The organism is Granulicella mallensis, assembly GCF_014203225.1.
Lineage (GTDB): Bacteria > Acidobacteriota > Terriglobia > Terriglobales > Acidobacteriaceae > Granulicella > Granulicella mallensis_A.
Genome location: NZ_JACHIO010000012.1, coordinates 1 through 112965 on the forward strand (window position 1 = coordinate 1; position 112965 = coordinate 112965).

Sequence of the window (112965 nt, forward strand, 5' to 3'; positions counted from 1 at the left end):
GCAACGCTTCCTTGATCCGTTCATACTGCGCCTCTGTCAGTTCCATCGGTACGAACAGGTTAACAGAAGTCTAGCCAATAGTGTGAACACGCCCTAGACACAAATGTCATCTCAGAAACGAGGCGCCCCAGTAGACATGGGGCTGTACTCGCATGGCTGGCAAATCAGCCTGCAAATACGATCTTTCTGCCTTCAATTGCATTTCTGGAATTACAGCGAGGCGTTGAACTCACGCGACTTCAAAATTCGGACAAAGCAAGGGAGATCGAACGCTGGGTTGATGAAGTTGCAAAAACCGCAAATATTCTGAGCTTCGATCTCTCTGCTGCGCGTGACTATTCCCGTTTCGCAAGTCGAAAGCCCGAATTTGTCTCAGAAGATGCGATGATCGCCGCCATAGCACGCACACAAGACCTCACCATAGCTACACGCAACGTGCGGGATTTCAAAAATCTCGACGTCCCGACGATCAATCCCTTCGAGTATCGTCCTTAGAAGATTGCCCATACCCCATTCATGCGCGTTCTTTGCGCATGAATGGGGCAGCAAAACTCCAGCTAACCCCGACGCACCTCTCACCCCATATTCTCAATCATCCGGCTGGCGAACTCACTCGTCTTCGCCTTCGTCGCACCCTGCATCTGCCGCTCGAAATCATACGTCACGAACTTCTGCTGAATGGTCTTCTCCATCGAGCTTTCGATCAGCCGCGCGGCCTCACTCCAGCCGAGAAAATCGAACATCATCACCCCCGAAAGCATCACCGATCCCGGGTTGATCACATCCTTGTCCGCATACTTCGGCGCCGTTCCATGCGTGGCTTCAAACACCGCATAGCCATCGCCGATGTTCGCGCCCGGAGCGATCCCCAATCCGCCCACCTGCGCTGCCGCGGCATCGGAGATGTAGTCGCCATTGAGGTTCGTCGTCGCGAGCACGCTGTAGTCTGAAGGCCGAATAATGATCTGCTGAAAGATCGAATCCGCAATACGGTCATTCACCAGGATCTTGTTCTTCCACTGCCCATTGCCGTGCGTCGCTCCGATGCTCGCCACCACATCGCGCACCTCCTGCACGATGCTCTCGCCAAACTCCTTCGACGCGAACTCGATTCCCGGCTCCACCAGCGCCGCATTCTCCTCCGGCGTCAGCTTCGGATTCTGTTCGAGATTCCCCAGAATCCAGCTCTCCCGCTCGGTCACGGTATGCGCACGAAACTCCTGCATCGCCACCTCGTAGCCCCACTCGCGAAACGCGCCCTCGGTGAACTTCTGAATGTTCCCCTTGTGCACCAGAGTCACCGTCTTGCGTTGGTGGTCGATCGCATACTGAATCGCCGCGCGCACCAGACGCTTCGATCCCGTAATCGAGATCGGCTTCACGCCCACACCCGAGTCCAGCCGCACCTTCTTCTTCGTGCCCTTCAGCATCTCGTCATTCACGAACGCAATGAACTTCGCAGCCTCCGGCGTTCCCTCGCGGAACTCGATGCCCGCATAGATGTCCTCAGTGTTCTCCCGGAAGATCACCACATCCAGCTTCTCCGGCGACTTCACCGGGCTCGGTACGCCGCTGTAGTACTTCACCGGCCGCACGCACTGGTACAGATCCATCAACTGCCGCAGCGCCACATTCAGGCTGCGAATCCCACCGCCCACCGGCGTCGTCAACGGCCCTTTGATCGACACGCGAAAGTCCACCGTCGCCTTCACCGTATCGTCCGGCAGCCAGTTCTGCGTCTTACGATAGCTCTTCTCTCCCGCCAGCACCTCGAACCACTTCACCGAGCGCTTGCCGCCATAAGCCTTCTCAACCGCCGCATCGAACACCCGCTGCGACGCCTTCCAGATATCGCGTCCTGTTCCATCGCCTTCAATGAACGGAATGATCGGATGGTCCGGCACGGTGTACTTGCCGTTGGCATACTCAATCGCCTGTCCATCGCTGGGTACGGGAATGTCGTTGTAGCTGGTCTGCATAGGTTGGGCCCTCCTTCAAGATGCCGCCCAACCTACCACCGTCAAAATGCAACTGGCAACGGGTTTACTCACAAGCCGAGCGATAAACGCGCACACCTCCCCTGAACATGCCCTCATTTCACCGATGCTATTCTGGTCAGGAACTAGTCAGGAGAGGGACATGGCGAGCTGGCAACTTCAGGAAGCGAAAGCCAAATTCAGCGAAGTGATCGACACGGCAGAGAAAAAAGGGCCGCAGATCGTCACGCGCCACGGCGTGGAAACAGCCGTGATCGTACCGATCAACCAATGGAAGCAGTTGCTAAAGAATCAAAACTCGCTTGCCAACCGAGATGAGCGGACAGAGCAGCAGCGGCGCGATGACTTCCTTGCTTTACTGCGATCCGCACCGGACTTCGAAATTCCCGATCGTCACCGCGAGCGGCTGGAACAGAGAAAGGCACAGAAGCGGCGTGTATCTGCTTGACACAAACTGCATCTCCGAACTGCGCAAGATTCGTCCGCACGGCGCGGTGCTGTCATGGTTCAATGCTCAGTCGCTAGATACCCTTGCGCTGCCCTCTGTCACAATCTATGAACTGCACAGCGGTGCACAGCGAACGAGGAGACAAAATCCTGCAAAGGCTGATGAAATTGCGGCATGGATTGAGAGCGTTATTCGCTCAATCGTAGTCCTGCCGTTTGGCACGGCCGAGGCACACATGGCCGCAGACTTTATGGACAGGAAATCAGTTGACCTCCTGCCGGACGCAATGATTGCAGCCACAGCGGCCATTTACGATCTCACGCTGGTAACGCGAAATACGCGCGATTTCCTGAGCTTCCCTGTGCGATTGCTCAATCCGTTCATAACGTAGTCCCATTGAAGGGACGCACAAAGAGGGCCGGCAATTGCCGGCCCTCTTTGCTTGTTTCGTAAGCGGAGCTTAGAACTGGCCCCACAGCAACTGGTTATAAACATCGTGGTGGAACTGGATCTCCGACGGCTTGACGATCGTACCCAGCAGCCGTGCGCAGCGATCGGCCGACGCCTGCTTCAGGTCCGCGTAGCGAGCCTTCACATCCTCACCCAGCAGCTCGCTCGTCCACTCCGCATTGCGGAAGTCTTCGAGAGCCGTATAGATGTTATCCGGCAGATACCGCTCAGCCTGGCGCAGGTTCTTGATCTTCGACGTGTTGCCCTGCAGGCCGCTCTTGAACACCGAGTACAGCACCATGTACGGGTTCGCATCCGGTCCAACCGAACGAACTTCGACGCGTGCCGACTTCTCGTTGCCGATCGGAATACGAACCATCGAGCCGCGATCCGTCGCCGAAGCCTTGATCTGATTCGGAGCTTCGAAGTGAGGATCGAGGCGGCGATACGCATTCACGCTGGCGTTCAGCAGCAGGCAGATGTCGTTGCCGTGGGTCAGGATCTTGTCCACAAAACCCCACGCAAACTTCGAGACCTTCTCCTCGCCCTTCGGATCCCAGAAGAGGTTCTTGCCGCTCTTGTTGGTGATCGAAACGTTGGTGTGCATGCCCGAACCGTTCACGCCCGTAACCGGCTTCGGCAGGAAGCTCGCCGTCATGCCCATCTGGGTCGCAACCTGGCGGCAGATCAGCTTGTAGAGCTGGATCTGGTCGGCAGCCGCCACCACATCGCCGTACGAGTAGTTGATCTCGAACTGCGAAGGCGCAACTTCCGGGTGATCCTTTTCATTCTCGAAGCCCATCGCGCGCTGCACTTCAGCGGTCGTATCGATGAACTCGCGTAGCGGGTCGCCCGGCAGTGAGTGGTAGTAGCCGCCCTGGTTGACGTACTCGAACTTGCCCGTCTCGTGGAAAGTGCGCTCCGCATCGATGCCGTCGAACAGGAAGCCTTCGATCTCGTTGGCGGCGTTCAGCGTGTAGCCGTTCTTCTCGAACTGCTCCGTGGCAAAGCTCTTCAACACACCGCGCAGGTCGCCCGAATAGTGTTCGCCGTTCTTGTCGATGACTTCGCCGAACACCAGCACTTTACCCGAACCGAACACATCGGCCGGCGTCCAGTAAAACGCGCTCCAGTCGAGGCCCAGGCGAAGATCACTCTCACGCTGCGCCGTAAAGCCGCGAATCGAGGAGCCGTCGAACGTCAGGTTGTCATAGCTCTTGATCAGGAACTTCTTGTCGTAGTCGAGCATGTGCAGGCGGCCTTCGAGGTCCGAAAACAGAACCGTCACAGCCTTGATGCCGGGTGTATCCGCAAGATACTTCAGGCGCTCTTCCTGGATGACGTCGGCAGCTACACGCTTCTTGCGCTGGTCTTTAGCCTGCAGATTGAGGTCTTCCAGCTCTTCGTAGGACAACTCCAGAAAATTGCGAAATTCGCTCGACATGGCACTCCTTGGGATGACAGCTTTTGCTGCCGGGTGATGGATTTTTGCAAGAACGGTGCAGGGGGAACAAATTACCGAGGCCGCGGGCAACCTTAGGGCCACATCTAAAGTTAGCAGAAATTCATCGTCAAGCAACATCGTTCCTTCGCGGTTTTTGCTGGGTTCTTGCCTACAGCCTGCAACACCGTCGCCGTTGAGGCTTGACCGCCTTTGCCGTTGAGGTTGCGATGTTGTGGCCGTTGCTTGTTTTTCGCCGTCATCCTGAGCCACCGGCGAAGGACCCCCGCATTCGTACCGGCACAAACGGGCGCGGGCCCCATCAGCTAGTCCCACCTTTCGGGCCGATCACAAAGACAAGCAGAGTCCAAACCTTATAAGGGGGGCATCCAATGGCGCGCAGCGCGTTCCGTGACGCTTCAGCGTCACGGAGACGGAGGGAGCCGTAGCCTTTAGGCTACGGAATTCAGGTCTAGCAAAGATGCGGCCTTTAGGCCCGGCCTTCTTTCGGCTATGCGCAAAAGGCCCACACCTAAACCCAAGCCCTTCGCATCGTTGATTCTGCTCTTAAAGCCCCGCGCGCTCCGCCTCCCCAACCATCAAACATCGCGCCCTCTCCCTCTCACGAATCCCCAGCATTCTTCAGACCATCTACTACACTGGTAATGGAATCGAGACCACAAAAAATGACCTCTAAAACGACCCGCGTCGCTCTCATCCAGATGTCCTGCGCCCCCTCCACCGAGGCCAACCTCGCGAAGGCCGTAGCCCGCGTGCGCGAGGCCGCCGAAAACGGCGCCAAACTCATCTGCCTGCCGGAGCTCTTCCGCGCGCAGTACTTCTGCCAGCGCGAAGACCACGCACTCTTCGACATCACCGAGTCCATCCCCGGCCCCTCCACCGCCGCCCTCAGCGAAGTCGTGCGCGAGCACAAGCTCGTCGTCATCGCTTCCCTCTTCGAGCGCCGCGCTCCGGGCCTGTATCACAACACCGCGGCCATCCTCGACCACACCAGCGCCGCGCCGGACAACCTCGCCGCGATCTATCGCAAGATGCACATCCCCGACGACCCGCTCTACTACGAGAAGTTCTACTTCACGCCGGGCGACCTCGGCTTCATGGCGCAGAAGACCTCCGCCGGCCCCATCGGCACGCTCGTCTGCTGGGACCAGTGGTATCCCGAAGGCGCACGCGTCACCGCGCTCAAGGGCGCCGAGACGCTCTTCTTCCCCACCGCCATCGGCTGGCACCCCAGCGAGAAGGCCGAGTACGGCGAGCGCCAATACGACGCCTGGCAGACCATCCAGCGCGCCCACGCCATCGCGAACGGAGTCTTCGTCTGCGCCGTCAACCGCGTAGGCCACGAGCACGGAGACGTCGAGCACAACGGCGTCATGATGCAAGGCCCCGGCGACCACACCCCGGCCACCGGCCTCGAGTTCTGGGGCGGCAGCTTCATCGCCGATCCCTTCGGCCGCATCCTCGCCAAGGCCTCGCACGACAAGGAAGAGATCCTCTACGCCGACCTCGACTCCAGGGAAGTGGAGATCACCCGCCAGCACTGGCCCTTCCTCCGCGACCGCCGCATCGACGCCTACGGCGGCATCACCAGCCGCTTTCTCGACTAGCACGACAGCGCTTCGAACAACAGCACCATTGTTCGAAGCGCTCGCTACTTTCGTCGTCGTTGCTTATTTCGTCGTCGTTGCTTGTTTTCGTCGTTGCTTGTTTTCGTCGTCATCCTGAGCGGTACGCGAAGGCCCCCCGCATTGGTGCCACCCCAGACGTCAGGGGTGGCACATCGCATTTGGCGTGCCCCTACTGCACCACCACGTCCTCCCGCGCCCCCACCGCCACAATATTCACTCGCACCTCCTGCGCCTCACGCTCCGGCTCGACAGCCCCCAGCATCTTGAACAACTGCTGGACATACTTCAGCCGCGTCTCAAAGTCGGCAATCATCTGCACGGTCGCCGCCTTACCTCGCTCGCCACTCGCCACCACCTGCGGACGCACCGCATCCAATCCCTCGCGCATCTTCTCCGCCAGAATATTCAGCGTGATCCCCGCATGGGCCATCGCCTTGCGGATCAACATCTCTGTGATGGGCCCCTCGATCCGCGTGGTCGGATGATCCGCTCGCTTCGCAGGAAATCCTGCGTCCAGTGCCGCCCGCCTCTTCGTCTTGCCATCCATCAAGCCCGCTACATAGAGCTCGTAACGGCTCTTCGCAACCTCTCCTGAAGGCTCCCGAGTCAGGGCCTTATGCAGCAGCGCCTCGGTAACAGGCCCTTCGATACTCCTGCCCGGATGACGCGCCTGATTCTTGGAAAACCCCGCAGCCAGCGCCGCCTGCGACTTCGTCTTGCCATCCATCAGGCCATCAACGTACAGCTCATAGCGATTCTTACCCGGCTGCGCTTCCTGCTGTACCTCAGCGCCAGGAATAACCTTCAAACAACGTGCAGTAGCCATAAAATCTCCAATAAAAAACACCCTCTACGGGTGTGAGTTCACTTTCGCCTTTGCTTTTGCTCTTGCTCTTGCTTTTGCTTTTGCTTTTGCTTTTGCTTTTCTAGTTGTCATTCCCGGAGGGAATCTGCTGTCTTCCGCACCAGCAAGCATCCTGACAAGCCACACCCATCCGTGCCACAACCCACTGGAATCCCACCGGGGCTTCATCGCAAACCAGAAGCTCTACTCGCCATACAAGGCCCAGCGAGACAGGCACAACGGATTGTCACCCACTATGCCATCCCGCAAGCGCCCGGCCAAGCAAATTGCGGTTAGAAATCCGCCTCTTCCTTAACGTCGAGGGGATTAACGATCACACCACCAGCACAAGGTCATGCGTCTTCGCCAGCTTCCGCGCAAACTCAAGTCCAATCCCACTGGAGGCCCCGGTAATCACCGCAACAAGCTTCGTCGGCGCCATTTTCATTCCTTCGTTAGAAACACTTCTCAGGTACCATGCGTCTCTAGGATAGAACCGCGACTGCAACATCCTGGCAACTATCGCATCGACCCTCGCGAGAGGTATCGTGTAGCAACGCGACCTCAAAACCGGCCCAGGGCCGCATTCATTTCAGCGCCTTCGCGCTGAGAAAGTCAGACGGAATATGATCCTCGCGCTCGCACTGCTCGCTCTCTTCGCGCCACAGCAAACAGCGGACCCGACTTTGCCTCCCGCAACTGCCCATGTTCGTTACACCGTCGAAGGTCACGGCGTTCAAACCTACAACTGCACGGCTCAGAACGGCGGCTTCGCCTGGGTCTTTGAAGAGCCCGCGGCAGGACTCTTCGATCCCACCACCCACCAGCAGATAGGCGTGCACACCGCCGGCCCCACGTGGACCTGGAGCGACGGCAGCTCCATCACCGGCAAGGTCCTGCAGTCCAAGCCCTCCGACAACCCGGCAAACATCCCCTGGCTCCTGCTCGAGACGCACCCAACCGGCACCACCACCGGCGCCCTGTCGAACATCACCTTCGTACGCCGCTCCGAGACCCAGGCCGGCCAGGCCCCCACCTCCGGCTGCGACGCGAAGAATGTGAACGTAGTCCTCCGCGTCCCCTACGCAGCCACGTACACCTTCTACAGCACGAACTAACGAAACCGAGATAGATTACCCAGCTGTTTTGTTCACATCACCCACCGAAACGTCATCCTGAGCGAAGTGTCTCGCGCTTTTGCGAGACGCGCAGTCGAAGGACCCCGAAAGATTTTATCTCGCCCAGAACGTTGGGAACTTTTCAAGCACGAACGTTCAGGCTCGAGCGCTTGAAGTAGCAAAGGCCCGAGAGGTATAGCCAGGATTACAACCCTTGGCCTCCATGTGAGCTACAACTATTTATTCGTAATTACTGATAACACCATCTTGCGCGAATGACATATTCGAACTAGACCATCACTACCCAGGCAACCGAGCTGTGAACTAGTCCGAGAGCATCGGCAAAACTCAGTGGAAGTTACAATAAAAGCGAACTGGCACCCGCTCTCACCCACATGGGGGTACTGGCTCAACATCAGGGTTTAAGGTTGAGTCCATGCGCAAACGCGTCCGTCGTTCGTTGCAGGTGGTGATTGTGACTGGACTGATCTGGAGTACAGCTCAGGCCCAGCAAAGTAACGCCGTACCTCAACTCGCTTTTGAGACCGCGTCGATCCGGCCCTCCCAACTGACTCCGGGTTGTTTCAGCACGCTGCCGCCTGGCGGTGTGCAGTACGCGGATACCTGTATCACGCTGCGCAACTTGATCCAAATCGCTTACAGCACAAGTTACATCGATGGTGGCGGCAAAGCGGTCGACACTAATTATGACCTTCGTGCGACTACTCCGGACGGCAAGCCGTGGACCTTCGACATGATTCGTCCCATGATGCAGCAGTTGTTGAGAGAGCGTTTCCACCTCAGTACCCATGCAGGCAAACGCGAGCTCTCCGGCTACGGTCTGTTCGTGGCCAAGGGCGGCCAGAAGTTGCATCCCGTCGCGCCTGAATCCGTGACGCAGGGGCAAAAAGCTGGGGAGTCTTCACAAAACTTCAGCGCCCCGGGCTATGTACAAGGACGCGGCGTGAACCCGGGTGGAATCGCCCGCCTGTTTTCAATAGTGGAGCATGCTCCGGTCGTCGATCACACGGGTCTCTCAGGTCTTTTCAACATCGACCTCAGTTACGCCCCCGACAACAGCACCGACTCGAACCTGCCATCTTTCTTCACTGCCATCGAAGAACAACTCGGACTCAAACTGAAGCCTGAAAAGGTCACGGTGGACACGGTAGTCATCGACCACCTTGATGACACACCCACACCAAATTAGTCGTATCACGGCTTCAACGTAGGGCCCCTGAATGAATATTGCTAAGAGAGGCTTCCGTTTACTAATCAGGAGAACGCTTTTGGAGTGCCGTGCATTCCTCGAAAGTCCTTTTTTCGACAACTCCCCTTCAGATTGCCAAAAACACCACATTGCGGGAAACCACAAGCCGCTAGAGTAAATCTCCTGCAGGTGTATACGCCGTCAGAATCACCCGTCCCAGCGGCATGTTCACCATGTGAAACCCATCCGGCGTCGCCCCAAACTTCTCTATCTCACCACCCGCTACATTCTGCCGGATGGACACGACCTCGAATGCCAGTGGTTTGCTGGGCGGGACTGCTTGATTTGATTGCGCAGTCGCCAGACCTGCGCAGAGTGTTGCGGCGATACACAGCTTGCCGATCATGCGATTCCTACTGCCCCACTTCCGCTTTATCGATCTGGCTGAGCAGGCCCTTCTCGAACTCCGCGTAGGTCTTCGATTCGTCGTATCCATTTTTCACCCAGCGCCAGTGGCCCTGCTTATCGATGATCCATGTACGTGGCACATAATTCTGGGCCCCCTCATAGGAGAACGCCGCCAGAACCGGGAAGGTATATCCCTGCTTTTGCATGAACGGCAGTACCTGCCCCGGATTCTCGTCGACGTTGAAGCTCACCACAGTAAGGTCTTTGCGGTCCTTCACCTTGTCATAGAACTTTTGCAGCAGAGCGTCCTGCAGGTGGCACGGCCCGCACCACGTGGCCCATGAAACGACCACCACAACCTTGCCCGCAAGATCCCCTTGTCTCCACTTCTTGCCCGAGAAATCCGACAACTCGAAGGAGGGCATCTCCTTCCCAACCTTTTCCCAATCGCCCTCCTGCGCGGTTGCCACGCCCTTCGGTGTGGAGGCGGGTTTGCCCGCGGCCGAGGTTCCATCCCGCTGCGTAGCGTCCGCGTCAGCTACAGGCGCCGGAGGATTCCACAAGGCCCAAGCTGTCTCCGTGCCTCCCTGCCTGGTCCACAGCGTATGAAATTCTGCGGTCAGATCGTCGCGCAGGATGCCCTGGGAATACGTTGGTGGCTGCGTGCGACTATCCAGCGCGGTCCGGTAATACACCAGCGCGTCTTCAGGGTGATGGTCGAGCGTGGCAAAGCGCGCTCGATTGGTCCAGTACTGCTCCAGGTCCTTTTTGTTCTCCGGCGGCGGCTCCTCGATCACCGCACGGAACTGCATAGCCTCTTCCGGCTTCCCGGCCAGCATGGCCGCCTTGAGAATCAAACCGAGATTATCGAGATCCATCGATACCATCTGGCGGTGAAAACGCTTAACGGTATCCGCATCCAGAGAGCTGCCCCACGACTCTTTGGTGTGGCCGCCGTTCTTGTAGGTCGAGGTCTTCTTCAGCAGTTCCAGCGCGCGCTCCGGCTGCCAGCCATGCTTCAGCAGGAACTTCGACGGCGCAGCCAGCCCATCCGACAGGATGCCGTAACCGCCGTACTCCTCCATGGACTTCAAATACCGGTCGACCGCCGCGAGCCCATCGGCCTCCGAAACGTATTCATCATCCTGCACCATGAAGAAAGGCTCCGTGCGCTGCAGGAAGGGGTCGTCTGGAAAATCCTGAAGAAACGCCTTCTCCTTTTCAATCCTCGCGGCTTCATAGGCTTTCCACGCGTCCGCATCCTTCTGCCCATCCGGAAGCAGGTGCTCTTTGTCCCAACGCTCCTGCGCCAGCCGCTCGGCCGGTGCCTCGTGGGGAAAGTCCTTCGCCGCCTGGCTCTGCATGCGCGCCAACTCCTCATTCGAGGCCCCGGCCAACTGATAGCCTGAGATCAGGAAGAGCCTCCAGTGCGCGTCCCCATGCGGCACAAGCTTCTGGAGCCGATCCAGGTCCTGCCGAATCTGTGCGCGCTCCGTCTCATGCTCACTCGGCGGCCGCGTGAGGAACTCGCGCTGCCACAGGATCTCGTAGTCTTCGAGCCGCTTCGGATCGGTCTGCTTCCCAAGCTCTGCACGCATCGCAACGCTAGTCTTTGCCAGCAGCGGCAGGTCTTTGCGCAGCTTGAATCCTTCGATCTGGTTCCCAAAATTTGCCGTGTCTACCCAGGAGGGGCACAACGCGTAAAACCTCTCGAGATTCTCCTTCAGCTTCGCGTCATCGGCATACTTTCCCCGCCAGTAGATGTTCGCGAGTTCAAACGAAGGCCATGGAAACTTTGGCGCTTTCGCCTGCGCCGCATTCAGTAACCGGATAGCCTCCAGCGGATCCTTATCTGCCAGCACCTTCCCGGCCAGCATCAAAGCCATCGGATCATCGGGATGCGACTTCGCATCGCTCACCCAGCGCTCACGCAAAGCCGCGAGAGGCGCTTCCCAATCGCCTGTGCCTGCTATTGCATAGAGTTGCTCGCGATAGAGCAGATACTCATGCGGATACTTCGCAAGCAGCGCATCGAGCACCTGATGTCTGAGTGCAGCCCGCTGCGTGATCGTGAGTTTGACGAGTTCATCCAGGGAAAGAGTGGTGTCGAGCGCCGCCCTTACTTCAGGAGCTTCGCAACCGTATGGTTTGGATGTCGTTTGACCATGCACGCTGACCGATCCAAGCGCGATAGCAATGAGAAGAAGGGACGCCGGACTGCGCATGACTGCTGACCTCGAACGTCAATGTCGCACATTTGCTCCAAAGCGCTTGAAGCACCTTCGAGCCACGCGCACTCATTAGACCACGCCCGCGAGGAACAGTAACTAATCTTTAAAAAGAATTTGATTTGAAAATGGGAACTGATTTAAGGGCAGGACAAACGCACAAAAAACGCAGGGAGGCGCCTTCACTTAGAGACAAACGACTACACCAAGCCACGAAGGGGCGCCCCCATTCCTAGTCGTTGGTTCACCGGAGAATGACAGCCTGTTCCCCACAGCGCGAAGCGCGTTCCCTGACGCTTCAGCGTCGCGGTTTGCGCTTCGCGCTATTCCGAATATCCCCATTCTTCGACTAAATTTTATCGCCCGCAAACATCAATGCTCAGCGAAATCTTGCCCGCAAAACCCACCCTCTCCAAAAGCTTCTTTAGAATGGGCTAGTGACAAAAAACTACCGCATGCCCGCCGAGTGGGCTCCGCACGCTGCCACCTGGATCGCCTGGCCCCATAACCCCGAGGACTGGCCCGGCAAGTTCCAGCCCATCCCTTGGGTCTACAGCGAGATCGTCCGCCACCTCTCGCAGGTCGAGGACGTGCACATCCTCGTCAACGACCTCCCCACCGAGAAGCGCGCCACCAGCATGCTGCGCCGCCAGGGGGCCAATCTCGCGCGTCTGCACTTCCACCACTGGCGCACCGATCGCGTCTGGCTGCGCGACTCCGGCCCCATCTTCGTCAAGAACGGCAGCGGCGAAACCGCGCTCACCAATTGGAAGTTCAACGCCTGGGCCAAGTACGACAACTGGCGCAACGATGACCTCATCCCCAGGCACGTCACCAAGCTCTACGGCATGACCAGCTTCGAGCCGGCCGTCACTCCTCCCGACGGCAAGAGCAAGCGCCTCGTCCTCGAGGGCGGCAGCATCGACACCAACGGTGAAGGTATCCTGCTCACCACCGAAGAGTGCCTGCTCAGCGAAGTACAGCAGCGCAATCCCGGCGTGTCGCGCGAGCAACTGGAGCAGGCCTTCCACGATTACCTCGGCATCGAGAAGGTCATCTGGCTCAACCGCGGCTGCGCGGGCGACGACACCCACGGCCACGTCGACGACATCACCCGCTTCGTCGCGCCGAACACTATCCTCACCGCCGTCGAGACCAACACCGCCGACGAGAACCACCTGCCGCTCGCCGAAAACCTCGAGCGCCTGCACGCCGCGCGCAATCTCAAGGGTCGCCCCTTCACCATCAAGACGCTGCCCATGCCCGCGCCCGTCCACTTTGAAGGCCAGCGCCTGCCCGCGAGCTATGCAAACTTCTACATCGCCAATGGCCTCGTGCTGGTTCCTACCTTCAACGATCCCAACGACCGCATCGCGCTCAATACGTTGGCCGAATGCTTCCCCACCCGCACCGTCACCGGCATTCACTGCACCGACTTCATCTGGGGCCTGGGCGCGCTGCATTGCATGACGCAGCAGGAGCCCGCTTAAGCAAAGCTCCTGTAGGTGTATAGCGAAGCCACGACACCTATGGCCGTTTTTCCCCAGAAAAACGGTACTGCACGCCCGATTCAACTTCCCAGTAACAGGAGATTTGCTTTAAGTATGTCGAAGCCCTGGCCTCCACCACCCGATCTCGAATCGATTCAAGACCTCATGCGCGCCGCAGACCCCGAAGGCCACATCGCCGAAGGGGCTCCAGCCGATGAGTACGAACCCGAAGAAGAACAACTCTTCGCCGCGATCGCACACTTCCCCACCGCCGACCTGCTGGCCGCCAGGCTGCTTCCGATCCTCGAAGAGATCTGGCGCAAAAGCTTCAACCTCGACGAGACATCTCTGACCTCACGCCGCCCCGCACTCGAAGGCCTGGCCCAACAGATCGAACACTTCTTCGGCCCCGCAGCCACACCGCAGGTTCGCTAGAGCGCGTCGTCAAACAGCTTGTGAAGTGAGCCGCGCCGTGCAAACAGTTTGTTGAAGCACGAACCGGAAGGGCCTGGCATCAGCCAGGCCGCCAAAGCAGCGTTCAATGGCTCACTCCTTTCTGCCGAAGGCTGGAGTGGAGCCCGCAGGGCGCAACGACTGAATTGCCTTCCTTCGCGCAGCCCAAGCTGCACATGGATCGCCGGAGACACATTCGAGGATGTGCCCACCCGTTTCGCCACAATCAAAGAAAACAATTCAGTCGCTCTGGCTACGCCTCCGCTTCAGCCTTCGGCAGAGTGGAAAGAGGCTTTGCCCGGGCTTTCCCGGCCCGGTTGAAACCGACCCTTCCGATTCGTGTCTCATCAAGCTGCTTGCATAGCTCAACTTCACTCCAACAATAAACTTGATGACACACACTAGAATCCCTTTTCCAGCACCACATGCGTAGCATTCTCCGTCACCTTGCGCTCCGTCACAGAGAACCCAAGCGCACGGAGATCAAGCCCTGCAAACAGGGCTTCACCTTGACCAAGCAGGACAGGCGAAAACGCAAGGTGAAGGGAATCTATCCACCCGGCCTGCAAATACTGCCGCACGGTGGAAACGCCTCCTCCGACCTTGATGTCCTTGTCACCGGCGGCTTGTTTCGCGCGTCGAAGCGCCTCTTCGATACCTCCGGTAACGAAATAGAAAGTCGTCCCACCCTGCATCACCAACGGTTCGCGCTCATGGTGAGTCAGCACGAAGGTTGGCGCATGGTACGGCGGATCGTCGCCCCACCATCCCTTCCATGAATCATCCGGCCACGGGCCGCGCACCGGACCGAACATATTGCGGCCAAGGATGAAGGCGCCAAAGTTCTCCATCGCCCCCCGCGCGAACGTATCGTCCACGTCGATCGATCCGCCTTCTTGTCCGTGCATCGCGTGGAACGTCTTTGTATGAAAGAACCATTGAAAGATCTCTGGACCGCGTTTGCCCAGCGGATCGTCCAGGCTCTGCTCCGTTCCCGCGCTGAAACCATCCAACGAAACACCAAATCCCGCAACTCGAACCTTTGGCATGTTTGCCTCTCCTTTGACAGTCGATACTACTCCCGGCGGTAACTACAGTTTGCCGCTCTAAATATGGCATAATGTAGAAGGGTGATAACGATGAGTGCTGCCAATGTCCAGATCGGCGACTGGCTGGGGGTCAAGGCTCCCTCGACAGATTCAGACATCCTTCGCCTTGTAGAAGGCCGCCTCGCCACCTCCGTGATCAAACGTCTGATGGGTTTTGGCCTTGAGCGTTCCGAGATTGACGAGGCTGTCATTCCCGCACGAACACTCCAGCATCGCCGCTCCCGGCGCGAAAAGCTGACGATGGAAGAGTCCGACCGCGTTCTCCGCATGATTCGCACGCTCTCTGCGGCAGAGGCAATCTATGGGAGCCGTGAGAGGGCACTGGCCTGGATGCGAAGGCCACAGCCGCGATTGGAAGAGAGAACGCCCCTCTCTCTTCTCAAGACAGATACCGGCAGCCGCCTGGTCGAAGAACTGCTCATTCAGATCGACGAGGGCATGTACCTCTAAATGGTGCTCTGGCGAATCAGCCGCTATCTCGATCTCAGTGGAATGGGCGGATTGCGAGCAAGCGCCCGCTGGCATCATCGCGGCCAGCCCGTGGTCTATCTGAGCGAGAATCCGGCCGCCGCTCTGCTGGAAGTCTGTGTCCACACCGCCTCGAACGATATCCCCCCGGAGTACACACTGCTGCGCGTCGAGGGGCCGGACCTTGCGACCGAAGCCATCACCCCCGAAACTCTTCCCGATGACTGGCGAATTCGATTCGACGCCACGCGGCAGCTGGGTACAGATTGGCTCCGCTCAAACCGGTCGGTCCTCCTGCGGATTCCGAGCGCCGTCGTGCCTCACACGACGAACTTTCTCTTCAACCCTCTCCATGAGGATGCAAAGGCGTTTCGCATCACGGAAGCGGCAAGCTATCCCTTCGATCCTCGCATCAAGTCGTGAGCGGCTCACCCAAGCGGAAAAGAACAGCATTCCGAGTCGGCGTATTATTTTCTGAAGAATCGCCGCCACACAGGACACGCGCCATCTGAAGAGGGCTATGAAGCGGGTAGGAGAGGAAGAATCATGATCTCTAACAGCGAAGTGATGGGTTTCATCCCAACCGTCGATGCTGTGCGGGCACGTGCCTTCTACGAAGGTGTCCTGGGGCTGCGCTTTGTAAGCGACGACCCGTTTGCTCTGGTCGTAGAGTCAAATGGAACCTTGATTCGAATCACCAAAAGCGGTGAGTTTAAGCCCGTTCCGCATACCATCCTGGGTTGGCGCGTAAAAGATATCGAGGAAGAAGTGCAAGCCCTGCACGCCCGGGGAGTGACCTTCAAGCGGTATCCTCCCATGTCCCAGAGTGATCTGGGCATATGGACAGCGCCGGGAGGAGCCCGGATCGCGTGGTTCCTCGATCCGGACGGGAATCTGCTTTCCCTCTCCCAGCACCCAGAAGATGAATAGAGCAGAATACCTATAGATGTACCCAGTGGCGATCATTTGAAGGGCACTTTTCCCTAGAAAAAGTGCCGGCCACGAGTACAAGCCCCAAAGGGGCGACATATCCCAGCCCAGGGTGGAGGCGGCTGGCGAGCGTTTTTGCTCGCCGTGTCGCCGGAACCCTGGGTTACAGCCCCAGAAAAGATAGAGCCCTGAAGGGGCGACCTATCGCGGCTGCACGATAGGGATTCTGCTCCAGGTCCCGGCCGGCGAAGGGTCAAAGATTCGGCATCACGCGGGAACCTCCAGATGCCATCCACGTATAAAAGGACATCGAGGTCATTCATGCTCAAGCGCTTCATCCCGATCGCGGGTTTGCTGTTGCTCGCATTCCTCGGCGAGGCCCAAAAGCCTGCCGCCCCCACCACCGATGCTCCCAGCTACACCCCAAGCGGCGACCTGATCGCGCCCATCCACTATCGCGAGTGGGTCTTCCTCACCTCAGGCATCGACATGTCCTACGACGCCGCGACCGCTCAGCCCTCTGCCCACCCCGTCTTCAACAACGTCTTCGTCAACCCAACCGCCTACCGCAGCTTCCTCACAACCGGCACCTGGCCGGACAAGACGACGATGGTTCTCGAAATCCGCGGCTCCGAAAATCCCGTGTCCATTAACAAGCGCGGCCACACCCAGACCTCTGAGATCAGGGGCTTCGAAATCCATGTCAAAGACCACGGCAAGTGGTCCTTCTACGACCAGGACGGAAACACCCCTTCGGCAAAGCTCATTCCCCCACCTGCCGACTGCTATAGCTGCCACGAGAATCACGGAGCCGTCGATACCACCTTCGTGCAGTTCTATCCCACGCTGCTCCCTCTTTCGAAGCAGAAGAACACACTCTCTCCCGCTTACCTGAAGGAAATGGCGGCTCCAGTCGCATCGAGCCCCACAAAGTAGTACAACGGGAGTCGATGTCCACCGCTACAATCCCAGACGACGAAGCCTTCATGCGACTCGCCATCGCCGAAGCCCGCGCTGCTGAAGCAGCCGGCGAAGTTCCCGTAGGCGCGATCATCGTCTCACCCGTGGGTGAGATCGTTAGCCGCGGCAACAACCAGGTTCTGCGCACCAACGACCCCACCGCCCACGCGGAGATCGTCGCTCTCCGCGCCGCGGGCCTCGCGCTGAGCAACTACCGCCTCCTGACCCCGGAAGGCGGCTGCACCCTCTACTGCTCGCTTGAACCCTGCGCGATGTGCGCCGGAGCCATCCTGCACGCCCGCATCGCACGCCTCGTCTTCGCCGCACGCGATCCCAAGGCCGGGGCCTGCGGCTCCGTGCTCTCGGTCATGAACCACCCCGCGCTCAACCATCGCGTCGAAGTCGTAGAGGACGTACTCACCGAAGAGTGCAGCACGATGCTCACAAACTTCTTCCGCGCCCGCCGTGCAGCTCAAACCTCTGCGAACAAGTCCGCATCTGACTTGTTCACGGAGGCCAACACCGATGGCAACGCGTAAAGCTCCCGCAAAGAAATTGCCTTCGCGTTAGCAATACCCAGCACCCATCGCTGCTATCCTGCCTGCATCACAGACCGTTACCCCAAGGAGCACACGTGCCCACACTGCAAGGAAGAGTCGCCGTCGTTACAGGATCGGGATCAGGCATCGGCCAGGCCATCGCAGAACGCCTCGCAAAAGAAGGCGCGAACTGTGTCGTCGACTACCGTGACCACATCGATCAGGCCCAGGCTACCGCGGACAAGATCACGGCCGCAGGCGGCAAGGCCATCCTGGTTCGCGCCGACGTCTCTGTACTCTCCGACTGCACGAACCTTGTCGACCAAGCCTGGCAGCAACTCGGATCCTGCGACATCCTCGTCAATAACGCGGGCATCGAGAAGGGTGCGGACTTCTGGGACGTCACCGAAGCCGACTACGACGCAGTCCTCAACGTAAACCTCAAGGGAGCCTTCTTCCTCACCCAGGCCTTCGTCCGCAAACTACGCGATGCCAAAAAGCCAGGCCGCGTCATCAACATCTCCTCCGTGCATGAAGATATGGTCTTTCCCCACTTCTCGACGTACTGTGCCTCCAAAGGAGCCATGCGCATGTTGATGAGGGACCTCGCCGTCGAGCTGGGTCCACTGGGAATTACCGTAAACAACATCGCACCTGGAGCGGTAAATACTCCGATCAATACTTCATTACTCGCAAACAAGCCCAAGCTCGATGCCCTGCTCGCAAACATCCCGCTGGGCCGTCTCGCCAACCCCGAAGAGATCGCCGGCCTGGCCGCCTTCCTCGCCTCCGACGATGCGGCTTACGTCACCGGCTCGACCTATGTCATCGACGGCGGCCTCATGCGCAACTATCACGAACAATAAAGCGTGACTTTTCTCCGCCTGTAGGCGTCCAATAGATATATGAAGCGCCTCGCCGCACTCGCGCTGGTTATTGCAGGGGTTACGTTCCCTCTGTGCGCCCAACGTTCCGGAGCCCGCGGTGGATTCTCAGGAGGACATAGCAGCGTGGGTAGAAGCGCACCCGCGTTTCGAAGCGCTCCTTCTTTTCGTAGCGCACCCGCCTTTCATGGAGGCTTCGCCTCTCCCGCAGGTCATTATGGAGCGTCGAGAGGCCCAATCTCCAACGGCAGCAGGCCCCTTAGCTTCAGCCCGGTCGTTCATACGCAAAGACCTAACTTCTACAGCCGACCTAACTTCTATAACCGCCGACCTGGCTATTCCGCTGGCCTCCGCTATCGAAGGCCATACTACGGAGCAGGCATCCCCTACGTCTCCGGCTGGGTGGATCCCGATTACCTCGACTATCCCGATAACGGCGGCTACGATTCTTCAGCCAACCCGCCCGACGACTCGATCAACGGATACACGCCCCAGGGAACCGATCAGGGAGCTCCGCCGCCTTATACCGAACAGGCATCCGCAGAACCGCGGCCAGCAGCGCTTCCCGCACCACCTCCTGAGAACGAAGAGGCAGTCACCCTCATCTTCAAAGACGGCCGTCCTGCAGAGCAAATTCACAACTACGCTCTGACCCGAACAACCCTCTACGTCAGCGACGGACATCGCCGCGATATCCCAGTCGATCAGCTTGACCTTGCCGCAACGGAGAAAGCGAATCACGACGCAGGCGTTGACTTCCACATCCCCGGAGCGACTCAGTAGCAGCCGAACCTCATTCGGCAACTTTTCTCGCGAACATCCCTGCAGCCGACAAATTAGGCACCAGATCATCTGGGAAGCCGTGGCGCTGCTGTATCCAGGCAGGATCGTTCCAGGAAAGTACCGTCTTTCCCTCGCCAGCCTCGGAGACAAGAATCTTGAGTGGAAGGTCGAGCGCAGCGCTCGGTGCGGCCAGCATCACAGGAGTTCCACCCTTGGGGTTCCCAAAGATCAGCAGCTTCGTCGCGGGCATCTCAAGACCGGCAGCCTTGGCCTCGCCGGAGTGGTCCACACAGCAAAAGAGCTTGACGTCTTTCTCCTTGAGCAGCGTCTCCAGCCGCGCAACGATTTCATCAACAGAATGGCTGCTGGTACAGGTTTGAATCCCTTCGGACATCGACATAGCCTCCACCTCGTTTCCCTTTACCACTCAACGGGATAAAGCACCCGCGTGCAATCATCCTCCCATATCGGCGACAATACCCCTATGGAGCTTCTCGTTTATTCCGCTGACTGGTGCCGCGACTGCCGCGAAGCCAAGCGCTTTCTTGCGACTCACTCGATTCCCTACACCGAGATCAACATCGAAACCACCCCAGGCGCCGCCGACAAGGTGATCGCCCAGACCGGCAAGCGCGGCATCCCGCAGTTCGTCCTCGACGGCAAGTGGATCCAGCCCTACAAGCCAGGTCAGGGCTTTCTACACGATGAGATGGCTGAGCTCTTCGGTGTGAACGCCAACAAGTAGTAAAGATCGGCAGATAAGCCGTACGCTTACCACTTGTCACTTATCACTCTGACCTACAGCACGTCCACCAAAGGGCCACCGCAGCCGCAACACACGCTCTCGATCACTCTCTCGACGTGCCTGCTCGCTACGGCCCTTCAGCAGGTCATCGATGGTGATGATGCCGACCAGCTTTCCCTCGCCGTTGACCACCGGAAACGCCGTCAGCTTCGTCTCCGCCATCATCCCCGCACACTCACGCAGCGTATTGCGCGGGGATACCGTTGTCGGCGTCGTCGATCCGCTCAGCACCAGCGGTTGCGACAGATCGGCCTGTTTGGCTGCCGTCATCATCTGCGAACGGGTCAACAGTCCGCCTAACCTACCCTCCGCGTCCACCAGCGGAAAGACCCTCTGCCAGTGGGACCAGGCTTCCCCGCCTCGCTCTTCCATCTTGCTTAGCCAGTCGAAGGCATCCTTGCGGGTAGCATCGTCGTTGAGCGCGAAGACGCTCGTGTGCATCGCCTGGCTGGCCAACATGGTCTCCAGCGGATCGACGCCGAACTCGCGGCTCAGATGCAGGCCTCGCTGGCTCAGGCTCTCCGTCAACATCGATCGAGGCATCACCAGCACGCTCACTGCGTAGGCCGCCACACTCGCGAGCAGCACCGGCAGCATCAGCCCACCGTTGTGGGTCAACTCCAGCGCCAGCATCGCTGAAGTCAGCGGACACCCGATCGCTCCCGTCAGTACCGACGCCATGCCCACCAGCACCCAGGCTCCCTGCGACATCACAGGCGCCAGATGCCCCATTACCGCTCCCATGGCTCCGCCGATCATCAGCAGCGGTGCCAGAATGCTGCCCGCGGTATTCGAACCTAGCGAAAACACCCAGATCAGGCTTTTGATCACCAGGATGCCGGCCAACAGCTTCCACGCCGTGTCGCCCGTAATCATCTCCTGGATCGTGCTGTAGCCCACACCCAGCGCCTTTGGAAATATCAGCCCGCCCAGACCAATACCCAAGCCGCCAATCGCCGGCCACCACATCCAATGAATCGGCAGCTTCGCGAACATCGCCTCGCTGAAGTGAACAGCTTTGCTCAGTCCGGCCGCTACAAACGCCGCGACGATCCCCAGGATCAACGCACATAAAATGGCGGAGTGATAGATCGGCGCACCCGTCGGCGCCATATGCAGGAGCGACTGAGGCCCCAGCAGCAACCGCCGAACAGCACTGGCCGTCACACAGGCAATCGCCACTGGAACCAGCGACCGAGGCCTCCACTCGAACAGCAGAATCTCCACTGCCAACAAGGTGGCCGACATCGGACAGTTGAATGTCGCCGCCATACCGGCCGAAGCTCCTGCGACCATCAACACGGTGCGCTCGGAGCCGGTCATCGGTAATAGCTGCCCCAACACCGAACCGATTGCGCCACCCGTAATGATGACCGGCCCTTCCGCTCCAAACGGGCCACCGGAACCTATCGCAATGGCCGTCGCTACCGGCTTCAAAACCGCCACGCGGGGCTGCACCTTGCCTCCGCCAAAGACAATCGTCTCAATGGCCTCGGGCATACCGTGTCCACGCACCCGCGGAGAAAGATAGCGTGCAATCAACCCGACGAGCAGGCCACCCAGCACAGGCATCAGCGGGGACCACCAATGCACGCCACTCTGCCAGGGATCGTGCTCCACAAAGCTCCAGCGATGAAAGTAGAACAGGTTCGTGAAGAGCGCGATCATCTCGAGCAGCGCCCATGCGGCCACAGCGCTCACAGAGCCCAGGCCCGCCGCCAGCACGCTCACATACAAGATCCGGCTGTCCGCCGAGTAATCCCGCAGTTTGCTGGCATATGATTTGCCGGTAAAGGACTGCGTCATCGTCTCCCGTCCAAGTCCTTAGCCTTCTCAGTCTGAGAAGCAGGTTGCAGTGTGCGAAGCGTTCGCGCGATCTCCTCGCCGTGCGTTTTGAGATACTGCACGTGCTGCGTTACCAACTGTTGCAAAATCTTCTTCCCCTCAGGCGTAAGCTCCACCAGCGATCGCCGCAAGTCCTGCTCGTCGTTCCTGCGCCGCACCATCCCGGCCTTCTCAACGCGGTCTACGAGCTCCACGGCGCTGTTATGGCGCAGAATCATGCGTTCGGCCAAATGGCTGATCGTCGCCGGACGGCCTTCAGGCGTCGCTGCGATCACCTGCATAAGCTGGTATTGTTGCGCCGCAATTCCGCAGGCCTCCGAAGCCGCTTCGCTGAAGCTGAGAAACGTCCTCAACTGGTACCGAAACTCAGCCAGTTCGGCGAGGTGCGGAATCGCACTCGATCTTGCGTTCTCTTCTTTCATGTTCATTTCCCTCCGATTATATCGCCTCACGATATTTATAGCCAGTCCTGCTCTTCCGACTCGGTACACTAGCTTTGAGCTAAAGATACCCTCAGGAGTCGCCTTGATCGCCCGATATACCCGTCCGCAGATGGCCAGCATATGGTCTGAAGAGAATAAGTACCGCAACTGGCTGCGCGTCGAACTGGCCGCAACCGATACCCTTGTCCGCGCCGGCATGGTGCCCGCCGAGGCCGCTACGGCGCTGCATGAGCGCGCCAGCTTCACCGTCGAGCGCATCCACGAGATCGAAGCCGAGACTCGGCATGACGTCCTAGCCTTCACCCAGGCGGTTGCGGAATCGGTCGGTCCCGAAGCCCGCTGGCTGCACTACGGGCTTACCTCCACCGATGTCGTCGACACCGCCCAGGCCCTGGCCCTCACCCAGGCCTCCGAGATCATTCGCGCCGGCATCCTGCGTATGCGCGAGGTGTTACGCAAGCGGGCCGTCGAGTTCCAGCACACGCCCACCATCGGCCGCACCCACGGCGTCCATGCTGAGCCCACCACCTTCGGCATGAAGCTGCTGCTCTGGTACTCGGAGATGGGCCGCAACCTCAAACGCTTCGACGCTGCAGCCGAAGACCTTCGCGTAGGCAAGATCTCCGGCGCGGTCGGAGCCTTCGGCAAACTCAAGCCCGAGCATGAAGAAGACATCGTCCGCTCGCTGGGCCTCAAGCATGCTGAGATCTCCACGCAGGTGCTGCAGCGCGACCGCCACGCGGCCTACATCACCACCCTGGCTGTGCTCTGCTCTACGCTCGACAAGATCGCCACCGAGATTCGCCATCTGCAACGCACCGAGGTGCGCGAGGCCGAGGAGTTCTTCTCCGCCGGACAGAAGGGTTCCAGCGCGATGCCGCACAAGCGCAACCCCATCACCTGCGAGAACATCAGCGGCCTTGCGCGCGTTGTTCGCGGCAACGCTCAGGTAGCACTGGAGAACGTGGCCCTCTGGCACGAACGCGACATCTCGCACTCCTCCGCCGAGCGCGTCATCCTGCCCGACACAACGATCATCGCCGACTACCTGCTCGACAAAGCAGCCACACTAATCGAGAAGCTTCTGGTCTATCCAGCACGCATGTTGAAGAACCTCGAGTCCACCGGGGGTCTTATCTACAGCGGCCAGTTGCTCATTGACCTTGCCGCCGCCGGCATGACTCGTGAAGACGCCTATCGCCTCGTGCAGTCGCACGCGATGAACGCCTGGCAGAATGAGCTGAACTATCGCGAGTTGATCATGGCGGACCCCGAGATCAACAAGCATCTCTCTCCGGAAAAGCTCGCCGCAGCCTTCGACGTCAATCGCCAGCTCAGCAACATCGACACAGTCTTTGCCCGCGTCCTAGCTGAAAATTAAGACTTCAACCTCTGCTTTGACGTCGCACCAGCTGTTGCTTTTCTTTCTGTCATTCCCGCAGGGAATCTGCTTCCAGGCTGAAGGCCTGGTCTATCGTGCAACACAAGCGATAGGCCGGCCCTTCAGCCTGTATGAATTTGCGGACCACATCATCCGCGATCCAACCTATCTCTTCTGTGCCGACACCCTCAATCTCTCAATGATTCCATGCGTCGACGAAGGATCAGCATCCTCGAAATCCGTGGTCACCGCCAGTGGGCTGGTCTGCGCAAGCTCCGCAAGAGATTGCTCATAGCCATGCTTCAGAAAGACCGTAGCATCCGTGCCGAAAGGCTGCCGCAGCGGTAGATGCTCTCGTCCTGCGAGCTCGAACATCGCCTGAGCCGCCTTCTCCGGATCGCCTGGGAAGACATATCCACTCTGCATGAACGCGCGACGCCGTCCAACCGATTCGCGGTAAGCCTCCATCTCCGGCGCATAGGCCATGGAAGCACTGCCCCAGTCCGTACGGAAGCCACCCGGTTCAACCAGGCAGACCTGTATCCCGAGAGGCGCTACCTCCTGCGCCAGCGCTTCGCTAAAGCCTTCGACTGCAAACTTGGCAGCGTGGTATCCGGACAGTCCCGGACCAGCAGAACGGCCACCGATCGAGGTCACCTGGAAGATGCGTCCAGAACCTTGCACCCTCATAAGAGGCAGTACTGAACGGGTCATGTGGACGACGCCCCAGAAGTTGGTATCGATCTGTCCCTTGAACTGTTCCTCGCTCATCTCTTCAAAGGCGCCGATAAAACCGTAACCCGCATTGTTGACAAGGTTGTCGATGCGGCCGAAGTGCTTGTGCGCCAGAGCCACAGCAGCCTCCACCTGCTTCGCGTCCTGTACCTCGAGCGCAAGGGGAAGCACCTTGTCACCATACTGCTCGACGAGCGGCGCAAGCTGCTGGGTATCTCGTGCTGTTGCGGCCAGCAGATCGCCGTGTGCCAGCACCTCTTCGGCCAAAGCTCGACCGAGTCCTCGGGAGGAACCTGTAATCAGCCAGACTCGTTGGTTTGCCATATTGATTCGTTTCCTTTCGCGTGGTTTTAGCCACTTCTTCAAGGCTCTTCCCGTTGCCGAGAGGTGTCAAAGAGTGCAAAATTGCACTATGAAGCCTGAAGAATTTCCAGGATTACGGGAGCGGAAACGCGCCGCGCTAAAGAAGCGTCTGATCGATACCGCCATCGACCTGTTTCTCGAACGCGGCTACCAGGAGACACGGATCGAAGACATTACGACGGCGGCGGACGTCTCGCGCCGCACCTTCTTCCATTACTTTTCGGCAAAAGACGACGTCGTCACGGGACGGTTCGCCCAACAGGCGGACTATCTCCGCGAGACGTTTGTAGCGCGTCCCATAGACGAGCCGATATGGGACGCGTTGCGCGAAACCTGCCATGCCCTGTTCGTCGCCTACGGAGTGAACAAGCAGCGCGCGGCAAGCCTGCGCAAGCTGATCCATGGCGAGCCTGCGCTTTTCGCGAGAAAGTACGACTTTTATCTGCGGGCTCAGGCAGAGCTGGTCCCCGTAGTGAGACAAAGACTCGGACGGCAGGCAGACGCCACGCTTCTGGCGAACGTCCTGGTGCGATCCGCCCTTGCCGCACAGGACGCGGCGGGCGAATTACGAGCCAAAGGTACCGAGCGTGAGACTCCCCGCAAACTGCTGGAAAGGGCGTTCGTTCTGGCCCGACCTGCAGCACTGGATAAGCGTACGGTTCGATAGATTGGTTCAGGCCGTTTCCTCAGGACGTGCCGAAGACGTACTATTTTGCACATGAAGATTTTCGTGCGCGCCTTCGCCTATAGCCTCACAGCCTGCAGCCTCACGATCTGTGGTCTAGCAGCCGCTCCCTCAGCGTTCGCCCAGCAGACCGTTCTTCCCTTGTGGCCTCACGCAACGCCCGAACCCGCTCAAACCACCGATCCGGAACGTGACGTCACGACCGACAAAGACGCCCTGATCGATGGGCGCCGCACCGAGCGGCTCACGAACGTCACGAGCCCGACGATCACAGTCTATCCTCCCTCGGGAGTGAAGAACACAGGTGCGGCCGCACTCGTCTTTCCTGGCGGCGGCTATGCCCGTCTCGCCTGGAATGGGGAAGGCACCGACACCTGCGACTGGCTCAACTCCATCGGCATGACCTGCCTGCTGGTGAAGTACCGCGTCCCGGAGAAGGGCCGCTATCCTGACAACCCCGCCGACCTCGAAGACGCCCAGCAGGCCATGCGCCTGGCCCGCGCCCACGCCTCCGACTGGCACATCGACCCCGTCCGCATCGGAGTAGTGGGCTTCTCCGCCGGAGCGCACCTCGCCGTTACACTCGGCGCCCACTGGGACGACACCCATGTAGAAAGCACGCCCGCCGCGGCGGATGTCGACACGAAGATAGATGCACGGCCCAACTTCAGCCTCGTCATCTATCCGGCCTACGTAGCAACCCCACCAGCCCTTACTGAAATTGATCCCGCTCTGGTGCCTGTCGCCAAAACTCCGCCGACATTTCTCCTGCAGGCTGAAGACGACGGCGTTCACGTTGAAAACTCACTGATCTACTACCGCGCGCTCAAGGAAGCGAAGGTCCCTGTAGAGATGCACCTCTACTCCACCGGAGGCCACGGCTTCGGCGTGCGTCCTCCCGGAAAGCCTGAGGAGCACTGGACGATCCTCGCCACCATCTGGCTGCGCTCCCTCGGAGTAATTCCTTCTCTGGCCTCCCGCCACGGACCGGACCGCCCCTCGACGGGCGTACCGACACCCACTCCGTGCCCAACCCCCACGGTCCCACAGCCTCCCCGCGCCGGGAACCCCGACCCCAAGAGCACAAGCCCAAACACCAACACAAACACCAGCGCGAACCCGAATACGAGCCCTGCAACCCAAACTGCGCAGCCTTATCCAAACTGCTGGTAGCGATTAGCAAAATTGCAACAGGTCCTTAGGGCACCGTGCAAACAGCTTGCTCAGACACAAAGGTTAAGGGCACGGGATGAACCCGTGCCCTTAATCATGCGAATTCGATGAATTCCCTAGAGGGACGGAAGCGTGGAGCTCGACGGAGCGGCGGGGATGGATTTGCCAGCCGACCGCCAGTCGTCGACGAGGTCGGAGACGAGGAGCTTGAAGAAGTCGTAGCTCTCATTGTCGATCTCGCTGGCGAGCTCGAAGAGTCCGCAGGGGGTTGGGATGGGTGGAACGATGACCGGCAGAGCGGGAGCAACAGCGTTACCAGGGCTGGTGAAGTTGAGCGCAAGGGCAAGGTTAGCGATGTCGTTGGACGCGTCACGGCTGGTGAGCGGTGGCAGGTTGTAGCGCCATTCGATCAGCTTCAGAACAGAGGTGTGGTCGTAGAGGTTCGAATCAATCCGCGGGGTTGCGGGAGCGCCCTGGGTGAAGGGCGAGACGACGACGACAGGAACGCGGCAGCCAAGAAGCGTTTTGCCCTCGACCAGATCGGTATCCACACTGTTTGGAGCGTTGACGCGAGTGGGCGGAACTGTGTCGTAAAAGCCACCCCACTCGTCGCGGTTGAAGATGACGACGGTATTGCCCCACTTCGGTCCGGAGGTGACAGCGCGGTAGATCTGGCCCATGAAAGCTTCCCCGGCGCGGAGGTCGGCATGCGGATGGTCGTCGTTGCCCTCGCCATCGTCAAGAATCGTGAAGCTGGGGTCGACGAAGGAGACGGCGGGCAGAGTGCCTGCGGCTGCGTCAAGCAGGAACTGATCGAAGATCTCGGAGATAGGGAGATATTTGGTTCCCCAGAGTGCGAGAAAGGGAACATTGCCGAAGTAGTATTTGGAACTGACGCCTGCAGCGGCAAGCGTATCGAAGATCGTCGGTAACGTGGAGATATCGAGCGTGTTCGAGAGGCGATCGGTCTGTCCTGCAAGCTGGAAGATGCGATTGGGGAAGGTGGGCCCAAGGATGGAGGCGAAGTAGTTGTCACACGTGGTGAAGTTGCGGGCCATTGCGCCAAAGAACGACAGCTGCTCTTCGGTGTAGTAGCCGATCGAGAAGGTGTCGTTGGTAGTGGTTTGGAGCCATCCGTCCATCAGACCGCCGTTAACCTCGCTCCGGCCACCAGCGTAGGAGTGGTCCGGGTCAGGATGCGCGCAGCCGACGTAGGTAGTGAGTTGAGTGGTGGGATGGGACTCGCCGAAGCTGTCGACGAAGGAGAGACCGGCCTGTTTGCCGTTAGCGCCGGGCAGCCATCCGAGCAGGTGGTCGAAGCTGCGATTCTCCATCATGACGACGATAATGTGTTCGATCTGCGAAGCTTCGGGCGAAGGCAAGCCAATGGTCTGGGCCTGGGCGGAGTCGTGCAAGGTGCCGACCAGCGCCGCGGCAGACGCCGCGCCGGCCATTCCACGTAAGAAGTTTCTACGATTGACAGGCATGGATCAATCCCCCTTGAGGAACGGCCGGGAGACTGGGACCGTCCTGAATAAGACAGATGCGAGGCCATGCTAACGGCGGCTTATTAATGGCGATTTAAAAGCAGGTGAATTTGGGAGAGTACAAATGCCGTGTGGCCGACATCTCTACGGCGGGTGGGCTAGATTTCATAGCGATAGCGTCCCTACAGAAGTGGGTGCCCCACATCTCGCTTCTGAGATGTGGGCGTTCGCAGTGGCAAGTTCGCGAGCACGGGCTACCCATGCCGATTCGACCCTACTGTTCCAGGAGTTCCTGTTAAGTAGTGAAGAAAACTCGACCATGCCCAATGTTCGGGTTGTTCCACGAGACCACGAATGACAGGATTGCGATGAATGTACTTCATCTTTTACCGAAATTTATGGTCCGTATACACATTGAAATCATAGTAGCGGGCCTGCCAGAATGGCCGCTCCCTCTGCTGCACGGACACGGATATCTTTAGCGCCTGAAGGGCCTTTGCCAGGATCGCCCGTTTTGGTTCCCTGATCAACAGATGCACATGCTCTGGCATTACGACCTAGGCATTGATATAGCAGTCGTACTTCATGTGCATCTTTTCCAAAGACTCTTCGAAGAGCTCGCGCATCGCGGGAGTACCGAGATACGGAAGCCTCCAAGAACAAGAAAAGGTCACAAGATGAAGGTTTCACGTCTCCATCGTATGTCACTCATCCTACAAGCCCACGTCTCAAAAGCGAGATGCGGGGTACCCACCTTTTTTGCTTTCTATTCAGACCTGGGCCACCCGCCATGGCCCCCGTCGCGGCGATGATTCCTTCAGGAAGATGAGGACGATTGGACGACGGTTTGGCGGAGATCGAAGGCGGGTACCCGGCATGGAACCTCCGGGTATTCTTCAGTCGCAAAAATGCCCGAGTCGAGACACGCTTCGAGACCGAGTAATAAGTCGTTCGATTCAGTAATCGCAGGCGAGTCAGGACTTTCCGAAGCTGTTAGTAGCAAGCCGTCGGACAAGCGCTCGCAACTGTAAAATGAACAGTTTCGGACTCGGTCTTCTCCGAGCAAGCTCAAGTAGGGATAGCCAAGGAAGGTCAACCAGTTCAACTGATCCAGCCGTTTCGTTGGGTTTCCCGGAGCAGACCGATGGTGCCTCTGATTGGACTGCCAAGCAGTTGCATATACCGCCCCACTCCAGACGATAAATTCTGTGATGATACGGATGAGCCGCACGACGCCATCTGAACCTGAAAATTCACTCGCTTCCACATCGAACCAGATGTAATTTAGATTCGGGACTTTCCCCTTCCAGTTGGTCACTCCTAGAAGGAGTGCAGGGTTCTTCTTCGTGAAGTAAATCGAATTCGAAATCCTGCCTTTCCGCTCCTCTCCCCATGCGCGAATCACCTGATCTTCGGCCTCAGCGGCGAAGGTGTTCCTGATCGGCTCGAAATGCCCCCATTTGTCTGGAGTCCATTTCCCACCTTCTAAGCTTCTCATCATAGACAAGAAGCGGTGCGCTTCTTCGACGCCGAGGAAGCGTTCGGTCCAGAGGTGAACGGAGATTACTGGCTTTCTCATTGGGCAGGTTTCAACGTCTTCGTGATGTCCACGAACTTCCCATTAGTGTAGCGATATACGGATGCCCCACTGTTGTAAAGCTGCGTTGCAAGAGGCTTCGTTAGCTGGGTCTTCTCACCTAGGTACATTGAGAACTTCGCTCCCGCATCTTTAGCCGCGCCCATCAGATCCGTCAGTTGCTTGCTGTTCCCAAGCTTAGCGGTATCTTTACCTCTCCGATGGCTGCAGTCTTTTCGCCAACTTTGACCATCAAGTCTGGAACGCGGTAGTTCGCACCGTTTGCTTCTCCTTGAAGAATTCTCTCCGTGTTCTTCGGCGTTCCGCTGAAATTTTGAGCTTGCTCTTCCAGGAAGTTCCCAGTTTTAGCCAACTGAGCGCCCGCCCAGCTGCCCGCGCGGCTTAATCCGGCTTCAATTTGTCCGGAATATCGTTCGGCAACCTCTTCTGCTTCCGCTTCGAGCTGCTGCCCCGCAGGACTCTCGGCAAAGGCGACAACCGCTGCGCCTTCAACGATGCAGAAGTCTTCTACGCAGTGCCCGTCGGGATTGGCCTTGGAGAGCGGGTTATTTAGCACATAGCTGTACAGATTGAGGCTCTGCGGATTGTCGAGCTTCGCATACGGCACAGGCTCGGCTTTGGCTGCCCAGTCGGGCGATATCCACCTGCCCATTGAGCTGGCATAGTACCTGGCCCCAAAGTAATCCAATCCTGATTCTGTATCTCTTTCTTTGCCGGTAAGGGCGGCTTCAGAGAACACCGCCTGAGAGGGATTTCGGAGAGAAGGCCGCACCATGTCTCTGTGTCGCTGGAAGGACAACAGGGGGCCGGAGCCGGGCTAAGGGATTGATTCTCAGATGGTTCCCCTACAGCAACGTGCGCTCGCCTCTAGCATAACGCCAACATAGACATTTTTGTCTATTAGCCGCCTGTTTTCTTATAGTTCCCGCACAGTAACTTCAGGTTACTCTGTAGCTCCCATTCTGGGGTGACGTGTCAACATCCACCCATGCGCAGCATGGCCCCCGTTCCAGCGACGGTTTCCATGGAGGGCGAGGATGCTGCTGCGGCGGCTTTAGCGAGGCGTAGGAGCGTCCGAAGGCACTGGAAGCGCACCAGCGCTTCTCCGTGTCAGCTACACACAGAGAAGCCCATCGAAGCGGCCCTACGGATACAACCGCCTCTCATAGCTGACGACTAAGAAGTGACCGCAGGAAGCGCTAAAGAGAGCGCACGGAAGTCATCGAGATAGAGATCGTCATTCTCCAGAAGGTTTTTTTCGTATTCGTTCGCTAAAAGGGTGCGCTCTTTAACATCGCTTTCGAGAAGATATGCTGCAGCGAGCGCTCTCATGTAACGGGGGCCGGGGAACGGAGCTAAGTGAAGCTCTTTTGGGTCGGAGCTCCTAAGTATTCGATAGGCACCAGCAACCTCGGAGCAAGACTCCAAGAAGGGCAAGCCGATCTTGCCAAATGCTTCAAGAACCTGATCACAGATTGTCGGTATGTCCGAAACGCTAGCGACACTCCAACGAAGAGGCCGCCCCACTGAGAGGTTACCTAATTCACCCCCCAGAGTCATGCTCTTGCGCTTTTCCGCAGAAGTCCTTTTAGCATCGTATTCGTTTACCAAATCTTCGATTTTGTCGATCCGGACAGCGACATCAGCGGTGAGATCGAAGTCTCCTTTATGTTTGATGAAGCTGATATGAAATGCCCACTTTCCAGTTAGGGTGGTCCTATAAAAAGACTGCCCTGACGGTTTCGGATTGAACCTAAATATTTTAATGCGGGTGCCCAGCTCAGCAAGGACTTGCTGCTCCGCACTCGGAAGTTCGGTTGCTTCGATCATTAGGGCTTCCTCACTTCCGTTGGTAATTTGACGGTTTGGCCGCGAAGATTTTCAGGTGCATTTTTCCCTACAATCTTGCCGCCTTTAGTTGCCATCGATTCATCTTTAGCCAGTTGAGCCGCCGTCCTAGTTGCTCCACCCGTCTTCACTTCAACTGCGCCGAGTTTGCCTCCGTCTTGAACTAAGTGATCGACTACACGCAGTCCCTTTTCTGTTTGGACTCCAACCTGGCTGCCTAAAATTGTCTTTCCTTCAGAAACCAGTTGCTCAGCTACCTTTGCTTCTCCAGCTAATCCTTGGGCTCGATTAGCCAATATACCCGCTCCCTTTACGGCAGCCTCTTCTTCGCCCGCTCCTGGAATTGCCATACTGGCGATCCCGCCAACAACCATTGCACCTTCAGCCGCATGACTGTCTGGTGTGATCCGTTGGAACTCGTCGATTCGGCTTTGATACGGAAGCACCAGGTTTACAGCTTTGACTCCCAGATTGAGCGTATCCGGCACCACATTCAAAGCTCCACCAACAAAGCCAGTAATTTGATCCCAACAGCAGTGCCCATCCGGATCAGCTTGGCTTAGCGGATTATTCTTTACATAGCCATAGAGATTCAGAGACTGCGGATTGTCGAGATCGCTATACGGCACGGCCTCCGGTTTGTCAGCCCAATCCGGCGACATCCACCGTCCCATGCTACTGGCGTAGTATCTGGCTCCGAAGTAGTCGAGACCTGATTCTGCATCTCTTTCTTTGCCGGTATAACGTGACTGGGTGCAAAACACACGTCGGATGCACAAGCGGCGGATTGCATCATAGCTATGGCCTCCTGCGTCGTACATGAATTCCAGGTCTCAGAATCGAGACCCGGGCTATCCGCCAACAGGCCCATACCAGACATATCAGCCAAATCTTTAGAGCTAGCCAAGCGGACGAACCTCCGGTGCCAATTATGGCGTACCAGAAGCATCCACGAACCTCACAGATCTAGTCGAAGTATTGATTAGTGGATATCGACGTTGATAGAACCGAAACTCATCCGATAAGAGCGGGTTTGGGCCTGATGATTGACGAAGTCAGGCCACTCCACGATCAGATGCATTGAGTGCTCTGTGTACTGAAGAGTGAGAACCTCGCCGTCCTCGGATTCGGCTAACACATCTTCAACTCCGACGCCATCACGAGCGATCGATTGAACATCGTTCATCGTTATCGTCGCAGAGCGAATTTCGCTTCCAAGATGAACCTCATCGAGCTCCAAAACAACGGCTTTGCCGTCACGTCGAACGCTGACGATACTGGATTCGTGGAAGCCCACTATTTGTGTGTCCTGCATATTATCTCCCTGTTACGGCTGCGGCTTAGGCTGTGGCGGCGGCGGTGGAGGTGGAGGTTGTGGCTGTAAATGTGAAGCATCTGAACCACGAGGAACCGGCTTCCCATTTGCATCAAGATATTGATCCGTTTTCCCAGTAGAGTTTGGGTTATAGCGATGATAATGGTCGGTACCTTCGTGACCTGGGGCTCCAGGCTTCGCTTGATCGTGGCGGACTTTATCCCCTGTCGCTGGATCAACAAAGGTACGGTGGCCAGCGGCAGCAGCGTCTGGATGACTGGTTTCCGTGTAGCCCTGCGATTTTAGATCATCTGGATTCGCTGGCAGAGGAGTAGCGCCTACAGGGGCAGCAGGAGCGGTAGTGGGTGCACCAGCAGAGTTACCCGCACCATTCGCAAGTGCTTGCGAGTAAGCATTCGAGACATCGACCGAATTTATATGAGCTGAAATATACCCGCCAACCGCCCCGGCCCCTGTTGAGACAGCGGCTAATCCGGCATATGCCCATGCACCGACTTGCTGACCAGCAGGACTATCTGCAATTTCCTCTCCCCAGACGACACATATAGGACAGTGACCATCTGGATCTGCTTTGCTTAGAGGATTATTGTTCACATACCCATAGAGATTAAGACTCTGCGGATTGTCGAGTTGCGAGTACGGCACGGCCTCCGGCTTATCGGCCCAGTCCGGCGACATCCAACGGCCCATGCTCGATCCGTAGTATCTAGCCCCGAAATAGTCGAGCCCCGATTCTGTGTCTCTTTCTTTGCCGGTAAAGAACGTTGGAGACGGAAAGCAGATCCCGCTGCTTTGTTGGTTATCCCCAAAAGGTTGACTGGCAGTGGTCTCGCAGAGTGTTCCGGTGCTGTTAGCTCTGGCGCGTTCCGTACCAAGCCAATCCGACAACACGTAGGTCAGATTGCCACTCTGGTCATAGGTTCCGAGATGTCGCGATCCGGCATAGACCTCCCGGCGGATGACATTGAAGGAGCCATCCAATTCGGTGACCACATGGCCCGCCTGGTCATACAGGTAAACGTTCGTCAGTGCGTTGCCACTGTACTTGGCCACGCGCTGACCCTCGGCATCGTAAATATAGCGGATACCGTTGGCGCTAACCAGCCTGCTCTCGGCGTCGTATTGCAGCGGAACCACACCAGTGCCCAGAGCATTTCCGGCCGCATCGAAGGTCACGTCGGTGGGTTGATTATTCCCATTGAACGTTTCGTAACTGGTGGTCCCCGAACCGGCGGTCACCACCTGCGAAGTCCGGTTCCCGAACGAGTCATAGCTCCACTGCAATCCTGTGGTGCTCGATCCTGCAGCGACAAGCCGGTTGAGGCTGTCATACAGATAGGCATAGTTACCGTTCACGGAGTCGAACGCATATCCCACATTGCTGTTCGGCTCATACCCCAGTGACCAGGCATACTGCGATGGCAGAGGATCAGTTACCGATGCGGGAGAGAGTTGCGCATTGATCTGCATCGTTCCGCTGTTGGCAAGCATAATCGACCCACCGGTCTCATCGTATGCCCTTGCGGTAAAGATGTGGACCCCAGGATCGATATTGCTTACGGTGCCCGTGAACGACCAACCGCTGTTCAGGCAACTTGGGTTCTGAAAGGCGGCCACCACATCCGACCGAGCGCCCCCGAGCTGAGCCTGTCCCACATAGTAGCCATCCACCAGGACATCGACCCTGCTAATATTTTTCGCACAGGCGGTCTGGTTCTGGGTCTCTCCAACCCAACCTCCAGCGAAGATGCTCCCATTGAGTGGCACGACCGAGGTTTGATCGGAGGCGTTCTGCACCAAATCGAACCAACTGGACACGAATGTCTTGTCTGCGACGACGCTAATAATAACTGGAGCCAGACCCCAGGTTTGCGTCTGGCTGTTGTAGACGGTGGCCTGAGTTACTGGAGTGCTCTGCCCGCCACTGTCGTAGATGATGGCCGTGACAGTGTGTGGTCCCACGGAGAGATTTCCAATGCTTCCGGTAAAGGTCCAGCCGCTATTGGCATAACGTTGATCTCCTTGGGCAGCCGCTACATCAGGACGCGAACCTCCCAGGGTGGCGTACCCGATAGGCACACCATCGATCAGGATCTTCACGGCCCCCACTGGAGCATGCATCTGGCTGTCGATCGCCCATCCACTAAGGGTCATCAGCCCGCCCGAGACAATCTGACCCGGAAGCGAAGCCGTGCCGTCTATGGTCCCGTAAGGAGGAGCGTCGGCACTGACGGTGATGGTGTTGTTGCCAGGCCCATCCACCAGGGCTTGGCGATTTCCGGAAGCATCCAGAGCATAAGCGGTTACTGTATGCGTACCTACGGAAACTCCCCCGATGCTCCCGGTGAAGTTGTACCCGCAGTCCGCATGATGCCCGTCGTTGTTATACGCAAGTTGCTGCACGTCGGGTCGGGCTCCTCCCAGTGTGGCGTAACCAATTGGAGTCTGGTCGATGTCGATCTCTACGGCAGCCACCGGACAACTTGCCGCAGTAGCTGCCCATCCGCTGATCGCGATTAAACCGTTCTGCGGCAGCGCACTTGCGTTGATCGACACATTGGGGAAGCGGAAGACATCGTCGTTGAAAAAACCGTCCATGTACCCATTCAAAGTCGATGGAGAAGATGTCTGGGCCGCATTGAGGGCGTTATAGCTCGTCTGCCGCATTCGGTTGTCGTACGAGCGGGTTTCATTCAGACCGTTCCCCAGGCTCGACTCCAATAGTCCCACCGATCCATAAGAGGTAGCCTTGAAGAGAGAAGACGGGCTCGTTGGCTGTTGGTATCCAGTTACAGCATTCAGCCGTCCAGCGTTGTCATAAGTCAGTCCATGACCGCCATAGTAGGCGTTTCGCGCGGCGTCGGTCCCGTGGTCATAGCTGGTAAGGTTTCCTGCAAGATCATAGGTAAAGAACTGATCGATCCGGTCAGAACCACACAGACTGGCGATGCAGGTCGACTTCACCGTCATCCGGCCCATCGCATCATAGCTGTAAACGTTGCCGTTTGAGCCGTCGGCTACGTTCGAGGACGATAAACGTCCGATTGTGTTGCACTGTGCGAAACCCGTTCCTCCACAGCTTGGAGCGCCCCAGTCGCCGGTTTCGTCGTAATTGAATGCAGCGGCCACAGTCCCGTCCGAATACGTCTTCGATAACAATCGATTCAAGGCATCGTAGTTGTAATTCGTCGTGATGCCGCGTCCATCCGTCTTGTAAACCAGATTCCCGTTTGCATCGTAGCCATTAACACATTTGCCACTACTCCATTGTCCGTAGCAGATCGTACCCGACTCAGGATTTTGCGATGTAATCAACCGGGACAACGAATCATACGAAAAGCTGCGTGCGCGCGCGCCGCCAGACAGATCGTGCTGTGTAACATTCAGCAGATTTCCGAGAACGTCGTAGGTGTAGTTGGTCATGGCCCCATTGGGCTCAGTTACCGCAGTAAGCCGCCCCAGAGCATCCGTCGTCTGCTGCCATTTATTTCCATTTTCATCGGTCACGGTGGTGACATTGCCGTTATAAGACAGGGACGCAGTGGATTGGTCGGGATTGGTTTGTACCAGCTTCCTGCCCAGCGCGTCGTAGGTCTGGGAGGTAATTCCATAGCTGGGATCTTTGCTGGTGCGGTAGGGATTGGAGGTCGTCACTACTCTGCCCTGATCGTCGGATACCGTATCCGAATAAACGGTCCCGCTCGGATCGGAATTAAGCTGGGTCTGCTTCACCTGCCCCAACCCGTCATACACCATTGTTGTAATTTTGCTGGCACCCTGGCTGACGGCTGTGGTCGCTACCATGCTGAACATCGGGCCGGAGCAACTGCTATTCGGATCGTCGCTGTAGCAGTAACCCGTCGATCCTCCGTCGGGATAGTTCACATGGCTCGGCCTGTTCAGCAGGTCGTACGAGATGCTGGTCGTCTTATGGTTCGGATCCGTAGAAGAGGCAATCGTTCCCGTGCAGAAGTTATATTGCGACGTTGTAGTTTGGCCCTTTGCATTAGTAACACTGGTAGGAAATGCCTTTGTCTGGCCGCTTGGCGCGCAAGCTGTATTTGCCCAGGAATCACCGAAGCTAAAACTGGTCAGGTTTCCTTTTGGATCGATCGTAGACAGGATGTTTCCGGCATCGTCGTACTGACTTGTGGTCGTCAGCAAGGAATTGGTCGTGTTCAGCCAGTGGGAGACGGCCGTTACATTCCCGCGCGTATGATAGGTCGTTCCGAACCCAGTGTCGTGCTGAATCGCCCCACTCGCTTGGATTGTTTGATTGGAGCGTGTGTAGTTGTCATACTCGTACGTAGCCTGCGCCGCCAGGTTTCCGGCGCCGTCGTACGTACTCACTATAACGGGCTTATCGACAATATTGAGCGGCGTATAGCTGGCATTGTTGTTGTGAAGATAGGTATAGTCTGTCCTTCTCACGAGTGGCCCCGGAGCTCCAGCGCCATAATCGAATTCGCGCACCTCGGTCGGATTCAGGCGCGAGGCTACGCCTCCGCCTCCCTGGCAGGGATTGCATGTATAGGAGAATGTCTCGTAATCTGTCTCCTTCTTCGTGACCAACCCACTGTCGAGCGTAGTGGTTACGCGGATGGGCCGAACATTCGCCACACCACTGTCCATCGGAGCAAATTCCGCGGCGTAATCCGTCTGCGTGCTACGCAGCACGTGGCCCGTCGGATCGGCATAGGTAGTGCTGGTCTCATATTTGCTGGTCGAAGAATAGGAAGCGCTGCCCACCACCACACCCGCCGGGCCGAAGTTGTGAACCTGGATATTTCCATCGGGGTCGGTGACCTTGTCGGAAGAGGCGGTCGGGTTGTACGTCCATTTGTACGACTGCCCATCTATAGTCACGGTCCGGGTTTGCACCGCACGACCGCCGACAACATTATTCCGCAGTCCCTTTCCGGGGCTATACGATACCTGATAAAAGTCGGTATAGGTATAGCTGATCGATCCTCCTGTAGGCAGATCGATGCGCGAAAGCTCCCCTGGACTGCCAGCATTATAGGTAAATACATAAGCCTTCTGGTCGGGCAAAGTGATGCGACTTACTTCAATACCGGTGGTGCTAATTTCGTTGCACTGCGGCTGCCCACTCGGGGCCAATCCGACTCCAGATTGAGGGCAAGCCGTAGAAGTCCACTGAACCTCTTCATAATCGACATGGTATTGCTGCGGATTGCCATTGGAGTCATTTACCGTGTAAATCACATGGAGTGCTGGCCCCGTACCTGGCGGTGGGTAGTTCGGGTCGTTGCTTGTAGTGACGATGTTCCGCCCTAAGGTATCCGCCGTGGCTGTGACCAGATTTCCATTGGCATCGCGGATTTGATATGGCGTATACAGCATCTGCGCGCCGTCTTTGGTATAGATAACGCTATTCGTGGAATCAAACCCATTAGGAGTATTCAGGAGTATGCCAGACCCATCAAGCGCCGGCCCTTGAAGACTGGATCCCAGGCAGTTGATATTGCTCGCAGAAGTTCCACCTGCGTTATAGTTCTCCGCCCGGATAGGAACCGGATGCGCCGTACCCTGATAATCACGCACCACCCAGTTGGTGTAATACGTATACAGGTAATACATGTTGTAATCGTACGGAGGACCTCCACCACTTACGAAGACAGGGGTTGGGCAGTTGTCGACATGCTTGGTTCCAGAAGCAGCCCACTGGTAAGGGTTTGTAAAACGCCAGTTCGTCGAGCTTTGCCCAGTTTCAGAAACATCATATTGGCCCGTTACAGGACAGGGCGGCAGAGGTGGAGGATTCTGCCCGACCACGACTTTTTTGTCGGCCGGAGTCTGCGATGCGCAAAAATCTGGAACCCATTCCTTTAGCCATGTAGGTGTGTCGTACACCAGCGTCCAGTTGAGCGTCATCCCACCACGTTGTTTTTCGCTCGCAATGGGAATGGAGATATGCAAGTTTCCATTCTGCAGATTGACCGCATCGATATCCCCCAGATGGAAGACGCTATTCGGTGGCAACCCCTTCTCTTCCGCCGTCGTGAGTTGTGCGTAGAGGGGAAGGCCAGTAAACAGCAGAAATGCAGCTAAAATACGCAGACGAACAGATACAAGCGCAACCCAATGCAGCGCAGCACGAGACATGAATGGTTCCTTATAAAGTTTATGGGGGTACGGTAACGGGGGCCTTCCCCCTACTATAGAGCCATCACACGATGAATGATTTCATTTTAATGATGTTTTTTTATCACCCTTGTGAAATTCACTATGGCTAAGATTCCACCCCATCCAGCACCACCTCATCTGGTAACTCCGTACCGAAGACACCTTCCCACTTCGCCACCACGACACTAGCCAGGCAATTACCCACAACGTTCACCATGGTTCGTGCCATATCCATCAGCGCATCGATGCCAAGGATGACAAAGATCGGTTCGACCGGCAGATGAAACGTCGAGGCCGTCGCGAGCAACACGACCAATGTCGCGCGTGGAACGCCAGCAACACCTTTGCTTGTCAGTACCAGCGTCACCATCATCAGTAGTTGCTGACCTATCGACATGGAGATACCCGCCGCCTGCGCGACGAAGATACTCGCCACGGCGAGATATAACGTCGAGCCGTCCAGGTTGAAGCTATAACCTGCCGGAATGACAAACGCCACGATGCGTCGCGGAACTCCGAGCGCCTCCATCTGCTCCATCGCACGCGGCAGAGCGGCCTCGCTGGTTGCGGTCGCAAACGCAATCGTGGCCGGCTCGGCGACCGCGGCGATGAACTTCGCAATCGGCACCTTGAAGAGCATCGCGGCGGGGAGCAATACCAGCACACCGAACATAGCCAGCGCGCCATAGAGTGTCAGCAATAGTTTGCCGAGGTTCACCAGCACGCCCAGCCCCATGTTGCCGACGGTATACGCCATCGCCGCACCCACGCCGATCGGCGCAAAGTACATCACTACATTCGTGAAGCGAAACATCACCTCGCTGAGGCTCTCGCACAGCCGCAGCACAGGCCCTCGCTTGGCTTCGCTCAACGTCGCCAACGCAATGCCGAAGAAGACAGCGAACACCGCAACCTGCAGGATCTGTCCTTCGGCAATGCTCTTGGCGATGTTCTCAGGAAAGACATGAAGTAGAAAATCATCCCAGTGCGTGGGAGGCGGTGCGCTCACAACCTGCGCCGTCTTCGTAGCGGCTGACATCGATAACCCTACACCGGCCCGGGTGATGTTGATCGCCAACAGCCCAATCCCCAGCGCCAGCGTGGTAACCACTTCGAAGTACACCAACGCCTTGATGCCCATGCGGCCAACGCTCTTCAGGTCGCCATGCCCCGCAATGCCTACCACCAGCGTCGCAAGGATCAACGGAGCGACGATGGTCTTGATGAGCCGAAGAAAGATGTCGGAAAACACGCGGAGGCCCACAGCGAAGTGCGGAGCATCGAAGCCGAGCTCAGCACCGGCGACCATCGCCACAAAGATCCAGGGCGTAAGACTTCTCCGCTGTACAGCAAAAGCCGCCAGCAAAGCTACACCCAGCCAACGCATCCCCAGCGCAACGTCGTGCGGCACGTGTACATGAGGGAGCTGCAACACTGCTCCGAGCGCCAGAGCCGCCAATCCTGGCCCGAGCAGGACCAGATCCTTCTTTGAAAATCCTTTTGCCATTCCGCGAAGAATATCAGTGACCGGTGGGAATAGGCACGTTGTTAAGCACCTCTTCAAATAGTTAAAGGATTAATCGAAACATTCGGGGCCAAAGGGGTGTTATCACACGTATATTGTTTAGTCGCTGGCTATCAATAGCCTTCCAGCGACTGAAAGAATTTTGTCCGCCATCCTCTGGCGTACTTTTTCGGGAACATGGTGCAAGCCCGCACGGAGGGCTCTCATGAACATCGCTCGCTGCAAATATCTGCCGACTCTCCTCCTCTTCAGCGCATTCGCCCTCTTTGGCAACCCCATACAAGCTAAGGCTCAAGCGCCCCCCACCCCACCCACTCCTCCAGCCACCTATCCGCAGATCGTGCGACTGAGCCTCGTTCAGGGCGACGTGCGCATCTCGCGCGGCAAGGATGCCGAACACGCTACCGGAGCCGTCTGGGAGAAGGCCGCAGCCAACCTTCCCCTGGAAGACGGCTTCAATCTCGTCACAGGTCAGGGCCGTGCCGAGATCGAGTTAGAAGATGCCTCTACCGTGTACCTGGGCGAGAACTCCGCGCTGAGTCTCGATCTTTTAGAGACCACAGGCGGCGTGCCTCGTACAGAGATGACGCTGCTCACCGGCACAGCCACGCTGAACGTCAAGCCTATCGTTGCGGGCGAATGGTTCCTGCTTCGTACTCCTACCAACGGCATCGCCATCCGCTATCCCCACACAGCCTACCTGCGCATCAACAGCTATATGGATGCCATGTCCGTCACCCCGCAAGAGGACGCGGATATTCATATCGGACGTTCCACAGAGATGGTGCAAGGCACAAAGGGGCAGACCTTCATCTCGCGCGGAGGCCAACCTCTCGTTCCAGACGTGTCGGACATCTCCAACTTCTCCGAATGGGACAACTGGGTAGCCACTCGCCGTGCCGCGCGAGCAGCCTCTGTCTCTGCCGTCATGAAAGATGCAGGGCTGGCCACTCCGATTCCTGGACTGGCGGATATGAATGCCAAGGGAACCTTCTTCCCCTGCGAACCCTACGGCACGTGCTGGGAGCCGACCCATGGCTGGGCCCACCAGACGGCAGCAGGCAATCAATCCGACCCACAGCAAGCTGACTCACCGGACCCACAACAAGCCGGACCTCTTCCCCTGGAGAGCTACGGCACCGGTGCTCCCCCCTTACTGTATTGGGAGGACGAAGACCCCTTTCCCTGCACTCCCGACAGACTGCACTACCTGATCCAGGACGATCCCGACACCGGCCAGTCGACAATCGTCGACAGCGAACTGACCTACGACGATTATGACTATGACTGGACCGTCTGCCACGCCGGCAGTTGGCTCTACCGGAACAATCGGTACGTGTGGGTGGTAGGCGATAAGAGACACCATCATCCCCCGATGCATTGGGTCAAATGCGGACACAAGACAGGCTATGTTCCCATCCATCCGCACGATGTTGCGGGCAAACCTCCGCTGAATCTGAAGCACGGACTCTTCGCACCGGGCGGCAAAAAAGGTGGCTCTATCGAGCGTGTCGCCTACGATCCCAGATCTCAGGTCAAGCTATTGGAGGAGCCTCCCAAAGAGTTCCGCAAGGCATACTACCCTCCCCTCGCTCGGGCGGAGGCACCGCACGTCGAAGCTCACATAGCCACCTTCTCCGGCAACAAAGACCCGCATGGGATGCACCCTGGAACACCCATCACCTTCGACCATAAGTCGCAAAGCTTCATGGTGGCCCGCCAGGTCACGCAGGGAGGCCGTACAACCACGGTGAATGAACCCTTTGGCAACCATGGAGACAGGGCACAATCGGGCGGTGGATCCTTCCATAACGGTGGAGGCTTCGGCGGTTCCCGAGGATCCGGCTCCGCAGGGCGCTCTGGTGGCAGCTCAGGCGGCGGTGGCTCCCGTGGAGGTGGTGGGGGAGGCGGAGGAGGCGGTTCCCACGGTGGTGGCGGCGGCGGTGGTGGCGGCGGAGGGGGTGGTGGTAGCCACGGCGGTGGTGGTGGTGGCGGCGGTGGTGGCGGCGGCGGTGGTGGCGGCGGCGGTGGTGGCGGCGGTGGTGGTGGCGGCGGTGGTGGTGGCGGACATCACTAGGACTCGCCGCCCATCCAGTGGGATCCTCATGCATCACTCCCGCATGAGGGTTCTACTGGATGAGAGCAGGCGACAACAGCGACAGGTGCAATCGCAGCTAGCTGTAATCGTAGCTAAAGGATGCACTCTCGCTCTTGCGGCAAGCGCCCACTCTCAGCCCTTCCGCAAGTACAATTTCCCCATGCATCGAGCCATGATCCCACGTCTCTTTCTGGCCACCGCTCTCCTCGTCCCCGCAGGCATGCTGGCGCAGAATACGCCAGCAGCGACGGCCCCCGCGCCCGGCGATCCACTGAGCTCTCAGTTCAAAATCAACCCCGTCACCACACCGACGATATCTCCCAGCACGCTGGAGTTGATCAAGCTGGAAGGCCAGTTCTCCGACTCTGTCGTCCAGGGCGGCGGCAAGGCCTTCGCCTCATGGTTTGCTGATGACGGAGTCACACTCAACAATGGAAAACCCGCCGTCCTCGGCCTGACGGCCATTGCGGCCGCGGCGAACTGGGACCCCAAGACCTACCAGCTCTCCTGGTACGCCGAAGGCGCGCAGATGGGCCCCTCCGGCGACACCGGCTTTACCTGGGGCCACTACGACGCCCATGCGCACGATGCTAAAGGACAGCCAGTAACCCTTTCCGGCCGCTACATTACCTTCTGGAAGAAAGTCGCTGGGAAATGGAAGGTCGCACTCGACGCCAGCGCGGAAGACGCTCCCGTTGCGGGCGACTGCTGCAAGCTGCCTACGCCTTGAGTTAGATACCTCGCCGCCAGACTTTGCGTCTCGAGGCATGTACCACTCTCAAAATGCGTAATGGCTTCGAACGCGGATCGTACACGATCACATATTTGTCATAAGGTGACGCAGGCCAAACAAGGACTGCTTTCTTCGTTAGATCGATACGGAGATGTCCAGCTTTAGGCATCTCTGCCAACATTTGGCAGTTCTCCAAAATAGCGATCTCTACCCGGTCAGCAGATTCAACGCTATCGCGGGCAATCCAAAGCCAGATATCGAAGATGTCACGAGTCGCTTTAGGGGTTAGCTGGTAGGCGCTCATGCAGCAGAGCGCTTTGCCAGGAACTCTTGCTTCCACTTGCTGAGATTGCGCTTCGCCTCTTCAGGGGAGAGCAGTTCACCCCGTTCAGCTTGCTCCCAGCCTTCCTCGATCATGACACTAATCTCTTGCCGGTTCTCACTTAAAAAAAGCTCTTGCTCGTGCATCGCCGTAAGACGTTCCGCAAGATAAGTCTCAGCGTTTTCAAAACCGGAGAGACGCGCATCTTCTCTCACAATTGCTTCCAGTTCCGGGGTGAGGGTGATAGCCATGGCCACAGCATATACCGTTTACACCCTCATCCCATAAAGGAAGAACGCGAGTTCGACCAGTCCGTTACTCCTCGTTCTCCTTCAGCTTTGCCAGCACGCCAAAGTCCTCCAGCGTAGTCGTATCGCCCTTCACCTCGCCGGTCGTTGCAAGCTCGCGCAGCAACCGCCGCATGATCTTGCCTGAACGTGTCTTAGGCAGCATCTGCGTAAAGCGCATGTCGTCAGGACGAGCGAGCCCACCAATTTCTTTCGCGACCCACTGCCGCAACTCCTGCCGGAGTTCTTCACTCGGCTCGTAGCCCTCTTCAAGAGTCACAAACGCGGCAATTGCCTGCCCCTTCATCTCGCAAGGACGCCCAACCACAGCAGCCTCAGCCACCTTCGAATGTGCCACCAGCGCGGACTCGATCTCCATCGTGCCCAACCGGTGGCCACTGACGTTGATTACATCGTCCACACGGCCCATCAGCCAGTAGTAGCCATCGGCATCGCGGCGTGCGCCGTCGCCCGTAAAGTAGATCCCCGGGATCTCCGAGAAGTACGCCTGCTCGTACCGCTCCGCGTCGCCCCAGATGGTACGTGCAAGCGACGGCCACGGCTTCTTGATGACCAGCAATCCACCCTGCCCTGCCGGCACCGGATCGCCTTCCTTGGTCACGATCTCCGGTACTACGCCGAAGAATGGCCTTGTCGCAGAGCCGGGCTTCGTCGCAACAGCACCGGGAATCGGCGCAATCAGAATCGCGCCCGTCTCCGTCTGCCACCAGGTATCGACGATCGGGCACCGCTCCTTGCCGATCTCGCGGTGATACCACATCCACGCCTCGGGATTGATCGGTTCGCCAACCGTTCCCAGCAACCGCAGGCTGGCCAGCGAGTGCTTGTGCACCCAATCGTTGCCCCACTTGATAAAGGCACGGATCGCCGTCGGCGCGGTGTAGAAAACCGTTACCTTATGATCGTCGACGATCTTCCAGAACCTGTCGTTCTCCGGCCAGTTCGGCGCGCCTTCATACATCATCACCGTCGCGCCGTTCTGCAGCGGGCCATAGACCACGTAGCTGTGCCCTGTAACCCAGCCGATGTCGGCGGTGCACCAGTACACGTCCTCGTCCTGGAGGTCGAAGATGTACTTGCTCGTCAGGTAGGTCTGTACGGAGTAGCCGCCGGTAGTATGAACAAGTCCCTTCGGCTTGCCCGTAGTCCCGCTGGTGTACAGGATGTACAACGGATCTTCAGCATCCATGGGCTCAGCAGAGCAATCCGCAGCAGCAGCGGCCATTGCCTCGTGCCACCAGAGATCGCGGCCTTCCTTCATCGCCACTGTCGCCGAAGGGACGCGCTGATACACGACCACCTTTCGCACGCCGGGGCACTTCTCCAGCGCCTCGTCCACGATCTTCTTCAGCTTCACCTCGGAACCGCGACGATAGCTGAGGTCCTGCGTCACGACCACCTGGCAATCTGAATCGTTCACCCGGTCTGAGATCGCATGCGCTGCGAATCCTCCGAAGATCACCGAATGCACCGCACCGATGCGCGCGCAGGCCAGCAGCGCAATCGCCAACTCCGGGCTCATGCCCATGTACACCGCAACGCGATCGCCCTTCTTCACGCCGAGCGACTTCAGCACATTGGCAAACTTCTGGACTTCAACGTGCAGCTCGGCAAAGGTCAGCTTGCGCACTTCTCCCGGCTCACCCTCCCACAGCAGGGCGACCTTGTCCTTGCGTGCTCCCCTGGCATGGCGATCGACGCAGTTGTGCGAGAGATTCAGCTTGCCGCCGGTAAACCACTTCGCATGCGGCCCGCTGCCATCGAGCACCTTCGTCCACGGAGTGAACCACTCCAGCTCGGCAGCAGCCTCGGCCCAGAACTCCTCCGGAGCCTCGATACTGCGCTTGTACATCCGCTCATACTCGGCTTCGCTGCCGATACGTGCCCGGGCGGCAAAGGCCGCAGGAGGCGGAAAGACCCGGTCTTCCCGCATAAGAGACTCAAAGTTTTCGTTTAGCGTGCTTCCCACAGGCGTGCTTTCAACGGACATAGACGACTCTCGACTCCGGGGCATAGATTCCTTGCCTTACGAAAATAGGCCCAGAGCCAAAAGGTACGTCATCGCCTCATCCACAGGCAAACGTGCGTCGGGCAGCAAGGGCATGACATCATCAATTTGTGAGCTTTCTAATAAGTTCCACCATTGGATTCTTTCTCGGCTTTGTGTTCGGGGTCGGCTGCGCTCTCGCGGTGATGTACTCCATCTTTCTCGGAGGCTACCGCGCGGCCGTGCGCGATGCAGAACTTGCTGTGCCGCCAGCCCGCCTGATCAAAGCGCGCGCCAAGTTGGCCACTGCAAACACACCCAGGCCGCTCTAGGATTTCTCCGCCTACAGGGAATCTGCTTTACCCCACCACAACCCATTAGGCATCATCCAGAACCCTATCCCCGAGCTTGCATCTCTGCTCGCATCGCCATGACCTCCGCTGTCAGCCGCTCCACCGCATTCAGCAGCTCCCGGCTATGCACCGTCTCCGACGTAGGAGTCTTACCCTTCACAAAAAACGTGCCGTTCGGTTCAAGGACGCACTCTTCGACATCGGCGGGATTGTTGAACCCATTCTTATTCAGCACCGAGATCAGCTCCTCGAAGGTCAGGGTCTCCTTTTTCATCGCCTCCTCTGAAACGACGCCAGCCTGGATCAGCACCGTCTTTGAGCCCTCCAGCTTCTGATTCAATTTGGGAGACCGGTACAGAAGCCACATCAACAACCAGTTGATAGCCAGCAGCGCAAAGGCGCCGATGATCCCCCCGCTCACGGAGTTATCGTCACCGATGATCGCATTCTGCACCGTATTGGAGAGGCTGAGCAGAACCACCAGGTCAAACGGGTTCAACTGCGCCAGTTCGCGCTTGCCAAAGAGCCGAAGAAACCCAATGAGGAACAGGTAAACAATCACAGGACGAAGAATCTTCTCCATCACCGGCAATGGCAGGTGGAACATGCTATGCATCATGCTGTTCATAAATAGTTTGTGACTCCTCGGATTTTGAACTTTGGACTTTCAGTTACATGGATGCTGCCGCTGGCAGTTTCATCGCCGCAGTGACCTTGCAAAGATCGTGCCGCAGCCCCTCTTTGGAAGGATCCCCCAAACGCAGTTCGATCCTGTATACACCAGCAGTTACAGAGAAATCGCCTGAACAGGAGAGTAGATTGCCCGCACCCAATTTCCGTTATAACCGTCTAATATCAAGGGTTATCACCTGCATGAAGAAGTAGTTGCCTGGGGTGGAACAACGCTTACTCTCGTGACGGTATCAAACCAAAGAGGTTTGTCCATAGAGCAGCATCTAAAGCGGCATCCCCCCAATAGGGGTTAAAGCCGCGGATTCTGATATCTTTCTCATAACTTCATCCGTTTGATCGTTCGCACAATTTTGCGTCGTTACGGAACTACAGCCAATGCATCAAGTGCATCAAGGACCCACGAACACATGGCCCAGCCGCTTCGCAGCAACGACCCGAACCCGAAGAACATCAGCTTTAGCCACTTCGGCGTTCTTGACGATGGCAAGCGCAGCAGAAGTGCGGCAATTACCTCGATCATCGTCAATGTCGTCCTTGCCGCTGTCATTGTAGTTCTCGGCTACATAGTGAAAACCAATCCTACCGTCGCCAAGCAGATTGCGGTACTCACGCTTCCCCCGCCGCCGCCCGTGACCGCACCGGTTCCCAAGCCACCACCGCCACCTCCGCCGAAGCCGATCCCCACGCCGAGGGAGGTTCTGCATCCGCCCAAGATCGTTCCCCCACCTCCTCCGGAGAAGGTTCCCGAGGTAAAGCCGATCCCTGTGCCGATACCGAAGCCTGTGGTCACGCAGCCGGCTCCGCCCAAGGCCATTACACCGCCGCCCGCGCCGGTCAAGGTGAACCTCGCCACGGCCGCAGCAGCCCATGTTCCCAATAACGATGTGCATCCCACGCCTGTTCGCCTGGGCCAGCCCGATAATCCTTTGAAACCGACGACAGGTCCTGCGGTATCCCAGGTGAACCTGGGGAATCAGGGCGCACCGGGCATGAATGCCTCCAACACCGGCAGCGGTCCCCGTGCGACCTCGGTCAACCTCGGTTCCGGCTGCCCGAACTGCACCAACCTCAATGGCCGGGACAACGGATCGCGCGAGGTCAAAGGCGTAAGACTGGGCACTCCGGGCAGCAATGGTCCTTTGAATTCAAAGAATTACGCGAATTCGCCACGGCAGGTACAGTTGCAAACGGCAGCGACGCCACCAGCCGCAACGACCTCCCAGCTTCGTACCGCAACGGCTGCCTCACCTCCGAAAGTCACCTATAAGCCCACCCCGGTCTATACCGCCGAGGCCAAGTCCATACACCTGGAAGGCACAGTCTCCGTACGTATCCGCGTTACGGCTTCAGGAGCGGTACAGGTTCTGGGCGTGACCAGCGGTCTGGGACATGGACTCGACGAATCCGCCCTGCAGGCTGCTCAGAACACGCGTTTCACGCCTGCCAAAGACGCCTCGGGAAATCCGGTCGACTGGGAAGGTGTCGTCAAGATCAACTTCCAGATGAGTTAACCTAAGGGACGACGAGATTTTCGCTAAAATCCGCCCCCTGGGCTGTTCCCGAATCCTGAACGCTTTACCGAAACATCCGAACGGAATACCCTCTTGGGGGCATCCGATTGAACCAAAGGAGTCTTTAGACACAATGAATCTCCGGACGAAACTTACTGCCGCTGTGACCCTCACCTTTCTGGCTGCCTCGGCCCTGCCAGCTTCGGCTGGCGTCTTCGGAAAGAAGAAGACCGACCAGACGGTCACCCGCAAGCCGACCCCGGCCCAGAATGCCCTGATCGACAAGGCCATCCTCCGCGAAGCGGCCGTCATCAAGACTCTCAGGGAGCGTCAGCCCCTCGTGGAGACCTACATCCAGAACATGCGCCCCGATCCGGCCATGATTCAGGTACCCGAGATGGATGCGCACTATCTGACCCGCATCAACTTCGGCAGAGAGATCACCGAAGTCGGCTATGCTGACGGCAAGAAGGATTCAACCGGAAAGTTCAGTGGGATCAAACAGGCGCTCGGTGGCCTGGCCGGCCTGACCAAGAGCCTGCACCTCAGCTATGACGAGGGCGGCTTCGTTCGCATGGTCGTCATCGACACGAATGGACCGAACGGCGATGCCTTCGATCGCCAGCACTACAACTTCTATTTCGTCCGTAACGACTTTCTCGGAACGGTTCCCACCGTCGTATTCGACGTTGAGCCGATCAAGAGAAGCGCAGGCCGCTTCTTCGGACGCGTCTGGGTGGAGCGTAACGGCGGCAACATCGTCCGCTACAACGGCGATCTCGCCGGCGAAGATAAGGACCGCGCCGAGTTCTATCACTTCGACTCGTGGCGCACCAACGTCCAGGACGGTCTCTGGATGCCGACGGCTTCCTATATTGAAGAGTCCGACCCCAAGAGCCCGGCTCACGTCCTGAAGTTCAAGGCCGTCAGCCACATCTGGGGCTACTCGCTGAAGATCCCGAACAAGGACACCGATCAGACCAGTCTGGAAGTGGAAGGCGCGATCGACACCAGCCAACAGGCTCCCGACGTCAGCCCCCTGCAGGCACAGCGTGAGTGGGTCCAACAGGCTGAGGACAATGTCATCGACCGCCTCTACACTGCCGGCCTCGTCGATGCTCCTAGCGACTTCGACAAGACGCTCTCGGACCTGGCCAACAACATTCTTGCTTATAACCAGATCCCCACGGCACGTCCCCTCAAGGTTCGTATCCTGCTGACCACACCGCTGGAGTCGCTCTCCATCGGAAACACGATCCTGATCTCCAAGAGCCTGATCGACACCACGGCAATTCCAACGACCGATGGTGCCCAGCAGGGAGCCAACCTGAATGCCCTTTTGGCCTTCCAGGTAGCGCACATCCTGCTCGGCCACCGGGTAGACACCAAGTACGCCTTCAGTGACCGCCTGCTCTTCCCCAGTGAGAGAGCCTTCCAGCGTCTGCCGATGCACCACACCAACGCCGAAAACGTTGAGGCAGCCAAGAAGGCCATGGAGCTGTTGAACGCCAAGGATCTCGCCGACGGCCAGAAGTACTTCTCTCTCTATCTCCAGCAGCTCCAGGCCCGTGAAAAGGGTCTGCCGGAGCTCAACAAGCCGCAGATCGGCGATGGCTTGTTGAAGCCGGATGGCACCTTCTGGATGCAGGCTATCGTCTCCAAGGGCCCCAAGCTCGACAACAACGACCTGAAGCAGCAGGGTGCCATGCCTCTGGGCCAGTACCTCCGGTACGATGCCTGGACCGATCAGGTCATCCAGATGCATACCACCTACGAGCCCTTGCTGAGCTCGCGTGACAAGATCCCCTTTGAGATCACCCCGGTCTACCAGCGGCTCGCCTACTGGCAGCCCACAGCAGCTCCAGTGGCCGCCCCGGCAGCCGCTCCGGCCCCAGCAGCAGACAATGCCCCGGTAGACAATGCTCCGGCAGTACAGCCCACTCAACCGCAGCCCACTACCGGCACGTCCACCCCACCGCAGAACTAGACCGCTCCTTTGTAGCGGTATGGATGGAGCTCATCGTTGAAGAAACTTGTTCTTACGCTCGCACTTCTAACCGCAGGTACCTCACTTGCAGCCGGTCAGGCCAGACCGGCTGCAAGTCGCCTTGGCGACTTGCAGGTCGGCGCCACCTACTCCGTTGCCAACCCGGATTTCGGGGTCACCTACATCCGCGGATTTGGCGTCTATAGCGACTTCGACTTCCTCAGACACATAGGTGTGGAGGTCGATTTTCGACAGCTCAATGATCCGGACGATGCTCAACCCAATCGATTTTTCCAGCGCAGTTATGAAGCCGGTGGCCGATACTTCTGGCGCTTCGGACGTCTCAAGCCTTATGGCAAAGCGCTCTATGGACGCGGGCAGTTTTCTTCACCTCCAGCTCTTATCCAAAATCAATTGGAGGTCGGCGAGCCTGCCTATCCCGAGATAGCCACAAACATGATTGATCTTGGAGTTGGCGCTGATTTTGCCGTGCAATCCCATATCAATATCCGAGTCGAAGGGGAGTACCAGAAATGGTTCTCCTCTCATTACCCGCTTGACCATGGTCTTTCGCCAACCATGATCAACTTTGGCGTTGCCTACCACTTCCCTCCTGGCAAACCTCGTCGCTAAATTTCAATTCAATGCAAACAGCAAAGCCCCGGAGATCCGGGGCTTTGCTGTTTGTCTTTCTTCTCCAGGGCGTGTCATCTAACTATTCTTGTCGTGGAGTCGAAGGGTGCAAACGGTTTGTTGAGGCAAGACCTGGAAGGGCACGGTTTCACCGGGTCTTGTCTCAGGAAGCTATTTGCATGGTTCAATCTCCATCTCAAATAGCAGTTTGATAACAGACCCTAAAGTAGCTGTTGGGTCTTGCTGAGAGAGTTCAAGAGCAAGGGAAAAGGTTTGCTTCTCCCAGACTTTGCCCTCAAAATATCCCCTCCACAAACAACCAGAGGCCCGGCGATTGCCGGGCCTCTGGTTGTGCTTTATGAACTGACGTTAGAAGTGGTAAGCAACACCGATCGCCGGCATCGAGAGCACTTCGTAGCGATTGGTCTTGAAGATGCCGCCACCAGCGCCAAAGTCAGGCGCTTTGAGGAGGAAGCCGCGATACTCTGCCCGGATGTCGAAGCTGGGGCTGATCTCGTAGGCCAAACCACCACCAAAGAGAGCTCCGATATTCGTGTTCCGCTTAAGGCTCAGCACCTGGGTGCCGAAATCCTGAATCGGCGAGAAGAGGATGCCACCGACACCGACCTCGAGAAACGGATTGTACCTTTTGTAATTGCGTGAGTAGACGTAGGCTCCGGAGATCTCCTGCTGCCTGGCGTGAACGTAAATCGGCACATTCTGTGTGCCGATATTGAAACTAGGATTGCCGTATCTATGCGAGTTTTGCAGGAAGGAATAGTTCAACTCCAAAGCACTGCGCGGCGTCACCGAGTAACGGTAACTTCCGAGGAAGCCAAGAGCACTCGTTCCATGCTCTGTCACACCGCCGGGGCCGTGTACTTCAGAGTCAAATACTCCGTAGGCGCTCGCACTCACGTCTTGCCGGCTTTCCTGGGCGTACCCCACGGCGGCGGTGCATACCAGCAGAGCGCCGAGCAACATCATCTTCTTCATGCTTGCAGAAATCCCTTCGCAATCGCTCCCCAGGCCCTTCGCTACTCCAATATCTTCGGAGAGCTCATAACCGAACCCGCGGCGCGCTAATGACTAATTGTACCCGCTGACTGTGCTGCTGCGCCGTCCATCCTCAGCGTTTCTCGAAAGGAATCCGTCACCACACCCCTTTGCCGCGTAAAACGGGAGGGCCTCCGCAGAGGACCTCCCGTGTGCTACAGCCTGTTTCATCGAACGCTATTCCTACATCGAGGGCGCGGATGCAGGAGCGGGAGCATTGCCATCCCCGCCATTCTGGCGGCCACGCATGCGCTCCTGCTGCATGGCATCGTACTTTGCCTTCTGCTCGTCGGTCAGAACGGCATGGACCTTCGTGTCTTCGTCCTTGCGCAGCTCCATCATCTTCGAGCGGCGTTCATCCTGGGGCACGGACGTATCGTTCCGCAGAGCCTCACCCTTGGCCTGCTCATCGGTGAAGATCGTCTTCAGCTGCGTGGTCTGATCGGCGGTGAGACCTAACGCCTTCTGCAGACGATCCGCGCGGCGCTCCGGATTCATGCCGCCACGGTGTTCGCCCTGGCCCTGCCCCTGTTGCGGCGGCGTATCCTGCTGCGCCATCGCTGGAAGTACGGTCAGCATCGCTCCGCACAGCAGCACGGCTGCCGTGCGCATTCTGTTCTTTTCCATTGCCTTCGGCATCATGACTAAACTCACTTTCATCTCGCAACAGTATGCTGCGTTCCGTGCAGCCGAAGCCCCAGCGAACGGTCTTGATTCATTGGAATGGCAACACGCACAGCTACCGATTAAAGACGTGCCGCAGGGAGAAAGGTTCCCCGTTCCGGAACTATCTTTTCGAGGTTTGCCAGCGTAGGGACAGGCATCGTTCATCGTCTTCATCACGCACGTAGCGCGAAGCGCGTTCCCTGACGCTTTAGCGTCAGGGAGACGGAGGGAGCCGTAGCCTTTAGGCTACGGAAATAGAGGCTTAACTAAGATGTGGCCTTTAGGCCCGGGCCTTCTTTCGGCTGCGAACAAAAGGCCCGGGGCTAAAGCCCAATTCTTGCCTGTTCTTTATTCCGTAGCCTAAAGGCTACGGCTCCCCCTGCCCCGCGACGCTAAAGCGTCACGGTTTGCGCTTCGCGCTGTGTTAAGCCTCATGCTGACAATAAAACGGCTTCCCCTCTTACGCCCGCTCTGCAATAAAACAAAACGGATCGCCATGGGCCTCCGCATGCTTTTCAACCACCTGCAGAAACGCTCGTGCGGCATGACTCAGAGCCGCCTGTCGCCGATACACCAGCCGCAGCTTGCGCTCCACCTGCAACTCGGGTACAGCTACCGCCACCAGGGCACCCGTCTCCAGCTCCCCCTCAACGGTCAGCTTCGGAACCAGGGCCACGCCATTGCCACTCTGCACAAACCGTTTGATCGCCTCCAGCGACGGCAGTTCGACCTCCATCTGCAGAGGTGTCTTGTGCCTCTTGAAGGCGACAATAACCTTCTGGCGCAGCGGTGACGGCACATTGTGCGCCACAAAGACCTCCCGCCCCAGCCGCTGGATCGAAGCCTTGCCATCCTTCGCCAGCGCATGGCCAGGATTCACGATGCAGACCAGTTCGTCGCGGTACACCACCATCGACCGCACCTGCGGATCGTCCGGCCGGAAGCTGACGACCCCCAGCTCCACCGAGTGCTGCAGGATCTCGTCAGCGATGCGGCTAGCCAATGTTCGCTGCACCGCCACCTTTACCCGCGGATGCTCGCGCCGGAAGGCGTCCAGCAGCGGCAGTAAGTAAAGGCAGGTGTACTCGTTGGCTGCCAGGTTCAGACGTCCCGTATGTAGAGAACGCAGATCGACCAGGGCCGAGGCGGCATCGGCCCTTAGATTCAACATTTTCTCGGCATATTCACGAAGCACTTCGCCCGCATCGGTCAGCGTGCCGTCGCGTGAAGAACGCTCCAATAAGGTCTCGCCAAGCTCTGCTTCGAGCTTCGCAATGACCTGGCTGACCGCAGGCTGGGTTCGATGCAGCCGCGCCGCTGCTCGCGAAAAGCTGCGCTCCTCGGCTACCGTCAGAAACGTCTCCAACTGAAATAAGTCCACGCGTTCCCGCCCTTCCCTGCGCTCTTAGCGCCTTCTTTTGGTGTTGCCGATGTGCATCCCGGCCTTTGCTTTTATCGGAGGCAAAGTAGTACCGTTTTCTCAGGCCAGCATTCCCCTATACCAGCATTAGAAATTCGCATACATCCCACCTGAGACATAAGTGTACGTTATGCTTTAGGTCGAGACGGAAAGGTTCTTCCCTATGGCGCACACCGATCAGATCGTCTTCTTCGACACCACCCTGCGTGACGGCGAGCAATCGCCCGGCTGTACCATGCACCACACCGAAAAGATCCGCATGGCGCATCAGCTCGCAAAGCTCGGTGTGGACATCATCGAAGCCGGCTTCGCCATCGCCTCGCACGGCGACTTCAACTCCGTGCACGCAATCGCGAAAGAGGTGCACGGCCCGCGCATCGCCTCCCTTGCCCGCTGCAAGCGCGAGGACATCGAAGCCGCCGCGCGCGCCGTCGAACCCGCCGCGAAGAACCGCATCCACGTCTTCCTCGCCAGCTCCGACCTGCATCTCGAGGCCAAGCTGAAGATCACTCGCGCCCAGGCCCTCGACCAGGCCGCTGAATCCGTCCGCCTCGCACGCAGCTTCGTCGACGACGTCGAGTTCTCGACCGAAGACGGGACCCGCTCCGACCTCGACTTCCTCGTGCAGATGGTCACCGTCGCGGTACAGGCTGGCGCCAGCACGATCAACATTCCCGACACCGTCGGCTACACCACCCCCGCCGAGTACACGCAGCTCTTCCGCACCGTGCGCGAGCGCGTAGCGGGCAGCGAGAACATCATCTTCTCCACCCACTGCCACGACGACCTCGGCATGGCTGTCGCCAACTCCCTGGCCGGCGTAGAAGGCGGAGCCCGGCAGATCGAGTGCACCATCAACGGCATCGGCGAACGCGCGGGCAACGCAGCACTCGAAGAGATCGCCGCGGCGCTCATCACGCGCCACGACCGCTACCCCTACACGAGCAACATCAAAATGACCGAGCTCTACCCAACCTCGAAGATGCTCGGTGAGATCATCAGCTTCCAGTGCTCGCCGAACAAGGCTGTCGTCGGCAAGAACGCCTTCGCGCACGAGTCGGGCATTCACCAGCATGGCGTGCTCGCCAACCCGCTCACCTACGAGATCATGACGCCCGCTTCGGTAGGCTTTACCGGACAGAACATCGTACTCGGCAAGCACTCCGGCCGCCGCGCCCTGGAGCACAGACTGGCCGAACTCGGCCACAAGCTCACTCGCGAAGAACTCGATACGGTCTACGAGCGCTTCACAGAACTAGCTGACCGCAAGAAGTCGATCTACGACCAGGACATCGTCGCCCTGCTCAACGCACACGATGTTGAACCGCTGGCAACCCCGGTCGCGTAGGGTCGTTGCTTTTGTTTTTCGTCGTCATCCTGAGTCCTGAGCGAAGTCGAATGGACGAAGGCCCCCCGCATTTTGAACCTGTACGAATGCTGAAGGATAGGTAATGAAGCTGAAGATCGCAGTTCTCGCCGGAGACGGCATTGGCCCCGAAGTCACCCGCGAAGCCACGCAAATTCTCAAAGCGGTAGCCGAGTTCGGCAACCACGAGTTCACGTTCACCGAAGCCCTCATCGGCGGCGTCGCCATCACCGCCAACGGCACGCCGCTGCCGCAGACCACCATCGACACCTGCCTCGAGAGCGACGCTGTCCTTCTCGGCGCGGTCGGCGATAACAAGTTCAACCACCTGACCCCGGACAAGCGTCCCGAGGCCGGCCTGTTGCAGATCCGGCAGGAGCTGGGCGGCTTCGCGAATCTGCGCCCCTCGGTGGCCTACCCCGCGCTCGCGGAGAACTCTCCGCTGCGTCCCGAAGTAACCAAGGACGCGGACATTCTCTTCGTCCGCGAGCTGCTCGGCGGCCTCTACTTCGGCCAGCCACGCTGGTGGAACAAAGAAGCGGGAGCCAACGGTGGCGGTGAAGCCATCAACACCATGCGCTACACCCGCGACGAGGTCGTCCGCGTAGCACGCGCCGCCTTCGAGCTCGCGCAGAAGCGCCGCAAGAAGCTCACCTCGGTCGACAAGGCCAACGTGCTGGAGTGTTCGCAGCTCTGGCGCGCCACCGTCGACTCACTCAAGGCTGACTATCCCGACGTCACCGTCGAGCACCAGCTCGTCGATTCGATGGCGATGCACCTGATGAACATCCCACGCAACTTCGATGTCGTACTCACCGAAAACCTCTTCGGCGACATCCTCTCGGACGAGTCCGGCGTGATCACCGGCTCGCTCGGCATGCTGCCCTCGGCGACCATCGGCGGTAAGGTCAACCTCTACGAGCCCGTACACGGCTCCGCTCCGGATATCGCCGGAACCGGCAAAGCCAACCCTCTCGGCGCGATCCTGACCGCTGCGATGGTGCTGCGCCACTCCGGTGGTCTCGAGCAGGAGGCCCAGGCTATCGAAGTCGCGGTCGCCAAGGTACTCGAAGCTGGCCATCGCACCGCTGATATCTCTCGCGGCAATACTGCGGCAAACGTTACGACGCAGCAGATGGGCAAGCTGGTACACCAGGCTCTGGCAGAATCCATCGACCGCCACCAGTCACTGCACGCCGTATAGCTCTTGCTTTTCTAGTTGTCATTCCCGCAGGGAATCTGCTTCGCCGGGCCACCACTGAAGTCAATTCCCACAAACCATGCGCAAACTTCTCCAACTCGCCGCTGTACTCCTCCTCACCGGAGCAGCGGCAACGCATGCGCAGATCACCAACCCCGACAACCTCGTCGCTCCCCCGCCCAAGCCACCTGCCCACCGCAGCCCCAACGCCACCGACGACCTGCAATGGCTCTGGCAGTTCGCCAAACCCAGCCCCAACGGCCGTGCCGACGATCTCCGCCTCGACGCGCGCTTCCAGGCCCTGCTGCAGCGCTTCTTCAAGCAGCCACAGGCAATGTGGGGCCCCCCGGAGACGCATCAGTCTCTCGCCACCGTCATCCCGCTCTTTCTCTCGCAGTACGGTACAGTCACGGCAGAACATAATCGCTATCTCAGCGTGGACGGTTGCGTGCCCAGGTTCTGCCCTGCCCATGGCCTGCTATGGATCGACCTCGGCACAGCACATCCGCTACTGGTCTTCGCCGCCGTCAACTGGACGACCGAAGGTCACTCCACCGATGAGGCCGCCGCAGACTATAGCCTGTGGCTCTTCCCCAACCGCACAATCGACGCCAACGCCCTTCCCCTCGAGCTCACCGAAAGCCTTGCGCATTGGGATGCACGCCTCGCCGAAGCGCACCGTCTCGTTCCTCACATCACGCACGCGCTCCTGGTCGAGCCGGATGGTTCGCCCTTCGCTCTCGACCCGCAACTCGCCGGAGCCAACACCCTCGCACCTCAACCTGACACCATCACGCCACACCCAGAAGACAAAGACTAGCCATGAGCACAGAGACAAACAATACGCCGCAAGTCGTCGCCCCCCGCACCCTGTTCGAGAAGGTATGGCAGCAGCACGTAGTCGCCGAGCCTGCCGGCGAGCCGACGATCCTCTACATCGACCTCCAGCTCGTACATGAGGTCACCTCACCGCAGGCCTTCGACGGCCTCCGCCTCGCGGGCCGCAAGCTGCGCCGCCCCGACCGCCACATCGCGACCGTAGATCACAACGTGCCCACGACCAGCGTGCAGGACCGTCTCGTCATCGCCGACCAGATCTCCAATGCGCAGGTCAACGCGCTGCGCAAGAACTGCGCTGAGTTCGGCATTGAGTTCTTCGACGTGCAGGCAGCTGAGCAAGGCATCGTGCACATGATCGGGCCCGAGCTTGGAGCGACCAAGCCCGGCATGACCATCGTCTGCGGCGACTCGCACACCAGCACCCACGGAGCGTTTGGAGCCCTGGCCTTCGGCATCGGCACCAGCGAGGTCGAGCACGTCATGGCCACGCAGACGCTGCCGCAGTCCAAGCCGAAGACCTTCCGCATCAACGTCGAGGGCGAGCTGCCCTACGGCGTCACCGCCAAGGACATCATCCTCGACATCATCGGCCGCATCGGCACCGATGGCGCAACGGGTTATGTCGTGGAGTACGCCGGCTCAGCCATTCGCGCGCTCTCGATGGAAGGCCGCATGACCATCTGCAACATGAGCATCGAAGCCGGCGCACGCGCAGGAATGATCGCTCCTGACGAAACGACCTTCAACTACCTCAAGGGCCGCCGCTTCGTCCCCAAGGGTGAAGCGTGGGATCTGGCGGTGCAGAACTGGGCCTCGCTGGTCAGCGATGAAGGCGCAACGTTCGATCGCGAGCTCCACATCGACGCCACCAAGCTCGCGCCCAGTGTCACCTGGGGCACCTCGCCCGGCATGGTCACCACCATCGACAGCACGGTTCCCTCCATCGACGACGCTCCCAGCGAAGCCGACAAGAAGTCCTTCTCGCGCGCCCTCGAGTACATGGACCTGAAGCCCGGCACGAAGATCGAAGACATCAACGTCGACGCGGTCTTCCTCGGCTCCTGCACCAACGCGCGCATTGAAGACCTTCGCGCCGCGGCCAAGATCGTCGACGGCTATCACGTCGCGACCACAGTCCGCGCCATGGTTGTCCCCGGCTCGCAGTCGGTCAAACACCAGGCTGAAGAAGAAGGCCTCGACCTGGTCTTCAAGAGCGCAGGCTTCGAGTGGCGCGAGCCCGGCTGCTCCATGTGCCTCGGCATGAACCCCGACATCCTGCAGCCCGGCGAACGCTGCGCCAGCACCAGCAACCGCAACTTTGAAGGCCGCCAGGGGCGCGGGGGGCGCACGCACCTGCTCTCGCCCGCCATGGCCGCCGCCGCCGCCATTACCGGACACCTCACGGATGTCCGCAACTGGAAGTTTCATAGCAAGGTTTCATAGCAGGGATTGATCGTTTTGCCTTGAAGGGGACGGGCTTCAGCCCGTCCGTTAGAACACTCGCAGAGAAGGGGCTTCAGCCCCTGAGGGAATGAACATGACACCGATCAACATCATCACCAGCATCGCCGCTCCGCTGCCCTTTCCGAACATCGACACGGACCAGATCATCCCGAAGCAGTTTCTCAAGCGCATCGAGCGCACCGGCTACGGCGACTTCCTGTTCTTCGACTGGCGCTACGACCTCGAGACACCGGACCACGTCTCCGAGCGCAAGGACTTCGTGCTGAACAAGCCGGAGTACAAAGGCGCCGAGATCCTCATCGCTGAAAAGAACTTCGGCTGCGGCAGCTCGCGCGAGCACGCCGCCTGGGCGATCAACCAGTACGGCTTTCGCGCTGTCATCGCGCCGAGCTTTGCCGACATCTTCTTTTCGAACGCAGGCAAGAACGGCATCATCCTCTGCCGCCTCACCGATGACGAAGTCGCAACTCTGTTGAAGCTCTGCACCGAGAACCCGCAGCACAAGCTCACGATTAACCTTGAAGCCCAGACCGTCACCGACGAACAGGGCTTCAGCGCCCACTTCGACATGGACCCATTCCGCAAGCACTGCCTGCTGAACGGCCTCGACGACATCGGCCTCACGCTGCTGCATGAGGACGAGCTCGACAGCTACGAAACAAAGCATAACGAAGAGTTCTGGGTAGCACCAAAGGCCCTGACCACTACCTAACCTCAACGGCCTTTGCTCTTGCCTTTGCTTTTCTAATTGTCATTCCGAGCGCAGTGAGGAACCTGCTTCCTCCCGTTTTTCGCTCGTACCACCACCGCAACCCACGGAGAGAAAATGTCCAGCACCGGCAAGAAGAACAGCATCGTCCTCACCGAAGGCCCCTCGCGCGCCGCAGCCCGCGCCATGCTCCGCGGCGTCGGCTTCAGCAAGGAAGACCTGCACAAGCCCATCATCGGCATCGCCAACACCTGGACCGAGATCGGCCCCTGTAACTACCACCTTCGCGACATCGCCGAAGCTGTCAAGCAGGGCGTCCGCGAAGCCGGCGGCACCCCCATGGAGTTCAATACCGTCACCATCTCCGACGGCATCACCATGGGTACCGAGGGCATGAAGGCCTCGCTCATCTCGCGCGACATGATCGCGGACTCCATCGAGCTCGTGGCCCGCGGCAACTCCTTCGACGGCCTGGTCTGCATCGCCGGCTGCGACAAGAACATGCCCGGCGCCGTGATGGCGCTCGCCCGCCTCGATATCCCTGGCCTCATGCTCTACGGCGGCTCCATCGCCCCCGGCCACCTGCACGTCGGTGCAGACGGCAAGACGCCCGACGCCTCCGGCAAGACCGAGATCGACATCACCATCCAGCAGGTCTTTGAAGCCATCGGCTCGCACGCTGCGGGAAAGATCAACGACGAGCAGCTTGAAGCCGTCGAAGCCTCGGCCTGCCCCGGCCCTGGCGCCTGCGGCGGCCAGTTCACGGCCAACACCATGGCGATGGCCGGCGAGTTCCTCGGCATCTCGCCCATTCAGATCACCGGCGTCCCCGCCATGTCCAAGGAGAAGCACGAGGCCTCGCGCGAAGCTGGCAGGATCGTGATGGACCTCGCCCGTGCCGGCCTCAAGCCCTCGCAGATCATCACCCACGAATCGCTGGAAGATGCCATCGCCGCCGTCTGCGCGTCGGGCGGCTCGACCAACGCCGTGCTGCACCTCATCGCCATCGCCAAGGAGCTCGACATCCCGCTCACGGTCGATGACTTCGACACCATCAGCGAGAAGACGCCGTTCATCTGCGATCTCCAGCCCGGCGGCAAGTACGTGGCAAAAGATTATCAAGACGCGGGTGGGTCAAGAGTCCTCGCCCAGCGCCTGATCGACAAAAAGCTCCTGCACGGCAACACGCCCACCGTCACCGGCAAGACGATTCGCGAAGAAGCCACCACCGCCAGCGAGACTCCCAACCAGGTCATCATCCGCGCCTGGGACAACGCGCTCAAGTCCACCGGCGGACTCGTCATCCTCAAGGGCAATCTCGCTCCTGAAGGCTGCGTCGTCAAGGTCGCCGGCCACGAGCGCATCCACCACACCGGCCCCGCACGCGTCTTCGACAGCGAAGACCTCTGCTTCGCCGCGATCAACGCAGGCAAGATCAATCCCAACGACGTGCTCGTGATCCGCTACGAAGGCCCGCGCGGCGGCCCCGGCATGCGCGAGATGCTCGCCGTTACCGCAGCCATCAAGGGCATCCCCGAACTCTCAGAGACCGTGGCCCTGCTCACCGACGGCCGCTTCAGCGGCGCAACGCGCGGCCTCATGGCCGGCCACGTCGCCCCCGAAGCCCAGCTCGGCGGCCCCATCGGCGCAGTACACGAAGGCGACACCATCACCTTCGACATCCCGGGCCGCAAGCTCACGCTCAACGTGCCGGACGCAGAGATCGCCGCCCGCCTCAAAAACTTCAAAGCTCCCGCACCCCGCTACAAGCGCGGCGTGTTTGCAAAGTATGCAAACTCCGTAAGCAGCGCGAGTGAAGGAGCTGTCACCACGTAGTCGTTGCACTTGCTTTTCTAGTTGTCATTCCCGAAGGGAATCTGCTTCTGTCGTCGCTGTTGCACTTGCTTTTCTGGTTGTCGTTCCGACCCTGAGCGCAGTCGAAGGGGAGCGAACCTGCTTCCTCCCGCTCTTTGCTAGCAGCAGTAAGAACACCATCGGGCCTTCGCCCTAGAGGTAAAAATGGCATTCATCGACAAGATGTTCGGCAAGCAGCAAGCACCTCCACCGGAGCACGCCATCTTCATCTACATCAACACCGTAGACCTGGACGAATCGATCTACAGAAGCTGCGACACAGTCACCCTCGACGGCCTTCTCACCAAAGCGCTCGGCGCGAATGGCATCGTAGAAGGCACAGAGACGCGCGCCACGGAAACCGTCCTGTTCCTCTACGGCACCGACTCCGAAAAGATGCTCTCGCTCATCGATCCGGTCCTCCACTCCTACCCGCTTTGTAAAGGCGCGAAGGTCGTCCTGAGGGCCGGCCCGACCGGCTCGCCGGAACGCACGATCACAGTCTAGTTACCGAGCAATATTCGACACCTAACCCGCAGCAAAGGAGCAACGATGGCTAACCAATCGCAGCAGCACCCCACCCTTACCGGAGCCGAGATTCTCTGGGCCACGCTCGCGGGTGAAGGCACGACGACCGTCTTCGGTTATCCCGGCGGCGCCATCCTGCCCATCTACGACGCTCTCCGCAAGTTCCCGACCATCCACCACGTCCTCGTCCGCCACGAGCAGGGCGCCGCACACATGGCCGATGGCTATGCCCGTGCCTCGGGACGTCCCGGTGTCTGCATGGCCACCTCAGGCCCCGGCGCAACCAACCTCGTGACCGGCCTGGCAACGGCGATGCTCGACAGCATCCCCATGGTCGCGATCACCGGCCAGGTCTCCAGCAAGGTCCTGGGCAGCGACGCCTTCCAGGAGGTCGACATCACCGGCATCACCCTGCCGATCACCAAACATAACTTCCTGGTTACGCGCGCGGAAGATATCGCTCCCGCCGTCCGCCTGGCCTTCCAGATCGCGACCTCCGGCCGCCCCGGCCCCGTGCTCGTCGACATCACCAAGGATGCGCAGCAGGCTACCGCAACCTTCTCGTTCGAAGCGGCAAAGCCGGAATCCTATCGCCCACACCCGATGCTCAGGGCTGACTCCTCCTCCATCCGTGAGGCCATCGAACTGATCAAGCAGTCGAAGAAGCCCGTCATCCTCGCGGGCCACGGCATCGTCGAGTCCGGCGCGGAGCGCGAGGTCATCGCGTTCGCCGAAGCACAGCAGATCCCCATCGCCTCAACGCTCCTCGGCCTTGGCGCCATCCCCGCCGCCCATCCTCTCTCGCTCGGCATGATGGGCATGCACGGCGAGTCGTGGGTGAACAACGCCATCCAGGAAGCCGATCTGCTGCTGGCCTTCGGCATGCGCTTCGACGACCGCGTGACCGGAAACCTCGCCAGCTATGCGCCTACCGCCAAGAAGATCCACATCGAGATCGACCCCTCCGAGATCAACAAGAACGTTCGCGTGGATGTGGCTCTGATTGGCGACCTCAAGGAAGTGTTGGAACTGCTGTTGCCGCTGCTGCCGAAGAACACCGACACAAGCTGGCTGCGCGAGATCAACGCCAGCAAGGGCAGCGCCGCCGTACGCGACATCATCAACCTGCCCGACAACGGCCACCTCTACGCCGCGCATGTCATCCACGACATCTGGCGCGAGGCCCAGGCCGCAGGCCGTCTCGAAAACACCATCATCGTCACCGACGTAGGCCAGCACCAGATGTGGGAGGCCCAGTACTTCAAGCACGAAGCTCCGCGCTCGCTCGTCACCTCCGGCGGCCTCGGAACGATGGGCTTCGCTCTGCCCGCAGCCATCGGCGCAAAAGCTGCCTGCCCCGACAAAGATGTCTGGGTCATCGCCGGCGACGGCGGCTTCCAGATGACCGCCGCAGAACTCTCCACCATCGTGCAGGAGGGCCTCGCGATCAACATCGCGGTCATCAACAATGGCTTCCTCGGCATGGTGCGCCAGTGGCAGGAGACCTTCTACGAGAAGAACTACTCGGCCTCCCCGATCCTCTCGCCGGACTTCGTCATGCTCGCCGCCGCGCACGGCATCGCAGCCGCAAACGTCAGCAAGCGGACCGATGTAACGCCGACGGTCACCAAGGCCCGCACCAGCGGCAAGGCCTTCCTCATCAACTTCCAGGTCGAGAAGGAAGACGGCGTCTACCCGATGATCGCCCCCGGCGCCGCGCTGCATGAGATGGTGCGCAGGCCTCAGCATGATCCTCTGCTTGAGACGGCGGAGGATAAGTAATGGGTCTTGCTGATTTTTTTCGTAAGCGCACACCAGATCCACTCAACCCCAAGGTTCTGGTGTGTTCGCTCGGCCCTGGCTTTGAGGCCCTCGTAATAGAAGACGAAGGAGCATACCGCCGGTATTTCCCGGGCACAAAGATCACGAACTTTGAAACTTCAGACGAACTTTTCTCCGAAATGGCTAACGGCTACGAGATCGTTCATCTCTACACCCATGTCACTCCAGATGGTTGCATCGGAACGAGCACTATCTCTGGCACGGAACTAATCAAAAACGCATCGGACGCAGGAACGAAGCTACTTTGGATAGCAAACGATAACAATCCTGACGGCTATATTAAAAATTTCAATCCTACTGGAAACAAGCTGAACCTCGTCATGACGATCCATCGTCTCGGCAATTATTTTCCAGACTTTCTGCGTGACCTGCTTGGAGAAATGAAGTCTGGCGCAAGCATGCCGGTCGCATGGAACAGAATCGCGCCACAGATACCAGGCAAGGATCAACCCGGTATTCCCGAAACCATTTTCTTTTGCGGTCTCGGACAAGCTCGTTTCATTTGAGGTCATAGATGCTTCCTACTTTCGCAGCTCTGGTCCAAGACAAACCCGGTATCCTCACACGCGTCGACGCACGCAGTCGTGAACTTTTGGGCTCATCGGTTTTTGTCGCGTTGGCTGCGGTAGCTCTTCTGTCCGGCTGCAAATCCACACCAGCCCCAGCCCCGGCACCCAAGCCCCAACAGGCACAAACACCTGCACGCCCGTCCGTCCCACCCCCTGCCTTCAAAGTCTTCCATCACGATGACAGCAACTTCACCCTCGTCACCAAAGACAACGCCTCCGACGAGGAGATCGAAAGCCTGATCTGGCAGCTTCGCGATGCCGCGCATGCTCGAACACTCGACAAGTTGAAGATCAGCCAGAAGCTGATCGACGCCCGCAAACCCATGGTCTGGTTTCACATCTACCGGGGCGCGAAATGCGCGAGCGAGAAGTACGCCGAAGGGCCGCCACCCTGCGGCGGCAGTTATCACGGGGCAGGCGATTACACCTACGGCGGCTTTACCAATCACGAACGAGACGCCGGGGCACTTCTCCACGACGAGAACCACGAAGTGCAACTGTGGGACCCCGACACTCCTTACATTGCGCCCTCATAACCGGCTTTTTCTACACTCTACCCTCTACTCTCTACACTCTGAGGTCCTATGCTCCACACCTTTGTAGCTCTCGTTCAAGACAAGCCCGGTGTTCTCACCCGCGTCGCCTCGCTCTTCCGCCGGCTCAGCATCAATATTGTCTCGCTGACGGTCGGTGAGTCCGAGCAGCCTGACACCTCACGCATGACCATCGTCTGCGAGGCCCACGAGCATGCGGCGCATCGTATCCGCGCCTCTCTCTACAAGCTCGAAACCACCGTCCACGTGGACGAGGTCAACCGCTCCGAGGCTGTCGTGCGCGAACTCTGCCTCATCAAGGTCGCCGCCGGTCCCGACTCTCCGCACGGCCTGCACTCGCGCTCGCAGGTCTTTGAGCTCGCACAGGTCTTCCGCGCGCGCGTCGTCGATCTCGCACCCGAGTCCATCATGCTGGAGATGACCGGCTCGGCCTCTAAGATCGAAGGCCTCATCCAGGTGCTACGCGAGAGCAACTACACCATCCTCGAGGTCTCCCGCACCGGCCGCATGGCCATGCGACGCGGCCACCACACCTCGCGCGTCCTGAAAGCTCTCGGAACCAAGGGCATTCCCAATACCACCGACACCTTCGACCCCGATGCCCTTCCCGAGGATGAGGTTCTGCCTACCGAGTTCGGAGAGCACGAGGCATAACGTCCTTCATGACCACTACGCAAGCAGATCCGTTGAACATGCGCTACCTCGTCGAGGGGCTTGCGCTTGGAGTTTCCTATGGGCTGCTCTTCCGGCTTCTTGCGCACTTTAGCTGGCCCGGCCCAAGCGTGGTGATGTCAATCGGATTTCTGTTCCTTGGGCCAATGGTGATGGGCATCCTTGCAGTACGCCGTGCCTCGGTTGCAACACCAGCACCGGTATGGATGTGGTTTGCGCTACCCATCGGCACGGTGTTCCTGGCCATGCTTGCTGCCATCTTGCTTTACCTGGAAGGCACCATCTGCGTGGTGTTTGCTTTCCCTATTGCATTGGTCGGCGCTATCCTCGGTGGCGTTATCGGCGGCCTTGCGAGCCGTTCACACTATCGCATCAACAGAGGAACAACCGCATGTATCGCGGTGATCCCCTTCTTGATCGCAAGTGCCGAACCAGGATTCACCGCTCCAACACACATCCGCACCGTGGCCAGCGAAATCCGCATCCACGCTTCGCCTGAAATCGTCTGGAACAACATTGAACGTGTACCAGCGATCTCTCCCTCCGAACTTCACACCACCTGGGCCCAACGTATCGGCTTCCCTCGGCCCGTGGAGGCGACACTCTCTTACCAAGGCATCGGCGGAGTTCGCCACGCAAGCTTCGAGCGTGGTCTCACGTTTATCGAAACCGTTACCGCATGGGAGCCTAAACATCGTCTCGCCTTCGGCATCAAAGCCGACACCGCTCATATTCCGCCAACAACACTTGATGAGCACGTCACTATCGGTGGCCGTTACTTCGATGTATTGGATGGCGAGTACCTCCTGGAGCCACTGCCTAACGGCGATGTGCTTCTCCACCTCACCAGCCACCAGCGGCTCTCCACCGACTTTAATGGCTACGCGGGCCTCTGGTCCGATGCCGTGATGCAAAATCTCCAGTCCAGCATTCTCGAAGTGATCCAACATCGCTGCGAGCACGCATAAACTCTTAACAACACCCAATCAGAAAGAAGACACCATGGCAAAGACCTACCACGACGCAGACGCAGACCTCTCCCTTATCCAGGCAAAGAAAGTCGCCATCATCGGCTACGGCTCGCAGGGCCATGCTCACGCCCTCAACCTGAAGGACTCCGGCGTCGATGTCCGCGTCGGTCTGCGTGCTGACTCGCCCAACGCCAAGAAGGCCAAGCTCGCCGGTCTCGAAGTCGGCACGGTCGCGGAAGTCTCCGCATGGGCCGATGTCATCATGAACCTCGTTCCCGACCAGACCGCCTCCAAGGTCTACCACGCGGAGATCGAGCCGAACATGAAGCCCAACGCGACCCTGATGTTCGCGCACGGCTTCAACATCCGCTTCCGCACCATCACGCCGCCCGCCGGCGTCGATGTCTCGCTCGTCGCTCCCAAGGCTCCCGGCCACCGCGTCCGTGAGGTCTTCACCGAAGGCGGCGGCGTCCCGGGCCTCGTCGCTGTCGAGCAGGATGCCAGCGGTAACGCGCTCGCACTAGCTCTCAGCTACGCCAAGGGCATTGGCTGCACCCGCGCCGGCGTACTCGAAACCACCTTCACCGAAGAGACCGAAACCGACCTCTTCGGCGAACAGGCTGTGCTCTGCGGCGGTACCGCGGCGCTGGTCAAGTGCGGCTTTGAAGTCCTGACCGAGGCGGGCTACCAGCCCGAGCTCGCCTACTTCGAAGTGCTGCACGAGCTCAAGCTCATCGTCGACCTGCTGTACCGTGGCGGCCTGGAGTACATGCGCCACAGCATCTCCGACACCGCCGAGTGGGGCGACTACGTTGCCGGCCCGCGCATCGTCACCGCCGACACCAAGAAGGCGATGGAAGGCCTGCTCGCCGACATCCGCTCCGGTGAGTTCGCGAAGAAGTTCATCGCGGAGAACGAGACCGGACGCCACGAGTTCGCCCGCATCCGCAAGCAGGAAGCCGCACATCCGATCGAAAAGGTCGGAGCCGAGCTCCGCAAGGCAATGCCCTTCCTCGACCCCGTCAAGGTCGAAGACGGCAACGTCGTCAAGGCATAAAGCACTCGTAAGCTCAGCCGTAAGAAAAGAACCAGGTTTCGCCACAACTTCCGTGGCGAAACCTGGTTCTTTTCTTTGTGCCCTTTGCGCCAAGCTTTTCGATACCCTGGGCAAAGATCAAACGTCACACGGCAAGACACCTGCCATTGATTCCTCTTTGAGGTTCCACGTGAAGACTCTTTTGCTCCTTTTCAGCCTTAGCCTTGCTTCCATAGCCCACGCGCAAACCACCTGGAAGGGCCTCAGCTTCGGCGAGAGCCGCGACAACGTCCGTGCCGCACTCGCCGCGCAGAACTTCGACGTCGAGACCAGCCAGGAAGGCTCGCTGCAATCGGTCAATGACTACCAACTGCTCCTGCCAGGCATGAAGAATGCCCTGCCTCTGCGTGCGGACTTCCGCTTCACTAGCGCCGGAGGCCTGATGGACGTCACGCTCTCACTCGACCTCGCCGCCATGAGGCAGAGCTTCCCCAATATCGCTGGGGAAAATGCGCTACTTGCCTTCGCCTCCGCCAGGCTCACGCGTGCGCTCACGGACAAGTACGCCGCGCCCATCAGTAGGCAGGCTGGCTGCGGTGCGGATGCCTGTACGATCAACTGGCGCGATCCCGGCCAGTCCGTCGAGCTGAACTGGCTGACCCATGCTCCGAAGCTCTTCATCCGCTATCAGATGCTCACCCCTGACCTGTAAATCGCCTGCCTAAGCTGACTACTTAACATCCGCGCTCCCTGCTAAAAAGTCTGTCGAACTCAGGAACTCGCTGCTATGCTGGCCGCATGCGCTATCTACTTGCCGTGCTTCTGCTAGCCGCAGCCACCATGCGCCCCTTAGCCGCACAAACTGCGGCTCCCACGCCAACTACAGACACGCTCTCCTCGCTCGACTTCCTTCTCGGCTCCTGGGCCGCAAAGACCGACGCCACCGCTGGTACGGCTGGAGCCAATGCCAGCGGAACCTACGCCTTTCGCCGCGATCTCGACGGTCACGTGCTCTCCCGAACCAGCTCCGCCGACTCCTGCAAAGGCCCGCAGAGCTTCGACTGCACCCACCATGATCAGCTCACCATCTTTGCCGACCCGCATGGCCTGGGCGCATCGCATAACACCTCGATCTTTGCTCTCTATCTCGACAGCGAAGGCCACGTCATCTACTACACCGTCTCCACACCCGATCCGCATACCGCTGTCTTTTTATCCCAGGGACCCTCGTCCGCACCAAAATTTCGTCTTACCTATCACCTTGAAGGCATCGGTCCCAAAGCTGTGATGAGCGGCAAATTCCAGATGGCTGCGCCTGGTAGCGATGACTTCCACTCGTATCTGGAGTGGTCGGGGACAAAGATGTAGATCTCTCCGGAACCTTTGCCTTACCCAAGTCGTACAGCCCTTATGCGCCCCCTGCAACTTACCCTCGCCACTGTGCTCGCTTGTTCCCTGGCGCCTCTGACCGCACAGCAATCCGCAGCCCCGGCCGAGCAGGGCCTAACGGCTGAAGCTATCATGGCTCGTGTCGCCGTCAATCAGGACCAATCAGAGACCCAGCGTGCTCACTACGTCTACGTGCAGCACGCTCACGTCACCTCGCGCAAGGGTAGGACCCTTATGTGCGAAGAGACCACCGACTCTCGGGTGACGCCTTCCGGCAAAGACTCCCAACAAGCGCTTCTCAAGCTCGACGGCCGACTGTTGGTTAAGCACAAATATGTGACCTACACCCAACTGCCTTCTCCAAAAGGAGAAGGCAAGCCGCCAGTGGATGCCGATCACGAAAGCCTCACGATCGACACTGGAGATGACACCACGGACCGCGACATCGTTGAAAATATGCGCTCCAACCTCATCGCTAACGACAAGTCGAAAGACGGCATCAGCAAGGGGCTTTTTCCGCTGACCTCAAAGAGCCAGCAGGACTACCAGTTCAAGTTGCTAGGTCGCGCGCCACGCAACGGCCACGATTGCTTCCACATCGAATTTCACCCCAAGGACAAGGACGATTTCGGCTGGAAAGGGGACGCGTACATCGATACCGTCTCCTACCAGCCGGTGCTCGTCCGTACAGTCATGGCACGCAATATTCCCTTCGCGGTGCGCACGCTGCTCGGAACCAGCGTGCCCGGCCTGGGCTTCACCATCCTCTATGCCCCACAACCGGACGGCGTCTGGTTCCCGGTCAGCTTTGGAACCGAGTTCAAGCTCCATGTTCTGTTCTTCTTCAGCCGAGAGATCGTCATCGATGCCCAGAACCGCGACTTCGAGAAGACCCACGTCAGCTCAAAGATCATCGGCGGTGGAGACCTCGTACAGGCACCGGAGAAGCCCTGATCCTAGGGCCGTTTCTATCCGCAGCCCTATAATTTGAAGGCGAGGGTGCGTCATGGCGAAACAAAGAGGTACTCCTGATCGTCGTGGTATGGGAGCACAGAGCGACTTCATCTCTGAACAGTTCGTACCCAGTGAACAATACAAAACACAACAGATGGCGATGGTTCAGAAGTTGATGGCAGCAGGCCTGAAGCCTGAGGAACTCGCTAAGATGTTTTTCGTTCCAGTGGCCTTACCCGTAGGAGAAAAGCCCAAAGATCTGTAACAGGGCATTCTGTCAGTTTTGCGACAGGCTCAAACACACCTCAAAACCATCTCCCAGACAAAGAAAATCGCTCCCTAAGGGGAGCGATTTTCACAACTTACACACAGGAAACTCACCCGTTTTACGTGGTGACAATCTCTACTCCACGCCAGAAGGCGACGTGGTGTTTTACGGTTTTGGCCGCTGGCTTCGGATCGGGATAGTACCAGGCCGCATCGGGGTTCTCCTGGCCATCTACGAGCACCGTGTAATAGCGTGCGCGACCCTTCCACGGGCAGTTCGAACTTGTCGAACTGGGCTTCAGAAAGGCACGATTTACAGTCTCTTCCGGAAAGTAAATGTTGCCTTCAACCGTTTCGATCTTCTCGCTCTCCGCGAGAGTTTGTCCGTTCCAAATTGCCTTAGCCATATCCGCCTTCCAATCGTATCAATCAGATGCAGCAGGCAGGCCCCGCCTGCATCGCTGCAAATAGGGAACTCCTGTGCCGCGGTCAAACCGCGTACCCTTTACGGTTATAGCATAAATATATTGGAAATGGAAGTATCGACCAAAACTCCTACGAAACTACATAGAATTCGACGTGTAGGAAGCCGAAGAAAGTCGTCCCTTCGAAGACAAGGTTTTGAAGAGATGAGACTTGAGTTTTGAAAGGGCGGGACTGAAGTCCCGCCCTTTCAAAACGCCATAGCCTTCAAACACCATGGCCTTCGAGTTGCAATTTCCAGCTTCCCTTGGCTATCAGGCCATCGCCTCGACCAGGATCTTCGTCTTCTCTGGATCGGGCTTCGTCAACTCCGCAGGAGCTTCCTTCGGTTTGGGCGGTCCAACCTTCTTCTCGAAGCTGCACTCCGGCGTCGTAGGAGCCTCTTCTTCCTTGGCTCCCTTGCGCGGTCTGCGCTTGGGCAATGCTTCCCGGTTGTTCGGGCAGATCAGGAACGTGCCCTCGCTGTTCGCGTACTCCACCAGGTAGGCCGAGTCGCACTTCGGGCAGGTTTCATTCACCAGCTTCTGGTTGCTGGTGAAGTCGCACTTCGGATACCGCGTGCAGCCATAGAAGATATCGCCGCGCTTGTTCTTGCGCACCGCCACTTCGCCCCCGCATTTGGGGCACGGCACATCGAGCAGTTCCTGCTTCACGTACTTGCACTTCGGGTAGCCCGAGCAGGCGACGAACTCGCCATACTGGCCGTCGCGCTGCAGCAGCGGCTTGCCGCACTTCGGGCAGGGCTCTTCCAGTACGACCGGCGGCTTCGACTGCACTTTCTGCGTAAGCTTGCGGATCGTCTTGCAGGGTGGGTCTTCGTTGTAGCCGGGGCAGGCCATGAACGGTCCCCAGGGTCCGTTGCGCAGCACCATCGTGCGTCCGCAGTTGTCGCAGAACTCATCTTCCTGCTCGCCGTCCGCCTCAGGAGAGTTCAGGTCGGGCTTGGCGGCGAAGTTCTCCTTCGTAAAGTCGCAGCTCTCCGGCTCCACTACCAGCTTTACGCTCTGCTTCTTGCCCAGCGCCGCGGCGCGCTGCAGCGACTCCATCAGGGCTGACTTGTCCGCAACCTCTTCGGAGAACTCAGCAACATCGTCGTTCATCGCCTTGACGCGCATCGGGAACTGGAATGTGTCGAGCACCTTCTTGACGGCAGCCTTGGGGTCCTTCTTGAACGGACCCTGCGCCACCGTAATGGGCTTGGCCTTGGTGAAGGCCGAGCAGGAGTAGAAGCTGCCGAACTTGCCCCACTTGAGCACCAGCGGACTGCCGCACTTGTCGCAGATCTCCTGCGTCTCCAGCTCCATCCGCTTGATGTCTTCCATCTGCGTCTCGGCGACCTTCAACTCCTTCTCGAAGTGGCCGTAGAAGCCCTTGAGCAGATCGGTCCACTTCTCCGAACCTTCTTCCACCGCATCCAGTTCGCCTTCGAGCTGCGCCGTATAACCAGTCTCGAAGATGTACGGGAAGTTCTTCACCAGCAGCTCGGTGACGACCATGCCGATCTCAGTCGGGACGAGCTTCTGCGCAAGCTTCTTGACGTAGTCGCGCTCCTGGATCGTGTTGATGATCGAAGCATAAGTCGAAGGCCGTCCAATGCCCTTCTCTTCCAGCGTCTTCACCAGGCTCGCTTCGTTGAAGCGCGGCGGTGGCTGCGTAAACTTCTGCTGCGGATCGAGCTTGATCTTCTCGAGGCTTTGACCGTCCTTCAACTCCGGCAGACGCCGCTCGGCGGAGCTCTCCTCCGAGGTCGCGTCCTTCGACGCCTCGGCGACGCTATCGCCATCGGCGCTGGCAGCCGCGGTCTTCTTCTCCTCCGCAATCGCAGCGGCAGAAGCCTTTGAGTCTCGTGCGGCGCGGGCCTTCTTCGCCTCTTCATCGAAGCGCAGGAAACCGTCGAACTTAAGAATGCTTCCCGTCGTGCGGAAGTCGTAGCTCACGTCTGCCTTGGCTTCGATGTCCACCGTCGTCTGATCGAAGATCGCGGGCGTCATCTGGCTGGTGACTGCACGCTCCCAGATCAGCTTGTAGAGGCGATACTGCTCATCCGAGAGATACTTGCGCACCTCATCCGGAACGAAGCTGATGCTCGTCGGACGGATGGCTTCGTGCGCATCCTGCGCGTCTTTTTTGCTCTTGTAGACGTTCTCCTTGGCAGGCAGATAGTTCGCGCCGAACTTCTTCTGCACCCAGTCGCGGATGTCCTTTACGGCATCCGGGCTGATGCGGGTGGAGTCGGTTCTCATGTAGGTGATGAGACCCACCGTGCCTTCCGAGCCAAGCTCGATACCCTCGTACAAACGCTGCGCCACGCCCATGGTGCGACGCACGTTGAAGCCCAGCCGGCCTGCGGCCTGCTGCTGCAACTGGCTGGTTGTAAACGGAGCGCGCGGGTTCTGCCGGCGTTCCTTCTTCTCGATCGACCGAACGCGCCACGTCGCCTTCTCGAGCTGCGACATCACCTCATCGACGGCTTCTTTATCGGGCAGCGCGTTGGAGAGAAACTGCTCCTTGCCTTCGGCATCCGTTCCGTTCGACACCCGAATCGGCAGGCCCTTCACGCCCACCATGCGTGCCGTGAACTCCTGTCCATTTTTCTGGGGAGCGAGCACGGCATCAATGTTCCAGTACTCCACCGGGTTGAACGCGTTGATCTCACGCTCACGCTCCACAATGAGCCGCAGCGCGACGGTCTGCACACGTCCTGCGCTCAGGCCGCGGCGGACCTTGTCCCATAGCAGCGGAGAGATCTGATAGCCCACCAGGCGATCAAGCACGCGCCGCGTCTGCTGCGCATCGACGAGATTCTCGTCTACCTCGCGGGTGTGCTCAAATGCCGCCTTCACGGCCTTCTTCGTGATCTCGTTAAAGGTCACACGCCGCATCTTGCTCTTGTCTTTGATCGACGGCAGCAGCTGAAATTTCAGATGCGCGGCAATGGCCTCGCCTTCGCGGTCAGGATCGGGCGCCAGAAACACGGCGTCGCTCTTGGCGGCCAGCTTCTTCAGGCGGTCGACAATCTTTTCCTTGCCGGGCGAGACGATGAGCGTCGGCTCAAAGGTCCGCAGCTTCAGCTCCACGCCAATGTCGTTCTTCGGCAGGTCCATGATGTGGCCGATCGAGGCCTCTACCACGTAGTCGCTGCCGAGATATTTTCCGATCGTCTTCGCCTTCGCCGGCGACTCTACGATCACTAGATTTTTTGCCATACTGCACACCTATTCAGAGACGACCGGCCGAAGCCCCGTCTCCGTTTCCAATTCCATTGCAAACTAACACGTATTGCCAAGGCAAAGTCAAACCGGCCAAAACGATGCTACCCCGGATCACTCATACGCAACCCTACACGCAGATGTTCTGTTGGACGTGTTAACGTATCCACCAGAGCCATAAATTTTGCGTCTGATTTCTAAAAACTGCGCACGTAATTTTTCCCCGGCATCTGTTTCACACGCCCTGCGAGTTCAAGCTCAAACAAGGCCGTAAATACTTCACCCGAAACCATCTTCGGCTCCAGCCGCTCGATCAGTTCGTCGAGCTGCAAGGCCTCATCCTGGCGAAGATGTTGCATCACCAGCCGCTCCTGTTCGCTCATTGGCGGCATCGCAGCGGCTTCGGTGAATAGCGCTGCGGCTCCGGTGAATAAAGATGCGCTCCCCCCGTTCGAGGATTCATTGCCCCTGTCCCCGGCCCCGGTCTGCGCCTCCAACCGTCCCTCTAGCTCCGCGCGCACCTGCGAGGGTAGGTCTTCCCAAACATCCTCCCACGTCGCGGTCAACTTTGCACCCTGCTTGATGAGCGTGTTCGGTCCCCAGGCATTCTTGTTCGTCGCGTTGCCCGGCACCGCATAGACATCCCGGCTCTGCTCGAGAGCGCAGCGCGCGGTAATGCGCGTTCCGGAGTACTCCGCAGCCTCCACGACGAGTACGCCGACACTCATCCCGCTGAGCGTGCGGTTGCGGATCGGAAAGTTCTGTGGCGCGGGAAAAGTGCCCATCGGAAACTCGCTGATCAGCGCACCGCCCTGCTGCACGATCTGTTCGGCCAGCTTCTTGTTCTCCTTCGGATAGATGACATCGATCCCCGTGCCCCACACGGCTATCGTGATGCCGCCTGCATCGAGCGCGCCCTTATGCGCGCAGGTGTCGACGCCGCGCGCCATGCCGCTGAGAATGACCACCCCGCGACGCGCCAGATTGCGGCTCAGCATCTCGGCCATGCCCGAGCCATAGGGCGTCGGATGCCGTGTGCCTACCACCGCAATTCCTGCACGATTCAGCACCTCTGCATTGCCGCGTACCCAAAGCACCGGCGGAGGATCGTAGATCTCCAGCAGACGCTGCGGATAGAGATCGTCCGCAGGAGTGACAAAGCTTGCGCCAACCTCTGCGACACGCTGAGCCTCATCCAGCGCTGCTGCCCGGGCACGGCCGTCGAAGCAGAACTGCGCCGCCTCAGCGGGCATGCCGGTGCTCTCAAGTTCGGTGAGCGATGCTGAAAATACACGCTCCACTGCACCCAGACGCTGTACGGTTCGACCACACCGCGTTGGTCCCATCCGCGGTGTCAGCACCAATGCCAACCATGCCAGATGTGCCTCTTCCTTTACCCCTTGCGACATCCCACTTCCTTTTCGCTGCGTTTGCTCGCATCCTATCTCATCTTGATCACATGCGAGGGAATTAGAATCGTCCTGTGCCTCTTCGAGTCTCTGCAATCGCTTTTCTGAACCCTGCTCCTCTGCTCTATAACTTTGAGCACGAGCCCGCCGCAACGCAGCTTCGTAAAAACTACACGGTGCACTACACCTCACCGGCCCGGTGCGCCCATGAACTGCTCACCGACGAGGCCGATCTGGGATTGATCCCCATCGCTGCGCTGACACCGGAGTTGGCCATCGTGCCCGGCTGCACCATCGCCTCGCAGCACGAGGTACGCAGTATCCTGCTGCTGGTTAAAAATCCCGATCGGCTGCCGCTGCATGGAGCCTTACAACGCGTAGTCACGGTCGCCGCCGATGCCGCCTCGCGCAGCTCGCAGGCTTATACGCATATCCTCTTCGAGCGCTTTCACAACACGCGCCCCAGCTATGTCGAACGCCCTGCCGACCCGCTCGCCATGCTTGCCGTCGCAGACGCCGCGTTGCTGATCGGCGACCCTGCGCTGCTGGCCCGCGAGCACCGGGCACAGATCGATGCAGCCTTCGACGAGCCTCTGCTGTGGCTCGATCTTGCAACGCTCTGGCGCGAGCACACCGGCCTGCCCTGGGTTGCCGCAGTCTGGGCTCTGCGGCCCGAGGCCCTGGAGCGCTCCGGAGTGAGCGCGCAGCAGTTGATCGCCGACCTCGTCACCAGCCGCGACAACGGCACAGCTCACGTCGAAGACCTCGTCCGCGAATGGACGCCGCGCCTGCCCCTTTCCGCTGAAACAATCCACACGTATCTCACCCGCAATATTCACTACACGCTCGATCCCGACTGCCTGCGGGCGATCGAGCTCTTTCGGAGACTGGCTGCGGAGATTGGGGCATTACCGCCGCTGCCGGGGTTGAACCTGCTGGGCTAAGCCAGCAAAAACGACCAAAACTTAATTCTTCGCGACTTCCTCCTCCAACTTCGCGTCTTATCAACAGGATGAGCCCCCCACTTCACGCTCTTGCCGCATGGTTTACCCTGGCTGCGGATCGTCGCCTCGTGCATTTTTTCCTGCACCTGGGGCTGCTGGGACTCTTTCTCGTCTCCACCGTCGACAGTTCCTTCGTGCCTCTGCCCATTCCCGGCGTCACGGACATCATGATCGTGCTCTTCGCCGCCGGGCACACCAACGTGATTCTGCTGGTGTGCATCGCGACCCTGGGTTCGGCTGCGGGAGGATTTTTCTCCCATGCGGTCGGCCAGGCCGGGGGCATGAAGTTCCTCGAAAAGCATGTTCCCGCCGCCATTCTGAAACGAGCTACAGGATGGGTGGAGTCGCACGCCATCATCGCGGTCTCGCTCCCTGCCCTGCTTCCTCCGCCGATGCCGCTTTCGCCCTTCGTGCTGGCGGCGGGCGCGGTGCATATGTCGCGCAGGAAGTTCATGACCGCCTTCACCCTGAGCCGCCTGGTACGGCACTCGATCGCCGCCTGGCTCGGCATCCATTACGGTCGCCAGGTGCTGCATCTTTGGTCGAGTTTCTCCACTCGCTGGGGAACTACCGTCCTGATCGCGCTCTGGTCGTTCATCCTGATCTTTACCGCGCTTGGCATCTGGAAGCTCTACAAGACATCGCGAGAGATGCAGCCGCTCAAAAGGGACCGTTCGTCCACAGCCCGAGAGGCCGCATAGTGTGGAATCCGGTGGTAAACTAGCTCTTGTGCCGGGTCCTACGCGACGTATTCCCGCCAACCCCGCCAGGTCCGGAAGGAAGCAACGGTAACGGGTCGATACGGGCGCAGTAGGGAAACCCGGTACATTTTCTTCCTCTCGGCACATCCCCGCAAACCACTGATTCCACAGACTTTTACTCCACTTTTATGATCGCGTGCCCCAGGCACGGTAAGATGCTCATTGTGGGCTTAGTACCTCGGAGGATTTGAGTTTGACCCTGACGTTGAAACCTCGGAACAGTGTGCGTGCCAAAATATCTGCCATAGGAACCTACGTTCCACCTCGTCTGCTGACCAATGCGGACTTGGAAAAGATGGTCGCCACCAACGATCAGTGGATTACCGAACGCACCGGCATCCGTGAGCGCCACATCGTCGATAAGGGCACCGGCACCAGCGACCTCGCCGCCGAAGCCGCCCGCCGCTGCCTGGCCAAGCGTGGCATCGAAGCCAGCGACCTCGACACCATCATCGTCGCCACGGTCACCCCGGACATGCTCTTCCCCTCCGCCGCCTGCCTGGTGCAGGACAAGATCGGGGCCAAGGGCGCCTGGGGCTTCGACCTTTCGGCCGCCTGCTCCGGCTTCCCTTACGCCCTGCAGGTAGGCGCCAAGCTCGTCGAGAGCGGCGCACACAAGAAAGTCATGGTCATCGGCGCTGACGTGATGAGCTCCATCATCGACTACACCGACCGCACCACCTGCGTCATCTTCGGCGACGGCGCGGGCGCCGTCCTGATCGAGCCCTGCGAAGAAGGCGAGATCGGCCTCATCGACTTCTGGCATGAGATCGACGGCTCTGGTGCTGTCAGCCTCAACATGCCCGCCGGCGGCAGCCTCCTGCCCGCCAGCCACGAGACCGTCGATAAGAAGCAGCACTTCGTTCACCAGGACGGCCAGGCCGTCTACAAGTTCGCCGTGCGCAAGATGGCCGAAGCCGCCGAGACGATTCTCGGACGGAACGGCATCACAGGTTCCGACCTCGACTGCTTCATTCCGCACCAGGCCAACAAGCGCATCATCCTCTCTACAGCGGAGCGGCTCCAACTGCCGGAGGAGCGCGTCATCATCAACATCGACCGCTTCGGCAATACGACCGCCGGAACGATTCCCCTGGCGATGAACACGGCCCTCGAAGAGAACCGCCTCAAGAAGGGCGACCTCGTTTTGCTGGCCAGCGTCGGCGCGGGCTTCACCGTGGGCGCTACCCTGCTGCGCTGGGAGCTCTAACTGCGCTGGGAATTTTAGCTGTCAAGCCCGAGTAATCGCACGATCGCCAGTGCGTTGGTCGTGCGATTGATCCCTGGTTTGAGCAGATAGTCGAAGCCCAGAGGATCGGCCTCATCGGGACTGGCCATGTGCACGTTGCTTCCGTGCAGCTCCGGCTTCTCAGCCAGCTCCGCCAGCGCAAGATCATGTGTGGAGAGCGCACCGACAGCTCCCGTTGCAACCAGCCCACGCAGCACAGCCTCAGCCGCCGCCCGGCGGTCCAGTGAGTTCGTTCCGCTGAAGATCTCGTCGATCAGAAACAGGCTCGACGCAGGATTCGCCCTGGCCAGCGCAAGCACATCGCGAAGGCGTTCCACCTCGGCCAGGAACTTCGACTTCCCTTTCGCCAGCGAGTCCGTAAGAGCCAGCGAAGCCCCCAGATGAACTACGGACAGCTTCATCCTTTTGACCGGCACAGGAGCTCCCGCAAGCGCGAGCACCACGTTCGCGCCGATCGTTCGCAGCAGGGTCGATTTGCCCGCCATGTTCGATCCGGAGATGAGCAGAAACTGCACTCGGTTCCCCAGTGACACATCGTTGGCGACCGCCTCGCTACGCAGCAGCAACGGATGCGTCATCGCCTCCGCCTCAAAGAGCGCGGTCTTCCTCTGTCCTTGGTCCACAACTTCGGGATAGACATTCTCCGCGTGCTCGGCCGCATACGTCGCCAGCGCCAACAAGGCCTCGAACTCCGCCCAGGCATCAAGCCAGTTCCGCATTGGCTCCGCGAAACGCTGCTTCCAACGATCGAGTGAGAGCGCCGCATGCGTACCGGCACCGATCAGCAGACTGGGAACATAGAACCAATCCGTAGCGCGTTGCTCCACCAGCACCAGATGGCGCTGCAACTGCGCCAGGGCGCGATCCTCATCCTCAACGCCGCTCTGCAACGCAACCAGCCGCTCAGCCGCAAAGTTCGAGCCGCGCAGCAGCTGCAGCCCCTCGCGAAGGACGGCAATCTGACTACCCAGTTTCTTCGTCGCCTCCAGCTCAAGGTGCACCTTCGGCCGCAGCCAGAGACAAAGCGCATTTTGCAGTCCTAGCAGGGCTATAACGTTTCGTACCAGGAAGCTAATCTCAACGTGTGCGATCAGGCCTGCGGCAATCGCCGTAACCCACGCTACCGTGAGCAACAGGAGTACGCTGCGCACCCACCTCGGAAAATTGCTGCGCTCCGCATCCAGCCAGACTTCGAAGCTCTCGGCGGGCAGCTCCTCAAAGGCCCAGCGGCCCAGCAGTGCTACCTGTTCCCGCAGATCGAGCTGTGGAGCAAGCTCTTGCACTGCAGCCTGCCGCTGCCTTACGGTACGAGCCTCTACCGAGCGCAACAGCATTCGCGCCAGGGCTCGCTGTCCCACCATCGTTCGCGTGGTCGCAAGCATGCCGAACAATGAATCCTTGCCCAGGACATTGAGATCGCGCTCGTACAGATGTCCGGCCTCCGCGAAGCTCTCGCCAGTAAACCCGGACTGCGGCGCTTCTCCGTTCACGCGCCCCATCCCCTCCTCATACAACGCCGAAAGACGGGATGCGTGTTCCGAAGACCTTCTCGTACGCAGCGAAAGAACCGTTGCTACTGCGCAAACCACTGCTGCCGCTGCTACCAGCCAGAGACTTCCGCTCGTACGAATGGCGCTCCACAGGAAATACGCGCAGAACACCAGGGCAACGAAGGCAAAAAGGGTGAACCTCGCGCCTTTTTCCGTCTCGCGCGCATACTCGCCCGCTGATGCTGCCCGCCGTCTCTCATACTCTTCACTGATTGCCTGCGCCATGTCCTCTCAGCATAGACGCTCTGGTTGCCGCCCCTCGTGTCCTCTTTCATCTAGGCAACAGTCCAGACACCGAAGGGGCTTATCTACCTCCGCACCCTGTAAAATCCTCCCCATGAAATCAGTGCTGCTTCTCGGTTGCTCCGCCCTCTTGCTCTCTCCTGTCGCGCTTACCCTCTCCGCGCAAGATGTTCACGGCGTCCACGCCCCCAGCATGGACAAGACCGTGCAGCCTGGCGATAACTTTTATCGCTACGCCAACGGCACATGGATTGCCAAGACCGAGATTCCTGCCGACCGCACCAGCCTGACCGGCTTCTCGCTGCTCGCCGACGTCGTCAACAAGCGCGTGGCCGGAATCATCGAAGAGGCCGTCAAGGCCAATACGGCGCCGGGCACCGAGAAGCGCAAGATCGCCGACCTCTACGCCTCCTACATGGACGAGCAGGCCATCGACGCCCACGGCATGGCCGCGCTCAAGCCACACCTGAAAGAGATCGCAGCCATCAGCAACCAGCGCGAGCTGGCCACCGCGCTTGGCCATACGCTGCGCGCTGACACCGATGCGCTGAATAACACCAACTTCCACACGCCTAACCTCTTCGGCATCTGGATCGCGCCCGGCTTCAATGACCCGGATCACTACACGCCCTACCTGATGCAGGGTGGGCTGCAACTGCCCGACCGCGCCTACTATCTGACCGACTCCGAGCGCATGAAGACCATCCGCGAGAAGTACGTGCAGCACATCTCCGCGATGCTGAAGCTCGCGGGTTATGACAACACCGACAAGCGCTCCGAGGGCATCCTCGAGCTGGAGCATTCCATTGCGGAGCACCATCTCTCGCTCGCCGAAGACGAGAACATCGCGAAGGCCAACAACGTCTGGCAGAAGACGGACTTCGCGAAGAACGCGCCGGGCCTCGACTGGAACGCCTATTTTGCTGCGGCAGACCTTGCACAGCAGCCCGACTTCATCGTCTGGCAGCCTACTGCCGTGACCGCGGAGGCCGCGATCGTTGCCGCAACTCCGATCGATACCTGGAAGGACTACCTCGCCTTCCATCTCATCGAGCAGTACTCCGTCGCCATATCCACACCGCTGGCCGATGAGCGCTTCAACTTTGCCGGCAAGATCCTTACCGGGGCACAGCAACAGCGTCCCCGCGAGCAGCGGGCCGTGGCTCTCGTCAACGGCGTCCTCGGCGACGCCGTCGGCCAGCTTTATGCCGCGCGGTACTTCACCCCCGCCGACAAGGCCAAGGTTGAGGAGATGGTGCATAACCTCCTCACCACCTTCCACGCGCGTCTCGAAAACCTCACCTGGATGACGCCCGGCACCAAGGCAGAGGCCCTGCGCAAACTCGGCACGTTGCAGGTCAGCATCGGCTATACAGACCACTGGCGCTCATACGAGGGCCTCAACATCGAGCCCGGCGATCTCTTTGGCAACCTGTGGCGCGCTTCGCTCTTCGACTACCACTACTCTCTGGCGCGCATCGGCAAACCCACCGACCGCAAGGAGTGGACGATGACTCCGCAGACCGTCAACGCGGTCAACCTCCCACTGGACAACGGCCTCAACTTCCCGGCTGCCATCTTCGGACCGCCGTTCTTCGACCCCAAGGCACCGGACGCCGTGAACTATGGTGCTATCGGTACGGTCATCGGACATGAGATCTCGCATACCTTCGACAGCGAAGGCGCGGCGTTCGACTCCCAGGGCAAGGTCCGCAACTGGTGGACCGACGCCGACCGCGCCCACTTTGACGCCTCTATCGAGGCGCTCGCCAAGCAGTACGACACCTATGCGCCCTTCCCTGACCTGCACCTGAACGGACATCAGACGCTGGGTGAGAACATCGCCGACCTCGCAGGGATCACGGCCTCCTACGATGCCTGGAAGACCTCGCTGCACGGCAAGCCTGCGCCCGTCGTCGGCGGCCTCACCGGAGACCAGCAGTTCTTCATCGGCTATGCGCAGAGCGAGGGAGGCAAGGCTCGCGAGGCGGCGTTACGCCAGCAGGTCCTTACCGATCCTCACTCGCCCGGTGAGTTCCGCGCCGATACCGTTCGCAACCTCGATGCCTGGTACGCTGCGTTCGATGTAAAACCCGGTCAGACTCTGTACCTGGCCCCGGCGGATCGCGTTCATATCTGGTAGTTCGCTTATTCTGGATAGGTGAGTTTGATTATTGCTGCGATTCGTTCCGGTACCGACCCGGTAGGCCCTCTGCCTCCCGGGTCGTTCCATCGGACCCTGGAAGACCCGATCTACTGCCCCAAGTGCGCCGCGACCTACATGCTCGTGGTGGATTACGACAGTGCGATTAGCCGGCACTTCGAGGACAACTCGCGCCGCCACCTCTCGATACTTCGCAAGGCCGTGATGCTGGGGCACTCTACCGACCACCGCACCAGCCATTTCGAGACCAACGGGGTGATCGTCACCAGCCACGTTGCGCCGAAGCCTGTGCCTTTGCCACCGATCCCGCCGCACATTATGTAGTTGCAGCATTCCCTGGTTCATTGAGCCCCGAAGGGGCTGGATTTGCGCCAGTTTCTGGCGTTTCCCTCTCTATTTCACATTCGTGCGATGGCCCTTTACATTCAGGCGATTGGCTTGTCGCACACCCAAAACCCGCGTAAAACCTGCTAAAATGGTTAGTTGTGAGCCTCTCCCCCACCCTCGAAAATTCAGCCACTGAAACCCAGACCCGCCGCCCCAAGGTCGGATTCGTCTCGCTCGGCTGCCCCAAGAACCTCGTCGACTCCGAGGTCATGATGGGCCTGCTGCATCGTGGCGGCGCGGAGCTCACCCCCAGGGCCGAAGATGCCGAGATCCTCGTCGTCAACACTTGCAGCTTCATCGACTCCGCGAAGCAGGAGTCTGTCGACACCATCCTCGAGATGGTGCAGCACAAGATCGCCAACGGCGGCCGCGCGCAGAAGCTTATCGTCGCCGGGTGCCTGGTCGAACGCTACCGCGATGAGATCCGCAAGAACATCCCGGAGGTCGATGCTGTCGTCGGCACGGGTGAACTGGAAGCGATCATGGAGGCCGCCGGCCTCTCCCGCCCCACGCCTGCCGAGAACAACTCTCCGTTCGCGATCCTGACGACCGCGCAGATCGAGCGGCATGCGTCGTCGGTCAACCAGCACTCACGCCCCGAGTCCGACGGGCCACAGATCGCTCACGAAACCACGCACAGCGTCTCGCTCGATGCGCAGTCGAGCCGCCCCGAAGGCGATGCCCGCGAACAGGCCGGGCGCTTCTCGCGCGAGGCCTGGGACGGAGCCACCCCCGCCCTGCCGAACTACCTCTACTCCGACGAGACGCCGCGCATCCTGACCACGCCGCGCGCCTCGGCGTACATCAAGATCGCCGAAGGCTGCGACCACCCGTGCAGCTTCTGCATCATCCCGCAGTTGCGCGGCAAGTTCCGTTCGCGCCCCCTCGCCAGCATCGTGGCAGAGACGAAGTCGCTCATCGCGCAGGGCGTTCGCGAGATCACGCTCATCGGCCAGGACACCACCTGCTACGGCGAAGACCTGCCCAAGGACCCCGTCACCGGCAAGCGTCCGGAGCTCGCCGACCTGCTCGACGCACTCGCACCGCTGCCGGGCCTCAAATGGCTGCGCTTCCTCTACGCGTACCCGAACAAGGTCACCACGCGGTTGCTGGAGTCGATTGCGAAGCACGACACGGTCGCCAAGTATCTCGATGTGCCGCTGCAGCACGCCAGCGCGAACGTACTGCGCCGCATGAAGCGTGGCGGCACCGCCGACCGCTTCCTGCAGATCATCGACAAGGCTCGTTCGATCGTTCCCGGCCTCGTGCTGCGGACCAGCTTCATCGTCGGCTTCCCCGGCGAGACCGAAGCCGACTTCGAGGAGCTTCTGGCCTTTGTCCAGGAGGCCAAGATCGACTGGCTCGGTGTCTTCAGCTACTCCGATGAGGAGGGCGCAGGTGCATTCTCGCTCGACGAGAAGGTGCCGAAGCGCACCATCGAGGCTCGCCGCCGCAAGCTGATGAAGCTGCAGAACAAGATCAGCACCAAAGCCCGGCGCGCCTGGGTAGGACGCGAGATCGACCTTTTGGTCGAAGGCGAGAGCGAAGAGACCGAACTCCTCTGGCAGGGCCGCTCGCTGGATCAGGCCCCCGAGATCGACGGCAAGGTATTGATCAACGACTTCGGGCCGCATGAAGTGTTGGTTCCCGGGACGTTCTATCGCGCCGAGATTACCGAGAGCCACGACTACGACGTCGTCGCAAGAATCATCGAGTAGGTCTGATTGGAGAGAGCATGAGTGAAGTCGATAAGCGGCTACAGGAGTTCGTCGGTACGAACGGCCTTCTTCTTGTTCGGCAACCCGGCGGCCATGCACTTGAATTAAAATACACCGTCATTGCAGTCACACCGGCCAAAGATGAATATGACAACTTTGAACAGAGCATCAATTTCAGCGATTTCAACATTCGATTCGATAACGACATCATGATCGACGGAAGCGCAGAAATGACTATCCCTGGTTATCGATTTTTACCTACCTCTTCGTACTAGTTGTGACCACCTAAATCTCCCGCTGTCACAAAATTGCTTCTCTCAACTCCGCCCAAAGCCCCTTGTGCCTTGAGCCGTCCCTCATGAATCCCCAACTCCTCCGCCAACATCCATACAAGTACCTGCCCTAACCGGCATAAGGAGACCTCATGGATCTGCAACTCACCGGCAAGACCGCTATCGTCACCGGAGGTTCAGCCGGCATCGGCCTGGCCACCGTCAAGGCACTGACCGCCGAAGGCGTTACCGTCACGGTTCCGGGCCGCACCCAAGCCAAGCTTACGCAGGCTCTCGCGGGCATCCCCAGAGTTGTTCCCGTGGTGGCTGACGTGGCAACCGCCGAAGGTGCAGCCGCGCTTCTTCAACAGGTTCCTGACACCGATATTCTCATCAACAATCTCGGCATCTACGAGCCCAAAGAGTTCGTAGACATTACCGATGGCGACTGGCTGCGCCTCTTCGAGACCAATGTCCTCAGCGGTGTCCGGCTCTCGCGGCACTACTTCCCTCGCATGATCGAGCGCAACTCTGGACGTGTGATTTTTATCTCCAGCGAGTCCGGCGTGATGACCCCGCCCGAGATGGTGCACTATGGCGTTACCAAGTCCGCTCAGCTTGCTATCTCCCGCGGGCTCGCCGAACGGACCAAAGGCACTGCCGTCACCGTCAATACGGTCCTGCCCGGACCCACGCGCTCTGAAGGCATCGTGGAGTTCCTCGAGAAGATGTCTTCCATCCCGAATGCCACCCCCGAGCAGGCCGAACGGGAATTCTTCGAAAAGCACCGGCAGAGTTCTCTGTTGCAGCGGCTCATCGAAGACTCCGAGATCGCAAACCTTGTCGCCTTTCTCGCCAGCCCGCTCTCAGCAGCGACCAACGGAGCCGCTGTGCGCGCTGAAGGTGGCCTGCTGCGCTCCATCATCTAAACTTAAGTTTGCCATGCCTGAGACCAAAAAACTCCGCTGCCCCATCTGCCGTAAGGACGTTCCCCTCGACACGCCTGAGGTTCCCTTCTGCTCCGAGCGCTGCCGCACCATCGACCTCGGCAAGTGGGCTTCGGGTGACTACAAGATCAGCTCGCCGATCCTCGACCCGGATCTGTTGGAAGACCTGGAGCACGCCCAGCAGCAGCAACATCCGACCGATGAATCGAAGTGGAAGAACTAATGGCGCATCAGCCGAGCGTCTCTGTCTCTGAACTTCGCGGGCCCAAGACACGATGGGCCTGGGCTCTCGGCACCTTCTTCGGCGCAGGGTTGCTTAAGCCTGGGCCGGGAACCTATGGATCTATCGCAGCGGTGCTGCTTTGGTACGCTGCCGCCCATGCATTCCAGGCCACGTTCGGCGCTCTCGCTATAGGGACTGCGATTGCCGCCATAGCCATCACCCTGATCGGCATTCCTGCCTCGACAATCGTCGCCCGCGAAGCCGGCCGTGAAGACCCCGGGTTCGTCGTTATCGACGAGGTCGCGGGACAGCTCATCGCGCTCATCGCCGTTCGGCCCAACTGGCAGCATGCGGTGATCTCGCTGGTTTTCTTCCGGCTGTTCGACATCTTCAAGCCCTGGCCGATTCGCAAATTTGAAGCGTTGCCGGAAGGCACGGGGATCATGCTGGATGATGTTGTGGCGGGTGTGTTTGCGCTGGTGGTGGCGTTGCTTGTAGGGCGGTTCGTTTAGGTCTTTTGCTTTTGTTCTTGCTTTTCTGGTTTGTCATTCCGACCCTGAGCGAAGCCGAAGGGTCGGAATGACAAACCAGAAAAGCAAAGACAAAAGCAAAGGTACCGACCACTATTTGCCTTCGCCCTTCGCCGCGTCTACGCTTACCGATAGATGAACCTGTTGAATCCAACCCGGCCCGACGCTCCGCATCTCGACCACCTGACCCCCAAGGCAGCCATCCCAGGAGGCAGCTTCGAGGTCTTCGGCAGCCGCCTGCTGCGCCCCGGTACGCCCGAGCCGCAAATTCCCCAGGTGTTCTTTGGCGAGGCTGCCGCTATGCTTGACCTCAGCCGCGACACACGGGCGCTTGTACGCGTGCCCGAGGGTGCCATCGCCAGCGATCTCGTCTTCCATCGCGATGGGCTCACCAGCAACATCCTCCACGCGAACATCGCCATCCCGATGGCCGAGAACCTGCACCTCGTCTCGAACCCCGCCGTCGACGGCGACGGCAATCTCTTCGCGATGGTCTCCGGCCCACGCGGCGAACGGGTGCCGGTGTCGATCTTCCGCATCGACCGCGATCTCCAGGTGCGGCCCTTCGTGCGCGACCTGATGAACGTCTCGGCGCTGGCCTTCGACGGCGACGGCCATCTCTACGCCAGCTCACGCGCCGAGGGGACCGTCTATCGCATCTCGCCGCACGGTGCGATCTCCATGTTCGCCGAGGGCATGGGCATCGCTACAGGGATTGCCTTCGACCGTGAGGGCAGCCTCTTTGTCGGCGACCGCTCAGGCACCATCTTCAAGATCAATCGCGAGCGGGAGATCTTCGTGTTTGCGACTCTCGAACCGTCCGTCGCCGCCTATCACCTGGCGTTCCGCGATGACGGCGTGCTGCTCGTAACCGCACCCACCACGTCGTCCAACCAGTCGATCCACGCCATCGACCCCGAGGGCAATGCCACTGTCTTCTATCGTGGTCTGGGACGTCCACAAGGCATGGCCTTCGATGCGGACGGCAATCTTTATGTTGCGGCCTCGCTGCACGGACGCCGTGGAATCGTAAAGATTAATCACGAACGCCAGGCCGAACTCATCGTCTCGGGCAACGACCTCGTCGGTCTCGCCTTCCTTGAGGACGGCTGTGCCGCCCTGGCGACCAACACGACGATCTTCCATGTCGATTTGGGCATCCAGGGGAGAACGCTTGCATGAGCCGTGGGAAGCGAATCCTGCTGTTTGCACTAGTCGCTTTTGCCGCTGCTGCCGTAGCTGCATTCTTTGTAGATAACGGCCACATGGATCGGTACTTTCTCCTGCTCGCCCTCGGATCGCTGCTGGTGATCCTGCCCTGCTGGCTTCTGCTACTGCCCTTTGTTGTGATCTCTGACAATCTTCGCGCCTGGCAGCCGGGCGTTTTTGTTCTGGCTGGGGCGGCGATCGCTTCAATCGTTGCTTTCGTCGAAGCCCATCACTTCTATCGGCATGCGCCCCCGGCTCAGATGCCTACGGCAGCGTGGTTCCACGGGATCGCATGGAAGAGTGCGCTACTCGGAGCCTCGGCGTGCGCGGCCTACCTTGGGGTTCTCAAGGCCCACCGGCAGTGGCAACCATGATCGTCCATGCACAGGAGAATCCTGGTTTCTACACTCAGGATTTGATCATCGGGTCGGCGATAGCGGTGGGCTGTCTGGTTGCAACCGTGGTTCTCCTTGTCATCCTGCTTCGGGATTCGTGGCGCATCCTGCAGTCTCTGATTCAAACAACCATCTGCGTCCTACGCGGTGAAAAGCCGCCCTGGATACGACGCCGGGAAGAGATCAAGCGAATGCGGGAGAAAGTGCTCAGCCGGGAGGAAGCCATTGTCCGTGTGCAGCAGTATGCGGAGGCCAATGGGCGGAGTGCCCAGGGTCCATTCAATATCCGGCTGCACTTTCTGCAGGCTGAGGGGGAGTGGAAAGAAGCTCAGCCGATCGGAAGATTTGTCTACAGCGTGAACATCGGTAGCTCGCTTCCTGGAACTGTTGTTGAAATCGATGCAATTGACGGAACTGTGCTCGAATGGCGCACGCTCCCGCGCTAACGTGCTGCCACCGATGGGTCGCCCCTTCGGGGCTGAATTAGTGCTCGTCTCCGTAGATAATTGAATCTACGGAGTTGTATCTCACCGATGTCCACAGCAATCTTCCGCGAGCCCACGCCTGAGGAGGTCGAACTCGGCCGCCAGCGTCACGAACTCGCCTCCATCCGCAAGGCGCTGGCTGAGCGCGAGCTGGAGCTGGAACATCTGCGCAACCAGATCCTCAGCTTTGAAGCTCGTTACATTCGCCAGATCGGTGTGCTCTACAGGCAGCTGGATGAGTGGGAGGAGCGCATTGCCGAGTTGAAGGTCTCCCAGGAGACCCCGGAGGAGCGCGAACGCTACGCCCGTGAGGCCGCGCAGAAGCCCGAAGCCGCAGTCCCCGAAGTGCAAGTCCCGGAACCCTCGCTCGACCTCAAGATCCTCTTCCGCGAGGTCGCCAAGCTCATCCATCCGGACTTCGCTGTCGACGACCATGACGAGCGCCATCGCACCCACCTGATGGCCCAGGCGAACGAAGCCTACCGCCGCGATGACGCAGCAGTCCTGCAGCGCATGCTCAACGGCTACGACCCTTCTACCGATTCATGGAGCTCCGAGGATATGGCCTCCGCCCTCGCCCGCACGCTCATGCAAATCGAGCAGGCAAAGGAGGACCTCAAGATCGTCGCCTCCGAGATCGAAGCTCTTGGACAATCCGAGATGGCTCTGCTCAAAGAACGTACCGCCGAGGAGGCGCTCAAGGGGCGCGACCTGCTTGCGGAACTAGCCGCGCTGGTCAAGGGAAACATTGGCATGGCGATGAGGCGTTATGAGCTCGACCTGGGAAGGGCCCGGCGCAAGGAAAAGGCCTTCAATCCTGAGGCCCTGCTCTCCGCTGAAACTCCTCCGCCACCTCCTCGGTCGTTCAATCGATTCCGTTCGCGATAGAGCAAATCTCCTGCAGGTGTACAGCGAAACCACGACATTCATGGCCGTTTTTCCCCAGAAAAACGGTACTGCACGCCCGTTGCAATTTCCCAGCAACAGGAGACTTGCTCTAGCATCAAACAAGCCACCCATGATCGCTGAAATCATCGCCGTCGGTTCCGAGATGCTGACGCCCCATCGTCAGGACACGAATTCGCTGTATCTCACGCAAGGTCTCAACGACCTTGGGGTCTCGGTCGCCTTCAAGACCATCGTCGGCGACAACCGGCAGCATCTGGTCGATGCCATACGCATCGCCCTGCGCCGTGCCGACATCGTTCTCTTTTCGGGAGGCCTGGGGCCGACGGAGGACGACCTGACGCGCGAGTGCGCCGCCGAGGCACTCGGCCTGGAGCTGCACCGCGAGCCCTCCGTGCTGGTGGAGCTGCAGCGGCGATTTATCGCCCGCCGCATGGCGATGCCGCTCAACAACCAGCGCCAGGCGGACGTACTCGACGGAGCCGAGCTGCTGAGCAATAAGAACGGCAGCGCGCCCGGCCAGTGGCTTGACACCTCGTTTGAGGGACATCGCAAGATCGTGATCCTGCTGCCCGGACCGCCGAAGGAGCTTATGCCGCTCTTCGACGACGAGTGTGTTCCTAGGCTTGCCCTCTCCCTGCCGCGGCGTTCGCTCGCCAAGCGGCTGCTGCGCATGGCGCTTATCCCTGAGAGCCAGGTCGACGCGCGCACCGCACCGATCTATCAGCAGTTCAGCGACGTGGAGACCACGATCCTGGCGGGCTCCGGAGAGATCCAACTGCATTTCCTCTGCTCCAAGCCAACGATGGAGGAGGCCCAGGCGCGGGTCGACGCGGTCGCCGAGCTCGTCGAGCAGGAGATGGGCGACGATATCTTCTCCTCTCACGGAGAGTCGCTCGAAGAGGTCGTGCTGCTGATGCTCGGGCTGCGCGGCCTGACCCTGAGCGCGGCGGAGAGCTGCACCGGCGGACTCTTCGCCGAACGCCTCACGAGAATCCCCAATAGCTCCCGTAACTTTGCGGGCGGCGTAGTTGTCTACACCAACGCGATGAAGACGGTCTTCACGGATGTGCCGGCCGAGTTGATCGCAGAGAAGGGCGCGGTCAGCGAGGAGGTCGCGCGAGCGCTCGCCGAGGGGATCCGCAGGCGCACCGGAAGCTCGCTGGGGCTCAGCATTACGGGTATCGCCGGTCCTCCAATGACGACCGGGCCGGACGCCGGTAAACCGGTTGGGCTCGTCTATATCGGGCTGGCCGACCAGGACGATACCCAGGTCAAACGGCTCGAAATCGCCGGAGACCGCGATCGGGTGCGCCTGTGGGCCTCGGAGCACGCCCTGGAGATGCTGCGGCGCAGCTTCCAGTAGCCAAGGCGTTTCCAGAAGCCTCCTTGCTACACTCGACAAGTCAGCCCGGTTCTTATGAAGACCTCTATTCTCATCCTCGCGATTGCCTATCTGCTCGGGTCGATCCCCTTCGGCTACCTCCTTGTGCGCATCTTCCGCAAGGAGGATATCCGCGCCACCGGCAGCGGGAACATCGGCGCCACCAACGTGGCTCGCTCCGGGGCCAAGGGTCTCGGCATCCTGACGCTACTGCTGGACTGCTCGAAAGCCATTGCCGCCGTCCTGATCGCGAAACACTTCGCGCCTTCCAGCAACCTCGACCTCGCGCCCCTGGCCGCGGTCGCAGCCATCCTGGGCCATGTATTTCCGGTGTGGCTGGACTTCCGCGGCGGCAAGGGAGTCGCCAGCGCGCTGGGCATCTACCTTGCGCTTTCGTGGCCCTCGGCTCTGGCTGCGCTTGTCATCTTCATCGTCATCTTCGCGCTGACACGATACGTTTCCCTGGCGTCGATCCTTGGCGCAGTCGTGCTGCCGCTCCTGTTCGTGAAGTTCTCTCCGGACCACTCACCTGTCGCCATCGGCAGCATGGTCTTCATCTCTCTGCTGGTCATCGTCAAGCATCACGCCAACATCTCGAGGCTGCTGCAGGGCAAAGAAAACAAGTTTGGAAGCAAAAAGGACAAGACTGAAGGGGTACAGGCATGAGCCGGATAGCTGTGATCGGTGCGGGGTCGTGGGGAACAGCATTGGCAGTCTCTTTGGCCCGGCGAGGCGGGCATGAGCTCTGCCTCTGGGCACACTCGCCCGCGCACGCGGCGGAGCTTACCGAGACTGGCGAGAACCTGCGCTACCTGCCCGGCTTCATCGTGCCGATGGGGATTCACATCACCTCCAAGCTCGTTAAGGCCATTGAGGGTGCAGACATCATCCTCTGTGTCACGCCTTCGCAACATCTGCGCGCTGTCATGACTGAGATTGCCCCTGCGCTGCAGCCGCACCAAGTATTGCTCTCGGCCAGCAAAGGGATCGAGGAAAAAACCTTTCTTCGCATGTCGCAGGTCATGAAGGAGCACGGCGACAATCCCATCGGCACTCTCGGAGGCCCCTCGTTCGCACAGGAGGTCGCCGCAGGCATGCCGACGGCGATCACCATCGCCACTGACGACCCGCTACTCGGCAAGTCTCTGCAGGATGACTTCACCTCTTCCTCGCTGCGTGTGTATCGCAATGAGGATGTAACCGGAACCGAGCTCGGGGGAGCGCTGAAGAACGTCATCGCGCTGGCTGCGGGCATCGTCACCGGCCTGGAGTTGGGCTCGAACTCTGCTGCGGCACTCATCACACGCGGCATCGCGGAGATTACGCGGCTCGCCGTAGCCTGCGGCGGACGCCGGGATACCATGGCCGGACTCTCAGGAGTCGGCGACCTGGTGCTGACCTGCACCGGCAGCCTTTCACGCAATCGCACGGTCGGCGTGGAGTTGGGCAAGGGACGCAAGCTGCCGGAGATCATCGCCGGGCTGAATGGCAAGGTTGCCGAAGGCGTCCGCAGCACTACTGCAGCGCTCGGCCTGGCGGCACGCTATGGCGTGGAGATGCCGATCACCGAGCAGATGGCGGCGATCCTGCACAAGGACAAGAGCCCGAAGGATGCAATTCGTGAGTTGATGGCGAGACCGGGACGGACGGAATAGCTCTAGCCGAGCGCGTCCATCTCATCCAACTCGCTGAAAATTTCAGCGACAGGAACGCGAATCTCGGTGCCCTCAAGCGTCAGCACATCTTCTGCGGGCTGCAGGGTGACGGAACGATCTGCCACATAGGCGCGGCGCCGGCGCGGGTCGATGACCCACACAGCCTGTACCCCCATCTGGATGTAGTCGTCCACCTTTTCCTGCGTTCGCGACATGCGATCTTCGGGAGAAAGTATCTCGATACAGAGCAGTGGCGGCGTGCGGATAATGGTCTCGAGGGGTGTCGATCTCTTTACGACGCAGATATCTGCGACGCGATACCTGGTATCGGAGACCTGGATGCGATCTTCCGGAAACACACGTACATTCTATGCCTTTTCACGCACTGCAAAAAAGGTAATGAAGAACTTCTGCGCACTCGCGTGCGGCGTCTCGCCCACGTTTCTCTCCAATAGTTCGCCGTCAACGTAGTCGCAGTCAGGATCGTACATGGACGTCAGATAGACTTCGACCGGAACACGGTGGTTCTCAGCCTTAGAAACGGGATAGATTGTCGCCGTCGCCATGGATTCCTCCTGTCGCTTTTAGCCTACACCGCATCCTCCGCTAAACTAAAGGGAAATGGCTTTCTCTTTCTTCGGCAAGCGCGACAAAGAAACCCCGGAACCCAACCCAGCCGCGCCCGAACCCTCGCAGCCCGAATCGTCCAAACCCCGCGGATTCTTCGACCGCATGAAGCAGGCGGTCTCGCGTACCCGCGAGGCCCTCAGCGAGTCCATCGGCAGCGTCGTCGCGCTCACTCGCGAGATCGACGAGAACAACCTCGACGACCTCGAACTCGTGCTGCTGGCCTCCGACATCGGTTCGGTCACCACCGGCGAGATCATCACGCATCTCCGCGAGCGCGCCCTGCGCCAGGGCATCAATGACGGAGCCGAACTTAAGTCCCTGCTGAAGGCCGAGCTGCGCCGCATCCTCGACAGCGTTGCCCACCCCATTGCGCATCCCTCTACGCCGCCTGAGGTCATCATGATGGTCGGCGTCAACGGCACGGGCAAGACGACCACCACCGGCAAGCTGGCGGCACTCTATCGCAGCCAGGGCCGCAGCGTCCTGCTCTGCGCCGCCGACACCTTTCGCGCCGCGGCGATCGAGCAGCTCGAGGTCTGGGCCGGACGCTCCGGCGTGCAGCTCATCAAGACGCGCCAGGGCGGCGACCCGTCTGCGGCCCTCTTCGATGCCTGCACCGCCGCGAAGGCCCGTGCGACGGAGATTCTCATCGTCGATACAGCAGGCAGACTGCACACCAAGAGCGACCTGATGAAGGAGCTCGACAAGATGCGCCGTACCGCCGAAAAACTCATCCCCGGCGCACCGCACCAGACACTGCTCGTGATGGATGCGACGACGGGACAGAATGGGCTGCAGCAGGCCCGGCTCTTCACCGAGGCCGCGCGCGTCACCGGCATCGTGCTCACCAAGCTCGACGGCACGGCCAAGGGCGGCATCGTCGTCGCTATCGCCCGTGAGCTAGGCCTGCCGGTGCTCTACGCCGGCGTCGGAGAGAAGATGGAAGATATTCTGCCCTTCGATCCTGCCGCGTTCGTCGATTCCCTGCTCGATTGAGGTTGTATGTCGCTACTCCCGCACGATGAACGTCACTTGCAACGCGCCCTGGATCTCGCGCAGGAGGCCGTTGGCCTCGCCTCGCCCAATCCGACGGTCGGCTGTGTGCTGGTTCGCGACAGCGCAGTCCTCGGCGAAGGTGCGCACCACTATGACGAGCGCGATCACGCTGAGATCGCCGCTCTGAAGCAGGCCGCCTCCTTGGGACATACTCCGCAAAGCGCAACCGCGTACGTCACCCTTGAACCCTGCTCGCACCAGGGCCGCACCGGCCCCTGTGCCGACGCGCTGATCGCAGCGGATATCGCTCGCTGTGTAGTTGCCACCGTGGATCCGAATCCCCTGGTCAGCGGTGGAGGTCTCGCCAAACTTCGGACGGCTGGAATCGAGGTTGTAGTAGCTGATCCGGCCTCCGCACCGGCGCAACGGGCACGACGCCTCAACGATGCTTTTGCCCACTGGATTCAGCATCGCCGTCCGTTTGTCACGCTGAAGGCCGCCGTGTCGGTCGACGGCAAGCTCGCGCCTGCGCCCTCTGTCCGCACGGCCAACCAGCCCCATTGGCTTACCGGTGAAGCGGCACGCGCGGACGTCCATCGGCTGCGCCACGAGGTTGACGCCATCCTTACAGGCATCGGCACCGTGCTCGCCGACGATCCTTCCCTTACCGATCGTAGCGGCCTTCCCCGGAGGCGTTCGCTACTGCGCGTCATACTCGACAGCGATCTGCGGACGCCCCTGGACTCGCAGCTGGTGCGGTCTGCGTCGAGTGATCTGCTTCTGCTCTGTTCTATGACCGCGCCTGCCGATCGTGAAGCGGCTCTCTCCAATTGCGGTGTGGAAGTGCTTCGTCTTTCGGGCAGCGGGGGGCATCTCAATCTGCGCGCTGCATTGGACATGCTGGCGCAACGCAACATCATCAGTGTGCTGGTTGAAGGCGGTTCGTCGCTCAATGGCAGCTTGCTGCGTGTGGGATTGGTCGACAAACTGACCCTTTACTATGCCGAGCGTGAACTGGGCCTCGACGCCATCCCCTTCGCCGAAGGCATCGCCTCCCCCTACGTCGTGCAGGAACAACTGCAACGCATGGAACGTACCAGCCTCCCCCACGGGACAGCTGAGGATGTTCGCATCACCGGGTATCTGCACGATCCATGGGCCGGCATCTAGGGCAATTCCCACATAGAGATAGAAGGCTCTTTCCAAACCTACCCGTTACCTTGTCATCTCGACCGAAGCATTACGGCTCTATGTCATGCGCAATGGAGAGACCTGCAGCTTGTCGGCGCGGGCAATAGTACCCGCACAGGCAAGCCTGCAGGTCTCTCAGTCCTGAGCGAAGTCGAATGGACGGCGGTAAAGTACGCCGCCTCCGGTCGAAATGACAATTTTGTGGTGAGTTTGAAATGAGCCCTCCACACCTCTACGGGAACCTCTCTCAGCCCATAGCCCCCTGTTTCCTGTTAACTTAGAGCTATGTTTACCGGTCTCATTGAAACCACAGGCAAAGTCCTTTCGCTCCAGCCGACCGAGGGAGCCACGCGCATCACCCTCGTTGCACCGCAGCTTGCAAGCCGCTGGAAGGTCGGCGACAGCATCGCGGTCAACGGCGTCTGCCTTACGGCTTTGCTCGCGGACGACGAAACCCGCTTTGCCGCCGATCTCGCCGACGAGACCATTCGCCGCACCACGCTTACGAACCTGCAGCCCGGGACACCGATCAATCTCGAACTGCCTACACCTGCCGGTTCGCCCCTGGGCGGCCACGTCGTGCAGGGACATGTGGATGGTGTGGGAAAGCTGATCTCGCTGGTTCCGCTGCACCCCGACCAGGATCACTCAGACTGGCGCATGACGATCGAGATTCCCTCTACGCTGGCAACCTTTATCGTTCCGCAGGGATCGATCACCATCGACGGCATCAGCCTCACCGTCGCCAAGGTCGAGGGGCTGCACATCGAGATTGCCGTCATCCCCCATACCTACAAGGCGACGAACCTGCACAGCCTCGTTCCAGGCTCGCCGGTCAACCTCGAGACCGACGTGCTCTCGAAGTACGCCGCACAGCGGACCGCACATGCCGCCAAGGACTGGCTGACGGTGGACTATATGCTCGCCAACGGGTACTAGAACGCGCTTCGCGCAATAAAACAAAGAGGCGCGGCCCATAGGCCGCGCCTCTTCTTATGCCACCAGTACGCCGTTACAGCGAGCTCATGTTGTGCAGGAACTCCTGGTTGTTTCTCGTCTTTCCGAGCTTGTCGGAGAGCAGTTCCATGGCTTCGACGGGCGAGAGCGGGTTGAGAACCTTGCGCAGAATCCAGGTGCGCTGCAGGTCGTCCTTCGGAATCAGCAGCTCTTCCTTACGGGTGCCCGAGCGCTGGATGTCGATGGCCGGGAAGACACGCTTGTCGACCAGCTTGCGGTCCAGGATCACTTCCATGTTGCCCGTGCCCTTGAACTCTTCGAAGATGACTTCGTCCATGCGCGAGCCGGTATCAATCAGGGCCGAGGCGATGATCGTCAGCGAGCCGCCCTCTTCGATATTGCGGGCCGCGCCGAAGAACCGCTTCGGGCGTTGCAGCGCGTTCGAGTCGACACCGCCCGAGAGCACCTTGCCGCTCGGCGGAACGATCGTGTTGTAGGCACGCGCCAGACGCGTAATCGAGTCCAGCAGGATCACCACGTCGCGCTTGTGCTCGACGAGGCGCTTGGCCTTCTCGATGACCATCTCGGCCACCTGTACGTGGCGCGCGGCGGGCTCGTCGAAGGTCGACGAGATGACTTCGCCCTTTACCGAGCGCTGCATGTCGGTCACTTCTTCCGGACGCTCGTCGATCAGCAGAACGATCAGCACCACCTCCGGGTGGTTGGCCGTAATCGAGTTCGCGATCGACTGCATCAGCACGGTCTTACCGGTGCGCGGCGGAGCGACGATCAGGCCACGCTGGCCCTTGCCGATGGGGCAAAGCAGATCCATGACGCGGCCCGAGATGGCCTCGCGCACGGTCTCCATCTTGATGCGTTCATCGGGATAGAGCGGCGTCAGGTTGTCGAACAGAATCTTGTTGCGGGTCTCTTCGGGCGACTCGAAGTTGATCGCCTCGATCTTGACCAGCGCGAAGTACTTCTCGCCCTCGTGCGGGCTGCGGACGTTGCCGCTGATCGTGTCGCCGGTCTTGAGGTCGAACTTCCGGATCTGGCTCGGAGAAACGTAGATGTCATCCGGTCCCGGCAGGTAGTTGTAGTCGGGCGAGCGGAGGAAGCCGTATCCGTCGGGCAGGATCTCCAGCACGCCTTCAGCGAAGATGTGGCCTTCTTTTTCGCTCTGAGCCTGAAGAATCTTGAAGATAAGGTCCTGCTTGCGCAGACCGCTGGTGCCTGGAATCTCAAGGCCGCGGGCGAGCTTGCCGAGTTCTGCAATGCTCTTTTCTTTTAATTCGGAGATAGTCATGAATTCCTGAAGTTCGATCGTATTTTGGGGGATTTGGGGTGTTGCGGAAGGGAAGTTGAAGGTCCTGCTTGCAGGAAAACTCGCCGAAAGCAGGCACCGCGAGAGAGGTGTCAAACGGTAATGCGGGGGTATTGAGAGTCAGCCTACCGGGTACAACTGCAAAATTCAAGTCTGCGGGGTCTTGAAAGAGAGCTTACCAGAGAGTCTGTTGAAAACTAAGAAGTACTGTCGCGCAGCTTAAGCTGCGCGACCCATAACTGCATTTTCCAGCTCGGCCTCAGCGGCCACATTCATCGGAACGGTGTCCTTGAAGCGGTCCAGAACCTCGTTGGTTGTGTCCTGCAAACGCGTGTTGGGCTTGTGCAGCTTGCGGGTAGCCTTGGAAGCCAGCTGGCACAGCTTGTAGCGGTTGTTGACGTGGGTGAGTGCTCCAAAAATAAGATCTGAGCGCATAATGTTATCTCCTTCGTTCTGCGAGGCATGAGCGTCTTCAAACTTGCGATGCGCTCTGGCCGAACTGCCTGTGTTGAATATCCGCCGGCGGGAAAGTGGCCTGCAGACCTTTACGGATTAGACGCACCCGGAAGCCCCGGCGTCGCATCTCTATTTGCCTCGAACAACGTAAATATCGCGCTAAAGCGCTTTTCTTCCAACAGTTTGCAAACGCATTCGATTGGAGGTTGCCGCACAAAAAAACGGCGTGATTCACTCGCTACGGCGAGAACGGCATGAGGTTGGTTTGCTGGTGGATAGCGGTCTGACCGCCCTGCAAGATAGTTGGACCGCTCCGGAATACAGCTCATGGCCGGAAACTACGGTACTTCTGCACCTTATCGCGTGCAAAGCCCGAGGTCAATACTTTTTTTTGTAATCCTTGTCACCGCACTTCCGTAAAAAGGGATACCGGAGCCGGAATTCGCCTTGATATGCTACGGCCTATGAACGGGACCTACTCGCAGACTCCCACCCAGGCCCAGATCCACCGTGCGATTAAGCGCCTTCCTTCGCTCCAGCGCGATGAGGTGATCGCCTCCAGGTATCTGGGGTTGAGCGTGTACTGGAAGACACGTTTCTTCGACGCCCTGGATATGAACCGCGGCTCGCTCAAACACTTCGCCTTCAACCAGCGCGGTTGGCATCGGTTCTCCCGTATGGATCAGCCTATCTACGCGTACATCGATATCGATCGGTATCCCGAGACTCATTCTTTGCGCCGTGGCGGCCGGGTCGATCTCTACGGAACCATCGTGAAGGTCGACACCGTACTGGGCATCACGCTCGCGCTCGATCGCTTTGAGATTCTTCCGTTGACGCTCTTCGATCGGTTTGTCGTGCGGGAGGATAGCCACGTCTAGCAACTGCCCTCACGCAGGAAGTCGTTCATTCGTCGCAGAATGAGGGGACGTTGCGCATATCATCTACAAAACAGGAGTCTGTTTCCATGTCATCACGACGGCGTATCGCCCTTTGCACCATTATCTTAGCGCTCATTTCCAGCGTGAATCTCTTTACTGCGCGAGCTCAGCAAAAATCCTTCACTGCCAACCAGACCAAGATCATCGATACAGTAAGCACGATATTTACTGCAGCGCGAGCGGACGATATTAAGAAGTTTGACTCGGTCATTGCACCAGGCTTTTACATCTACGATGGTGGTGCCCGGTTCAATGGAGACTCCATCATGGCCTTGATCAAGACACAACATGCCGCAGGCAAACACTACGAATGGAATGTGACCGACCCTGACGTTCATATCAACGGCAAGACTGCCTGGGTGGCCTACGTCAATCAAGGAAGTATCACGGATGCCTCCGGCGCCACAGTGAAACAGACCTGGCTGGAATCGGCCTTCCTCCAGAAACAGGCGGGCACCTGGAAGATCGCCTTCATGCATAGCACCCGCGTTCCCGCAGCCGCCCAGGAAAACCACGGCAAGTAACATCAAAGCCCGAGCTCTCTTTCTGCTGCACGCCCGCTTCAACTTTCCAGTAACAGGAAAGTTGAAGCGGGCGTGCAGCACCGTTTTTCTGGGAAAACGGCCATAATGTCGCGGTTTCGCTATACACCTACAGGAAATTTGCTCTAGGCCCAGTAGCTTCGGTCCAGCGTCCGATACTGAATCGCCTCTGCGATGTGCCTGACCTCAATCCCATTCGCCGCGTCCAGGTCGGCAATCGTGCGCGCGACCTTCAGGATGCGGTCATGAGCACGGGCGCTCAGGCCCTGTTGCTGCATCGCGCGCTCCAGCAACCGCTCGGCCTCACTTGCCAGTTCGCAGTGCACGCGAATCTGCTGGGTCGACATCTGCGCATTGGAGAACACGGCCCGGCTGGCTGATTTGGATGAACCCTTCGTCCTCGCACCGCTCTCCAGGAACCGCGCATGCTGCCGCTCGCGAGCCGCCAGTACCCGTGCGCGAATCTCCGCCGAACCCTCCGCAGCCGTGCCGCTGCGCAGCTCCTTGTACTGCACCGCCGGAACCTCGATATGAATATCGATGCGGTCCAGCAGCGGCCCGCTCACCTTCGCGACGTAGCGCTGGATCATCGGCGGCGTACACATGCAGTCGCGGCTCTTATCGTTGTAATAGCCGCAGGGACAAGGATTCATCGCAGCAGCGAGCATAAACCGGGCTGGAAAGCTGAGGCTCATCGCCGCCCTGGAGATGGTGACCGTTCCATCCTCGAGCGGCTGCCGCAGCACCTCCAGCACATTGCGCGGAAACTCCGGCAGTTCGTCCAGAAACAGCAGGCCGTTGTGCGCCAACGAGACCTCGCCGGGCCGCGGAATCATTCCTCCGCCGATCAATCCTGCATCTGAGATGGTATGGTGCGGAGAACGAAATGGCCGGTGCGTCACGAGCCCTTCATCCTTGTTCAGAACCCCAGCCACCGAGTGGATCTTGGTGGTCTCCAAGGCCTCTTCAAAGCGCAGCGGCGTAAGAATCGAAGGCAGACGCTTGGCCAGCATCGTCTTTCCGCTGCCCGGCGGTCCGATCATCAGGATGTTGTGTCCACCAGCGGCTGCTACTTCGAGAGCCCGCTTGGCCACGTGCTGTCCGCGCACATCGCGGAAGTCCGCCTGATACTCCTGCACATCGCTCAGCAGAGCCTGCGTATCGACGGCCAGCGGGGTCGCGGTAATGCCACCCAGCTCGGCGGAGTTCAGCAACTCGCGCACTTCGAGCAGACTGTTCACCGGATAGACGTTCACACCCTGCACCACGGCGGCCTCGCGGGCGTTCGCCGCCGGGATCACCAGGTTGCGAATTCCCGCAGCCCGCGCGGCGACAGCAATCGGCAGCATTCCCTGCACCGCTCGCAGCGAGCCATCGAGGCCCAGTTCGCCGACCATCACAAAGTCGCTGACGTCTTTGATCGCCAGACCACCGTAGGCGCCGAGAATACCGACGGCAATCGGCAGGTCGAAACCGGAGCCTTCCTTCTTCAGGTCGGCGGGCGCGAGATTGATGGTGATGCGCGTCGGCGGCAGGTCGAAGCCGGAGTTCTTGATCGCGGAACGGACGCGATCGCGGCTCTCTCGCACAGCGGCGTCCGGCAGTCCCACAGTACTGAAGTTCTCCTGGTCCAGCTTTACGCCGGAGAAGTCGACCTCGACATCGATGATGTGTGCGTCGATTCCATAGACCGCCGCGCTACGAGTTTTGAAGAGCATGAACCTGCCTGATGTCGCCGGTAATTTTTCGCAAGTGTAGCATTACACTCTACCGCGAAAGGCAAATGGCATGCCCACGTTATGGAGAACACTATGAACCCTTTTCTTTCCTCGCTCCGATCCAGCATCCTTATGCTTGGGCTATCCACGCTTGCACTCGCTCCGCTGTCCGTCTACGCCCAGGAAGCTCCCGCGAAACCTGTCGACACCAGCAACGCCACAGATGCCAGCCCCGCTGCGACGGCCCCGCACCTGAACAACACAGAGACCGCCTGGAACATGCTCGACACCGCTCTCAATGGCATCAAGGATGAAAAACACTCCGACCTTCGCACCCAGGCCCTTGCGGCCCTTGGAACCATGGGCACAAATGCCCGGGCCGGGCATCTGATCGCCGACGCCATGAACGATCCCGATCTCGACGTCCGCACCGCCGCCGTTCTCGCCGCCGGCCAGACCAAGAATCGCGCCCTGATGAGCAATCTGCGCGACAAACTCAACGACAAGGAGCCGCAGGTCGCCTTCGCCGCCGCTCTTACGCTCTCCAAGGCCAACGACCACTCTGGAGAGGACATCCTGATGGACGTCGTCGATGGAGACCGCAAAGCCAACTCCGGCCTCATCAACGGCACCATGCACACCATGAGCAAGGACCTTCACAATCCTTCCGCCATCGCCAAGATCGGCGCGCTCCAGGGAGCCTCCATGCTGCTTGGCCCCTTCGGCATCGGCATCACGGCGTATGAATATATCCGCAAGAACGGCGGCGAATCCGCTCACGTCATCGCCATCACAGAGCTCTCCAAGACACGGTCAGGATCTCTCCGCGACCTGTTCGTGAAAGCCCTCGGCGACAAGGACCCCGCCGTTCGTGCCGCTGCGGCAAAAGCGCTCGGCGACTATCACGACAAGGCTACCGCCAGCTCCTTGCTCGATGTCTTTCAGGACTCCAAGGCGCCTGTGCGCCTGACCGCCGCGGCAGCGTATCTTCGCAGCACAGGCATCAGAGCAACGGCCCAGGCTTCCACCCCAACACCAGAGGTAAAGAAGTAAACTCTTTTCACTCCAACCAGAGGTTCCAGCCATGGCCTCCAACACCAGCCTGTTCCGCAAACTCGCTCTTGCTCTCCCCGAAGCCGTCGAGAGCGCCCACATGGGCTCTCCGGACTTCCGCATCCACGACCGAATCTTCGCCACGCTTGCCTATGGCGAAAAAGGCCTTGGCACACTGAAGCTCACACCGGAACAACAGGCAGGCGTTCTCGCGGATGCACCCGAGCTCTTCACGCCTGCACCTGGTGGGTGGGGCCGTATGGGCATGACGCTCGTACGCCTCGATGCACCTGAGGCCGTTCTCGCGGGTGCGCTTTCGACAGCCTTTCACCATGTTCTCTCCAAACAGACGGCGAAGAAGCGTGTCTCCACAACCAAGGCTTCCAGGAGCCGCCTACAATAGGCATCGTGCCAACTGGCGCAGGATGTCTATGAACACCAGTCTCTTTGAGCTCTTCAAAATCGGTATCGGCCCTTCAAGCTCTCACACCGTCGGCCCGATGCGCGCCGCCCTGCGCTTCGTTCGCACGCTCGACTCCGATGGTCTGATCGAGAAGACAGCTTCGATCACCGTTGAGCTCTATGGCTCGCTCGCGCTCACCGGGATTGGTCACGGCACGGATCGCGCTGTCCTTCTCGGGCTGCTCGGCGAAGCGCCCGACAACATAGATCCCGCGAAGATCGATTCATTGGTTGCCGCCGTTCGCTCGTCACAGCAGTTGCAGCTCCTTGGCCGTCATCCGATCGCCTTTCGGGAGGCTGAACATCTGCTCTTCCATCGCGACCGGATGTATCCCGATCCAGAGACGCCGACTCATCCGAATGGTCTTCGCTTTACCGCACGCGATATCCACGGAGATACGCTGACGAGCGAGGTCTATTACTCCATCGGCGGTGGCTTCATCGTCTCGGCGGCAGAGTTTGCGAATCCCGGCAGTGCGAAGAAGCGCGAGGTGCCCTACCCTTTTTCAAGTGCTGAGCGGTTGCTCGCCCTTGCCCTCGAACAGCATCTCTCCATCCCCGAGATCGTTCTGGCGAACGAGGTCGCGCTTCTCGACGAGGAGACGATCGTGCGCCCACAACCTCGGGATGCCAGCGCGGTTCACGATGGCGAGTCCGCGGTGAAGCAATCCATCCTTACGCTCTGGGAGACGATGCGCTCCTGCATCGACCGTGGCGTTGCCACGGAGGGCACGCTGCCGGGAGGCCTCAACGTCCGCCGCCGCGCCGCGGGACTTGCCCGGCGTTTGGCGAGACTCGACGAAGAGGGCCGCACGCGCGATCCGCTCGCGCCGATGGACTCCGTCACACTCGTCGCCATGGCTGTGAACGAAGAGAACGCCGCTGGCGGTCGCGTCGTCACAGCACCGACCAACGGCGCTGCGGGAGTCATCCCGGCCATCGCGCACTTCTACCTGCACCATGCGTCACATGAATTGTCTGAAGCGGAGAAGGAAGCCGGCCTGCTGCGTTACTTCCTCACCGCCGCCGCCATCGGCATTCTGTACAAGGAGAATGCCAGCATCTCCGGCGCAGAGGTCGGCTGCCAGGGAGAGGTCGGTGTGGCCTGCTCCATGGCTGCGGGTGGTCTCGTCGCCGCGCTGGGTGGAGACAACAGCGCAATCGAACATGCGGCGGAGATCGCGATGGAACACAACCTCGGCATGACCTGCGATCCCATCGGGGGTCTCGTGCAGATTCCGTGCATCGAGCGGAATGGCATGGGCGCGGTGAAGGCCGTCAATGCTTCGCGGCTCGCGATGAACGATCAGGGAAGCCACAAGATCTCGCTCGATCAGGTGATTGAGACGATGTACCGCACGGGCATGGACATGCAGTCGCGTTACAAGGAGACCAGCCTGGCTGGGCTGGCGCTCAACATCATTGAGTGTTGACGGAAATTTGTTTTCGAGCTTGACCATGCACTTTGTACTCTTCTAGCCTGAACTCATGACACTCCACCTCACTCCCGCGCAAGAGCAGAGATTGCAGCAGCTTGCTGAAGACTCTCATCGCACGCCTGATGAACTGGCGCAGGAAGCTGTCGACAGCTATCTCAATCATCTGGAAACTCTCGCCGCAGAGGTTCAGGAAGGTGAAGCTTCCGCCGAGCGAGACGGCTGGCTCACGCACGAAGAGGTCTTCGAACGGCTTCACAAGCGTATCCAAAAAGCTGCATGAAGATTATCTGGACGCCGCGCGCCGCGTCGGATCTCGATGGCGTGGTCGACTTCATTGCAGCAGGAAGCCCAGACGCTGCGATCCGAGTAGCCAACAGAATCTACAAAGAAGTGATGCAGCTTGCCGCCATGCCAAATGTCGGCAAGCCAGGCGAACTACCGGGAACCCGTGAGCTTCTGTTCCACCCATGGCCTTACATCGCTGTCTATAAAGTCACCAGCGATGCTGTTCGCATTATCCGCATCCGTCACGCTTCGCAGCGGTGGCCATAACATCCACTTACCGCTCCACCGCCAACGCCACCGAGTTCCCTCCCCCCAGACACAACGCCGCTACACCCTTCTTCACGTCCCGGCGCTGCATCTCATGCAGCAACGTTACGAGCACGCGCGCCCCGCTGGCTCCAATGGGATGTCCGATCGCCACGGCACCGCCGTTTACATTGACGCGGTCCAGGCCTAGCCCCAACTCTTTCGTCACGCCGAGCGCCTGCACACTGAAGGCCTCGTTCAACTCGAACAGGTCGACCTGATCCATCGACCACTTCGCGCGCTCCAGCACTTTTTTGATTCCCGTCACCGGAGCCAGCATCACCCACTTCGGCGCAACGCCGCTGGTGGCCTGCGCCCGGATGGTCGCCATCGGCTTGAGCCCGAGCTCACGCGCCTTCTCCGCCGACATCACTACTACCGCCGCTGCTGCGTCGTTCACTCCGGGAGCATTCCCCGCCGTCACTGTGCCGTCCTTCTTGAAGGCCGGCTTCAAGGCTGCGAGCGCCTCCAGGGAGGCGTCTTCGCGGACGCTCTCATCGCGCGTTACCATCACGGACCCCTTCCTGCCCTTCACCTCGACCGGCACCACCTCGGCATCGAAGCGGCCCTCGCGCCAGGCTGCGGCAGCTTTGCGGTGTGAGGCCAGGGCGTACTCGTCCTGCTGCTCGCGCGTGATCGAATGCTTCTCTGCGACGAGTTCGCCGGTCATGCCCATATGGAAGTCCTCACACGCGCACCACAGTCCGTCGCGAATCATCGAGTCCACCACAGCACCATCTCCCATGCGCAGCCCCTTGCGCGCACCCGGAAGCAGGTACGGCGCGTTCGACATCGACTCCATGCCGCCCGCCACAACGATCTCCGCGTCGCCCTGTGCGATGGCCTGTGCCGCGAGCGCAACAGCCTTCAGGCCCGATCCGCACACCATGTTGAGGGTCAGGGCACTTACAGTGTCCGCAAGGCCGCCACGCAGGGCCGCCTGCCGTGCCGGGTTCTGCCCGAGCCCTGCAGGCAGCACACAGCCCATGAGGCATTCGTCCACGCTGTCCGGAGCGATGCCGGCGCGTTCCACGGCCGCTCGCACGGCGATAGCGCCCAGCTCTACCGCAGACATCTCCGACAGCCCGCCCTGGAACTTCCCGACCGGCGTCCGCACCGCACTTACGATTACGACATTACGCATTCTGAATCTCCTTCAGTCTCCTCGCTCGCAGCAGCCCGCACTTGCGCGCAAGAAGACGGCGAACGCCGTAGTATACGTCCCATGACAGAGACTTTGCCCGATCCTTTGCTTCCCCTCGCGGAAACCTCGAGGACAGAGGACGTCCCACAGCTCCTTGCACCCTGGTTCCATACGCTCGGCATCGTCGCACTGCTCGCTGGCCTTGCCCTGTTGTCGCATTTTGGACATCGCGAGATCACTACGACGGACCACCCGGTGCGTTACTGCTCACAGATGCTGATGATCTGGATGTTGCTCGGTTGCGTCGTCGCCGGCTTGTATCGCCGTCGACTCTTTTTCTGGAACACACTGCTGCACAACCGCCGCTCATGGCTCCTTGAGAGCGTGCGGGGCATAACGATCTATCTGGCGTGCTCGGCAATGTTCTACCTCGCCGTCATGGGCTTCGCCTACATTCTGGCCTTGCGGCATGCCTCGCACACCTCGGTCGTGTATCAGGAGGTCGCGTCCCGGCTTCACCTGAAGAACAAGATCGTCGAGGCCACGGCACCTACAACAGGCTTCGAACTTTTGTTGTGGGCGGGTGTCAGCTTCACGGCCGGCTTCTGCGAAGAGCACATCTTTCGCGGATACCTGCTGCGCCACTCCATCGCCTTCTTTCGCGGAACCGGAACATCGCCGAGATTCTCCGAGATCCTCTCTGTCGCAATCACGTCTGTCCTCTTCGGGAGCCTTCACCTCTATGAAGGAATAGGGGGCGCTGTCTTCATCGGTCTGCTTGGATTGGTGTTCGCGACTCTCGCGTTGCGCTTCGGCAATCTGCGCGCCGTCATCGTCGCGCATAGCGTACAAGACTTCCTGGTAGGGCTCTTTCTCTTCCTCCGACACCTCCATCAGGTGCGATGAAGCCCGGTGAGGCCATCAGGAATCTGCAAAGACGATTCGTGTCGCGACCTCGCCGAGAAAATTCCTTTGCGATATATCACTTTTTTTCTTGACTATGCGCCGCACAAAATCTATACCTTCGTTAGTTGCTTCACATCGTGAATGCAGCATCGATGATTTTTGTCGATATGGGAGCGCAGGCAAACGCAACCAGGCAAAGCATCAAACTAAAGGCAACACACTCGGGGAACGCGATACAGAGCGTTCCCCGAGGTGTTTAACACCCAATGTTTATAGGGTCATTCGCGTGCACGCCTCTATGTGCCCTGTCGTACATAGGCGCTCCCGCAGTATCCTACGAGGATGACGCGCCGCCGCTGGATCGCCGACACCTTCACCGACACAACCGCTTCGCTCACCGGCGACCAGGCCGCTCATCTCGCGCGAGTGCTGCGCGCGGAGCCCGGACAAATCTTTGACGTCGTCGCCAACGGCTTCCTGCATCGCGCCGAGATCACGAGCGTCTCCGATAGCGAAGTCGTCTTCACGCTGCACGAGGAACTCGAAGCCGATGCCGCGCTGCCGGTGCATCTGCTGCTCGCTGTCTTCAAGTTCGATCACATGGAGTGGGGCATCGAGAAGGCCACCGAGCTCGGCGCGGAGCGCATCACGCCCGTGCTCGCTCGGCGCACGGAGAAGCATCTCTCCCAGGCTGCGGCGAAACGTGTCGAACGCTGGCGACGCATCGTGCGCGAGGCTGCGCAGCAGTCGCGGCGAAGCGATGTGCCTACAGTCGATGATCCGCAGACGTTGAAGGCCGCATTGCAGTCGGTGAGCGCGGAGACGAAGTTGCTGCTCGCCGAGACGGAGCAGGAGAACACGATCGCTGCGGCGTTGCAGCAAGCGAGTCAGCAAGTCAGCGAGTCAGCGAGTCAGTCCGTTGCTTTGGCCGTTGGTCCCGAGGGTGGCTGGACTGCCGAGGAGATGCAGCTCTTTACCGAACATGGATGGAAGCATGTCACGTTGGGACCGCGCATTCTGCGTGCCGAGACTGCAGCGATTGCGGGGTTGGCTATCTGTTCGGCCTTGCTTTAGAGCAAGCCACCGTCGGGTGCCCCATCCTCGACGCGCAGTTTCATCGCGCGGCAGGGTGGGGTATCGTGCGAAGCACGACCGTTCTTAGTTTGTAGAGGCGACGGTGGCCCGATTCATGAGAGCGGTCGTTTGCTATCGCAAGCGATACCCCACCCTGCCGCGCAAAACTGCGCGTCGAGGATGGGGCACCCGATTGTGGCTTGCTCTACACAAGGGCTCGCCTAAAAACGAAAACGGCGGTGAAGCTTATCGCCTCACCGCCGTTCAATTACTTCCTACACCTTGCTCTAGCTGAAGATGTCCTTCACCTTGCCAAACAGTCCGCGCGAAGCCGGGGTGTTCTCCACCGTCATCGTCTCGGCAAGCTGCTTCATCAGTTCCTTCTGCTGCTTGTTGAGCTTGCTCGGGGTCTGCACCCGTACCTCGACGATCAGGTCGCCCTTGCCGTGCGAGTTCAGGTGAGGGACACCCTTACCCTTCAGCTTGAACTCCTTGCCACTCTGCGTGCCTTCGGGAACCTTCAGCGTCTCCTTGCCCTCGAGCGTCGTCAATTCGATCTCGGTGCCGAGCGCCGCCTGAGGGAAGCTCACCGGAATTACGCAGTGCAGGTCGTCACCATCGCGCTCGAAGAACTTGTGCGCCTTGACCTCAAGCACCACGTAGAGGTCGCCTGCCGGACCGCCGAAGCGTCCTGCGTCGCCCTCGCCGCTGTAGCGAATGCGCGTGTCCTGCTCGACACCCGCCGGAACCTTGACGAGGATCTTGTGCTCACGCTGCAGACGCGCATCGCCCTTGCAGGTCTTGCAGGGGTTGCGGACGATGCTGCCCGTTCCGCTGCACACCGGGCAGGTTCTCGCGACCGAGAAGAAGCCCTGCTGCGTGCGAATCTGTCCGCGGCCGCCGCACTGCTGGCAGGTCTCCGGCTGCTTGCCGCCCTCCGAGCCTGAACCCGAGCAGTCCTCGCACACCTCGGCGCGACGGATCGTAATCTCACGCTCGACGCCGAAGACAGCCTCCTCAAACTCCAGACGCATGTCGAACTTCAGGTCGCGGCCACGCTGGGCGCGTGACGCCCGGCGATTGCCGCTGCCGCCCATGTTGAACATCTCGCCGAACAGGTCGCCAAAGATATCCCCCAGGTCGCCCTGCCCCTGGAACGGGTTGCCGCCGCCGTTGAAGCCGCCCGGTCCGGCGCCGCTGACACCGGCATGACCGTAACGGTCATAGGCGGCGCGCTTGTCCGCATCGCTGAGGACCTGGTAGGCCTCGCTGCACTGCTTGAAGCGCTCCTCGGCCTCCGGATTGTTCGGGTTGCGGTCCGGATGAAACTGCATGGCGAGCTTGCGATACGCGACCTTGAGCTCGGCATCGGTCGCCGTGCGTTCCACGCTTAGAACTTCGTAGTAATCCATCTTCATCGTTGCTGTCGCCATTACCTGATTCCTTATTCGCTATTAAATGGGTCGCGCCTGGTTTCTACTCGCTCTTCTGTGCGGTGTTCACTGCGATCCGCACCAGCGCCGGACGAAGCAGCTTGTCACGCAGCTTATAGCCGCGGCGAATCTCTTCCAACACCTGGTGATCGGGGTGCTCCACTGTTTCGATGCTGCCCAGAGCCTCGTGGATTCGCGGATCGAACTGCGCCCCCACCGTCTCAACCGGCTGCACCTGCAAGCCCTTCAGGGCCTCTTCCATCTGCTTCAGGATGAGTTCGACCCCGGTACGCAGCTGCTCGGCGGAGCCGTCGGCCTTCAGCGCGAGCTGAAAGTTGTCCATCACGCCGAGGAACGGCTCAACCGCGCCCTGCACGGCGTAGTCACGAGCGTCCTGGCGTTCCTTGATCTCACGCTTGCGGGCGTTGTCGAACTCAGCCTGCAGCCGCGCGAGGCGGTCCTTCAACTGGTCGCGCTCGCCGCGAAGCTGTTCCATCTCTGCCTGCTGTGCATCGGCCTCGATCACTTCGGTTCCGTTCTCTGGTTCGGGCTGCGTGGCGTCCATCATCTCTTCCTGTGTCATGTCCTGTGTGCTCATCTTTGCTCCGTCTTCATTGTTTCCCATTCGCGACCATCGCGCGAATGCATCTCGAACTTCGTCTATCCGGTTCCGCTTCAGGGTCATAGCGGGGGCGGTCCAAACATTCCACCTGCTGCATCGCTGCTGATGCGGTCAAACACCTGCGCGATGTAGCTGACCGCGCTCATCGCATTCTCATAGTGCATACGCTTGGGCCCGATCACGCCTACGGTTCCAACGCTTTCGCCGCCGACGCGCGCCGGTGCGGCGATCAGCACCAGCCCTGCCATCTCCGGGGCCTGCTCTTCCAGGTCGAATACCACGCGCACCGACTCCTGCCGCGAATCGATGTAGGCGTTCAGCAGCTCCACGAGGCGTTGCTTGGTCTCAAGCGCCGCCAGCATCTCGCGCAACTGGGCACGATCTTCCGGAAGGCCGACGAGGTTGGCCACGCCTTCGACGTAGACCGCCTGCTCCGCGTGCGCAGCCTCCGGCACGGTACCTGCCCACAACTGCTGAGCCAGTTCCCGGTAGTCGCTTCGTTCGCGCTCTAATCGCTGTGCCAGCTCGGCACGCACCCGCTCGATATTCCAGCCGCGGTAGTGTTCGTTCAAAAAGTTTGCGGCAGTCTCAAGCTCGCGCAGCGAAAGATCGCGGTCGATGGACAGCACCCGGTCGCGCACCATGCCGCTGCGCGTGACCAGCACCGCGAGTACCCGCCGCGCAGCCAGCCGGCTGAAGTGTACGTGCTCCAGCAGATCGGCGTTCGCGATAGCACCGATGGCCAGGCCGACACCACTGGAAAGCGTAGCCAGCACATGCGAGGTCCGTGCCAGCAGAGCCTGCGCCCCGGCGACCCCGGCAAAGCTGGAGTCGATCTGCGACTGCACCTCAGCAAGCGAAAGCCCCGGCAGCCGTCCGGCAAAGCCTCCATGCAACTGGGCAACATACATGCGGAAGGCCTCGGCCGAAGGAATGCGGCCAGCCGAGGTATGCGGCTGCTCCAACATACCGGCGTCCGCCAGGTCGGCCATCTCGTTGCGAATCGTAGCGGCGCTCATCGCACCGTTTTCAAAGGCCTGTGAACGCGCAATGGCGCCAGAGCTCACCGGCTCACCCGTCGAGATATAGTTCTCGACGATCGCGGTCAGAATCTGCCGCTGCCGTATTGTCATCTGGTTCATGCTCGCCATCATAGCCTCCAGCTCAGGTCTCACGGCCTTCGCTGTTTCCTGTTTCTAACTAATCTCCAATACATCTTCGCTGCGTGACGCGACTTCTTTGGCCTTTTCGGCGATCTTCAGGGCGATGGCCGCAAACTCCCGCGCCCGCAGAGACTCCTCGGTGCCCAGTGCCGCCGGCAGACCGCGATCACCACCCTCGCGTACACGAGGATCGAGATCGATCGAGCCCAGGAACGGCAGGTTGAACTGCTTCGCCGTCTGCTCCGTTCCACCAGCTCCGAAGACATCAATGATCTCGCCGCTCGGCAGCGTCATCTGGCTCATGTTCTCGACCAGCCCCAGAACCTCGACGTTGACCTGGTGGAACATCTCGAGCGCCTTGCGCGCATCCTGCAACGCCACGCTCGATCCGGTCGAGACGACGACCGCACCGGTCAGCGGCACCGTCTGCACCAGCGAGATCACGACATCACCCGTGCCCGGAGGCAGGTCGACGATGAGGAAGTCCAGCTCGCCCCATTCCACCTGCTGCAGAAACTGCCGGATGATCTGGTGCAGCATCGGCCCACGCATCACCATCGGCTTGTCGCCGGGAGAGATCAGCCCGATGGAGATGAACTTGACGCCATGCGCCTGCAGCGGCTCGATGCGGTTTTCGCCGATGATGTTCGGCTGCCGTGTAATGCCCAGCATCGTGGGAACGTTCGGCCCGTAGATATCGGCGTCGATCAAACCCACCCGGTAGCCCAGCTTTGCGAGGCTCACCGAAAGGTTGACGCTCACCGTCGTCTTGCCGACGCCGCCCTTACCCGATCCCACCGCCACTACATGCTGTACACCCGGCAACGGCTGAGGCCCCTGCGGCATTCCCTGTCCACTATGTCCCATCGAATTCGTCCTTGCTCTTCCTGGTTTCTGCTAACTGTTCCTGCTAAAAACTTACTGCCCTACGCATGCCACTCCGGCGCCATCGCCGCACGCATCGCCCGCTTGCGCAGGGTCTCCTCGGAGCGCATCTCGCGACGGCGGGCGGCATCTTCAAATCGCCGCTTCTGATTTTCGGTCTCCGGCAGAACCTGCGGCACCTCGATGCGCTGTCCCGTGCTATCTACCGCGACAAAGGTGAGATAGGCCGACGATACATGCCGCAGACGCTGTGCGCGCACATCTTCGACCATCGCCTTCACGCCTACCTCCATCGAAGTCTTGTACGCGCGATTCACGCTGGACTTCAGGATCAGCAGATCTCCAACCTTTACCGGCGCGACGAAGTCCAGGTGATCCATGGACGCCGTTACCGTGATGGCCCGGGCGTGACGGCTGGCCGCCATCGCTCCGACGAGGTCGATGAACTGCATCAGCCGGCCGCCGAAGAGATTGCCGAGCGCATTGGCGTCTC

The 112965-nt window shown here is 59.5% G+C and carries 110 protein-coding genes, 1 other RNA gene and 1 pseudogene (1 of these 112 only partly in view); 71 read left to right on the plus strand and 41 right to left on the minus strand.

What is annotated here, in order from left to right; translation table 11 throughout:
- Positions 1-105: 105 nt before the first annotated feature.
- Positions 106-495, plus strand: a pseudogene (locus HDF15_RS14320) (type II toxin-antitoxin system VapC family toxin); the annotation flags it as partial.
- Positions 496-575: 80 nt separating this feature from the next.
- Here HDF15_RS14320 and HDF15_RS14325 read toward each other — a convergent pair.
- The gene (locus HDF15_RS14325) at positions 576-1979 is read right to left on the minus strand and encodes an NADP-dependent isocitrate dehydrogenase (RefSeq protein ID WP_184256670.1); all 1404 of its coding nucleotides are present in this window, start codon (positions 1977-1979) and stop codon (positions 576-578) included.
- Positions 1980-2139: 160 nt separating this feature from the next.
- Between HDF15_RS14325 and HDF15_RS14330 the strand changes: the two genes are divergently transcribed.
- On the plus strand, positions 2140-2445 hold the full coding sequence (locus tag HDF15_RS14330; protein ID WP_184256672.1) for a type II toxin-antitoxin system Phd/YefM family antitoxin: 306 nt from the start codon (positions 2140-2142) through the stop codon (positions 2443-2445).
- Positions 2432-2836, plus strand: coding sequence for a type II toxin-antitoxin system VapC family toxin (locus HDF15_RS14335; protein ID WP_184256674.1), 405 nt, complete (start codon positions 2432-2434; stop codon positions 2834-2836). The genes HDF15_RS14330 and HDF15_RS14335 overlap by 14 nt, the downstream gene beginning before the upstream one ends.
- Before the next feature lie 69 nt (positions 2837-2905).
- Here HDF15_RS14335 and HDF15_RS14340 read toward each other — a convergent pair whose 3' ends face one another.
- Positions 2906-4339, minus strand: coding sequence for a glutamine synthetase family protein (locus tag HDF15_RS14340; protein ID WP_184256676.1), 1434 nt, complete (start codon positions 4337-4339; stop codon positions 2906-2908).
- A gap of 683 nt (positions 4340-5022) precedes the next feature.
- On the opposite strand from HDF15_RS14340, the gene HDF15_RS14345 reads away from it, so the two are divergent.
- A complete protein-coding gene (locus HDF15_RS14345) occupies positions 5023-5964 on the plus strand; it encodes a carbon-nitrogen hydrolase (RefSeq protein WP_184256678.1) in 942 nt (313 codons plus the stop codon).
- A gap of 190 nt (positions 5965-6154) precedes the next feature.
- On the opposite strand, the gene HDF15_RS14350 is transcribed toward HDF15_RS14345, so the two are convergent.
- Entirely contained in the window at positions 6155-6811 is a 657-nt protein-coding gene (locus HDF15_RS14350; protein WP_184256680.1) for a hypothetical protein, read from the minus strand.
- Between the two features lie 644 nt (positions 6812-7455).
- Here HDF15_RS14350 and HDF15_RS14355 point away from each other — a divergent pair.
- Both HDF15_RS14355 and HDF15_RS14360 read left to right on the plus strand, forming a co-directional pair.
- The gene (locus HDF15_RS14355) at positions 7456-7947 is read left to right on the plus strand and encodes a DUF3455 domain-containing protein (protein ID WP_184256682.1); all 492 of its coding nucleotides are present in this window, start codon (positions 7456-7458) and stop codon (positions 7945-7947) included.
- A gap of 436 nt (positions 7948-8383) precedes the next feature.
- Entirely contained in the window at positions 8384-9157 is a 774-nt protein-coding gene (locus HDF15_RS14360) for a TIGR03435 family protein (protein WP_184256684.1), read from the plus strand.
- Between the two features lie 169 nt (positions 9158-9326).
- Here the strand turns inward: HDF15_RS14360 and HDF15_RS14365 are convergent, their stop codons facing one another.
- Both HDF15_RS14365 and HDF15_RS14370 read right to left on the minus strand, forming a co-directional pair.
- The gene (locus HDF15_RS14365; RefSeq protein WP_184256686.1) at positions 9327-9563 is read right to left on the minus strand and encodes a hypothetical protein; all 237 of its coding nucleotides are present in this window, start codon (positions 9561-9563) and stop codon (positions 9327-9329) included.
- Between the two features lie 7 nt (positions 9564-9570).
- Entirely contained in the window at positions 9571-11790 is a 2220-nt protein-coding gene (locus HDF15_RS14370; protein WP_184256688.1) for a TlpA disulfide reductase family protein, read from the minus strand.
- A 458-nt stretch (positions 11791-12248) separates the two neighbouring features.
- Between HDF15_RS14370 and HDF15_RS14375 the strand changes: the two genes are divergently transcribed.
- Positions 12249-13283 (plus strand): agmatine/peptidylarginine deiminase, encoded by a 1035-nt coding sequence (locus HDF15_RS14375; RefSeq protein ID WP_184256690.1) that lies wholly within the window; start codon positions 12249-12251, stop codon positions 13281-13283.
- 114 nt (positions 13284-13397) lie between these two features.
- Positions 13398-13718 carry a hypothetical protein gene (locus tag HDF15_RS14380; protein WP_184256692.1) on the plus strand — a complete coding sequence of 107 codons (321 nt, stop codon included), beginning with the start codon at positions 13398-13400 and terminating at the stop codon, positions 13716-13718.
- A 419-nt stretch (positions 13719-14137) separates the two neighbouring features.
- On the opposite strand, the gene HDF15_RS14385 is transcribed toward HDF15_RS14380, so the two are convergent.
- Positions 14138-14785 (minus strand): dihydrofolate reductase family protein, encoded by a 648-nt coding sequence (locus HDF15_RS14385; RefSeq protein ID WP_184256694.1) that lies wholly within the window; start codon positions 14783-14785, stop codon positions 14138-14140.
- Positions 14786-14875: 90 nt separating this feature from the next.
- Between HDF15_RS14385 and HDF15_RS14390 the strand changes: the two genes are divergently transcribed.
- The 7 genes from HDF15_RS14390 to HDF15_RS14420 all read left to right on the plus strand — a co-directional run bounded on the left by HDF15_RS14390 (position 14876) and on the right by HDF15_RS14420 (position 19409).
- A complete protein-coding gene (locus HDF15_RS14390) occupies positions 14876-15295 on the plus strand; it encodes an antitoxin Xre/MbcA/ParS toxin-binding domain-containing protein (RefSeq protein ID WP_184256696.1) in 420 nt (139 codons plus the stop codon).
- The gene (locus HDF15_RS14395; protein ID WP_184256698.1) at positions 15296-15736 is read left to right on the plus strand and encodes an RES family NAD+ phosphorylase; all 441 of its coding nucleotides are present in this window, start codon (positions 15296-15298) and stop codon (positions 15734-15736) included.
- Positions 15737-15859: 123 nt separating this feature from the next.
- Positions 15860-16243: a VOC family protein gene (locus HDF15_RS14400; protein ID WP_184256700.1), complete on the plus strand. Its 384-nt coding sequence runs from the start codon at positions 15860-15862 to the stop codon at positions 16241-16243.
- A gap of 321 nt (positions 16244-16564) precedes the next feature.
- Entirely contained in the window at positions 16565-17179 is a 615-nt protein-coding gene (locus tag HDF15_RS14405; RefSeq protein WP_184256702.1) for a cytochrome P460 family protein, read from the plus strand.
- Positions 17180-17193: 14 nt separating this feature from the next.
- Positions 17194-17742, plus strand: a complete 549-nt coding sequence (tadA, locus tag HDF15_RS14410) for a tRNA adenosine(34) deaminase TadA (protein WP_184256704.1) — start codon at positions 17194-17196, stop codon at positions 17740-17742.
- Between the two features lie 95 nt (positions 17743-17837).
- On the plus strand, positions 17838-18608 hold the full coding sequence (locus HDF15_RS14415; protein ID WP_184256706.1) for an SDR family NAD(P)-dependent oxidoreductase: 771 nt from the start codon (positions 17838-17840) through the stop codon (positions 18606-18608).
- A 39-nt stretch (positions 18609-18647) separates the two neighbouring features.
- A complete protein-coding gene (locus tag HDF15_RS14420; RefSeq protein WP_184256708.1) occupies positions 18648-19409 on the plus strand; it encodes a hypothetical protein in 762 nt (253 codons plus the stop codon).
- Positions 19410-19419: 10 nt separating this feature from the next.
- Here the strand turns inward: HDF15_RS14420 and HDF15_RS14425 are convergent, their stop codons facing one another.
- Positions 19420-19803: a DUF302 domain-containing protein gene (locus HDF15_RS14425; RefSeq protein ID WP_221314438.1), complete on the minus strand. Its 384-nt coding sequence runs from the start codon at positions 19801-19803 to the stop codon at positions 19420-19422.
- Between the two features lie 90 nt (positions 19804-19893).
- Here HDF15_RS14425 and HDF15_RS14430 point away from each other — a divergent pair, with 90 nt between their 5' ends.
- Positions 19894-20154, plus strand: coding sequence for a glutaredoxin family protein (locus HDF15_RS14430; protein ID WP_184257012.1), 261 nt, complete (start codon positions 19894-19896; stop codon positions 20152-20154).
- Between the two features lie 36 nt (positions 20155-20190).
- Here the strand turns inward: HDF15_RS14430 and HDF15_RS14435 are convergent, their stop codons facing one another.
- Together HDF15_RS14435 and HDF15_RS14440 are read right to left on the minus strand one after the other, a co-directional pair.
- Complete coding sequence (locus HDF15_RS14435; protein ID WP_184256712.1) at positions 20191-22020, minus strand: chloride channel protein; 1830 nt, start codon at positions 22018-22020, stop codon at positions 20191-20193.
- Entirely contained in the window at positions 22017-22487 is a 471-nt protein-coding gene (locus tag HDF15_RS14440) for a MarR family winged helix-turn-helix transcriptional regulator (protein WP_260331099.1), read from the minus strand. Before HDF15_RS14440 ends, HDF15_RS14435 begins: the two co-directional genes overlap by 4 nt.
- Before the next feature lie 97 nt (positions 22488-22584).
- On the opposite strand from HDF15_RS14440, the gene purB reads away from it, so the two are divergent.
- Positions 22585-23883 carry an adenylosuccinate lyase gene (gene purB, locus HDF15_RS14445; RefSeq protein ID WP_184256714.1) on the plus strand — a complete coding sequence of 433 codons (1299 nt, stop codon included), beginning with the start codon at positions 22585-22587 and terminating at the stop codon, positions 23881-23883.
- 165 nt (positions 23884-24048) lie between these two features.
- Here the strand turns inward: purB and HDF15_RS14450 are convergent, their stop codons facing one another.
- A complete protein-coding gene (locus HDF15_RS14450; RefSeq protein ID WP_184256716.1) occupies positions 24049-24942 on the minus strand; it encodes an SDR family NAD(P)-dependent oxidoreductase in 894 nt (297 codons plus the stop codon).
- 88 nt (positions 24943-25030) lie between these two features.
- Between HDF15_RS14450 and HDF15_RS14455 the strand changes: the two genes are divergently transcribed.
- Together HDF15_RS14455 and HDF15_RS14460 are read left to right on the plus strand one after the other, a co-directional pair.
- Positions 25031-25648: a TetR/AcrR family transcriptional regulator gene (locus tag HDF15_RS14455; RefSeq protein WP_184256718.1), complete on the plus strand. Its 618-nt coding sequence runs from the start codon at positions 25031-25033 to the stop codon at positions 25646-25648.
- A gap of 51 nt (positions 25649-25699) precedes the next feature.
- Entirely contained in the window at positions 25700-26839 is a 1140-nt protein-coding gene (locus tag HDF15_RS14460) for an alpha/beta hydrolase (RefSeq protein ID WP_184256720.1), read from the plus strand.
- Positions 26840-26955: 116 nt separating this feature from the next.
- On the opposite strand, the gene HDF15_RS14465 is transcribed toward HDF15_RS14460, so the two are convergent.
- The 8 genes from HDF15_RS14465 to HDF15_RS14505 form a co-directional block, all read right to left on the minus strand.
- Positions 26956-28326, minus strand: a complete 1371-nt coding sequence (locus tag HDF15_RS14465) for an alkaline phosphatase family protein (protein ID WP_184256722.1) — start codon at positions 28324-28326, stop codon at positions 26956-26958.
- 817 nt (positions 28327-29143) lie between these two features.
- A complete protein-coding gene (locus HDF15_RS14475) occupies positions 29144-29905 on the minus strand; it encodes a hypothetical protein (RefSeq protein WP_184256724.1) in 762 nt (253 codons plus the stop codon).
- 172 nt (positions 29906-30077) lie between these two features.
- Positions 30078-30698 carry an RHS repeat-associated core domain-containing protein gene (locus tag HDF15_RS14480; RefSeq protein WP_184256725.1) on the minus strand — a complete coding sequence of 207 codons (621 nt, stop codon included), beginning with the start codon at positions 30696-30698 and terminating at the stop codon, positions 30078-30080.
- A gap of 401 nt (positions 30699-31099) precedes the next feature.
- A complete protein-coding gene (locus HDF15_RS14485; protein ID WP_184256727.1) occupies positions 31100-31753 on the minus strand; it encodes a hypothetical protein in 654 nt (217 codons plus the stop codon).
- Positions 31753-32592, minus strand: a complete 840-nt coding sequence (locus tag HDF15_RS14490; protein ID WP_184256729.1) for an RHS repeat-associated core domain-containing protein — start codon at positions 32590-32592, stop codon at positions 31753-31755. Before HDF15_RS14490 ends, HDF15_RS14485 begins: the two co-directional genes overlap by 1 nt.
- 161 nt (positions 32593-32753) lie before the next feature.
- Entirely contained in the window at positions 32754-33086 is a 333-nt protein-coding gene (locus tag HDF15_RS14495; protein ID WP_184256731.1) for a hypothetical protein, read from the minus strand.
- A 12-nt stretch (positions 33087-33098) separates the two neighbouring features.
- Positions 33099-39233, minus strand: coding sequence for an RHS repeat-associated core domain-containing protein (locus HDF15_RS14500; protein ID WP_184256733.1), 6135 nt, complete (start codon positions 39231-39233; stop codon positions 33099-33101).
- Between the two features lie 127 nt (positions 39234-39360).
- Positions 39361-40761 (minus strand): dicarboxylate/amino acid:cation symporter, encoded by a 1401-nt coding sequence (locus HDF15_RS14505; RefSeq protein ID WP_184256735.1) that lies wholly within the window; start codon positions 40759-40761, stop codon positions 39361-39363.
- A 223-nt stretch (positions 40762-40984) separates the two neighbouring features.
- Here HDF15_RS14505 and HDF15_RS14510 point away from each other — a divergent pair, with 223 nt between their 5' ends.
- Entirely contained in the window at positions 40985-42856 is a 1872-nt protein-coding gene (locus HDF15_RS14510; protein WP_184256737.1) for a FecR domain-containing protein, read from the plus strand.
- A complete protein-coding gene (locus tag HDF15_RS26255; RefSeq protein WP_311733111.1) occupies positions 42744-43607 on the plus strand; it encodes a nuclear transport factor 2 family protein in 864 nt (287 codons plus the stop codon). The genes HDF15_RS14510 and HDF15_RS26255 overlap by 113 nt, the downstream gene beginning before the upstream one ends.
- Position 43608: 1 nt before the next feature.
- Here the strand turns inward: HDF15_RS26255 and HDF15_RS26455 are convergent, their stop codons facing one another.
- The 3 genes from HDF15_RS26455 to acs form a co-directional block, all read right to left on the minus strand.
- On the minus strand, positions 43609-43914 hold the full coding sequence (locus HDF15_RS26455) for a type II toxin-antitoxin system RelE/ParE family toxin (RefSeq protein ID WP_184256739.1): 306 nt from the start codon (positions 43912-43914) through the stop codon (positions 43609-43611).
- On the minus strand, positions 43911-44183 hold the full coding sequence (locus HDF15_RS14525; RefSeq protein ID WP_184256740.1) for a hypothetical protein: 273 nt from the start codon (positions 44181-44183) through the stop codon (positions 43911-43913). The genes HDF15_RS26455 and HDF15_RS14525 overlap by 4 nt, the downstream gene beginning before the upstream one ends.
- 64 nt (positions 44184-44247) lie before the next feature.
- A complete protein-coding gene (gene acs / locus HDF15_RS14530; RefSeq protein ID WP_184256742.1) occupies positions 44248-46230 on the minus strand; it encodes an acetate--CoA ligase in 1983 nt (660 codons plus the stop codon).
- A 128-nt stretch (positions 46231-46358) separates the two neighbouring features.
- On the opposite strand from acs, the gene HDF15_RS14535 reads away from it, so the two are divergent.
- Positions 46359-46559 (plus strand): hypothetical protein, encoded by a 201-nt coding sequence (locus tag HDF15_RS14535; RefSeq protein ID WP_044176269.1) that lies wholly within the window; start codon positions 46359-46361, stop codon positions 46557-46559.
- Positions 46560-46623: 64 nt separating this feature from the next.
- On the opposite strand, the gene HDF15_RS14540 is transcribed toward HDF15_RS14535, so the two are convergent.
- A complete protein-coding gene (locus HDF15_RS14540) occupies positions 46624-47199 on the minus strand; it encodes a YetF domain-containing protein (RefSeq protein ID WP_184257018.1) in 576 nt (191 codons plus the stop codon).
- Between the two features lie 481 nt (positions 47200-47680).
- Here HDF15_RS14540 and HDF15_RS14545 point away from each other — a divergent pair, with 481 nt between their 5' ends.
- From HDF15_RS14545 to HDF15_RS14555, 3 genes are all read left to right on the plus strand, one after another.
- Positions 47681-48784: an energy transducer TonB gene (locus HDF15_RS14545; RefSeq protein ID WP_184256744.1), complete on the plus strand. Its 1104-nt coding sequence runs from the start codon at positions 47681-47683 to the stop codon at positions 48782-48784.
- Between the two features lie 133 nt (positions 48785-48917).
- Positions 48918-50771 (plus strand): hypothetical protein, encoded by a 1854-nt coding sequence (locus HDF15_RS14550; RefSeq protein WP_184256746.1) that lies wholly within the window; start codon positions 48918-48920, stop codon positions 50769-50771.
- A gap of 36 nt (positions 50772-50807) precedes the next feature.
- Entirely contained in the window at positions 50808-51404 is a 597-nt protein-coding gene (locus tag HDF15_RS14555; protein WP_184256748.1) for an outer membrane beta-barrel protein, read from the plus strand.
- A gap of 369 nt (positions 51405-51773) precedes the next feature.
- On the opposite strand, the gene HDF15_RS14560 is transcribed toward HDF15_RS14555, so the two are convergent.
- The 3 genes from HDF15_RS14560 to HDF15_RS14570 form a co-directional block, all read right to left on the minus strand.
- Positions 51774-52400 (minus strand): outer membrane beta-barrel protein, encoded by a 627-nt coding sequence (locus HDF15_RS14560; RefSeq protein ID WP_184256750.1) that lies wholly within the window; start codon positions 52398-52400, stop codon positions 51774-51776.
- Positions 52401-52643: 243 nt separating this feature from the next.
- Positions 52644-53072: a Spy/CpxP family protein refolding chaperone gene (locus HDF15_RS14565; protein WP_184256752.1), complete on the minus strand. Its 429-nt coding sequence runs from the start codon at positions 53070-53072 to the stop codon at positions 52644-52646.
- Between the two features lie 514 nt (positions 53073-53586).
- Positions 53587-54507, minus strand: coding sequence for a LysR family transcriptional regulator (locus HDF15_RS14570; protein ID WP_184256754.1), 921 nt, complete (start codon positions 54505-54507; stop codon positions 53587-53589).
- A gap of 202 nt (positions 54508-54709) precedes the next feature.
- On the opposite strand from HDF15_RS14570, the gene HDF15_RS14575 reads away from it, so the two are divergent.
- From HDF15_RS14575 to HDF15_RS14655, 17 genes are all read left to right on the plus strand, one after another.
- A complete protein-coding gene (locus HDF15_RS14575; RefSeq protein WP_184256756.1) occupies positions 54710-55894 on the plus strand; it encodes a 2-isopropylmalate synthase in 1185 nt (394 codons plus the stop codon).
- Positions 55895-55997: 103 nt separating this feature from the next.
- Entirely contained in the window at positions 55998-57116 is a 1119-nt protein-coding gene (gene leuB, locus HDF15_RS14580; RefSeq protein ID WP_184256758.1) for a 3-isopropylmalate dehydrogenase, read from the plus strand.
- A gap of 76 nt (positions 57117-57192) precedes the next feature.
- Positions 57193-57933 carry a hypothetical protein gene (locus HDF15_RS14585; RefSeq protein WP_184256760.1) on the plus strand — a complete coding sequence of 247 codons (741 nt, stop codon included), beginning with the start codon at positions 57193-57195 and terminating at the stop codon, positions 57931-57933.
- Positions 57934-57935: 2 nt separating this feature from the next.
- Positions 57936-59396 (plus strand): 3-isopropylmalate dehydratase large subunit, encoded by a 1461-nt coding sequence (leuC, locus tag HDF15_RS14590; protein ID WP_184256762.1) that lies wholly within the window; start codon positions 57936-57938, stop codon positions 59394-59396.
- Between the two features lie 94 nt (positions 59397-59490).
- Positions 59491-60129 (plus strand): 3-isopropylmalate dehydratase small subunit, encoded by a 639-nt coding sequence (gene leuD, locus HDF15_RS14595; RefSeq protein WP_184257021.1) that lies wholly within the window; start codon positions 59491-59493, stop codon positions 60127-60129.
- A gap of 114 nt (positions 60130-60243) precedes the next feature.
- Positions 60244-61962: a dihydroxy-acid dehydratase gene (gene ilvD, locus HDF15_RS14600; RefSeq protein WP_184256764.1), complete on the plus strand. Its 1719-nt coding sequence runs from the start codon at positions 60244-60246 to the stop codon at positions 61960-61962.
- Between the two features lie 183 nt (positions 61963-62145).
- Positions 62146-62487 carry a hypothetical protein gene (locus HDF15_RS14605; protein WP_184256766.1) on the plus strand — a complete coding sequence of 114 codons (342 nt, stop codon included), beginning with the start codon at positions 62146-62148 and terminating at the stop codon, positions 62485-62487.
- A 45-nt stretch (positions 62488-62532) separates the two neighbouring features.
- Entirely contained in the window at positions 62533-64290 is a 1758-nt protein-coding gene (gene ilvB / locus HDF15_RS14610) for a biosynthetic-type acetolactate synthase large subunit (RefSeq protein ID WP_184256768.1), read from the plus strand.
- The gene (locus tag HDF15_RS14615) at positions 64290-64856 is read left to right on the plus strand and encodes a hypothetical protein (RefSeq protein WP_184256770.1); all 567 of its coding nucleotides are present in this window, start codon (positions 64290-64292) and stop codon (positions 64854-64856) included. The genes ilvB and HDF15_RS14615 overlap by 1 nt, the downstream gene beginning before the upstream one ends.
- Positions 64857-64864: 8 nt before the next feature.
- Positions 64865-65455 carry a hypothetical protein gene (locus tag HDF15_RS14620; RefSeq protein WP_184256772.1) on the plus strand — a complete coding sequence of 197 codons (591 nt, stop codon included), beginning with the start codon at positions 64865-64867 and terminating at the stop codon, positions 65453-65455.
- A 48-nt stretch (positions 65456-65503) separates the two neighbouring features.
- Positions 65504-66127, plus strand: coding sequence for an acetolactate synthase small subunit (gene ilvN, locus HDF15_RS14625; protein ID WP_184256781.1), 624 nt, complete (start codon positions 65504-65506; stop codon positions 66125-66127).
- An 8-nt stretch (positions 66128-66135) separates the two neighbouring features.
- The gene (locus tag HDF15_RS14630; RefSeq protein ID WP_184256783.1) at positions 66136-67113 is read left to right on the plus strand and encodes a hypothetical protein; all 978 of its coding nucleotides are present in this window, start codon (positions 66136-66138) and stop codon (positions 67111-67113) included.
- 34 nt (positions 67114-67147) lie between these two features.
- Complete coding sequence (gene ilvC / locus HDF15_RS14635) at positions 67148-68173, plus strand: ketol-acid reductoisomerase (RefSeq protein WP_184256786.1); 1026 nt, start codon at positions 67148-67150, stop codon at positions 68171-68173.
- Positions 68174-68342: 169 nt separating this feature from the next.
- On the plus strand, positions 68343-68864 hold the full coding sequence (locus HDF15_RS14640) for a hypothetical protein (RefSeq protein ID WP_184256788.1): 522 nt from the start codon (positions 68343-68345) through the stop codon (positions 68862-68864).
- Positions 68865-68950: 86 nt separating this feature from the next.
- Positions 68951-69520: a hypothetical protein gene (locus HDF15_RS14645; RefSeq protein ID WP_184256790.1), complete on the plus strand. Its 570-nt coding sequence runs from the start codon at positions 68951-68953 to the stop codon at positions 69518-69520.
- A gap of 42 nt (positions 69521-69562) precedes the next feature.
- Positions 69563-70495 carry a hypothetical protein gene (locus tag HDF15_RS14650; protein ID WP_184256792.1) on the plus strand — a complete coding sequence of 311 codons (933 nt, stop codon included), beginning with the start codon at positions 69563-69565 and terminating at the stop codon, positions 70493-70495.
- A gap of 52 nt (positions 70496-70547) precedes the next feature.
- Complete coding sequence (locus HDF15_RS14655) at positions 70548-70760, plus strand: hypothetical protein (RefSeq protein WP_184256794.1); 213 nt, start codon at positions 70548-70550, stop codon at positions 70758-70760.
- A 121-nt stretch (positions 70761-70881) separates the two neighbouring features.
- Here the strand turns inward: HDF15_RS14655 and HDF15_RS14660 are convergent, their stop codons facing one another.
- The 3 genes from HDF15_RS14660 to dprA all read right to left on the minus strand — a co-directional run bounded on the left by HDF15_RS14660 (position 70882) and on the right by dprA (position 75863).
- Positions 70882-71169, minus strand: coding sequence for a DUF427 domain-containing protein (locus HDF15_RS14660; protein ID WP_184256796.1), 288 nt, complete (start codon positions 71167-71169; stop codon positions 70882-70884).
- Between the two features lie 330 nt (positions 71170-71499).
- Positions 71500-74451, minus strand: coding sequence for a type I DNA topoisomerase (topA, locus tag HDF15_RS14665; protein ID WP_184256798.1), 2952 nt, complete (start codon positions 74449-74451; stop codon positions 71500-71502).
- A gap of 200 nt (positions 74452-74651) precedes the next feature.
- Positions 74652-75863 (minus strand): DNA-processing protein DprA, encoded by a 1212-nt coding sequence (dprA, locus tag HDF15_RS14670; RefSeq protein ID WP_184256801.1) that lies wholly within the window; start codon positions 75861-75863, stop codon positions 74652-74654.
- Positions 75864-75937: 74 nt separating this feature from the next.
- Here dprA and HDF15_RS14675 point away from each other — a divergent pair, with 74 nt between their 5' ends.
- The 4 genes from HDF15_RS14675 to HDF15_RS14690 all read left to right on the plus strand — a co-directional run bounded on the left by HDF15_RS14675 (position 75938) and on the right by HDF15_RS14690 (position 78838).
- Positions 75938-76807, plus strand: coding sequence for a menaquinone biosynthetic enzyme MqnA/MqnD family protein (locus HDF15_RS14675; protein ID WP_184256803.1), 870 nt, complete (start codon positions 75938-75940; stop codon positions 76805-76807).
- 68 nt (positions 76808-76875) lie between these two features.
- Entirely contained in the window at positions 76876-77568 is a 693-nt protein-coding gene (locus HDF15_RS14680) for a membrane-associated protein (RefSeq protein ID WP_184256805.1), read from the plus strand.
- Positions 77569-77597: 29 nt separating this feature from the next.
- Positions 77598-77696: signal recognition particle sRNA small type (ffs, locus tag HDF15_RS14685), an RNA gene on the plus strand.
- A gap of 125 nt (positions 77697-77821) precedes the next feature.
- The gene (locus HDF15_RS14690; protein ID WP_184257022.1) at positions 77822-78838 is read left to right on the plus strand and encodes a beta-ketoacyl-ACP synthase III; all 1017 of its coding nucleotides are present in this window, start codon (positions 77822-77824) and stop codon (positions 78836-78838) included.
- Between the two features lie 14 nt (positions 78839-78852).
- Here HDF15_RS14690 and HDF15_RS14695 read toward each other — a convergent pair whose 3' ends face one another.
- Positions 78853-80652, minus strand: coding sequence for a MutS-related protein (locus tag HDF15_RS14695; RefSeq protein ID WP_184256807.1), 1800 nt, complete (start codon positions 80650-80652; stop codon positions 78853-78855).
- Between the two features lie 112 nt (positions 80653-80764).
- Between HDF15_RS14695 and HDF15_RS14700 the strand changes: the two genes are divergently transcribed.
- From HDF15_RS14700 to HDF15_RS14765, 14 genes are all read left to right on the plus strand, one after another.
- The gene (locus tag HDF15_RS14700; RefSeq protein ID WP_184256811.1) at positions 80765-82813 is read left to right on the plus strand and encodes a M13 family metallopeptidase; all 2049 of its coding nucleotides are present in this window, start codon (positions 80765-80767) and stop codon (positions 82811-82813) included.
- A gap of 18 nt (positions 82814-82831) precedes the next feature.
- The gene (locus HDF15_RS14705) at positions 82832-83158 is read left to right on the plus strand and encodes a hypothetical protein (RefSeq protein ID WP_311733113.1); all 327 of its coding nucleotides are present in this window, start codon (positions 82832-82834) and stop codon (positions 83156-83158) included.
- 161 nt (positions 83159-83319) lie between these two features.
- Positions 83320-84939, plus strand: coding sequence for a 30S ribosomal protein S12 methylthiotransferase RimO (rimO, locus tag HDF15_RS14710; protein WP_184256813.1), 1620 nt, complete (start codon positions 83320-83322; stop codon positions 84937-84939).
- A gap of 17 nt (positions 84940-84956) precedes the next feature.
- The gene (locus HDF15_RS14715) at positions 84957-85214 is read left to right on the plus strand and encodes a hypothetical protein (RefSeq protein WP_184256815.1); all 258 of its coding nucleotides are present in this window, start codon (positions 84957-84959) and stop codon (positions 85212-85214) included.
- A gap of 149 nt (positions 85215-85363) precedes the next feature.
- Positions 85364-86140: an SDR family NAD(P)-dependent oxidoreductase gene (locus tag HDF15_RS14720; RefSeq protein WP_184256817.1), complete on the plus strand. Its 777-nt coding sequence runs from the start codon at positions 85364-85366 to the stop codon at positions 86138-86140.
- Between the two features lie 13 nt (positions 86141-86153).
- Positions 86154-86381 carry a DNA gyrase inhibitor YacG gene (locus HDF15_RS14725; protein ID WP_184256819.1) on the plus strand — a complete coding sequence of 76 codons (228 nt, stop codon included), beginning with the start codon at positions 86154-86156 and terminating at the stop codon, positions 86379-86381.
- On the plus strand, positions 86381-86893 hold the full coding sequence (locus HDF15_RS14730) for a phosphatidylglycerophosphatase A (RefSeq protein WP_184256821.1): 513 nt from the start codon (positions 86381-86383) through the stop codon (positions 86891-86893). The genes HDF15_RS14725 and HDF15_RS14730 overlap by 1 nt, the downstream gene beginning before the upstream one ends.
- A 153-nt stretch (positions 86894-87046) precedes the next feature.
- The gene (locus HDF15_RS14735) at positions 87047-88093 is read left to right on the plus strand and encodes a gluconolaconase (RefSeq protein ID WP_184256823.1); all 1047 of its coding nucleotides are present in this window, start codon (positions 87047-87049) and stop codon (positions 88091-88093) included.
- Positions 88090-88494 (plus strand): hypothetical protein, encoded by a 405-nt coding sequence (locus tag HDF15_RS14740; RefSeq protein WP_184256825.1) that lies wholly within the window; start codon positions 88090-88092, stop codon positions 88492-88494. Before HDF15_RS14735 ends, HDF15_RS14740 begins: the two co-directional genes overlap by 4 nt.
- Complete coding sequence (locus tag HDF15_RS14745; RefSeq protein WP_184256828.1) at positions 88491-88961, plus strand: hypothetical protein; 471 nt, start codon at positions 88491-88493, stop codon at positions 88959-88961. Before HDF15_RS14740 ends, HDF15_RS14745 begins: the two co-directional genes overlap by 4 nt.
- A gap of 87 nt (positions 88962-89048) precedes the next feature.
- Positions 89049-89888, plus strand: a complete 840-nt coding sequence (locus HDF15_RS14750; protein ID WP_184256830.1) for a hypothetical protein — start codon at positions 89049-89051, stop codon at positions 89886-89888.
- Positions 89889-90018: 130 nt separating this feature from the next.
- Entirely contained in the window at positions 90019-91272 is a 1254-nt protein-coding gene (locus tag HDF15_RS14755) for a competence/damage-inducible protein A (protein WP_184256831.1), read from the plus strand.
- A gap of 54 nt (positions 91273-91326) precedes the next feature.
- Positions 91327-91956, plus strand: a complete 630-nt coding sequence (gene plsY, locus HDF15_RS14760) for a glycerol-3-phosphate 1-O-acyltransferase PlsY (protein ID WP_184256833.1) — start codon at positions 91327-91329, stop codon at positions 91954-91956.
- Positions 91953-92945 carry an NAD(P)H-dependent glycerol-3-phosphate dehydrogenase gene (locus HDF15_RS14765; RefSeq protein WP_184256835.1) on the plus strand — a complete coding sequence of 331 codons (993 nt, stop codon included), beginning with the start codon at positions 91953-91955 and terminating at the stop codon, positions 92943-92945. The genes plsY and HDF15_RS14765 overlap by 4 nt, the downstream gene beginning before the upstream one ends.
- 2 nt (positions 92946-92947) lie before the next feature.
- Here HDF15_RS14765 and HDF15_RS14770 read toward each other — a convergent pair whose 3' ends face one another.
- Positions 92948-93304: a Uma2 family endonuclease gene (locus HDF15_RS14770; protein WP_184256837.1), complete on the minus strand. Its 357-nt coding sequence runs from the start codon at positions 93302-93304 to the stop codon at positions 92948-92950.
- Positions 93305-93313: 9 nt separating this feature from the next.
- Complete coding sequence (locus HDF15_RS14775; protein ID WP_184256840.1) at positions 93314-93511, minus strand: hypothetical protein; 198 nt, start codon at positions 93509-93511, stop codon at positions 93314-93316.
- A gap of 55 nt (positions 93512-93566) precedes the next feature.
- On the opposite strand from HDF15_RS14775, the gene ftsY reads away from it, so the two are divergent.
- The 3 genes from ftsY (at position 93567) to HDF15_RS14790 (ending at position 96701) form a co-directional block, all read left to right on the plus strand.
- Positions 93567-94571 (plus strand): signal recognition particle-docking protein FtsY, encoded by a 1005-nt coding sequence (gene ftsY, locus HDF15_RS14780; protein WP_014264426.1) that lies wholly within the window; start codon positions 93567-93569, stop codon positions 94569-94571.
- 6 nt (positions 94572-94577) lie between these two features.
- Positions 94578-95741: a bifunctional diaminohydroxyphosphoribosylaminopyrimidine deaminase/5-amino-6-(5-phosphoribosylamino)uracil reductase RibD gene (gene ribD / locus HDF15_RS14785; protein ID WP_184256842.1), complete on the plus strand. Its 1164-nt coding sequence runs from the start codon at positions 94578-94580 to the stop codon at positions 95739-95741.
- Between the two features lie 306 nt (positions 95742-96047).
- On the plus strand, positions 96048-96701 hold the full coding sequence (locus HDF15_RS14790) for a riboflavin synthase (RefSeq protein WP_184256844.1): 654 nt from the start codon (positions 96048-96050) through the stop codon (positions 96699-96701).
- A gap of 73 nt (positions 96702-96774) precedes the next feature.
- Here the strand turns inward: HDF15_RS14790 and rho are convergent, their stop codons facing one another.
- Positions 96775-98025: a transcription termination factor Rho gene (gene rho, locus HDF15_RS14795; RefSeq protein ID WP_014264422.1), complete on the minus strand. Its 1251-nt coding sequence runs from the start codon at positions 98023-98025 to the stop codon at positions 96775-96777.
- A 237-nt stretch (positions 98026-98262) separates the two neighbouring features.
- Positions 98263-98478 (minus strand): DNA-directed RNA polymerase subunit omega, encoded by a 216-nt coding sequence (locus HDF15_RS14800; protein ID WP_014264421.1) that lies wholly within the window; start codon positions 98476-98478, stop codon positions 98263-98265.
- 485 nt (positions 98479-98963) lie between these two features.
- Between HDF15_RS14800 and HDF15_RS14805 the strand changes: the two genes are divergently transcribed.
- Together HDF15_RS14805 and HDF15_RS14810 are read left to right on the plus strand one after the other, a co-directional pair.
- Positions 98964-99380 carry a hypothetical protein gene (locus tag HDF15_RS14805; RefSeq protein ID WP_260331103.1) on the plus strand — a complete coding sequence of 139 codons (417 nt, stop codon included), beginning with the start codon at positions 98964-98966 and terminating at the stop codon, positions 99378-99380.
- 86 nt (positions 99381-99466) lie between these two features.
- A complete protein-coding gene (locus tag HDF15_RS14810; RefSeq protein WP_184256848.1) occupies positions 99467-99964 on the plus strand; it encodes a DUF4440 domain-containing protein in 498 nt (165 codons plus the stop codon).
- A gap of 143 nt (positions 99965-100107) precedes the next feature.
- Here the strand turns inward: HDF15_RS14810 and HDF15_RS14815 are convergent, their stop codons facing one another.
- Entirely contained in the window at positions 100108-101700 is a 1593-nt protein-coding gene (locus HDF15_RS14815; protein WP_184256850.1) for a YifB family Mg chelatase-like AAA ATPase, read from the minus strand.
- Positions 101701-101793: 93 nt separating this feature from the next.
- On the opposite strand from HDF15_RS14815, the gene HDF15_RS14820 reads away from it, so the two are divergent.
- Genes HDF15_RS14820 through HDF15_RS14830 form a run of 3 tightly spaced genes read left to right on the plus strand, consistent with a single transcriptional unit; the run spans position 101794 to position 104648 of the window.
- Positions 101794-102753: a HEAT repeat domain-containing protein gene (locus HDF15_RS14820; protein ID WP_184256852.1), complete on the plus strand. Its 960-nt coding sequence runs from the start codon at positions 101794-101796 to the stop codon at positions 102751-102753.
- 31 nt (positions 102754-102784) lie between these two features.
- Complete coding sequence (locus HDF15_RS14825; RefSeq protein ID WP_184256854.1) at positions 102785-103156, plus strand: MmcQ/YjbR family DNA-binding protein; 372 nt, start codon at positions 102785-102787, stop codon at positions 103154-103156.
- Between the two features lie 28 nt (positions 103157-103184).
- Positions 103185-104648, plus strand: a complete 1464-nt coding sequence (locus tag HDF15_RS14830; RefSeq protein WP_184256856.1) for an L-serine ammonia-lyase — start codon at positions 103185-103187, stop codon at positions 104646-104648.
- Here HDF15_RS14830 and HDF15_RS14835 read toward each other — a convergent pair.
- Positions 104635-104910, minus strand: coding sequence for a hypothetical protein (locus HDF15_RS14835; RefSeq protein WP_184256858.1), 276 nt, complete (start codon positions 104908-104910; stop codon positions 104635-104637). The two genes, HDF15_RS14830 and HDF15_RS14835, sit on opposite strands and share 14 nt — an antisense overlap.
- A 20-nt stretch (positions 104911-104930) precedes the next feature.
- Here HDF15_RS14835 and HDF15_RS14840 point away from each other — a divergent pair, with 20 nt between their 5' ends.
- The gene (locus HDF15_RS14840; protein WP_184256860.1) at positions 104931-105206 is read left to right on the plus strand and encodes a type II toxin-antitoxin system RelE/ParE family toxin; all 276 of its coding nucleotides are present in this window, start codon (positions 104931-104933) and stop codon (positions 105204-105206) included.
- 7 nt (positions 105207-105213) lie between these two features.
- Here HDF15_RS14840 and HDF15_RS14845 read toward each other — a convergent pair whose 3' ends face one another.
- Positions 105214-106389 carry an acetyl-CoA C-acetyltransferase gene (locus HDF15_RS14845; RefSeq protein ID WP_184256862.1) on the minus strand — a complete coding sequence of 392 codons (1176 nt, stop codon included), beginning with the start codon at positions 106387-106389 and terminating at the stop codon, positions 105214-105216.
- An 81-nt stretch (positions 106390-106470) separates the two neighbouring features.
- Here HDF15_RS14845 and HDF15_RS14850 point away from each other — a divergent pair, with 81 nt between their 5' ends.
- Together HDF15_RS14850 and HDF15_RS14855 are read left to right on the plus strand one after the other, a co-directional pair.
- Positions 106471-107295: a CPBP family intramembrane glutamic endopeptidase gene (locus tag HDF15_RS14850; RefSeq protein WP_184256864.1), complete on the plus strand. Its 825-nt coding sequence runs from the start codon at positions 106471-106473 to the stop codon at positions 107293-107295.
- A 342-nt stretch (positions 107296-107637) separates the two neighbouring features.
- A complete protein-coding gene (locus HDF15_RS14855) occupies positions 107638-108369 on the plus strand; it encodes a 16S rRNA (uracil(1498)-N(3))-methyltransferase (protein WP_184256866.1) in 732 nt (243 codons plus the stop codon).
- Positions 108370-108656: 287 nt separating this feature from the next.
- Here the strand turns inward: HDF15_RS14855 and dnaJ are convergent, their stop codons facing one another.
- The 5 genes from dnaJ to HDF15_RS14880 form a co-directional block, all read right to left on the minus strand.
- Positions 108657-109802: a molecular chaperone DnaJ gene (dnaJ, locus tag HDF15_RS14860; protein ID WP_184256868.1), complete on the minus strand. Its 1146-nt coding sequence runs from the start codon at positions 109800-109802 to the stop codon at positions 108657-108659.
- A gap of 43 nt (positions 109803-109845) precedes the next feature.
- Positions 109846-110400, minus strand: coding sequence for a nucleotide exchange factor GrpE (locus HDF15_RS14865; RefSeq protein WP_014264408.1), 555 nt, complete (start codon positions 110398-110400; stop codon positions 109846-109848).
- Positions 110401-110483: 83 nt separating this feature from the next.
- Entirely contained in the window at positions 110484-111575 is a 1092-nt protein-coding gene (gene hrcA, locus HDF15_RS14870) for a heat-inducible transcriptional repressor HrcA (RefSeq protein ID WP_184257026.1), read from the minus strand.
- 45 nt (positions 111576-111620) lie between these two features.
- A complete protein-coding gene (locus HDF15_RS14875; RefSeq protein ID WP_184256870.1) occupies positions 111621-112454 on the minus strand; it encodes an Mrp/NBP35 family ATP-binding protein in 834 nt (277 codons plus the stop codon).
- A 59-nt stretch (positions 112455-112513) separates the two neighbouring features.
- Positions 112514-112965: the 3' portion of an acyl-CoA thioesterase gene (locus HDF15_RS14880; RefSeq protein WP_184256872.1), read on the minus strand. Its footprint extends 70 nt past the window's final position; the window shows 452 of its 522 coding nt (coding positions 71-522); its start codon lies off the right edge, out of view; it ends in the stop codon at positions 112514-112516.

Excerpts from the sequence above, each read along its gene's own strand:
- HDF15_RS14460 (WP_184256720.1), top strand. The coding sequence starts at position 25,700 with ATGAAGATTTTCGTGCGCGCCTTCGCCTATAGCCTCACAGCCTGCAGC.
- HDF15_RS14490 (WP_184256729.1), bottom strand. The coding sequence starts at position 32,592 with ATGTACGACGCAGGAGGCCATAGCTATGATGCAATCCGCCGCTTGTGC.
- HDF15_RS14740 (WP_184256825.1), top strand. The coding sequence starts at position 88,090 with ATGAGCCGTGGGAAGCGAATCCTGCTGTTTGCACTAGTCGCTTTTGCC.
- HDF15_RS14810 (WP_184256848.1), top strand. The coding sequence starts at position 99,467 with ATGTCATCACGACGGCGTATCGCCCTTTGCACCATTATCTTAGCGCTC.
- tadA (WP_184256704.1), top strand. The coding sequence starts at position 17,194 with ATGTCCACCGCTACAATCCCAGACGACGAAGCCTTCATGCGACTCGCC.
- HDF15_RS14825 (WP_184256854.1), top strand. The coding sequence starts at position 102,785 with ATGGCCTCCAACACCAGCCTGTTCCGCAAACTCGCTCTTGCTCTCCCC.
- HDF15_RS14545 (WP_184256744.1), top strand. The coding sequence starts at position 47,681 with ATGGCCCAGCCGCTTCGCAGCAACGACCCGAACCCGAAGAACATCAGC.
- HDF15_RS14525 (WP_184256740.1), bottom strand. The coding sequence starts at position 44,183 with ATGGCTATCACCCTCACCCCGGAACTGGAAGCAATTGTGAGAGAAGAT.
- HDF15_RS14655 (WP_184256794.1), top strand. The coding sequence starts at position 70,548 with ATGGCGAAACAAAGAGGTACTCCTGATCGTCGTGGTATGGGAGCACAG.
- topA (WP_184256798.1), bottom strand. The coding sequence starts at position 74,451 with ATGGCAAAAAATCTAGTGATCGTAGAGTCGCCGGCGAAGGCGAAGACG.
- HDF15_RS14560 (WP_184256750.1), bottom strand. The coding sequence starts at position 52,400 with ATGAAGAAGATGATGTTGCTCGGCGCTCTGCTGGTATGCACCGCCGCC.
- HDF15_RS14615 (WP_184256770.1), top strand. The coding sequence starts at position 64,290 with ATGGGTCTTGCTGATTTTTTTCGTAAGCGCACACCAGATCCACTCAAC.
- HDF15_RS14425 (WP_221314438.1), bottom strand. The coding sequence starts at position 19,803 with ATGTCCGAAGGGATTCAAACCTGTACCAGCAGCCATTCTGTTGATGAA.
- HDF15_RS14605 (WP_184256766.1), top strand. The coding sequence starts at position 62,146 with ATGGCATTCATCGACAAGATGTTCGGCAAGCAGCAAGCACCTCCACCG.
- leuD (WP_184257021.1), top strand. The coding sequence starts at position 59,491 with ATGACACCGATCAACATCATCACCAGCATCGCCGCTCCGCTGCCCTTT.
- hrcA (WP_184257026.1), bottom strand. The coding sequence starts at position 111,575 with ATGGCGAGCATGAACCAGATGACAATACGGCAGCGGCAGATTCTGACC.
- ilvN (WP_184256781.1), top strand. The coding sequence starts at position 65,504 with ATGCTCCACACCTTTGTAGCTCTCGTTCAAGACAAGCCCGGTGTTCTC.
- HDF15_RS14680 (WP_184256805.1), top strand. The coding sequence starts at position 76,876 with ATGAGCCCCCCACTTCACGCTCTTGCCGCATGGTTTACCCTGGCTGCG.
- HDF15_RS14480 (WP_184256725.1), bottom strand. The coding sequence starts at position 30,698 with ATGGTGCGGCCTTCTCTCCGAAATCCCTCTCAGGCGGTGTTCTCTGAA.
- HDF15_RS14495 (WP_184256731.1), bottom strand. The coding sequence starts at position 33,086 with ATGCAGGACACACAAATAGTGGGCTTCCACGAATCCAGTATCGTCAGC.
- HDF15_RS14365 (WP_184256686.1), bottom strand. The coding sequence starts at position 9,563 with ATGATCGGCAAGCTGTGTATCGCCGCAACACTCTGCGCAGGTCTGGCG.
- HDF15_RS14450 (WP_184256716.1), bottom strand. The coding sequence starts at position 24,942 with ATGGCAAACCAACGAGTCTGGCTGATTACAGGTTCCTCCCGAGGACTC.
- HDF15_RS14715 (WP_184256815.1), top strand. The coding sequence starts at position 84,957 with ATGAGTGAAGTCGATAAGCGGCTACAGGAGTTCGTCGGTACGAACGGC.
- HDF15_RS14850 (WP_184256864.1), top strand. The coding sequence starts at position 106,471 with ATGACAGAGACTTTGCCCGATCCTTTGCTTCCCCTCGCGGAAACCTCG.
- HDF15_RS14370 (WP_184256688.1), bottom strand. The coding sequence starts at position 11,790 with ATGCGCAGTCCGGCGTCCCTTCTTCTCATTGCTATCGCGCTTGGATCG.
- HDF15_RS14755 (WP_184256831.1), top strand. The coding sequence starts at position 90,019 with ATGATCGCTGAAATCATCGCCGTCGGTTCCGAGATGCTGACGCCCCAT.
- HDF15_RS26455 (WP_184256739.1), bottom strand. The coding sequence starts at position 43,914 with ATGAGCGCCTACCAGCTAACCCCTAAAGCGACTCGTGACATCTTCGAT.
- HDF15_RS14340 (WP_184256676.1), bottom strand. The coding sequence starts at position 4,339 with ATGTCGAGCGAATTTCGCAATTTTCTGGAGTTGTCCTACGAAGAGCTG.
- HDF15_RS14790 (WP_184256844.1), top strand. The coding sequence starts at position 96,048 with ATGTTTACCGGTCTCATTGAAACCACAGGCAAAGTCCTTTCGCTCCAG.
- HDF15_RS14550 (WP_184256746.1), top strand. The coding sequence starts at position 48,918 with ATGAATCTCCGGACGAAACTTACTGCCGCTGTGACCCTCACCTTTCTG.
- HDF15_RS14360 (WP_184256684.1), top strand. The coding sequence starts at position 8,384 with ATGCGCAAACGCGTCCGTCGTTCGTTGCAGGTGGTGATTGTGACTGGA.
- HDF15_RS14475 (WP_184256724.1), bottom strand. The coding sequence starts at position 29,905 with ATGAGAAAGCCAGTAATCTCCGTTCACCTCTGGACCGAACGCTTCCTC.
- HDF15_RS14540 (WP_184257018.1), bottom strand. The coding sequence starts at position 47,199 with ATGATGCATAGCATGTTCCACCTGCCATTGCCGGTGATGGAGAAGATT.
- HDF15_RS14500 (WP_184256733.1), bottom strand. The coding sequence starts at position 39,233 with ATGTCTCGTGCTGCGCTGCATTGGGTTGCGCTTGTATCTGTTCGTCTG.
- HDF15_RS14565 (WP_184256752.1), bottom strand. The coding sequence starts at position 53,072 with ATGCGCACGGCAGCCGTGCTGCTGTGCGGAGCGATGCTGACCGTACTT.
- HDF15_RS14435 (WP_184256712.1), bottom strand. The coding sequence starts at position 22,020 with ATGACGCAGTCCTTTACCGGCAAATCATATGCCAGCAAACTGCGGGAT.
- plsY (WP_184256833.1), top strand. The coding sequence starts at position 91,327 with ATGAAGACCTCTATTCTCATCCTCGCGATTGCCTATCTGCTCGGGTCG.
- HDF15_RS14650 (WP_184256792.1), top strand. The coding sequence starts at position 69,563 with ATGCGCCCCCTGCAACTTACCCTCGCCACTGTGCTCGCTTGTTCCCTG.
- HDF15_RS14840 (WP_184256860.1), top strand. The coding sequence starts at position 104,931 with ATGAAGATTATCTGGACGCCGCGCGCCGCGTCGGATCTCGATGGCGTG.
- HDF15_RS14735 (WP_184256823.1), top strand. The coding sequence starts at position 87,047 with ATGAACCTGTTGAATCCAACCCGGCCCGACGCTCCGCATCTCGACCAC.
- HDF15_RS14325 (WP_184256670.1), bottom strand. The coding sequence starts at position 1,979 with ATGCAGACCAGCTACAACGACATTCCCGTACCCAGCGATGGACAGGCG.
- HDF15_RS14355 (WP_184256682.1), top strand. The coding sequence starts at position 7,456 with ATGATCCTCGCGCTCGCACTGCTCGCTCTCTTCGCGCCACAGCAAACA.
- HDF15_RS14385 (WP_184256694.1), bottom strand. The coding sequence starts at position 14,785 with ATGCCAAAGGTTCGAGTTGCGGGATTTGGTGTTTCGTTGGATGGTTTC.
- HDF15_RS14805 (WP_260331103.1), top strand. The coding sequence starts at position 98,964 with ATGAACGGGACCTACTCGCAGACTCCCACCCAGGCCCAGATCCACCGT.
- HDF15_RS14585 (WP_184256760.1), top strand. The coding sequence starts at position 57,193 with ATGCGCAAACTTCTCCAACTCGCCGCTGTACTCCTCCTCACCGGAGCA.
- HDF15_RS14875 (WP_184256870.1), bottom strand. The coding sequence starts at position 112,454 with ATGGGACATAGTGGACAGGGAATGCCGCAGGGGCCTCAGCCGTTGCCG.
- HDF15_RS14485 (WP_184256727.1), bottom strand. The coding sequence starts at position 31,753 with ATGATCGAAGCAACCGAACTTCCGAGTGCGGAGCAGCAAGTCCTTGCT.
- HDF15_RS14440 (WP_260331099.1), bottom strand. The coding sequence starts at position 22,487 with ATGAACATGAAAGAAGAGAACGCAAGATCGAGTGCGATTCCGCACCTC.
- ribD (WP_184256842.1), top strand. The coding sequence starts at position 94,578 with ATGTCGCTACTCCCGCACGATGAACGTCACTTGCAACGCGCCCTGGAT.
- leuB (WP_184256758.1), top strand. The coding sequence starts at position 55,998 with ATGAAGCTGAAGATCGCAGTTCTCGCCGGAGACGGCATTGGCCCCGAA.
- HDF15_RS14765 (WP_184256835.1), top strand. The coding sequence starts at position 91,953 with ATGAGCCGGATAGCTGTGATCGGTGCGGGGTCGTGGGGAACAGCATTG.
- HDF15_RS14345 (WP_184256678.1), top strand. The coding sequence starts at position 5,023 with ATGACCTCTAAAACGACCCGCGTCGCTCTCATCCAGATGTCCTGCGCC.
- HDF15_RS14430 (WP_184257012.1), top strand. The coding sequence starts at position 19,894 with ATGGAGCTTCTCGTTTATTCCGCTGACTGGTGCCGCGACTGCCGCGAA.
- HDF15_RS14645 (WP_184256790.1), top strand. The coding sequence starts at position 68,951 with ATGCGCTATCTACTTGCCGTGCTTCTGCTAGCCGCAGCCACCATGCGC.
- HDF15_RS14845 (WP_184256862.1), bottom strand. The coding sequence starts at position 106,389 with ATGCGTAATGTCGTAATCGTAAGTGCGGTGCGGACGCCGGTCGGGAAG.
- HDF15_RS14380 (WP_184256692.1), top strand. The coding sequence starts at position 13,398 with ATGTCGAAGCCCTGGCCTCCACCACCCGATCTCGAATCGATTCAAGAC.
- HDF15_RS14730 (WP_184256821.1), top strand. The coding sequence starts at position 86,381 with ATGGCGCATCAGCCGAGCGTCTCTGTCTCTGAACTTCGCGGGCCCAAG.
- HDF15_RS14725 (WP_184256819.1), top strand. The coding sequence starts at position 86,154 with ATGCCTGAGACCAAAAAACTCCGCTGCCCCATCTGCCGTAAGGACGTT.
- HDF15_RS14465 (WP_184256722.1), bottom strand. The coding sequence starts at position 28,326 with ATGCCTGTCAATCGTAGAAACTTCTTACGTGGAATGGCCGGCGCGGCG.
- ilvC (WP_184256786.1), top strand. The coding sequence starts at position 67,148 with ATGGCAAAGACCTACCACGACGCAGACGCAGACCTCTCCCTTATCCAG.
- HDF15_RS14330 (WP_184256672.1), top strand. The coding sequence starts at position 2,140 with ATGGCGAGCTGGCAACTTCAGGAAGCGAAAGCCAAATTCAGCGAAGTG.
- HDF15_RS14855 (WP_184256866.1), top strand. The coding sequence starts at position 107,638 with ATGACGCGCCGCCGCTGGATCGCCGACACCTTCACCGACACAACCGCT.
- HDF15_RS14395 (WP_184256698.1), top strand. The coding sequence starts at position 15,296 with ATGGTGCTCTGGCGAATCAGCCGCTATCTCGATCTCAGTGGAATGGGC.
- HDF15_RS14510 (WP_184256737.1), top strand. The coding sequence starts at position 40,985 with ATGAACATCGCTCGCTGCAAATATCTGCCGACTCTCCTCCTCTTCAGC.
- HDF15_RS14350 (WP_184256680.1), bottom strand. The coding sequence starts at position 6,811 with ATGGCTACTGCACGTTGTTTGAAGGTTATTCCTGGCGCTGAGGTACAG.
- HDF15_RS14375 (WP_184256690.1), top strand. The coding sequence starts at position 12,249 with ATGCCCGCCGAGTGGGCTCCGCACGCTGCCACCTGGATCGCCTGGCCC.
- HDF15_RS14830 (WP_184256856.1), top strand. The coding sequence starts at position 103,185 with ATGAACACCAGTCTCTTTGAGCTCTTCAAAATCGGTATCGGCCCTTCA.
- HDF15_RS14505 (WP_184256735.1), bottom strand. The coding sequence starts at position 40,761 with ATGGCAAAAGGATTTTCAAAGAAGGATCTGGTCCTGCTCGGGCCAGGA.
- HDF15_RS14620 (WP_184256772.1), top strand. The coding sequence starts at position 64,865 with ATGCTTCCTACTTTCGCAGCTCTGGTCCAAGACAAACCCGGTATCCTC.
- HDF15_RS14695 (WP_184256807.1), bottom strand. The coding sequence starts at position 80,652 with ATGGCGCAGGCAATCAGTGAAGAGTATGAGAGACGGCGGGCAGCATCA.
- dprA (WP_184256801.1), bottom strand. The coding sequence starts at position 75,863 with ATGTCGCAAGGGGTAAAGGAAGAGGCACATCTGGCATGGTTGGCATTG.
- ilvD (WP_184256764.1), top strand. The coding sequence starts at position 60,244 with ATGTCCAGCACCGGCAAGAAGAACAGCATCGTCCTCACCGAAGGCCCC.
- HDF15_RS14775 (WP_184256840.1), bottom strand. The coding sequence starts at position 93,511 with ATGGCGACGGCGACAATCTATCCCGTTTCTAAGGCTGAGAACCACCGT.
- HDF15_RS14400 (WP_184256700.1), top strand. The coding sequence starts at position 15,860 with ATGATCTCTAACAGCGAAGTGATGGGTTTCATCCCAACCGTCGATGCT.
- HDF15_RS14390 (WP_184256696.1), top strand. The coding sequence starts at position 14,876 with ATGAGTGCTGCCAATGTCCAGATCGGCGACTGGCTGGGGGTCAAGGCT.
- dnaJ (WP_184256868.1), bottom strand. The coding sequence starts at position 109,802 with ATGGCGACAGCAACGATGAAGATGGATTACTACGAAGTTCTAAGCGTG.
- HDF15_RS14575 (WP_184256756.1), top strand. The coding sequence starts at position 54,710 with ATGGCGCACACCGATCAGATCGTCTTCTTCGACACCACCCTGCGTGAC.
- HDF15_RS14630 (WP_184256783.1), top strand. The coding sequence starts at position 66,136 with ATGACCACTACGCAAGCAGATCCGTTGAACATGCGCTACCTCGTCGAG.
- HDF15_RS14865 (WP_014264408.1), bottom strand. The coding sequence starts at position 110,400 with ATGAGCACACAGGACATGACACAGGAAGAGATGATGGACGCCACGCAG.
- HDF15_RS14815 (WP_184256850.1), bottom strand. The coding sequence starts at position 101,700 with ATGCTCTTCAAAACTCGTAGCGCGGCGGTCTATGGAATCGACGCACAC.
- HDF15_RS14405 (WP_184256702.1), top strand. The coding sequence starts at position 16,565 with ATGCTCAAGCGCTTCATCCCGATCGCGGGTTTGCTGTTGCTCGCATTC.
- HDF15_RS14420 (WP_184256708.1), top strand. The coding sequence starts at position 18,648 with ATGAAGCGCCTCGCCGCACTCGCGCTGGTTATTGCAGGGGTTACGTTC.
- HDF15_RS14820 (WP_184256852.1), top strand. The coding sequence starts at position 101,794 with ATGAACCCTTTTCTTTCCTCGCTCCGATCCAGCATCCTTATGCTTGGG.
- HDF15_RS14800 (WP_014264421.1), bottom strand. The coding sequence starts at position 98,478 with ATGCGCTCAGATCTTATTTTTGGAGCACTCACCCACGTCAACAACCGC.
- leuC (WP_184256762.1), top strand. The coding sequence starts at position 57,936 with ATGAGCACAGAGACAAACAATACGCCGCAAGTCGTCGCCCCCCGCACC.
- HDF15_RS14720 (WP_184256817.1), top strand. The coding sequence starts at position 85,364 with ATGGATCTGCAACTCACCGGCAAGACCGCTATCGTCACCGGAGGTTCA.
- HDF15_RS14745 (WP_184256828.1), top strand. The coding sequence starts at position 88,491 with ATGATCGTCCATGCACAGGAGAATCCTGGTTTCTACACTCAGGATTTG.
- ilvB (WP_184256768.1), top strand. The coding sequence starts at position 62,533 with ATGGCTAACCAATCGCAGCAGCACCCCACCCTTACCGGAGCCGAGATT.
- HDF15_RS14660 (WP_184256796.1), bottom strand. The coding sequence starts at position 71,169 with ATGGCTAAGGCAATTTGGAACGGACAAACTCTCGCGGAGAGCGAGAAG.
- HDF15_RS14455 (WP_184256718.1), top strand. The coding sequence starts at position 25,031 with ATGAAGCCTGAAGAATTTCCAGGATTACGGGAGCGGAAACGCGCCGCG.
- HDF15_RS14750 (WP_184256830.1), top strand. The coding sequence starts at position 89,049 with ATGTCCACAGCAATCTTCCGCGAGCCCACGCCTGAGGAGGTCGAACTC.
- rho (WP_014264422.1), bottom strand. The coding sequence starts at position 98,025 with ATGACTATCTCCGAATTAAAAGAAAAGAGCATTGCAGAACTCGGCAAG.
- ftsY (WP_014264426.1), top strand. The coding sequence starts at position 93,567 with ATGGCTTTCTCTTTCTTCGGCAAGCGCGACAAAGAAACCCCGGAACCC.
- HDF15_RS14700 (WP_184256811.1), top strand. The coding sequence starts at position 80,765 with ATGAAATCAGTGCTGCTTCTCGGTTGCTCCGCCCTCTTGCTCTCTCCT.
- acs (WP_184256742.1), bottom strand. The coding sequence starts at position 46,230 with ATGTCCGTTGAAAGCACGCCTGTGGGAAGCACGCTAAACGAAAACTTT.